Origin of the sequence: Robertmurraya siralis (genome assembly GCF_005502275.1) — a bacterium.
Taxonomy (GTDB): Bacteria; Bacillota; Bacilli; order Bacillales; family Cytobacillaceae; genus Robertmurraya; species Robertmurraya siralis.
This window is the reverse complement of record NZ_SWLZ01000003.1, coordinates 230,687-346,029: the sequence shown is the minus strand read 5'-3', so window position 1 is coordinate 346,029 and position 115,343 is coordinate 230,687. Positions and strand designations below refer to the sequence as shown.

The 115,343-nt window shown below is 37.8% G+C and carries 117 protein-coding genes, 1 other RNA gene and 2 pseudogenes (2 of these 120 running past the window's edge); 99 read left to right on the top strand and 21 right to left on the bottom strand.

Annotated elements, in window-relative coordinates; all coding sequences use genetic code 11:
• The 7 genes from ypeB to fni form a co-directional block, all read left to right on the top strand.
• Nucleotides 1-556, top strand: the end of a protein-coding gene (gene ypeB, locus FCJ93_RS06730) for a germination protein YpeB (protein ID WP_095306564.1). The gene continues 794 nt to the left of window position 1, outside the view; 556 of the gene's 1,350 nt are visible here — the last part of the coding sequence; its start codon lies off the left edge, out of view; its stop codon occupies nt 554-556.
• Nucleotides 557-765: 209 nt separating this feature from the next.
• Entirely contained in the window at nt 766-1,425 is a 660-nt protein-coding gene (locus FCJ93_RS06725) for a flagellar brake protein (protein WP_095306563.1), read from the top strand.
• A gap of 82 nt (nt 1,426-1,507) precedes the next feature.
• On the top strand, nt 1,508-1,690 hold the full coding sequence (locus tag FCJ93_RS06720) for a DUF5359 family protein (RefSeq protein ID WP_095306562.1): 183 nt from the start codon (nt 1,508-1,510) through the stop codon (nt 1,688-1,690).
• Nucleotides 1,691-1,897: 207 nt separating this feature from the next.
• Complete coding sequence (gene cmk, locus FCJ93_RS06715) at nt 1,898-2,572, top strand: (d)CMP kinase (RefSeq protein WP_095306598.1); 675 nt, start codon at nt 1,898-1,900, stop codon at nt 2,570-2,572.
• Between the two features lies 1 nt (nt 2,573).
• Entirely contained in the window at nt 2,574-3,164 is a 591-nt protein-coding gene (locus FCJ93_RS06710) for a lysophospholipid acyltransferase family protein (RefSeq protein ID WP_095306561.1), read from the top strand.
• 194 nt (nt 3,165-3,358) lie between these two features.
• The gene (rpsA, locus tag FCJ93_RS06705; RefSeq protein WP_137743178.1) at nt 3,359-4,495 is read left to right on the top strand and encodes a 30S ribosomal protein S1; all 1,137 of its coding nucleotides are present in this window, start codon (nt 3,359-3,361) and stop codon (nt 4,493-4,495) included.
• Nucleotides 4,496-4,577: 82 nt separating this feature from the next.
• Nucleotides 4,578-5,630, top strand: a complete 1,053-nt coding sequence (fni, locus tag FCJ93_RS06700) for a type 2 isopentenyl-diphosphate Delta-isomerase (protein WP_095306559.1) — start codon at nt 4,578-4,580, stop codon at nt 5,628-5,630.
• A gap of 271 nt (nt 5,631-5,901) precedes the next feature.
• Here the strand turns inward: fni and FCJ93_RS06695 are convergent, their stop codons facing one another.
• A complete protein-coding gene (locus FCJ93_RS06695; RefSeq protein ID WP_095306558.1) occupies nt 5,902-6,039 on the bottom strand; it encodes a YpzI family protein in 138 nt (45 codons plus the stop codon).
• A gap of 154 nt (nt 6,040-6,193) precedes the next feature.
• Here FCJ93_RS06695 and FCJ93_RS06690 point away from each other — a divergent pair, with 154 nt between their 5' ends.
• The 33 genes from FCJ93_RS06690 to FCJ93_RS06535 all read left to right on the top strand — a co-directional run bounded on the left by FCJ93_RS06690 (nt 6,194) and on the right by FCJ93_RS06535 (nt 36,219).
• A complete protein-coding gene (locus FCJ93_RS06690; RefSeq protein ID WP_137743177.1) occupies nt 6,194-6,799 on the top strand; it encodes a YphA family membrane protein in 606 nt (201 codons plus the stop codon).
• Complete coding sequence (locus FCJ93_RS06685; protein ID WP_095306556.1) at nt 6,796-7,683, top strand: YIEGIA family protein; 888 nt, start codon at nt 6,796-6,798, stop codon at nt 7,681-7,683. Before FCJ93_RS06690 ends, FCJ93_RS06685 begins: the two co-directional genes overlap by 4 nt.
• Before the next feature lie 5 nt (nt 7,684-7,688).
• The gene (locus FCJ93_RS06680) at nt 7,689-7,874 is read left to right on the top strand and encodes a capping complex subunit for YIEGIA (RefSeq protein WP_095306555.1); all 186 of its coding nucleotides are present in this window, start codon (nt 7,689-7,691) and stop codon (nt 7,872-7,874) included.
• Nucleotides 7,875-8,118: 244 nt separating this feature from the next.
• Nucleotides 8,119-9,429: a ribosome biogenesis GTPase Der gene (gene der, locus FCJ93_RS06675; RefSeq protein WP_095306597.1), complete on the top strand. Its 1,311-nt coding sequence runs from the start codon at nt 8,119-8,121 to the stop codon at nt 9,427-9,429.
• A 150-nt stretch (nt 9,430-9,579) separates the two neighbouring features.
• Nucleotides 9,580-10,629, top strand: a complete 1,050-nt coding sequence (locus FCJ93_RS06670) for an NAD(P)H-dependent glycerol-3-phosphate dehydrogenase (RefSeq protein ID WP_095306554.1) — start codon at nt 9,580-9,582, stop codon at nt 10,627-10,629.
• A gap of 398 nt (nt 10,630-11,027) precedes the next feature.
• Entirely contained in the window at nt 11,028-11,228 is a 201-nt protein-coding gene (locus FCJ93_RS06665; protein ID WP_095306553.1) for a DUF2768 domain-containing protein, read from the top strand.
• 38 nt (nt 11,229-11,266) lie between these two features.
• A complete protein-coding gene (locus tag FCJ93_RS06660; RefSeq protein WP_095306552.1) occupies nt 11,267-11,980 on the top strand; it encodes a hypothetical protein in 714 nt (237 codons plus the stop codon).
• A gap of 318 nt (nt 11,981-12,298) precedes the next feature.
• Nucleotides 12,299-13,777: a stage IV sporulation protein A gene (gene spoIVA / locus FCJ93_RS06655; protein WP_095306551.1), complete on the top strand. Its 1,479-nt coding sequence runs from the start codon at nt 12,299-12,301 to the stop codon at nt 13,775-13,777.
• Nucleotides 13,778-14,659: 882 nt separating this feature from the next.
• Nucleotides 14,660-14,932, top strand: coding sequence for an HU family DNA-binding protein (locus tag FCJ93_RS06650; RefSeq protein ID WP_126409103.1), 273 nt, complete (start codon nt 14,660-14,662; stop codon nt 14,930-14,932).
• Nucleotides 14,933-15,251: 319 nt separating this feature from the next.
• Nucleotides 15,252-15,818, top strand: coding sequence for a GTP cyclohydrolase I FolE (folE, locus tag FCJ93_RS06645; RefSeq protein WP_095306549.1), 567 nt, complete (start codon nt 15,252-15,254; stop codon nt 15,816-15,818).
• A 160-nt stretch (nt 15,819-15,978) separates the two neighbouring features.
• A complete protein-coding gene (gene mtrB, locus FCJ93_RS06640) occupies nt 15,979-16,212 on the top strand; it encodes a trp RNA-binding attenuation protein MtrB (RefSeq protein WP_095306548.1) in 234 nt (77 codons plus the stop codon).
• 176 nt (nt 16,213-16,388) lie between these two features.
• A complete protein-coding gene (locus tag FCJ93_RS06635; protein WP_095306547.1) occupies nt 16,389-17,210 on the top strand; it encodes a heptaprenyl diphosphate synthase component 1 in 822 nt (273 codons plus the stop codon).
• 4 nt (nt 17,211-17,214) lie between these two features.
• The gene (locus FCJ93_RS06630) at nt 17,215-17,919 is read left to right on the top strand and encodes a demethylmenaquinone methyltransferase (RefSeq protein ID WP_095306596.1); all 705 of its coding nucleotides are present in this window, start codon (nt 17,215-17,217) and stop codon (nt 17,917-17,919) included.
• 53 nt (nt 17,920-17,972) lie between these two features.
• Nucleotides 17,973-18,935 carry a heptaprenyl diphosphate synthase component II gene (gene hepT / locus FCJ93_RS06625; RefSeq protein ID WP_095306546.1) on the top strand — a complete coding sequence of 321 codons (963 nt, stop codon included), beginning with the start codon at nt 17,973-17,975 and terminating at the stop codon, nt 18,933-18,935.
• Between the two features lie 152 nt (nt 18,936-19,087).
• The gene (ndk, locus tag FCJ93_RS06620) at nt 19,088-19,534 is read left to right on the top strand and encodes a nucleoside-diphosphate kinase (protein WP_095306545.1); all 447 of its coding nucleotides are present in this window, start codon (nt 19,088-19,090) and stop codon (nt 19,532-19,534) included.
• Between the two features lie 155 nt (nt 19,535-19,689).
• Nucleotides 19,690-20,463 carry a CheR family methyltransferase gene (locus FCJ93_RS06615; protein ID WP_095306544.1) on the top strand — a complete coding sequence of 258 codons (774 nt, stop codon included), beginning with the start codon at nt 19,690-19,692 and terminating at the stop codon, nt 20,461-20,463.
• A 337-nt stretch (nt 20,464-20,800) separates the two neighbouring features.
• Nucleotides 20,801-21,973, top strand: a complete 1,173-nt coding sequence (aroC, locus tag FCJ93_RS06610) for a chorismate synthase (RefSeq protein ID WP_137743176.1) — start codon at nt 20,801-20,803, stop codon at nt 21,971-21,973.
• Entirely contained in the window at nt 21,973-23,052 is a 1,080-nt protein-coding gene (gene aroB, locus FCJ93_RS06605; RefSeq protein ID WP_095306542.1) for a 3-dehydroquinate synthase, read from the top strand. Before aroC ends, aroB begins: the two co-directional genes overlap by 1 nt.
• 20 nt (nt 23,053-23,072) lie before the next feature.
• On the top strand, nt 23,073-23,438 hold the full coding sequence (gene aroH, locus FCJ93_RS06600; protein ID WP_095306541.1) for a chorismate mutase: 366 nt from the start codon (nt 23,073-23,075) through the stop codon (nt 23,436-23,438).
• Between the two features lie 27 nt (nt 23,439-23,465).
• Nucleotides 23,466-24,569, top strand: a complete 1,104-nt coding sequence (hisC, locus tag FCJ93_RS06595; protein WP_137743175.1) for a histidinol-phosphate transaminase — start codon at nt 23,466-23,468, stop codon at nt 24,567-24,569.
• A 113-nt stretch (nt 24,570-24,682) separates the two neighbouring features.
• Nucleotides 24,683-25,789 carry a prephenate dehydrogenase gene (locus tag FCJ93_RS06590; protein ID WP_095306595.1) on the top strand — a complete coding sequence of 369 codons (1,107 nt, stop codon included), beginning with the start codon at nt 24,683-24,685 and terminating at the stop codon, nt 25,787-25,789.
• A gap of 13 nt (nt 25,790-25,802) precedes the next feature.
• A complete protein-coding gene (gene aroA / locus FCJ93_RS06585) occupies nt 25,803-27,089 on the top strand; it encodes a 3-phosphoshikimate 1-carboxyvinyltransferase (RefSeq protein WP_137743174.1) in 1,287 nt (428 codons plus the stop codon).
• 388 nt (nt 27,090-27,477) lie between these two features.
• Nucleotides 27,478-28,380, top strand: a complete 903-nt coding sequence (locus FCJ93_RS06580) for a hypothetical protein (protein ID WP_095306538.1) — start codon at nt 27,478-27,480, stop codon at nt 28,378-28,380.
• A 226-nt stretch (nt 28,381-28,606) separates the two neighbouring features.
• Nucleotides 28,607-29,869, top strand: a complete 1,263-nt coding sequence (locus FCJ93_RS06575) for a tetratricopeptide repeat protein (RefSeq protein ID WP_095306537.1) — start codon at nt 28,607-28,609, stop codon at nt 29,867-29,869.
• Nucleotides 29,870-29,960: 91 nt separating this feature from the next.
• Nucleotides 29,961-30,500: a ReoY family proteolytic degradation factor gene (locus tag FCJ93_RS06570; protein WP_095306536.1), complete on the top strand. Its 540-nt coding sequence runs from the start codon at nt 29,961-29,963 to the stop codon at nt 30,498-30,500.
• Between the two features lie 169 nt (nt 30,501-30,669).
• Nucleotides 30,670-30,837 (top strand): hypothetical protein, encoded by a 168-nt coding sequence (locus FCJ93_RS24800; RefSeq protein ID WP_170211221.1) that lies wholly within the window; start codon nt 30,670-30,672, stop codon nt 30,835-30,837.
• A gap of 70 nt (nt 30,838-30,907) precedes the next feature.
• Complete coding sequence (locus FCJ93_RS06565) at nt 30,908-31,372, top strand: YpiF family protein (protein ID WP_095306535.1); 465 nt, start codon at nt 30,908-30,910, stop codon at nt 31,370-31,372.
• A gap of 150 nt (nt 31,373-31,522) precedes the next feature.
• On the top strand, nt 31,523-32,029 hold the full coding sequence (locus FCJ93_RS06560) for a QcrA and Rieske domain-containing protein (RefSeq protein WP_095306534.1): 507 nt from the start codon (nt 31,523-31,525) through the stop codon (nt 32,027-32,029).
• A 3-nt stretch (nt 32,030-32,032) separates the two neighbouring features.
• A complete protein-coding gene (gene qcrB, locus FCJ93_RS06555; protein ID WP_095306533.1) occupies nt 32,033-32,707 on the top strand; it encodes a menaquinol-cytochrome c reductase cytochrome b subunit in 675 nt (224 codons plus the stop codon).
• Between the two features lie 52 nt (nt 32,708-32,759).
• The gene (locus tag FCJ93_RS06550; RefSeq protein ID WP_137743173.1) at nt 32,760-33,530 is read left to right on the top strand and encodes a menaquinol-cytochrome c reductase cytochrome b/c subunit; all 771 of its coding nucleotides are present in this window, start codon (nt 32,760-32,762) and stop codon (nt 33,528-33,530) included.
• A 357-nt stretch (nt 33,531-33,887) separates the two neighbouring features.
• Nucleotides 33,888-34,481 carry a lipoprotein heptaprenylglyceryl N-acetyltransferase LhaT gene (gene lhaT / locus FCJ93_RS06545; RefSeq protein ID WP_095306531.1) on the top strand — a complete coding sequence of 198 codons (594 nt, stop codon included), beginning with the start codon at nt 33,888-33,890 and terminating at the stop codon, nt 34,479-34,481.
• A gap of 85 nt (nt 34,482-34,566) precedes the next feature.
• The gene (gene ypjB / locus FCJ93_RS06540; RefSeq protein ID WP_137743172.1) at nt 34,567-35,355 is read left to right on the top strand and encodes a sporulation protein YpjB; all 789 of its coding nucleotides are present in this window, start codon (nt 34,567-34,569) and stop codon (nt 35,353-35,355) included.
• 180 nt (nt 35,356-35,535) lie between these two features.
• On the top strand, nt 35,536-36,219 hold the full coding sequence (locus FCJ93_RS06535) for a zinc metallopeptidase (protein ID WP_137743171.1): 684 nt from the start codon (nt 35,536-35,538) through the stop codon (nt 36,217-36,219).
• Between the two features lie 168 nt (nt 36,220-36,387).
• On the opposite strand, the gene FCJ93_RS06530 is transcribed toward FCJ93_RS06535, so the two are convergent.
• Entirely contained in the window at nt 36,388-37,263 is an 876-nt protein-coding gene (locus tag FCJ93_RS06530) for a YitT family protein (RefSeq protein ID WP_095306594.1), read from the bottom strand.
• 178 nt (nt 37,264-37,441) lie between these two features.
• Here FCJ93_RS06530 and FCJ93_RS06525 point away from each other — a divergent pair, with 178 nt between their 5' ends.
• The 18 genes from FCJ93_RS06525 to FCJ93_RS06440 all read left to right on the top strand — a co-directional run bounded on the left by FCJ93_RS06525 (nt 37,442) and on the right by FCJ93_RS06440 (nt 54,863).
• Nucleotides 37,442-37,783 carry a nucleotide pyrophosphohydrolase gene (locus FCJ93_RS06525; RefSeq protein WP_095306528.1) on the top strand — a complete coding sequence of 114 codons (342 nt, stop codon included), beginning with the start codon at nt 37,442-37,444 and terminating at the stop codon, nt 37,781-37,783.
• Nucleotides 37,784-37,788: 5 nt separating this feature from the next.
• Entirely contained in the window at nt 37,789-38,589 is an 801-nt protein-coding gene (gene dapB, locus FCJ93_RS06520) for a 4-hydroxy-tetrahydrodipicolinate reductase (RefSeq protein ID WP_095306527.1), read from the top strand.
• A 151-nt stretch (nt 38,590-38,740) separates the two neighbouring features.
• Entirely contained in the window at nt 38,741-39,160 is a 420-nt protein-coding gene (gene mgsA, locus FCJ93_RS06515; protein ID WP_095306593.1) for a methylglyoxal synthase, read from the top strand.
• A complete protein-coding gene (bshB1, locus tag FCJ93_RS06510; protein WP_137743170.1) occupies nt 39,153-39,866 on the top strand; it encodes a bacillithiol biosynthesis deacetylase BshB1 in 714 nt (237 codons plus the stop codon). The genes mgsA and bshB1 overlap by 8 nt, the downstream gene beginning before the upstream one ends.
• On the top strand, nt 39,863-41,008 hold the full coding sequence (gene bshA / locus FCJ93_RS06505) for an N-acetyl-alpha-D-glucosaminyl L-malate synthase BshA (RefSeq protein WP_095306525.1): 1,146 nt from the start codon (nt 39,863-39,865) through the stop codon (nt 41,006-41,008). Before bshB1 ends, bshA begins: the two co-directional genes overlap by 4 nt.
• Complete coding sequence (locus tag FCJ93_RS06500) at nt 41,005-42,207, top strand: CCA tRNA nucleotidyltransferase (RefSeq protein WP_095306524.1); 1,203 nt, start codon at nt 41,005-41,007, stop codon at nt 42,205-42,207. Before bshA ends, FCJ93_RS06500 begins: the two co-directional genes overlap by 4 nt.
• Nucleotides 42,192-43,172, top strand: a complete 981-nt coding sequence (locus FCJ93_RS06495) for a biotin--[acetyl-CoA-carboxylase] ligase (protein ID WP_095306523.1) — start codon at nt 42,192-42,194, stop codon at nt 43,170-43,172. The genes FCJ93_RS06500 and FCJ93_RS06495 overlap by 16 nt, the downstream gene beginning before the upstream one ends.
• Before the next feature lie 337 nt (nt 43,173-43,509).
• On the top strand, nt 43,510-44,346 hold the full coding sequence (panB, locus tag FCJ93_RS06490; RefSeq protein WP_095306522.1) for a 3-methyl-2-oxobutanoate hydroxymethyltransferase: 837 nt from the start codon (nt 43,510-43,512) through the stop codon (nt 44,344-44,346).
• On the top strand, nt 44,343-45,188 hold the full coding sequence (gene panC, locus FCJ93_RS06485; RefSeq protein WP_137743169.1) for a pantoate--beta-alanine ligase: 846 nt from the start codon (nt 44,343-44,345) through the stop codon (nt 45,186-45,188). The genes panB and panC overlap by 4 nt, the downstream gene beginning before the upstream one ends.
• 40 nt (nt 45,189-45,228) lie before the next feature.
• Nucleotides 45,229-45,612 (top strand): aspartate 1-decarboxylase, encoded by a 384-nt coding sequence (gene panD, locus FCJ93_RS06480; RefSeq protein ID WP_095306520.1) that lies wholly within the window; start codon nt 45,229-45,231, stop codon nt 45,610-45,612.
• 527 nt (nt 45,613-46,139) lie between these two features.
• Complete coding sequence (gene dinG / locus FCJ93_RS06475) at nt 46,140-48,944, top strand: ATP-dependent DNA helicase DinG (protein ID WP_137743168.1); 2,805 nt, start codon at nt 46,140-46,142, stop codon at nt 48,942-48,944.
• Nucleotides 48,945-49,220: 276 nt separating this feature from the next.
• Nucleotides 49,221-49,391, top strand: a complete 171-nt coding sequence (locus FCJ93_RS06470) for a YpmA family protein (protein ID WP_137743167.1) — start codon at nt 49,221-49,223, stop codon at nt 49,389-49,391.
• A 14-nt stretch (nt 49,392-49,405) separates the two neighbouring features.
• Nucleotides 49,406-49,885, top strand: coding sequence for a cell wall elongation regulator TseB-like domain-containing protein (locus tag FCJ93_RS06465; protein ID WP_095306517.1), 480 nt, complete (start codon nt 49,406-49,408; stop codon nt 49,883-49,885).
• 24 nt (nt 49,886-49,909) lie between these two features.
• The gene (locus FCJ93_RS06460) at nt 49,910-51,097 is read left to right on the top strand and encodes a pyridoxal phosphate-dependent aminotransferase (protein ID WP_137743166.1); all 1,188 of its coding nucleotides are present in this window, start codon (nt 49,910-49,912) and stop codon (nt 51,095-51,097) included.
• A gap of 251 nt (nt 51,098-51,348) precedes the next feature.
• On the top strand, nt 51,349-52,641 hold the full coding sequence (asnS, locus tag FCJ93_RS06455) for an asparagine--tRNA ligase (protein WP_095306592.1): 1,293 nt from the start codon (nt 51,349-51,351) through the stop codon (nt 52,639-52,641).
• 324 nt (nt 52,642-52,965) lie between these two features.
• Nucleotides 52,966-53,673, top strand: a complete 708-nt coding sequence (locus FCJ93_RS06450; RefSeq protein WP_095306515.1) for a DnaD domain-containing protein — start codon at nt 52,966-52,968, stop codon at nt 53,671-53,673.
• Between the two features lie 30 nt (nt 53,674-53,703).
• Entirely contained in the window at nt 53,704-54,351 is a 648-nt protein-coding gene (gene nth / locus FCJ93_RS06445) for an endonuclease III (RefSeq protein WP_095306514.1), read from the top strand.
• The gene (locus FCJ93_RS06440) at nt 54,351-54,863 is read left to right on the top strand and encodes a YpoC family protein (protein WP_137743165.1); all 513 of its coding nucleotides are present in this window, start codon (nt 54,351-54,353) and stop codon (nt 54,861-54,863) included. Before nth ends, FCJ93_RS06440 begins: the two co-directional genes overlap by 1 nt.
• A gap of 37 nt (nt 54,864-54,900) precedes the next feature.
• Here FCJ93_RS06440 and FCJ93_RS06435 read toward each other — a convergent pair whose 3' ends face one another.
• Both FCJ93_RS06435 and recU read right to left on the bottom strand, forming a co-directional pair.
• Nucleotides 54,901-57,483, bottom strand: coding sequence for a penicillin-binding protein 1A (locus tag FCJ93_RS06435; RefSeq protein WP_137743164.1), 2,583 nt, complete (start codon nt 57,481-57,483; stop codon nt 54,901-54,903).
• A 36-nt stretch (nt 57,484-57,519) separates the two neighbouring features.
• Nucleotides 57,520-58,134, bottom strand: coding sequence for a Holliday junction resolvase RecU (gene recU, locus FCJ93_RS06430; RefSeq protein ID WP_137743163.1), 615 nt, complete (start codon nt 58,132-58,134; stop codon nt 57,520-57,522).
• A 121-nt stretch (nt 58,135-58,255) separates the two neighbouring features.
• Here recU and FCJ93_RS06425 point away from each other — a divergent pair, with 121 nt between their 5' ends.
• From FCJ93_RS06425 to FCJ93_RS06415, 3 genes are all read left to right on the top strand, one after another.
• The gene (locus tag FCJ93_RS06425; RefSeq protein ID WP_095306510.1) at nt 58,256-59,269 is read left to right on the top strand and encodes a DUF2515 domain-containing protein; all 1,014 of its coding nucleotides are present in this window, start codon (nt 58,256-58,258) and stop codon (nt 59,267-59,269) included.
• 572 nt (nt 59,270-59,841) lie between these two features.
• Nucleotides 59,842-60,114, top strand: coding sequence for a hypothetical protein (locus FCJ93_RS06420; protein WP_095306509.1), 273 nt, complete (start codon nt 59,842-59,844; stop codon nt 60,112-60,114).
• A gap of 65 nt (nt 60,115-60,179) precedes the next feature.
• Nucleotides 60,180-60,539 (top strand): YppE family protein, encoded by a 360-nt coding sequence (locus tag FCJ93_RS06415; RefSeq protein ID WP_095306508.1) that lies wholly within the window; start codon nt 60,180-60,182, stop codon nt 60,537-60,539.
• A gap of 40 nt (nt 60,540-60,579) precedes the next feature.
• Here the strand turns inward: FCJ93_RS06415 and yppF are convergent, their stop codons facing one another.
• Nucleotides 60,580-60,783, bottom strand: coding sequence for a YppF family protein (gene yppF / locus FCJ93_RS06410; protein WP_095306507.1), 204 nt, complete (start codon nt 60,781-60,783; stop codon nt 60,580-60,582).
• A 535-nt stretch (nt 60,784-61,318) separates the two neighbouring features.
• Between yppF and FCJ93_RS06405 the strand changes: the two genes are divergently transcribed.
• Nucleotides 61,319-61,861 (top strand): YppG family protein, encoded by a 543-nt coding sequence (locus FCJ93_RS06405; protein WP_137743162.1) that lies wholly within the window; start codon nt 61,319-61,321, stop codon nt 61,859-61,861.
• Nucleotides 61,862-61,937: 76 nt separating this feature from the next.
• Nucleotides 61,938-62,239, top strand: a pseudogene (locus tag FCJ93_RS25390) (transposase); the annotation flags it as partial.
• A 495-nt stretch (nt 62,240-62,734) separates the two neighbouring features.
• On the opposite strand, the gene FCJ93_RS06395 reads toward FCJ93_RS25390, so the two are convergent.
• On the bottom strand, nt 62,735-63,205 hold the full coding sequence (locus FCJ93_RS06395) for an Hsp20/alpha crystallin family protein (RefSeq protein ID WP_137743161.1): 471 nt from the start codon (nt 63,203-63,205) through the stop codon (nt 62,735-62,737).
• A gap of 207 nt (nt 63,206-63,412) precedes the next feature.
• Between FCJ93_RS06395 and hcp the strand changes: the two genes are divergently transcribed.
• Nucleotides 63,413-64,702, top strand: a complete 1,290-nt coding sequence (gene hcp, locus FCJ93_RS06390) for a hydroxylamine reductase (protein ID WP_095306504.1) — start codon at nt 63,413-63,415, stop codon at nt 64,700-64,702.
• Between the two features lie 235 nt (nt 64,703-64,937).
• On the opposite strand, the gene FCJ93_RS06385 is transcribed toward hcp, so the two are convergent.
• Nucleotides 64,938-65,630: a Crp/Fnr family transcriptional regulator gene (locus FCJ93_RS06385; protein WP_095306503.1), complete on the bottom strand. Its 693-nt coding sequence runs from the start codon at nt 65,628-65,630 to the stop codon at nt 64,938-64,940.
• Between the two features lie 198 nt (nt 65,631-65,828).
• Between FCJ93_RS06385 and FCJ93_RS06380 the strand changes: the two genes are divergently transcribed.
• From FCJ93_RS06380 to FCJ93_RS06340, 9 genes are all read left to right on the top strand, one after another.
• Nucleotides 65,829-68,102: a DEAD/DEAH box helicase gene (locus FCJ93_RS06380; protein ID WP_137743160.1), complete on the top strand. Its 2,274-nt coding sequence runs from the start codon at nt 65,829-65,831 to the stop codon at nt 68,100-68,102.
• A gap of 17 nt (nt 68,103-68,119) precedes the next feature.
• Nucleotides 68,120-69,394 carry a ribonuclease H-like domain-containing protein gene (locus tag FCJ93_RS06375; RefSeq protein ID WP_137743159.1) on the top strand — a complete coding sequence of 425 codons (1,275 nt, stop codon included), beginning with the start codon at nt 68,120-68,122 and terminating at the stop codon, nt 69,392-69,394.
• Nucleotides 69,395-69,715: 321 nt separating this feature from the next.
• Nucleotides 69,716-70,279 carry an SLOG family protein gene (locus FCJ93_RS06370; RefSeq protein WP_137743158.1) on the top strand — a complete coding sequence of 188 codons (564 nt, stop codon included), beginning with the start codon at nt 69,716-69,718 and terminating at the stop codon, nt 70,277-70,279.
• Nucleotides 70,280-70,517: 238 nt separating this feature from the next.
• On the top strand, nt 70,518-70,829 hold the full coding sequence (gpsB, locus tag FCJ93_RS06365; RefSeq protein ID WP_095306499.1) for a cell division regulator GpsB: 312 nt from the start codon (nt 70,518-70,520) through the stop codon (nt 70,827-70,829).
• Nucleotides 70,830-70,906: 77 nt separating this feature from the next.
• Nucleotides 70,907-71,315, top strand: an RNA gene (rnpB, locus tag FCJ93_RS06360) — RNase P RNA component class B.
• A 425-nt stretch (nt 71,316-71,740) separates the two neighbouring features.
• Entirely contained in the window at nt 71,741-73,750 is a 2,010-nt protein-coding gene (locus FCJ93_RS06355) for a sensor domain-containing protein (RefSeq protein WP_137743189.1), read from the top strand.
• Between the two features lie 10 nt (nt 73,751-73,760).
• Nucleotides 73,761-74,930, top strand: coding sequence for a THUMP domain-containing class I SAM-dependent RNA methyltransferase (locus tag FCJ93_RS06350; protein ID WP_137743157.1), 1,170 nt, complete (start codon nt 73,761-73,763; stop codon nt 74,928-74,930).
• Nucleotides 74,931-74,967: 37 nt separating this feature from the next.
• Nucleotides 74,968-75,147: a hypothetical protein gene (locus FCJ93_RS06345; RefSeq protein ID WP_095306497.1), complete on the top strand. Its 180-nt coding sequence runs from the start codon at nt 74,968-74,970 to the stop codon at nt 75,145-75,147.
• Between the two features lie 296 nt (nt 75,148-75,443).
• Complete coding sequence (locus tag FCJ93_RS06340; RefSeq protein ID WP_137743156.1) at nt 75,444-77,366, top strand: ATP-dependent DNA helicase; 1,923 nt, start codon at nt 75,444-75,446, stop codon at nt 77,364-77,366.
• 232 nt (nt 77,367-77,598) lie between these two features.
• Here FCJ93_RS06340 and FCJ93_RS06335 read toward each other — a convergent pair whose 3' ends face one another.
• From FCJ93_RS06335 to FCJ93_RS06320, 4 genes are read right to left on the bottom strand one after another with little or no spacing between them, the layout of a single operon-like run.
• Nucleotides 77,599-77,916, bottom strand: a complete 318-nt coding sequence (locus FCJ93_RS06335; RefSeq protein ID WP_137743155.1) for a metal-sulfur cluster assembly factor — start codon at nt 77,914-77,916, stop codon at nt 77,599-77,601.
• 12 nt (nt 77,917-77,928) lie between these two features.
• Nucleotides 77,929-79,173: a hypothetical protein gene (locus FCJ93_RS06330; RefSeq protein ID WP_211344090.1), complete on the bottom strand. Its 1,245-nt coding sequence runs from the start codon at nt 79,171-79,173 to the stop codon at nt 77,929-77,931.
• Nucleotides 79,174-79,186: 13 nt separating this feature from the next.
• The gene (locus FCJ93_RS06325) at nt 79,187-79,393 is read right to left on the bottom strand and encodes a DUF2249 domain-containing protein (protein ID WP_095306494.1); all 207 of its coding nucleotides are present in this window, start codon (nt 79,391-79,393) and stop codon (nt 79,187-79,189) included.
• A complete protein-coding gene (locus FCJ93_RS06320) occupies nt 79,390-79,632 on the bottom strand; it encodes a DUF2249 domain-containing protein (RefSeq protein ID WP_095306493.1) in 243 nt (80 codons plus the stop codon). The genes FCJ93_RS06325 and FCJ93_RS06320 overlap by 4 nt, the downstream gene beginning before the upstream one ends.
• Before the next feature lie 185 nt (nt 79,633-79,817).
• Between FCJ93_RS06320 and FCJ93_RS06315 the strand changes: the two genes are divergently transcribed.
• The 3 genes from FCJ93_RS06315 (at nt 79,818) to FCJ93_RS06305 (ending at nt 82,934) form a co-directional block, all read left to right on the top strand.
• A complete protein-coding gene (locus FCJ93_RS06315; RefSeq protein WP_095306492.1) occupies nt 79,818-80,051 on the top strand; it encodes a DUF2249 domain-containing protein in 234 nt (77 codons plus the stop codon).
• A gap of 167 nt (nt 80,052-80,218) precedes the next feature.
• Nucleotides 80,219-81,742, top strand: coding sequence for a carboxypeptidase M32 (locus tag FCJ93_RS06310; protein WP_137743154.1), 1,524 nt, complete (start codon nt 80,219-80,221; stop codon nt 81,740-81,742).
• A 265-nt stretch (nt 81,743-82,007) separates the two neighbouring features.
• Nucleotides 82,008-82,934, top strand: coding sequence for a DMT family transporter (locus FCJ93_RS06305; RefSeq protein WP_095306490.1), 927 nt, complete (start codon nt 82,008-82,010; stop codon nt 82,932-82,934).
• A 120-nt stretch (nt 82,935-83,054) separates the two neighbouring features.
• Here the strand turns inward: FCJ93_RS06305 and FCJ93_RS06300 are convergent, their stop codons facing one another.
• From FCJ93_RS06300 to FCJ93_RS06290, 3 genes are read right to left on the bottom strand one after another with little or no spacing between them, the layout of a single operon-like run.
• Nucleotides 83,055-84,710 carry a b(o/a)3-type cytochrome-c oxidase subunit 1 gene (locus FCJ93_RS06300; protein ID WP_095306489.1) on the bottom strand — a complete coding sequence of 552 codons (1,656 nt, stop codon included), beginning with the start codon at nt 84,708-84,710 and terminating at the stop codon, nt 83,055-83,057.
• Between the two features lie 3 nt (nt 84,711-84,713).
• Nucleotides 84,714-85,190, bottom strand: a complete 477-nt coding sequence (locus FCJ93_RS06295) for a cytochrome c oxidase subunit II (protein WP_095306488.1) — start codon at nt 85,188-85,190, stop codon at nt 84,714-84,716.
• Nucleotides 85,191-85,212: 22 nt separating this feature from the next.
• Nucleotides 85,213-85,362 (bottom strand): cytochrome c oxidase subunit 2A, encoded by a 150-nt coding sequence (locus FCJ93_RS06290; protein ID WP_095306487.1) that lies wholly within the window; start codon nt 85,360-85,362, stop codon nt 85,213-85,215.
• A 933-nt stretch (nt 85,363-86,295) separates the two neighbouring features.
• Between FCJ93_RS06290 and FCJ93_RS06285 the strand changes: the two are divergent.
• Together FCJ93_RS06285 and FCJ93_RS06280 are read left to right on the top strand one after the other, a co-directional pair.
• Nucleotides 86,296-86,419, top strand: a pseudogene (locus tag FCJ93_RS06285) (IS200/IS605 family transposase); the annotation flags it as partial.
• Nucleotides 86,420-86,532: 113 nt separating this feature from the next.
• Nucleotides 86,533-87,306, top strand: a complete 774-nt coding sequence (locus FCJ93_RS06280) for an SDR family NAD(P)-dependent oxidoreductase (protein WP_095306486.1) — start codon at nt 86,533-86,535, stop codon at nt 87,304-87,306.
• A gap of 126 nt (nt 87,307-87,432) precedes the next feature.
• Here FCJ93_RS06280 and FCJ93_RS06275 read toward each other — a convergent pair whose 3' ends face one another.
• Nucleotides 87,433-87,888: a chemotaxis protein CheX gene (locus FCJ93_RS06275; protein ID WP_095306485.1), complete on the bottom strand. Its 456-nt coding sequence runs from the start codon at nt 87,886-87,888 to the stop codon at nt 87,433-87,435.
• A 662-nt stretch (nt 87,889-88,550) separates the two neighbouring features.
• On the opposite strand from FCJ93_RS06275, the gene FCJ93_RS06270 reads away from it, so the two are divergent.
• The 9 genes from FCJ93_RS06270 (at nt 88,551) to FCJ93_RS06225 (ending at nt 100,517) form a co-directional block, all read left to right on the top strand.
• Nucleotides 88,551-89,639: a type III polyketide synthase gene (locus tag FCJ93_RS06270; RefSeq protein ID WP_137743153.1), complete on the top strand. Its 1,089-nt coding sequence runs from the start codon at nt 88,551-88,553 to the stop codon at nt 89,637-89,639.
• Nucleotides 89,639-90,196, top strand: a complete 558-nt coding sequence (locus FCJ93_RS06265) for an isoprenylcysteine carboxyl methyltransferase family protein (protein WP_137743187.1) — start codon at nt 89,639-89,641, stop codon at nt 90,194-90,196. Before FCJ93_RS06270 ends, FCJ93_RS06265 begins: the two co-directional genes overlap by 1 nt.
• 539 nt (nt 90,197-90,735) lie before the next feature.
• Nucleotides 90,736-94,395, top strand: coding sequence for a dynamin family protein (locus FCJ93_RS06260; RefSeq protein ID WP_137743152.1), 3,660 nt, complete (start codon nt 90,736-90,738; stop codon nt 94,393-94,395).
• Nucleotides 94,396-94,513: 118 nt separating this feature from the next.
• Nucleotides 94,514-94,699, top strand: coding sequence for a hypothetical protein (locus FCJ93_RS06255; RefSeq protein WP_211344089.1), 186 nt, complete (start codon nt 94,514-94,516; stop codon nt 94,697-94,699).
• Nucleotides 94,696-95,523: a sulfurtransferase gene (locus tag FCJ93_RS06250; RefSeq protein WP_095306479.1), complete on the top strand. Its 828-nt coding sequence runs from the start codon at nt 94,696-94,698 to the stop codon at nt 95,521-95,523. The genes FCJ93_RS06255 and FCJ93_RS06250 overlap by 4 nt, the downstream gene beginning before the upstream one ends.
• A gap of 153 nt (nt 95,524-95,676) precedes the next feature.
• Nucleotides 95,677-96,885 (top strand): MFS transporter, encoded by a 1,209-nt coding sequence (locus FCJ93_RS06240; RefSeq protein WP_137743151.1) that lies wholly within the window; start codon nt 95,677-95,679, stop codon nt 96,883-96,885.
• Nucleotides 96,886-97,005: 120 nt separating this feature from the next.
• A complete protein-coding gene (locus tag FCJ93_RS06235; RefSeq protein WP_137743185.1) occupies nt 97,006-97,875 on the top strand; it encodes a 5'-3' exonuclease in 870 nt (289 codons plus the stop codon).
• 465 nt (nt 97,876-98,340) lie between these two features.
• Nucleotides 98,341-99,540, top strand: coding sequence for a GTP-binding protein (locus FCJ93_RS06230; RefSeq protein ID WP_137743150.1), 1,200 nt, complete (start codon nt 98,341-98,343; stop codon nt 99,538-99,540).
• Between the two features lie 47 nt (nt 99,541-99,587).
• A complete protein-coding gene (locus FCJ93_RS06225) occupies nt 99,588-100,517 on the top strand; it encodes an NAD(P)/FAD-dependent oxidoreductase (RefSeq protein WP_137743149.1) in 930 nt (309 codons plus the stop codon).
• A 436-nt stretch (nt 100,518-100,953) separates the two neighbouring features.
• Here FCJ93_RS06225 and sspL read toward each other — a convergent pair whose 3' ends face one another.
• Nucleotides 100,954-101,094, bottom strand: a complete 141-nt coding sequence (gene sspL, locus FCJ93_RS06220) for a small, acid-soluble spore protein L (protein ID WP_095306475.1) — start codon at nt 101,092-101,094, stop codon at nt 100,954-100,956.
• Between the two features lie 101 nt (nt 101,095-101,195).
• Between sspL and FCJ93_RS06215 the strand changes: the two genes are divergently transcribed.
• Together FCJ93_RS06215 and FCJ93_RS06210 are read left to right on the top strand one after the other, a co-directional pair.
• The gene (locus FCJ93_RS06215) at nt 101,196-101,687 is read left to right on the top strand and encodes a divergent PAP2 family protein (protein WP_095306474.1); all 492 of its coding nucleotides are present in this window, start codon (nt 101,196-101,198) and stop codon (nt 101,685-101,687) included.
• A gap of 35 nt (nt 101,688-101,722) precedes the next feature.
• Entirely contained in the window at nt 101,723-102,004 is a 282-nt protein-coding gene (locus FCJ93_RS06210) for a DUF6123 family protein (protein ID WP_235879428.1), read from the top strand.
• 152 nt (nt 102,005-102,156) lie between these two features.
• On the opposite strand, the gene FCJ93_RS06205 is transcribed toward FCJ93_RS06210, so the two are convergent.
• From FCJ93_RS06205 to FCJ93_RS06195, 3 genes are all read right to left on the bottom strand, one after another.
• Entirely contained in the window at nt 102,157-103,092 is a 936-nt protein-coding gene (locus FCJ93_RS06205) for a DMT family transporter (RefSeq protein ID WP_137743148.1), read from the bottom strand.
• A gap of 1 nt (nt 103,093) precedes the next feature.
• Nucleotides 103,094-103,492, bottom strand: a complete 399-nt coding sequence (locus FCJ93_RS06200) for a reverse transcriptase-like protein (protein WP_095306472.1) — start codon at nt 103,490-103,492, stop codon at nt 103,094-103,096.
• 373 nt (nt 103,493-103,865) lie between these two features.
• Nucleotides 103,866-104,543 carry a queuosine precursor transporter gene (locus FCJ93_RS06195; protein ID WP_095306471.1) on the bottom strand — a complete coding sequence of 226 codons (678 nt, stop codon included), beginning with the start codon at nt 104,541-104,543 and terminating at the stop codon, nt 103,866-103,868.
• A gap of 239 nt (nt 104,544-104,782) precedes the next feature.
• Here FCJ93_RS06195 and FCJ93_RS06190 point away from each other — a divergent pair, with 239 nt between their 5' ends.
• Nucleotides 104,783-105,442, top strand: coding sequence for a reverse transcriptase-like protein (locus FCJ93_RS06190; protein ID WP_095306470.1), 660 nt, complete (start codon nt 104,783-104,785; stop codon nt 105,440-105,442).
• Nucleotides 105,443-105,488: 46 nt separating this feature from the next.
• Nucleotides 105,489-105,665, top strand: coding sequence for a zinc-finger domain-containing protein (locus tag FCJ93_RS06185; RefSeq protein ID WP_095306469.1), 177 nt, complete (start codon nt 105,489-105,491; stop codon nt 105,663-105,665).
• 76 nt (nt 105,666-105,741) lie between these two features.
• Here the strand turns inward: FCJ93_RS06185 and cspD are convergent, their stop codons facing one another.
• Complete coding sequence (gene cspD / locus FCJ93_RS06180; protein ID WP_077213723.1) at nt 105,742-105,942, bottom strand: cold-shock protein CspD; 201 nt, start codon at nt 105,940-105,942, stop codon at nt 105,742-105,744.
• A gap of 315 nt (nt 105,943-106,257) precedes the next feature.
• Between cspD and FCJ93_RS06175 the strand changes: the two genes are divergently transcribed.
• The 8 genes from FCJ93_RS06175 (at nt 106,258) to FCJ93_RS06140 (ending at nt 115,063) form a co-directional block, all read left to right on the top strand.
• Nucleotides 106,258-107,229, top strand: a complete 972-nt coding sequence (locus FCJ93_RS06175) for an HD-GYP domain-containing protein (RefSeq protein WP_095306468.1) — start codon at nt 106,258-106,260, stop codon at nt 107,227-107,229.
• Between the two features lie 695 nt (nt 107,230-107,924).
• On the top strand, nt 107,925-108,851 hold the full coding sequence (locus FCJ93_RS06170; RefSeq protein WP_095306467.1) for a metal ABC transporter solute-binding protein, Zn/Mn family: 927 nt from the start codon (nt 107,925-107,927) through the stop codon (nt 108,849-108,851).
• Between the two features lie 11 nt (nt 108,852-108,862).
• Nucleotides 108,863-109,612, top strand: coding sequence for a metal ABC transporter ATP-binding protein (locus FCJ93_RS06165; protein ID WP_137743147.1), 750 nt, complete (start codon nt 108,863-108,865; stop codon nt 109,610-109,612).
• A 10-nt stretch (nt 109,613-109,622) separates the two neighbouring features.
• Nucleotides 109,623-110,555, top strand: a complete 933-nt coding sequence (locus FCJ93_RS06160; protein ID WP_095306465.1) for a metal ABC transporter permease — start codon at nt 109,623-109,625, stop codon at nt 110,553-110,555.
• Nucleotides 110,552-111,430 carry a metal ABC transporter permease gene (locus FCJ93_RS06155; RefSeq protein WP_095306464.1) on the top strand — a complete coding sequence of 293 codons (879 nt, stop codon included), beginning with the start codon at nt 110,552-110,554 and terminating at the stop codon, nt 111,428-111,430. Before FCJ93_RS06160 ends, FCJ93_RS06155 begins: the two co-directional genes overlap by 4 nt.
• Before the next feature lie 233 nt (nt 111,431-111,663).
• On the top strand, nt 111,664-113,817 hold the full coding sequence (locus tag FCJ93_RS06150) for a DNA topoisomerase III (RefSeq protein WP_137743146.1): 2,154 nt from the start codon (nt 111,664-111,666) through the stop codon (nt 113,815-113,817).
• Between the two features lie 108 nt (nt 113,818-113,925).
• Nucleotides 113,926-114,351: a transcriptional regulator MntR gene (gene mntR / locus FCJ93_RS06145; RefSeq protein WP_095306462.1), complete on the top strand. Its 426-nt coding sequence runs from the start codon at nt 113,926-113,928 to the stop codon at nt 114,349-114,351.
• A 355-nt stretch (nt 114,352-114,706) separates the two neighbouring features.
• Nucleotides 114,707-115,063: a DUF3139 domain-containing protein gene (locus tag FCJ93_RS06140; RefSeq protein WP_137743145.1), complete on the top strand. Its 357-nt coding sequence runs from the start codon at nt 114,707-114,709 to the stop codon at nt 115,061-115,063.
• Between the two features lie 255 nt (nt 115,064-115,318).
• Here the strand turns inward: FCJ93_RS06140 and FCJ93_RS06135 are convergent, their stop codons facing one another.
• A protein-coding gene (locus FCJ93_RS06135; protein WP_095306460.1) for a hypothetical protein crosses the window boundary here: on the bottom strand, nt 115,319-115,343 show its end. Its footprint extends 185 nt past the window's final position; 25 of the gene's 210 nt are visible here — the last part of the coding sequence; the start codon falls outside the window, past its right edge — the gene reads right to left on this strand; its stop codon occupies nt 115,319-115,321.

Genomic DNA, 115,343 nt, shown 5'->3' with positions numbered 1-115,343 from the left:
TGAAGCGAATATGGATATCACGAAAAAAGGGGGCTATCCAATTTGGTTTATCGTTTCAAGGGATGTAAAAGAGCAAAAAATTAGTTTGAATGATGCCAGCAATAAAGCGATCAAATTTTTAAAAGACAATAACTTTGAAAACCTAGACTTATTTGAAAGTAGTCAGTTTGATAATGTTGGAGTCTTCACCTTTGTTACAAATGAAAATGATGTTCGCGTTTATCCAGATGCAATTCGTGTAAAAGTTGCGCTGGATAATGGCAATATCATTGGGTTTTCCGCAGATGATTATTTGAAAGCACATCATAAGAGGAAAATTGCCAAACCAACGATGACAGCGGATGAAGTAAGAAAGGAAATCAATCCAAATGTTGAGGTAATGGAAGAAAACTTAGCGATTGTCATTAATGATTTAAACGAAGAAGTTCTTTGCTATGAATTTTTAGGAACACTTGGAGACGATACTTATCGCATTTTTATTAATGCTAATAGTGGTGTAGAGGAAAAAGTGGAAAAGTTACAGAATGCAGAACCAATTTATGAAGATGTTGTTTAATAAAATTAGAAAAAGATTCGTATTAATGCAAGGACTACTTCATTTTTTTTGAGGTAGTCCTTTGTGGGTAGGTAGTTTGTCTCTATTTTAGCTTGCACACTTATGTTCAGCCGTGTCATAATGAAAAATAATAGGTCAATTTTCGCATTTAGTTTGATCGTGCTTATGAATTGATCAAAAGAATAATGACTTATGGAAAGTGTGATGAGATGTTAAAAATCGGCGACCCACTTACTTTGGAATTGAAAAATAGGGATAAAGTGGAAAAGTATAAATGCAAGTTAGCAGAAAGAAAAGGAACACATCTTTATATTGACTATCCGATAAACATAATGACAAGTAAGTCAGCTTTTTTTATTGATGGCACTCAGCTTAAATGTTCCTTTGTAATGAAGGATGGGACAGTGTATTCATTTGAGACAGAAGTGATTGGAAGAGTCAAACAAAATATTCCAATGATGATTCTCTCCTATCCAGGAGATGAGCTTCTTATGAGAATTCAGCGTCGTCAATATGTACGTATTGAAACTTCTGTCGATGTGGCAGTTCATCCTTTGGAAGGTGAAATAAAGCCATTTGTTACTGTAACTGATGATATAAGTGCAGGTGGAGCGGCCATTATCGTTCCAAGTGATTTGAATTTATATAACGGGCTGATGGTTCAGGCATGGATGGTTTTTCCGATGCAAAATGGAGAGTATCATTATTTCTGTATTCAAGCTAAAGTTGTACGGGTTATTCCGCTCGATGGAAGAAGGAACAAGGTTTCCCTTGAGTTTAATGGGGTAGATTCACATCAACGCCAAATTTTGTTGCGCTTTTGCTTTGATCGTCAAGTTGCCATGAAGAAAAAAGGACTACTAGAATAAAGAAAATATTGAAAATAGAATAAGTTTCTTCTTAAAATCCCATAATGGAAATAATCGTTAAATTTGCATTGGGGGCGTAAAGATGAAAACGATAGAAAGAATTATGATCAAAATAATTATTGTGCAATTTTTATTTCTGTTATTAACGCAGATTTTTTTACATAAATGGAATGTACTACCTGAATTAAAAGAAATCACTCAGTATGAGGGGGTATCAGATACAAATTTTTCTGATTTACTGGAGACTTTTAATGGAATGAAATGAAGCAGGAAACTGCTTCATTTTTTGATCGAATAAAATTTAAACATAAATCCTATGTGGAGATGAAAAAATAAAAATAGCTGTCTTTTTTCTAATGTCATTTCGGATTCATATGTTAAAATAGAGTCAGCAAATGAAGTTTTGCTTTGAAGATAAAGCCAAACATTCATCTGCTATATTTTAGTAGATATGGTGCAACAACTAGGAGGAATTATGAACAGAATTTCCATTGCTATAGATGGTCCTGCTGCTGCAGGAAAAAGTACAGTCGCTAAAATTGTGGCCAATAAATTGAATTATATATATGTAGACACAGGTGCCATGTATAGAGGATTAACCTTTCAGGCGTTACAGAAAGGGATCGATCTCCAAGAAGAAGTACAATTACTGGAGCTTTTAAAAAAAACAGAAATACTTTTAAAGCCTTCGGAAAATGGCCAACGGGTATTGGTAAATGGAAGAGATGTTTCCAGTGAAATTCGTGGTTCTGAAGTGACGAATCATGTTTCCATTGTGGCTAGGCATCGAATGATTCGAGAAGAGATGGTTAGAAGGCAAAAAAACTTGGCAGCAGAGGGCGGAGTGGTGATGGATGGTAGGGATATTGGAACACATGTCATTCCTACTGCCGAGGTTAAAATATTTCTTCTTGCTAGTGTAGAGGAAAGAGCCCAGAGACGTCATGCTGAAAATATCGAAAAAGGTTATCCTTCCGATTTAGAAACATTAAAAGAAGAAATTGCCGCAAGGGATAAGCTTGACTCTGAGAGGGAAGTAGCCCCTTTGAAAAAAGCGGATGATGCTGTTGTTATTGATACAACATCTAAATCAATAGACGAAGTCGTTGAATCAATTATGACATTGGCAATGGAAAGGATCGGATGAGATGTCTTTTTATTCATTTGCAAAATCAGTTGTATATGGAATTTTAAAACCAATCTATCGGATGGAAGTGATAGGCAAGGAGAATTTTCCAAAAGACGGTGGGGTTTTACTTTGTGCAAACCATATCCATAATTTTGACCCTCCGATAGTAGGAATTGTAGCTCCGAGGACGATTCATTTTATGGCGAAAGAGGAGTTGTTTTCAGTACCTATTCTTGGGAAATTGCTTCCTCATTTAAACGCATTTCCTGTGAAGCGAGGTATGAGTGATAGAGAAGCACTTCGCAAAGGACTTAAAGTATTAAAAGAGGGCAAGGTTCTAGGTCTTTTTCCCGAGGGAACTCGGAGTAAAACAGGAGAGCTTGGCAAAGGATTGGCGGGAGCTGGTTTTTTTGCTTTAAGAACAGATGCTGAAGTTGTACCGTGCGCGATCATTGGTCCTTATAAAGCTTTTTCGAAATTAAAAGTCGTGTATGGAAAGCCCATTGATATGCAACGGCTTAGAGAAACTAAAGCTTCACCTGAAGAAACAACAGAAGTGATTATGAATGAAATTCGCCTATTAATTGAGGCTCATAAGAAGAATGTGTGATTCTTCTTTCTTGACAAATAGAAGCATTTGTAAGAAGTTATAGAAAAGTGCAGATTGTTTGAACATGACATTTGAATTGTCTGAAGGATTATAATTTTAACTATAATTCTTTCGGAGTGATGTTTGGAAAATGAATTAATTCATTAATATTTTTCTTTTTTAGGAAGTAGCGATTGGATTAAGGAGGAGTACATATGTCCGAAGAGATGAATCAAGTAGAAGTGAAGAATTTTGAGATCGGTGATAGTGTCACCGGTACTGTTTCCAAAGTTGAAGAAAAGCAGGTAATCGTGAATATTGAAGACAGCAAGCTGGATGGAATTATTCCAATTAGCGAGCTTTCTAGTCTGCATATTGAAAAGGCTAGCGATGTTGTAGAAGTTGGTCAAGAGCTTGAACTTGAAGTAACTAAAGTTGAAGAGGATGCTTTAATTTTATCTAAAAGAAAAGCAGATGCTAAAAAAGCATGGAGCGTTTTAGAACAAAAATATGAAACGGGAGAGATTTTTGAAGCAGAAGTCAAAGATGTCGTTAAAGGCGGTCTCGTTGTTGACTTAGGTGTAAGAGGGTTTGTTCCTGCATCTCTCGTTGAAGCTCATTTTGTTGAAGATTTTTCGGAATATAAGGATAAGACATTAGCTTTTAAAATTGTTGAATTGGACCAAGAGAAAAATCGCTTAATCCTTTCTCACCGCGCCGTTGTTGAGGAAGAAATTGGCAAGCAGAAATTAGCTCTTCTTAATTCACTGCAGCCTGGGCAAGTTTTGGAAGGAACAGTTCAAAGGATCACCGATTTTGGGGCATTTGTTGATATCGGGGGGATTGATGGTTTAGTCCATATTTCTCAGTTATCGCATGAGCATGTTCAAAAACCGGCTGATGTTGTCCAAGTAGGTCAGAAAGTAAATGTTAAAGTATTGAATGTAGATAGAGACAATGAGAGAATTTCATTGTCCATTAAGGAAACCTTACCTGGACCATGGCATAATCTTGCTGAAAAAGCGCCGAAAGATTCTGTTCTTGACGGTGTTGTAAAACGTCTTGTCTCCTATGGTGCTTTCGTAGAAGTGTTTCCAGGTGTAGAGGGATTGGTCCATATTTCTCAAATTTCACATAAGCATATTGGAACTCCTCATGAGGTGCTTAAAGAGGGGCAAACCATTAAAGTGAAGGTTCTTGAAGCAAATGAAGATATTCAAAGATTATCTTTAAGTATAAAAGAGCTTGAAGAGAAGGAACCGGAATTTTCTGATTATGAACTCCCAGAAGAATCTAAAGGATTCCAACTTGGGGAAATGATCGGTGAACAACTTAAAAAGATAAAAGAATAGCGTTATTATGATTCATTATTATCATGAAAAATGATGAAATGGACAAAAATAATATAAACGACTATTAAAAAGGTGATAATAGGTGACAAGAGCAAAAAGGAAATCAGAACATATACAGCATGCTTTAAAAATTGGTCAAAGCAGACTTGCTGGTTTCGATGACATTACTTTTATTCACCAAAGCTTACCTGATTGTTCTATAGAGCAAGTGCAATTAAGAACAAAAATTGGCGAACTTACATTAAGTTCGCCAATTTTTATAAATGCAATGACAGGTGGTGGCGGTGAAGCGACATTGCAAATTAATCGAAAATTAGCGATTGTAGCAAGGGAAGCAAACGTCCCGATCGCTGTCGGATCACAAATGTCTGCCTTAAAGGATCCATCAGAGGAAAGAACATTTAAAATTGTACGTGAAGAAAATCGGAATGGGCTTATTTTTGCAAATTTAGGGAGTGAAGCGTCTGTCGAACAAGCAAAAGCAGCGGTTGATATGCTTGAGGCCAACGCATTGCAAATTCATTTGAATACCATTCAGGAGTTAACGATGCCTGAAGGAGATCGGAATTTTGTCGGCGCTCTCAGAAGAATTGAGTCTATCGTTAATGATCTTGAGGTTCCTGTAATTGTTAAGGAAGTCGGTTTTGGAATGGGACGTGAAACAGTTGAAAAACTTCAGAGTGTTGGAGTGTCGGCTGTTGATGTTGGAGGTTTTGGTGGTACAAATTTCGCTAAGATTGAAAACGAAAGAAGAAGCAAGCTGCTTACTTTTTTTAATGATTGGGGCATTCCGACCGCAATCTCTATTATAGAAGCAGCCGAAGCGAGTCGAGAAGTTTCAGTTATTGGTTCTGGGGGAATTCAAAATAGTCTCGATATTATTAAAGCCATCTCACTTGGTGCTTCAGCAACAGGTCTTGCCGGGCAAATTTTAAAAATACTTGTCAATGACGGATATGAAGCTCTCATTGAAGAAATTGAAGAGATGAAAAAAGAGCTACAAATTATGATGACGGCCTTAGGGGCAAAAACGTTATTAGAACTCCAGCATGTTCCTCTGTTAATATCTGGTCAAACTCATCATTGGCTAACTGAAAGAGGAATTGATTCTAAAAGATACAGCCAACGAACATAAAATTTTCTTTTACAAAGTAAAGCTCCCGGTGCTAAAAAGCGCCGGGAGCTTTATTGTTCCCCCGATAAGTCGAGGCCCTTTCAGTTTGTACGGAGATGAACAAGCCGCTTTCGCTTTTCTTTGTCCAGCTGCAGGTCCCTAGCACCTATTGTCCTTCAAGCCAGCTCCCTACGATAAGTCGATAACGAATCGCTTCCGCTCTTCGTATCTCCTATATCTCAGTCACTGCCTCTCCAGGCCATACGGTGCTAAACAGGGACCTTCCGCTTTTCTACTTTCCATTGTTTAGTTTTTTTGCTTCTTGTGGGCTGGACATTTTTGTGGCTCCTGGATAATGGAGTGCTTGATCACGATCGGATTCTACTTTATTACTTTTGTTTATCTTTTTTTCTTGACGATCTTTTCCCATGCTGGCCACCTCCTAACTTATAGGATCTATCTTTTTTCATCATCCTATTCAAAGACAACCTTGATATCAGTCTTTTGTGGCTCATAAAAGTTTATTTAGTGCAGATTAAAGTACATAGCGATGAGACATAATGGAGATGATAGGAGGTAACGGAATGGAAGGAGTTCTCTTTTTTTGGTTATTTTGGATATTTTGGATTGTCACCACTTTTTTTATGAGTAAAAGTCGCTCAAGACTTCTGCTATCAGCCGCTATTTTAAGTGTCATTATTTTATCTTCTTATTCAATGAAACTGTTTGCTCTTAATATTTCTGCTTCAAGCTTGTTTCTGCTTTTAGCTGCGTATATAACAATGGCAAAACAAAGGGGAAGGAAAGGTCTATATCTCTTTATTACCTCCTTTATTATCATGCTTGCATTTACAACCTTTCATCTATATGAACTATACGATCCAGTATGGCTTATTTTCGATCGAAATATGATGTTGTCCTTTCTTTTAACTTATATCGCCTTACTTTTACACCATGATGTGAAATTTCGCATCATCATCCTTATTTGTGGTTCCATACATGGAGAGATTCTGTATGCGTCGATCTTAAAACATATTACTCCTACTTATTTAATTGGCTCGTTTGCTTATTTGGATGTCATCTCAATCTCGATCGGATTTTTGCTCATTATATATGGTTTTAAAAAGGTGTCATCCTATTTTGAATCTCAAATTAAACATCTTGAAAGGGGAAAGCAAAAACCATCATGAGTGAATATACATACTCCATCCTACTTGGGATTATTATTGGAACTTTAACAAGAGTTTATATGTTAAGAACAGATTATCGCCAGTATCCAACATATTTGCATGGGAAAATCATCCATATTGCTTTAGGTTTTATTGCTGCTGGCTTAGGGACACTTGCAGTCCCATCTATTTTGGAGGAAGATTTCACAGCAGTTACCTTTTTAACTATTGCCGCATCTCAATTTAGAGAGGTACGCAATATGGAACGGAATACATTAACGGAAATGGATAGCTATGAACTTGTTCCAAGGGGAAAAACATATATTGAAGGTATTGCTATCGCCTTTGAGAGCCGCAATTATTTAGTCATCTTCACTTCCCTTCTGACAACACTTGGGTACATTATGACGAATTTATGGGGTGGTTTATTGGTTGGTGTAATTGCTTTTTTTCTTTCGAAAATTTTAATGGCGGGTGGAAAGCTTGAAGATATTGTTGAAATTGAGTATGTGGAGCCGAGATTTGATGGCTCTGGATTATATGTAGACAATATCTACATTATGAATATCGGATTGCCTGAAAGAAGAAAAGAGGTTTTACGCTACGGAATGGGTTTTATTTTGAAACCTAAAAATTTCGACTCACGCTCAACGATCGCGAATTTAGGGCAAAGACAAGCGATTTTACATGATGTTTCAACCGCGCTAGGTGTATATCGAGACTCAGGAACTCCCGCATTAGTTCCTTTGGCGAAAAGAGATTTAGATGATGGCAGAATTGGTATTTTTGTTCTGCCTCAAGAAAGAGATATAGAAAGAGCAATTGAAATCATCGGTAAAGTACCGACATTAGAAAATGCGATCCGGATGCCGACAGAAAGAAAGAAAAAGGAAGAGGGGATGTAAAAACAATGGACCTGGAAAAATTTATTCTTGCTGTTATCACAACAAATCCAAAGAAGGTTCCTTCTGGTGTTGCTGTTTTTTATTGTGATAACAAGGAAGAGATGGATAAGGTTACAGCCAATTTGGAAGCGATCTTGGATGGGATTGCTCATGCGTTAACAGAAGATTTGTATATAATTGTGAAGCATTAATGTGTTCGCTAATTACTCTCAAGCTTCATTTTTCGTGATTTTTAGCCAAACAAACACTGGCTCATCCAATCTTTTCGTTGCGAGGGAGTATTCACTTTGTTAATATAATTAGGTTAGGCCCTTCTAATATGGAAGGGTTTCTTTACTAAGGAAATGCCAAATTGAAAGAAAAACATTATTAAAAGATGTAAACACTTCAGAATTATGTGCAAGTGTAGTCTATAAGAAGGAAAGGGTGATGTTCATGGTGAAACCAGTAGTAGCCATAGTTGGACGTCCAAATGTAGGGAAATCAACGATTTTTAACCGGATAGTAGGAGATCGGGTTTCAATTGTAGAAGATATTCCTGGGGTAACGAGAGATCGGATATACAGCGCCGCAGAGTGGTTAACTCATGATTTTAATATTATTGATACAGGTGGAATTGACATTGGAGATGAACCCTTTTTGGATCAGATTCGTCAACAGGCCGAAATTGCGATAGACGAAGCAGATGTGATTATTTTTTTAACCAATGGCCGAGAAGGAGTAACTGCTGCTGATGAAGAAGTAGCGAAGATTTTGTATAAGGCTAAGAAGCCAGTTGTTTTAGCTGTTAACAAAATTGATAACCCAGAGATGAGGGAGCAGATTTATGATTTTTACTCCTTAGGATTTGGAGAACCATTCCCAATTTCGGGTGCTCATGGCTTAGGATTAGGTGATTTATTGGATGAGGCCGCGAAGCATTTTCCGAAGGATGAGGGAGATCATTATGATCCGGATACTATTAAATTCTCGTTAATAGGGCGCCCAAATGTAGGAAAATCTTCACTTGTTAATGCCATTCTCGGAGAAGAACGGGTAATTGTTAGCAATATTGCTGGTACAACTCGTGATGCGATCGACTCAATGGTGACGGTGAATGGGCAAAAATATGTCATTATTGATACGGCAGGTATGCGTAAAAAAGGTAAAGTCTATGAAAGTACAGAAAAATATAGTGTTTTGCGTGCTTTAAGGGCAATTGAAAGATCAGACGTTGTTCTAGTTGTTCTAGATGGAGAAGAAGGAATTATTGAACAGGATAAAAAAATTGCGGGTTATGCCCATGAGGCGGGAAGAGCAGTTGTCATCGTTGTTAACAAGTGGGATGCTGTTGAAAAAGATGAAAAAACAATGAAAGACTTTGAACAGAAAATTAGAGATCATTTTCTATTTTTGGATTATGCACCGATTGTGTTTTTATCAGCCTTAACAAAAAAACGCATACATACTTTAGTTCCGATGATTGATATGGCAAGTGAAAACCATATGAGAAGAGTGGAAACAAGCGTTTTAAATGATGTTATAATGGACGCTGTAGCTATGAATCCAACGCCAACAGATAAAGGGAAAAGGTTGAAGATTTACTATGCAACACAAGTTGCTGTCGGCCCTCCAACATTTGTTGTCTTTGTCAATGATCCAGAATTGATGCATTTCTCTTACCAGCGCTTTTTAGAAAACCGCATTCGAGATGCGTTTGGATTTGAAGGTACCCCGATAAAAATCTTTGCTCGTGAACGTAAATAAAATTTGCAAAATAGATAGGTCATTTTTTCTAATGCTTATAGTAGCACTAAACTTTTTCAATATCGCTTTTTTCGGTAACTTTAGACTCCTTGACTTTGTCTAAGTTATGTGCGAAACAGTGTTCACTAATTAAAATAAGGACGTGATAATGTGGAAAGAAAAAGAGAAAAAATCTCCGTCATCGGTGCTGGGAGCTGGGGAACGGCATTAGCAATGGTCCTTGCAGATAATGGGCATGAGGTTAGACTTTGGGGACATAACCCTCAGCAAATTGAGGAAATTAATAACAATCATAGCAATGAAAAATATTTACCGGGAGTTACGCTTCCGGAAGAAGTTGTGGGCCATTCATCGCTGCAAACAGCATTAGAAAATATTGATCTCATTCTTTTAGCAGTCCCGACTAAAGCGATTCGAGAAGTGCTTAAGCAGATTCAGGAAGTTCAGGAGCGCCCGTTAACAATCGTCCATGTAAGCAAAGGGATTGAACCAGATACATTGATGACAATCTCTGAAATGATTGAGGATGAAATGGAAGCGGAGCTACTAAAAGATGTTGTTGTACTTTCGGGACCGAGCCATGCAGAAGAGGTCAGTCGCAGGTTTATTACAACGGTAACGGTTTCCTCGAAAAATATGGGGGCAGCGGAAAGAATCCAAGACTTATTTATTAATTCCTATTTTCGGGTGTATACAAACCCGGATATTGTTGGTGTAGAAATCGGGGGCGCTTTAAAGAATATCATTGCCCTCGCTGCTGGGATTACGGATGGGCTTGGCTATGGCGACAATGCCAAAGCGGCATTGATCACAAGAGGTCTTGCTGAGATTGCCCGACTGGGTACTAAAATGGGAGCAAGTCCGTTAACCTTTTCAGGATTAGCGGGGATCGGTGATTTAATTGTCACATGTACAAGTGTGCACTCAAGAAATTGGAGAGCTGGAAATTTACTAGGCAAAGGTCAAAAGCTACAAGAGGTTTTGGACAATATGGGAATGGTTGTTGAAGGGGTAAGAACAACGAAAGCTGCTTATCAATTGGCAGCAAAATTTGAAGTGAAAATGCCGATTACGACAGCACTTCATAATGTGCTATTCAAGGACGCTAGTCCGAAAGATGAAGTGGATTCCTTAATGTCACGAGTCAAAACCCATGAAATGGAGGATTTAGCAAACGTTCTCTCAAGTGACCAGATTTAAGTCGTAACCAGTTAATGGATACATGGTGTATGTCTATAATATTTTCAAAATATAGGCTTTCGAGGATGCGATTTATCTTGGTGATGCATACAATGGGAGCGAAGCAAACTGGTGAAATGAACAGGGTGTATGGTGTATTTAGTCATTTTAGGCTAAAGTAAAGAGCAGCCCCCTACTTTACTTTAGTCTTTTTTTGTCCTTTTTATCAGTTGGGAATTTTTGTTAATAAAAGATAGGATGCTAGCTCATTGATGGGACAAATGATTTACTTATCTGTTATTGCTTATGTTATAATAATTCGGAAAATGACAGTGGAGTCTTTATTTTTTGCGTTTTCCCGGTCCTAATCAGAACGATATTTTAGTTGAATCTCTAAGTCTCTCGAAGGAGTTGATGATATGTCACCAGCCATGTTAAAAATGTGGATCTCGATCTCTGCAATGGGATTTATGTTTATTTCAATTATCATGATTTATTTTAGCCGCTATAAATTTAAAAATAGTGTTATAAAATTTATTACTGCTCTCATTGCGTACGTATTAATGATCTTTAGTGGAATTATTATTTTTTTCGTAGTTTTAAGCGGCCCGACCACATAGATTATTAATCAATACATAGAATAGAAGGATTGATACTTATGAATAAAGGAATACTTTTTTTGTCCATTTGCCTGATCACATCCGCTATTTTAACCGGCTGTGCTTACCCACAGGACAAGTTGGCCCAAAATCAGACCCCATATCAAGAGCAAGTTACAACTGTTCAATCCGCAGTTGAAAGATTCCAAGAGGACAAGGGTGGAATTCTCCCGATCAAAACGAAAGAAAACGATACCCCGATTTATCAAAAGTATTTGATAGATTTTAAGCAGCTTGTACCTCAATATATGGCAGAGCCGCCAGGAAATGCGTATGAATCTGGCGGGGTTTTTCAATATGTGTTAATTGATGTGGAAACAAATCCAACTGTAAAAATATTTGATTTGCGGGTCGCGGAGATCATTAGAGATATAAACTTAAGAATTTCAATGCAAGACTATCCTCCCTACAAAGAGAGGATCGCTGATGGTGTCTTCTCGTTGGATTATCAACAGCTTGGTTTCAAGGAAGAACCAGTCGTAATTAGTCCTTATACTAGTCAAGAACTTCCATTGGTGATTAATGGAAATGCGGAAGTATTTGTAGATTATCGCAAAGATTTATATCAAATTTTGCAAGATGGTTCAAAATCTTTGCAACCAGGTGTGGATATTAGAACTATCCTCCATGAAGATTCATTATTTGTTCCTGCTTACTCATTGCCGTATACAATTGAGGTAGAAACAAATGAAATCATTTTTATGCCTTCTTGACCATGTTTTCTAATCGAAATTTGCAGTCATAACCCTTTTCTTACGGAATATATTGTAGGAGAAGGGTTTTTATTATACTTAATTGATCCATTTTAAGTAAAAAGAAATTAAAAAAGGATTTTCTCATAACTCCTTTTAATTTGAAATGAAATTCATAAATAAGGAGGTATTTTTAAAGAAAATTGTCATAACTGAGTAGGACAACATCATACACATATATTGTCTAAGTATCGTGACAAATTCGATATGAGAGTTTTAAATGGCAATAAATAAGGATAACTATTATCCCACTAACTCACGATTTCAGGAGGGGATCACTTGGAAAAGGTAGATATTTTTAAGGATATCGCTGAAAGAACGGGCGGCGATATATATTTAGGAGTTGTTGGAGCAGTACGAACAGGTAAATCAACTTTTATCAAGAAATTCATGGAGCTCGTTGTTCTACCGAATATGGATAACGAAGCAGAGCGAGCTCGAACCCAAGATGAATTGCCTCAAAGTGCAGCTGGAAGAACGATCATGACGACTGAACCAAAGTTTGTTCCCAATCAAGCGGCTACAGTTCATGTCAGCGAAGGATTAGATGTCAATATTCGTTTAGTAGATTGTGTTGGGTATACTGTACCAGGGGCGAAAGGTTACGAGGATGAAAATGGTCCTCGAATGATCAATACTCCATGGTACGAAGAACCGATTCCTTTCCACGAAGCAGCTGAAATTGGTACAAGAAAGGTGATTCAAGAGCATTCAACCATCGGTGTTGTCGTTACGACAGACGGAACAATTGGAGAAATCCCAAGGGTGGATTATATTGAGGCTGAAGAAAGAGTTATTGAAGAGTTAAAAGAAGTTGGGAAACCATTTATTATGGTGATCAATAGTGTTCAGCCACATCACCCGAATACAGAGGCACTTCGTCAAGAACTGGCTGAGAAATATGATATTCCAGTGCTTGCAATGAGCATAGAAGGAATGCGCGAGGCAGATGTTCTAAATGTTATGCGCGAAGCTCTTTATGAATTCCCGGTCTTAGAAGTCAATGTTAACCTCCCGAGCTGGGTGATGGTATTGAAAGAAGATCATTGGCTCAGAGAAAGCTATCAGGAAGCAGTAAAGGATACAGTTAAAGATATTAAAAGGCTGAGGGATGTCGACCGAGTTGTACATCTCTTTGGAGACTATGAATTTATTGATAGAGCAGGATTGGCTGGTATTGAAATGGGTCAAGGGGTTGCGGAAATTGATCTTTTTGCCCCAGATGAGCTATATGATGACATTTTAAAAGAAATTGTCGGTGTGGAAATAAGGGGAAGAGATCATCTTTTAGAATTAATGCAAGATTTTGCTCATGCGAAGCAAGAATATGACCAAATATCAGATGCGTTGAAAATGGTAAAACAAACGGGATATGGAATTGCTGCACCAACACTTGCTGACATGAGTTTAGACGAGCCGGAAATCATTCGCCAAGGTGCTAGATTTGGTGTCAGATTAAAAGCTGTTGCTCCGTCTATCCATATGATAAAAGTGGATGTTGAATCGGAATTTGCGCCGATTATCGGGACAGAGAAACAAAGTGAGGAATTGGTACGATACTTAATGCAAGATTTTGAGGATGACCCATTATCAATTTGGAACTCTGATATCTTTGGCAGAAGCCTAAGCTCAATCGTAAGAGAAGGTATTCAAGCTAAGCTTTCTTTAATGCCGGAAAATGCAAGATATAAATTAAAAGAAACACTTGAGAGAATTATAAATGAAGGCTCAGGCGGATTAATTGCGATTATTTTGTAACTGCTCAAGACTCCAGAATGGGGTCTTTTTTATTGTTGTTGTTTGCGATAAATAAAGAATAGAGGGCATATGGTAGGTGCAAGTTTTAACGAAGGATGCAGGCTCTATTGCTTCACTCTATTTTTTAGAGGGGCAGCGTATTCTTCCCTTTCACGATTCCAGTAAGAATGCTGTTCGTAAAGGACAGGATTACTTGTCAAAATAGATTGCGAAAAAGCGAGATAAAAAAAGAATTTCAACGAAAAAATCCGTAGTATTGCTCGCGCTTTCGCTCCATAGACTCTCAACTTTTTTTAATAGGCTTGGAGGGAACTCTTGTACCGGACAACGAGAATTTTTGTGCTTTGTTAAAAATATTGCTTCATCATATAAAACAATAAGCATAAGAATGTTCAATTTAGTTGAAAAGCAATTGCGAGTGTAAATATCACTCTAATTTGAATTTTGAGAAATATTGTTCTGATCTCGACAATATCCTGCAAAAACGGTTCAAAAAAGAAAAGATTACCATTAATTCGCTAAATTTTCTTGATAACCTTAAATGATTGTGATAATCTTTTAACAGAATTACTGTTGAAAGCGACATGAAGCCTTATAAATTAAGGTTTTTTAAGAGAAAAGCGTTGAAATCTTGATTTTTATCATTTAATATATGAAAAGAGGTTCATTCAATTGAAACGTTGATGTTATCACATTTAAGAAGTGATAGACCTTTTTTTGTACGAAAATCCAATGTTTTAACCTATTAACCATGAAAAATGGCTAAAAATAGGGATAAATATGAGTCGCTACGTATAGAAATCAGTAATTTTGTTTAAAAATGATGATAAGAATGCAATTTTCAACTGAATGAGTCGAATTCTTTGGGAGGAGGTGAAAGGCATGAACAAGACAGAACTAGTTAATGCGGTTGCTGAGGCTAGCGAACTTTCTAAAAAGGACGCAACTAAAGCAGTTGACGCTGTATTTGATTCAATCTTAAATGCTTTAAAAGATGGTGATAAAGTACAATTAATCGGTTTCGGAAACTTTGAGGTACGTGAGCGCGCAGCTCGTAAAGGACGTAACCCTCAAACTGGTGAAGAAATTGAAATTTCTGCAAGCAAAGTACCTGCTTTCAAACCAGGTAAAGCGCTTAAAGATGCAGTAAAGTAATTACATAGTACTTTATACTTCTGATAATATATCTTGCTCGTTTACGAGTGGATATTCTTATCTTCTTGAAAAAGGTTCACGTTTATACGTGGCCTTTTTATTTTTATTTGCTCATTTCATGCGAAACTGAGGTTTCATCGTTTCAAGGTAAAATGAGCAAAAAATCATTAGCGCATATAATTCCGCCTTATTTTTGTTGTGTTAGAAATTATCGGAAGATAAATTCCTTCTTTTTGCCTGTCTTTCGTAAGATGTGCTAAGATGTTAATGTTATATTTAGGTTAGTTGATGAAGGATTAGGCTGAGGAGGATATTAATCATGTCAAAGGTCAATCGTGCCCAAATTGAAGAGGCGGTACGTTTAATATTAGAAGCGGTGGGGGATGACCCTAATCGAGAAGGAGTACTGGATACTCCGAAACGGGTAGCAAAGATGTATGAGGAAGTATTCCAAGGAATTCATCAAGATCCACGTGAATATTTTGAAACGATATTTAGTGAAGATCACGAAGAGTTGGTATTGGTTAAAGATATTCCGTTTTACTCTATGTGTGAACACCATCTCGTTCCTTTCTATGGTAAGGCTCATGTTGCCTATATTCCTCGGAATGGCCGAGTGACTGGGCTGAGCAAACTGGCAAGAGCAGTCGAAGCGGTAGCGAAAAGACCGCAGCTTCAAGAAAGGATCACATCAACCGTTGCTGATGCAATGATGGAAAAGCTTGAACCACACGGTGTCATGATTGTCGTTGAAGCGGAACACATGTGCATGACAATGCGCGGTGTCAAAAAACCTGGTGCTAAAACTGTAACCACAGCCGTTAGGGGTACATTGGCAGAAGACAGTCAAGCAAGAGCGGAAATTTTATCGTTAATTAAACAATAGTACGAAAAGTATCGACTAAAATGTGAAATTTGGTCGATACTTTTTAAAATAGGTTAAGTTGTTTTCGCAAAACCTATAGGAAAGTCAATGTAATAATTGGTATGATGAGTGTACGACAAATTTTGAATCATAATAATCATTAATGGGGAGGTGGGAGCGGATGGAAAACAAACCAAACGGTGAATATTTAGTGATTAAAGCAATTGATGATGGAGTTAACGTAATTGGATTAACTCGCGGCACAGATACGCGTTTTCATCACTCTGAGAAACTAGATAAGGGTGAAGTCATGATTGCTCAATTTACTGAACATACTTCAGCCATCAAAATAAGAGGAAATGCTAAAATATTGACCTCATACGGGGAAATAAAAAGTGGCGGAAGCGAAGATTAAACTTCTCTATTTAATATAGTAATATTGTTAATATATAACAATATACAGAATTATCTATATTTTTTATTAAGAGGACCATAGTAGGACCTTTTATGATATAATTGTCAATGCGTTTATTTTTCAAAAGGTCGGGACAAAAAGTAAAAGTAGAATCTAGGGGATACAAGGGTGATTTCATGCTAAACCTTCAACAAAAACTAGAATACGTTCGGGAAAAAATAGAAGGAAAGATCCATCATCCCTTCTTAACTAAAAATATCGAAGCGCCAATAATTGATGAAGATAAGCTTTTCTTTCTTGTCTCTTTTCTAGATGATCTGAACGTTTCCATTGAAGATATGGAGAGCTATGTAGTGCCGACAATGCTATTGCAAATTGCTCTTGATACCCATGATAAGGTTACGAACGATCTTTCAGGAGATTCCAATTTAAAACATAGGCAGCTAACGGTACTTGCCGGAGTCTACTATAGCGGTCTTTATTATAAAATTCTGGCCGATCAAGATAACATTGAAGTAATCAGATTGCTTGCAGAAGGAATTGAAACCATCAATGATCAGAAAATTATCGTTTATCAGCAAGAGCTAGATGGAATTGAAAAACTTATTGAATGTCTTAAGAATATCGAAGCATCTTTACATAAAAAACTTATTAAACATTTACATGCAAAGGGTTGGGATGACGTCATCACCAATTTCTTATTAATTAAGCGCTTAAATAAAGAAAGGGAGCAGTTTGTTAAGTCCCATACGTCTGTAGTTTTTGAGGGATTAAAGAAATTAGTTTTCCCAAAGCATGAACATACTTTGAAAGAATTATCACATGAACAAAGAAATCATTTAGTATTTATTTGCGATAAATATATAAGCTTTTCAAAAGAACTGCTAATAAAAGCAAAAAATAAACTGCCACTAGTAAATGAAGCGGTTGAAAGCAAAATTGAAGTGGTTTTAAATCAACATCAAATAGGTGTGAAATCGCTTGTGGAAGAAGGGTAAGGAAATGGACCAGTCAAAAGAACAACGTGTACATGGTGTTTTTGAAAAAATCTCTGACAACTATGATAAGATGAATTCAGTGATCAGTTTTCAGATGCATAAAAAATGGCGTGAAGACACGATGAAGAGAATGAACGTCAAGACCGGTTCTAAAGCGTTAGATGTTTGCTGCGGTACAGCAGATTGGACGATTGCCTTAGCAGAAGAAGTTGGTTCGAACGGAGAAGTTATTGGGCTTGACTTTAGCAAAAACATGCTTAAAGTTGGTGAAGAAAAAGTTAACGATTTGCATTTGGACAATGTTCAATTAGTTCATGGAAATGCAATGGAGTTGCCGTTTCCTGATCATACCTTTGATTATGTTACGATCGGTTTTGGTCTACGGAATGTACCGGATTACTTGCAAGTGCTAAAGGAAATGAATCGTGTTCTTAAGCCTGGCGGGATCGGAGTTTGTCTAGAAACATCTCAGCCGACTATGTTTGGATATCGACAGCTATTCTATTTTTATTTTCGGTTTATTATGCCGTTTTTCGGAAAGCTTTTTGCAAAGAGCTATAATGAATATGCATGGCTTCATGAGTCAGCAAAGGATTTTCCTGGAATGAAAGAACTGGCAAAAATGTTTGAGCAAGCAGGGTTTAAGAAGGTAAGCTACAAGCCTTACAGTGGCGGTGCGGCTGCTGTACATATTGGCCACAAAGAATAAGGGCAGGTTGACTCTTATTACGTGTTAAAGTTTTTAGGATTGGTGACGTCATAATGAAACTAAAGATGGTGTATTCATTTTTAAGCTCTGATATAAATATTATAGAAAATTCATTAGAAGAAACGGTGAAGGGGGAATCTTCACTTTTGCAGGAAGCATCCTTGCATCTACTGCAGGCAGGAGGCAAAAGGATTCGCCCTGTTTTTGTATTATTGGCAGCAAAATTTGGACGCTACGATATCCAAGTGGTTAAAGATGTTGCTGTTGCTTTGGAACTTATCCATATGGCCTCTTTAGTTCACGATGATGTCATTGATGATGCTGATCTGCGTCGTGGAAGACCGACGATCAAAAGTAAATGGGATAATCGTTTTGCCATGTATTCTGGAGATTATATTTTTGCTAAATCATTAGAGTTAATGACAAATGTAGAAAACCCAGTTGCACATCAAATTTTATCCAATACGATTGTGGAACTGACGATCGGCGAAATTGAACAAATTAAAGATAAATATCGTTTCGAGCAAAATTTGCGCGATTATTTGTTGCGAATAAAAAGAAAGACTGCTTTATTGATTGCAGCGAGCTGTCAACTGGGAGCAATTGCTGCTGGGGTAGAAGAGGAAGTACATCGCAAACTAGCTCGTTTTGGTTATTTTGTAGGAATGAGCTTTCAAATTACCGATGATGTTCTCGATTTTACAGGCACTGAAAAAGAACTTGGAAAGCCTGCTGGAGGAGATTTACTTCAAGGTAACATCACTCTTCCTGTGTTATTTGCAATGAAAGATGAGAAGCTGCGCAGTGAAATAGTTAAAGTGCATGAAAACATTGGATCAGATGAAATGACTCACATTATTGAGCTTATAAAGAATTCAAATGCGATTGAAAAATCCCTTGAATTTAGCGATCGATACTTAGATAAGGCGCTTGAGGTGCTTGATGAACTCCCGAATAATAAGGCGAAAAAGACACTGAGGGACATTGCGCTTTATATTGGCAAAAGAAAATCGTAAAAACATTAACGACAAGCGCTTCACTCTTATGTTTACTAATTAAAAACAGATTGAATCCTCTGTTGCCATTATGTGAAAATAATGGTAATATTTTCGTGGGCTGTCATAAATATTAAGTCCATACATATAGACAAACAGTAGGAGTGGAACATATGGAAAAGACTTTTTTAATGGTTAAACCTGATGGTGTGCAACGCAGTCTAATTGGTGACATCGTTTCTCGTTTTGAAAAAAAAGGTTTTCAACTAGTTGGTGCAAAGTTAATGAGTATACCTCAAGAATTGGCTGAGCAGCATTATGGCGAGCATAAGGAGCGTCCTTTCTTTGGTGAGTTAGTTGATTTCATTACTTCTGGACCTGTATTTGCGATGGTATGGGAAGGTGAAAATGTTATTGCGACTGCACGCAGTATGATGGGGGCGACAAACCCAAAGGATGCTGCACCTGGAACAGTTCGTGGAGATTATGCAGCGACAGTTGGGAAGAATATTATTCACGGTTCGGACTCTCCTGCAAGCGCTGAAAGAGAAATTTCATTATTTTTCAAGGAAGAAGAGCTTGTTTCTTACTCAAAACTAATTAGTGAATGGATTTATTAATTAGAAATTAATTATGATTCTGGAAAAAGTAAGCGCTTGTATAATCTGCAAGTGCTTTTTTAATCTTTTTAGAAATGCTTGATTTTAGAATTGTATTTTTTTATTCGCTTTTAAGCTATACTTAAAATAAAGTTGTTATTTATAGGGAGAAAGAAATGACACAGGATTACGAACAATTTGTTGAAAACGTTAAGAGGAAGACGGGAATTGACCTTTCGTTATATAAAGAAGCGCAAATGAAAAGAAGGCTCACATCCCTCTATGAAAAAAAAGGCTTTCGCTCTTTTAATGAGTATTTTATGGCTCTTAAGGAAAATAAATCGCACTTGGATGAATTTTTGGATCGCATGACGATCAATGTTTCAGAATTTTATCGAAATGGAAAACGGTGGGAAGTATTAGAGAAAAAAATCTTGCCGAAACTGTTGGCGAAAAATAGTCGTTTGAAAATATGGAGTGCTGCCTGCTCGACGGGTGAGGAACCTTATACGATTGCCATGATTATGTCGAAATTACAGCCCCTTTCTCAAGTTCAGGTTCTGGCAACCGATATAGATGAAAATGTTATTTCTAGGGCAAAAATAGGCGCCTATCCAGAAAGGTCTTTAAACGAAGTTCCGGATGATATTAAACGCAAATATTTTAAACAGGATGGCAGCTTATATTATATATCAGATGAGATTAAGAAAACCGTGACATTTAAAAAACAAAATTTGTTGGCAGATCCATTTGCAGGGCCATATGATTTAATTGTCTGTCGAAATGTTTTAATTTATTTTACTGAAGAAGCGAAAGATATACTGTATAAAAAGTTTAGCAATGCCCTTAAGGAAGATGGTATCTTCTTTGTTGGCAGTACGGAGCAGATTTTTAACCCAAGCTTGTACGGTTTTGATACAGAAGATACTTTTTTTTATCGGAAAAAATAAAGAGCGGAAATGCTCTTTTTTTTGACTATTTCATAGGAAACGTTAGTTTTTATCTTTTTAAAGTAGTACTAAAAAGATCGCTCCTAAGTCGATGAAGCGCTAGAAGGAATCTTTTTTCTCTCTCGTTTTATCGAGACAGGCTAAACAGCTTTTATAATAAAGTTTAATGATTAATCGTAGAAAGGATTATGAATGATGCCAGAACAGTGTGAAAGTGCTAACTAGCGTATATTAAGGACAAAATATAGGCAATATTTTAAATTTTTTACTATTCTTCTTTACGTACGTATGTTATATTGGTACATAATCCTTTAATGAGTTGAAGGAGGAAAGAGTTATGAGATACATAACAGCGGGAGAGTCACATGGCCCCCAATTGACAACGATTATCGAAGGATTGCCGGCAGGAATGCCTTTAGTGGCTGAAGAAATTAATGAGCAATTAGCACGTCGCCAAAAAGGATATGGCCGCGGCCGAAGAATGCAAATTGAGAAAGATACTGTTCAAATAACGAGCGGAGTGAGACATGGCTTAACTCTCGGTTCTCCAGTAGCATTGGTGGTTGCGAACGATGACTGGAAGCATTGGACAAAAATTATGGGGCAAGAGCCACCTGACCTTGAGGATGGTGAAGAAGTAAAACGGAAAATTACGCGCCCACGACCTGGACACGCTGACTTGAACGGTGGTCTCAAGTATGGACATCGCGATTTACGCAATGTTCTGGAGCGTTCATCAGCACGCGAAACAACCGTAAGAGTAGCTGCTGGGGCAGTTGCAAAGAAGCTGCTATCTTTGTTAGGTATTGAAGTAGCATCTCATGTGATTGAAATTGGTGGAATTAAAAGTGAAGTTAGAAAGTACGAATCGATGGACTCATTAAAGGAAATTGCTGAAAATTCCCCTGTTCGATGCTTAGATGCAAATGCTGAGAAAGCGATGATGAAGGCGATTGACGAAGCAAAGGAAAATGGAGATTCAATCGGCGGCATCGTTGAGGTGATCGTGGAAGGGGTACCTGCAGGAGTGGGGAGTTATGTTCATTTTGATCGCAAGCTTGATGCTAAGCTTGCCGCAGCTATTGTTAGTATTAACGCGTTTAAAGGTGTAGAATTCGGCATTGGTTTTGAAGCCGCAAGAAAACCTGGGAGCGCAGTACATGATGAGATTGTGTGGGATGAGAAGAAAGGCTATTCTCGAAAAACAAATCGATTAGGTGGATTCGAAGGCGGGATGACTACCGGGATGCCGATAGTCGTTCGAGGGGTGATGAAGCCAATACCAACATTATATAAACCGCTTCAAAGCGTGGACATCGATTCGAAGGAGCCTTTTTCAGCCAGTATTGAACGTTCAGATAGCTGTGCGGTTCCGGCAGCTGCTGTTGTCGCCGAACACGTTGTTGCATGGGAAATAGCGTCAGCGATTGTGGAGCAATTTTACGCTGATAGACTGGACACATTGATAAGCACGATTGAACAGCAGCGTACGTTTGCGAGGGAATTCTAATGGAGTCGCTCCAAATTCACACTGATTCTAGAAGTTATCCGGTTTTTGTCGGAGAAGGGGTCATATCTGCCCTTCCAAACTTTTTAAAAACGCACTTCCCTTCATTGACGAAGGTAGTCATTTTTACAGACGGTAATGTCGGGGAAAGGTATTTACCAGCTTTGGAAAGTGTCCTCACTGAGTTTCACCCATATACCTATATCATTCCAAATGGTGAATATGCAAAAACCTTCGATGTTTACCAAAGCTGTTTAACTTATTGTTTAGAAAAAAAATTGGACCGTAAATCGTTGGTAATAGCATTTGGTGGAGGCGCTGTTGGTGATCTCAGTGGTTTTGTCGCCGCTACTTTTATGAGAGGAATTCCTTTTGTTCAAATGCCCACTACGATTCTTGCCCATGATAGTGCGGTTGGTGGAAAGGTTGCGATTAATCATCCTTTGGGAAAGAATATGATAGGTGCTTTTTATCAGCCAGAAGCTGTCTTTTATGATTTAAACTTTCTTAGCAGCCTTTCGCACGTGGAAAGAAGATCAGGGTTCGCTGAGGTAATAAAGCATGGTTTGATCCAAGATGAGGCTTTTTACCAATGGTTACTTACAAATATTTCTGATTTAACGGCTCTTACTTTCGAACAACTAGAGTATATGCTAAAAAAAGGAATTCAGATCAAAAGTGTGATTGTTTCTCAGGATGAAAAGGAAAAAGGGATACGAGCTTTTTTGAACTTTGGCCATACATTGGGGCATGCGATTGAGGCTGAAGCTGGCTATGGAAAAGTGACCCATGGTGAGGCTGTATTAATCGGAATGTTGTTTGCATTGAAGTTAAGCAATAAATTGTTTAACACTTCGTTTCATTACGAAAAATTTAAAACTTGGGTGGAGCAGCTCGGTTATAACACATCGATTCCAGAGGGGTTACATCCTCAATCTTTGCTAGAGCGTATGAAGCAGGATAAAAAAGCGGTCGATGGCCATATTCAATATGTGCTTCTTGAAAGAATTGGAAAGCCTGTTGCCGTTCCGTTAGACGATCAATTTCTGCTAACTGAGTTAAAGCAGTTTCAACAAGATTGATGTTAAAGAGGTGAAAAATATTGATTAGAGGGGTTAGGGGAGCTACTACCATTGAGGAAAATGTCGAGCAGGAGATTGTCTCAGCAACAGAAAAGCTTATTCGGGAAATGATATTACAAAATGATATCGTGGCTGAAGCTGTTGCATCCGTGTTTATTTCGGTCACGGAGGATATTGATGGAGCGTTTCCCGCAAAAGCCTTAAGAAGAATCACGGGCTGGACCTATGTCCCTGTCATGTGCATGAGGGAGATTCCGGTTGAGAATTCTTTAAAAAACTGTATTCGAATCATGATACATATCAATACTGAAAAGAGCCAAAGAGAAATACATCATGTTTATTTGGAAAAAGCAATTAGTTTAAGACCAGATTTAAAGGACGAATGAAACGATCGCAGAGAGTGGTGAAAATCAATGAGATGGAAGGAAGAGCTTCTTCAATTGACTCCTTATCAACCGGGAAAATCAATTGATGAGGTGAAGAGACAATATGGACTTGAAAAAATAGTGAAGCTTGCTTCAAATGAAAACCCATTTGGGTGTTCGCAACAAGTATTAGATAAAATTAACCAATTTGCTGGTTCTCTGGCTCTTTATCCGGATGGGTATGCGACGGATTTGCGGGAAGCGTTGGCTAGTAAATTAGGTGTATCAGAAACACAAATAATATTTGGAAACGGTTCTGACGAAAATATCCAAATCATTTCTAGAGCTTTGCTGAGACCTGGATTTAACACGGTTATGGCAGCGCCGACTTTTCCTCAATATAAGCATAATGCCGTGATTGAAGGAGCAGAAGTACGGGAAGTCCCTCTTATTAATGGCGAACATGATCTCGAAGGCATGTTAAAACAAATGGATGAGAGAACAAATGTCGTATGGCTCTGTAGTCCGAACAATCCTACTGGCACTTATATTAATGAAAACAAATTATTATCCTTTTTAAAGAGGGTACCGCAAGAGACACTCGTCGTATTAGATGAAGCTTATTTCGAATACGTTGTAGCGGAAGACTATTACCATTCTATCGAACTGATAAAACAATTTGAGAATTTAATTGTGTTAAGGACGTTTTCGAAAATTTATGGATTGGCTAGTCTTCGCATTGGATATGGGATCGGCAGTGAAAAGGTGATTCGCGCTCTTGAACCGGCAAGGGAACCATTTAATACAAATACATTTGCGCAAATCGCCGCTACAGCTGCTCTCGAAGATCAAGCGTATGTGGATATGTGCAGACAGAGAAATCGCGAGGGTTTAGAACAATACTATCATTTTTGCGAGCAAGAGCAATTGTCTTATAGCAGGTCCCAGGGAAATTTTATTTTGATTGATTTCAAGGTGGATGGAAATGAAGTGTTCCAGTACTGTTTAGAAAGAGGATATATTGTTCGTTCAGGTGTAGCTCTTGGTTTTCCGACATCTGTCAGAGTGACAGTTGGCTCAAAGGAAGAGAACGATGAAATGATTGCCCTTATGAAAGCATTTATTTCTGAAAAGTCCCCGCTTAATAAGTAATAATGCTACATTTTTTTCAAATTCGACTCTAATAAATAAGCTCCTGCTCTATTCGGACCATTCATGGTTCCTATGAACAGGAGCTCTTAGCAATCATGAAAGCAGGTGTTCCCTTGAAAGGTCGTGTATTTATTATTGGGCTGGGGCTCATCGGGGGTTCATTGGCTTTATGTATAAAAGCTGAACATCCGAAAGCAAAGATTATTGGCTATGATATAAATAAGAAACAAACAAGGTTAGCGGCAATGCTTGGTGTCGTTGATGAAGTAGCGGAGGAAATAGAAACAGGTGCTGCTGAGGCTGACCTGATTTTAATTGCCACACCAGTTAAGAAGATTGAAACGATGATCGAACAGCTCTGTCATCTTTCTTTAAAGCAAGGTGTCATTATTTCAGATGCGGGCAGTACAAAAGTGGAAATTGTTAAAAAAGCAGCTTGTTTAAGGGACAAAGGCTATACTTTTGTCGGTGGTCACCCAATGGCTGGCTCACATAAAAGCGGAGTTCAGGCAGCTAAATCAATCCTTTTTGAAAATGCCTTTTATTTATTGACACCCGAGACCGATACGGATCCAGAGGCATTAGAAAGCTTGAAAATGTGGCTTAAAGGAACAAAAGCACGATTTTTACAAGTGCATCCTGCTGAGCATGATTATTTGACAGGAGTGATTAGCCACTTCCCTCATGTTATTGCTGCTTCTCTCGTTCATCAGGCAGAAAGAACAAGCAGGACGCAAAGCTTAGTCACAAGGCTTGCAGCTGGTGGATTTCGCGATATCACAAGAATAGCATCTAGCAGCCCACATATGTGGAAGGATATCTCTCTTCATAATAAAGATGTTCTTTTACAATTATTCACTGATTGGCAGGAAGAAATGGCAAGGGTTGCGAATATGTTAAGGGCTGAAAATGAGGAAGCTCTCCTTCAATATTTTTCTCGGGCAAAGCAGTTTCGTGATGAGATGCCTGTAAAAGAAAAAGGTGCAATCCCGGCATTCTACGATTTATTTGTCGATGTTCCCGATTACCCCGGGGTCATTTCTGAAATTACCGGCTACTTAGCAAAGGAAAAAATTAACTTAACGAATATTCGTATTCGTGAAACGAGAGAAGAAGTATACGGTATTCTTGTAATTAGCTTTCAAACAGAAGAGGATCGAGAAAGAGCAGAGCAGTGTATTCGCCATTATACCAATTACGAAACATCCACTGGGATATGAGAGGGGGATAAAAATGAAAACAACACCATTAGCGATAAACGCAGCAAAGCTTCAAGGCCATTTGCAAATACCAGGAGATAAATCTATTTCCCATCGTTCAATTATGTTTGGAGCTATTGCCAACGGAACGACTACAATAACGAATTTTCTAACAGGAGATGATTGTTTAAGGACGATTGCTTGTTTTCGAAAGCTTGGCGTTGTAATTGAGCAGGAGGGAGAGAGAGCAGTTGTCTTTGGCAAGGGTTTCACTGGATTAAATGAACCAAGTGAAGTGCTTGATGTTGGAAATTCTGGAACGACGATCAGACTTATGCTTGGAATTTTAGCTGGGCGTCCGTTTTTTTCTACGCTCATTGGAGACGAATCTATAGGGAAGAGACCGATGACAAGAGTCACTAAACCGCTTTTAAGTCTAGGTGCTAACATTGATGGGAGAAGTGGTGGTGAGTACACTCCGATTGCGGTAAGAGGGGGAGGTCTCACAGGGATTGAGTATCGCTTACCGGTGGCAAGTGCTCAGGTGAAGTCTGCAATTCTTTTGGCAGGCTTACAAGCAGATGGAGAGACAACTGTTATTGAAACTTCCAAAACTCGCGATCATACAGAAAGAATGATTCAGCATTTTGGCGGTAAACTCGAAGTTGATGGTCTTACGATTAAAGTGCAAGGTGGGCAACCTTTACAGGGAACGAATGTTGAGGTTCCAGGAGATATTTCATCAGCTGCTTTCTTTCTTGTAGCGGGAGCCATTGTTCCGAATAGTGAAATTATGTTGAAAAATGTAGGGCTTAATCCAACAAGAACAGGCATTATAGATGTGATGCGAGAAATGGGAGCTGACTTGCAAGTAAAGAATGAACGAGAACAATTTGAGCCTGTCGGTGATGTAATCATAAAAACTTCAACCCTTAAAGGAACAACGATTGAAGGAGATATGATCCCACGCCTAATTGATGAAATTCCAATTATTGCCTTATTGGCTACGCAAGCAGAGGGAGTCACAATTATTAAAGACGCTGAAGAATTAAAAGTGAAAGAGACGAATCGAATCGATACAGTGGTTCGCGAATTACAAAAATTAGGCGCGAAAATAGAATCAACAAATGATGGCATGATTATTTACGGAAAGCAGCAGTTGTTAGGCGGCACCGTAAGCAGTCATGGTGATCATCGAATTGGGATGATGCTGGCTGTTGCTTCACTGGTTTGCAAGGAACAAACGAACTTAGAGAATATCGAAGCAATTTCCGTTTCTTATCCTAATTTCTTTAACCATTTAGAAAGCCTGTTAAAATAGCACTTGCTAGGTGTTAAAAAGCCGGCGATTCCAGAGGTAAAAGAGATAGTCGAGCCCATATCGGCTTCGCCTACGAAAAAGCACTATTTGGAGTGGAAATCAATAAGGTTAAAAGACAGCAAAATAAGAAGAGCCAAAACTAAGCTTTTGGGACAACCTCTTCTTTTTTTGTTTGGACTTTGTTATATGTCGGTATTTATTTTTGGCTCATTCTCTCTTCACCTTTCAGCACAACTGAAAAGGCTTGTGAAACCATGGTCTCACATGAAATGAGCCAAAAATCGTATGCTCAACAATTGTGTTAAAAGATTTGTCTAAACTATAATCATGGAATAAATATTTTTGTACAAGCATAGTTTGTCATAAGACTGATTAAAAGGGTGGTTTTATGACCTATATTATCGAAAATGCTAATTTGCTAAAGAACGATAGGCTTGAGCAAAACTCCTTGCTGATTAAAGAGGATCGCATCGATTCGATCAGACCCTCCTTCGAAAGGTTCTCCTACATGAGAGTGAATGCAAGTTCCTTTGTAATGACGCCGCCCCATGTTCTCTTTTGTCCTCAATTTCCATCGAGACAGTCATTTCAAGTTATGAAAAAATTTTATATCGATAAACTTATTACAAGAGGAAGTACGATGTTTTTAACTTATGTGGAAATAGATAAAGAATATTTATTACGGCCTGTTTATAACAATATGAAAACAGCTCTATTAAATAGTCCTATTGATTATACGATAGGGGTGAAAATTCCACTCCGTTTACTCACAACGAGCTTTTTAATAAAATGCAAACGGGCTAAAATCCCAGCGATATTCGTTGAAGTAGAGGATGAGTGGGAGCTTAAGGAAGTACCATGGGGATGGTTGAGGGAGGCTATGTTTCCTTATAATAGCCCACTGATTCCTGTTTTTGTAGCAGAAACTGAAAAGCAAAGAATTCAGGCAGAAGTGTATTGGCAGGAGCTTTTATACATCGAGAAGATTCCATTTATCGGACACGAGTTAAAAGAGAATGTCCCGATTTCTCGTGAGGATTTATGCAAACTGGGTATTTATCCTGTAAAATCGGGTTTACATCATGGTGGTGAAGTTAGTTATAATTTATATTTGAAAGATGATTTGGAAAACGAAATTTGTGAAAAAGAGTTGTTTATGCAACTAAATGAGCGCCTGCTTGTAACCGTTCATAAAGGAATGGTAATACGTGCAGGCAAGGACGTTCAATTTAGACCGGGGTTTGGCGAGTATGTTGTTATCAAAACTCCAGCCTTTTTTAAAGTGAATTAATGAATAAGTCTTATTAGGAGTAGAATTTTGCAAATTCCATTATAATGAAGATAGGTAGTTAAGTTATAAAACGCAAGCCATTTGCTTTTGTAGAAGTAAAGCGGCTATAAATATGTAATATTCTTGTCCTTTTAATGATTGAGGAAATGATAAATTTCGTTTGCTGTGGATGACTTTTGAATGAGTGGTAGGTAACAAAAAAATAGGATTGTGAAAGGGTTGCTAAATGGAAAAAGTCAGTAAAATTATTACTTTATTGGAAAATGGTCAGCATGAAGAGGCCTTACAGAAATATAAAGCAATATTAAAAAGTGGAACAAACGATGAAAGGCTCCTTCTTGGAGAAGAATTATTTCATTATGGATTTCTAGAGGAGGCAAAATCATTATTTGAAAGGCTTCATGAAGCATATCCTGAAGAGGGGGAAATTCTTGTTACGATGGCTGAGATTTACCTTGAACAAGGGAAAGAGGATGAAGCCATTCAAGCTTTAGATAAAATAAAAGAAACGGATCCAAGTTATCCGGAAAGCTTGCTATTGCAGGCTGATTTATACCAAATGGAAGGACTATATGAAGTTAGTGAACAGAAGCTGTTAAAGGCAAAATCTGTATTACCGGATGAGGTTATTATTGATTTTGCATTAGGAGAGCTCTATTTAGAGCAAGGGAGATTTATTGAAGCCATCAAATCATATGAAAGAGTTGTACCAATTGAGCAAGAAATAGCAGGGGTCAATATTAATCAAAGACTTGGTGATGCTTATAGTGCAGGCGGTGCTTTTGAAGAAGCCCTTCCTCATTATAAAAAAGCCTTGGAAGCTGGTTTAGAAATTAATACCCTTTTTCATTATGCATTTACGGCTCTTCAGGCGGGCATGAATAAAACAGCGATTGAAAAATTTTCTGAGCTGAAAGAACTTGATCACGAGTATCACTCTCTCTATCTTTATTTAGCAAAAGCGTACGAGCGAGAAGAGGAACTTGAATTAGCTTTTGAAACGGTTCAAGAAGGACTCCGCTATGACGAATATAACAAGGATTTGTATTTTATTGGTGGAAAGCTGGCGCTTAAACTTAACAAAGAAAAAAGTGCAGAAGAGCTCTTAAGACAGGCTTTAGTTCTCGATCCGGAATTTATTGAAGCTGGTATAACGATTAATAAGTTATTCCTTCATCAAGAGAGATATGAAGATGTGCTAGAGATCGTTGCTATTTTTGAGTCAAGTGGAATCGAGGAACCGCATTTAATTTGGGATGCGGCGGCTTCATTACAAAATTTAGAAAAATATTCACAGGCATTAAACAAATACCAACTTGCATATAATTTTTTAAAGAACGATCAAGAGTTTCTCGCAGATTATGGATACTTTCTAATTGAAGAAGGAAAACGAGAAGAGGCTGCCGAAATATTTAATGTATTACTAACAAATGATCCAACAAACGAAGAATTCACAGAAGTTTTACAAAGGCTGTCTGATGAAAGCTGAGCCGTCTGAGAAGTATGCAAACCCGTTTGCAGCTAACGTGACCATCATTAGAAATTAATAAAAAATAGTTGTACGCAGAGGAGGGAAAATAATGAAGACCCCTGTATCTGTCAACGAGAAAAAAGATTTTATTCGCTGGTTCCTCAATCATTATCAACTGAAAAGACGTGAATGTGTGTGGATTTTAAATTATTTAATGAGTCATGATGGACTTATGGAAAAAGTGCATTTTGTTGAGCAGGCTCAATATTGTCCCCGCGGTTTAGTCATGTCCACTCATTGTGTTGATGAGGTACCTTTTCGTTTTTACAAAGAGAATGTCATGACAACAGATGCAGAGAAATCTTTTCACGATATTCGTTTAAATAGGGATGAAGAAATATTTATTCAACTTAATTTTCATGCATCCAATAAAGCGCATCAATATGCTGCTGTTTTAGAAGAGAATCCTTTCATGCCCAAAAGTCTGCAAATTAGTGAAAAGGATCGCCTTATCGCAGAAAAATTTCTGTCATCTACACTGAAAAATTTCCAACGAGAAAAATTGCTTCGTTTAATTGATGAGGCTTTAGACAATCAAGATAAAGCTGCTTTTGAAGAGTTAACCAAAAAACTTAACCGTTTAAGGTAGAACTGCTGCTGCGAAAAGAATATCAAAGTGGAAGCTGTGTCAAAAGGTTGTTAAAAAGGCCTTTTTGATATCAGCTTTTTCTTCTTAGTTAAATCTAAATAGAGCGCAATCATTTAACCTCGCTAATCCTTCGGCCGAAAAGCTCGAAGCTTTCAAAAAAGTTTGTTGAATGATTATTTTTGTTGAAGCAACAGGTTCTGCCTCCTGTGGGAAGTTGCTCGGTCCTGTCCGCGAAAAAGCTCCATCTGAAGGGAAAACAACAAGAAGCACAGACGGGACAAAACAAGAGGCATCCCAAAGAAGCAAGATGTTTGGACAACCTCTTGTTTTTGTATAGAATCATCTTTGTCCAGTTATTGTTGAAATGGTATGATTAAGTAAGAATTAATGAACTTGGAGTGATGGGAATGAAATGGGTTTCAAAAGATATGGATATGTATTTAGGTGCGAAGGAATATGTTGATACGGTTGTCCTGCCGCTACTGCCGATTTCGTTTGGCGATGATCTAAAACAAACTGCCTCCATGACAGAGTTTATTTCGCTTTTAACGATTCCTCTTGAGAGGCAATTTAAAGGAAGGCTCATGATGCTTCCTGGCTATACATATTTAAAAAGTGACTCTGATGACAGCCGTCTGCAGGTGATAAAACACTGGGAAACAGAGTTCAAAAAAAGTGGGTTTAAACATATGATTTATATAACATCTGATAGCGGTTGGAGAACGATAGAAGATAAATGTGAAGGCACGGTGATTTGGCTACCGTCTCTTCCATTGGAGAATATGGATGAAAAATATCGAAATTCAATTTTAGAGGATCAAATTGGACAATTGATTCATTTATTTGTGAAAAAGTGGCAAAATAATGACTAATGGAGATTTTAATCACTGAGTTCCAATCCTTTAGCGATTTATTATATTGACCTAAAGTATAGATTGATATATCATTGTTATGTCCTAGTTTTATATTGTGCCTAAATTATGTCCGTTGGACTACCATTTCATGATAGAGGGGGGAAAGGTATGAGCAAACAACGCGTAACAAGACGTCAATTCCTAAACTATACACTTACTGGTGTTGGTGGATTTATGGCTGCAGGAATGTTAATGCCAATGGTCCGATTTGCAGTTGATCCTGTTTTGAAACACAATGCAGCTGGCGATTATGTTGTCACGAAACAAAAGATTGATGAAATAACGAATGAACCAGTTCGTGTAGATTTCTCTTTTGAACAAAAAGATGCATGGTACACTTCAGAAGTAACAAATACTGCATGGGTATACAAAGATGAGAATGGTGAAATTGTCGCATTATCTCCAGTCTGTAAGCATTTAGGTTGTACGGTAGACTGGAATACGGATGCAACACACCCTGAACATTTCTTTTGTCCATGTCACAATGGACTTTATACAAAAGATGGTGTAAACGTACCTGGTACACCGCCAGCAGCGCCGTTGGATGTATATCCTTATAAAGATGTTGACGGTTATTTAGCTTTAGGTAAAGCAGAACCGCGAAAGGGGGCGTAATGATTGTTAAATAAGATTTATGATTGGGTAGATGAACGTTTGGATATTACGCCTTTGTGGCGGGATATTGCAGACCATGAAGTGCCTGAACATGTAAACCCTGCACATCATTTTTCGGCATTTGTTTACTGTTTCGGTGGGTTAACGTTCTTCGTTACTGTTATTCAAATTTTATCTGGTATGTTTTTAACGATGTACTATGTTCCAGATATAAAAAATGCCTGGGAATCGATTTATTATCTGCAAAACGAAGTGGCTTTTGGACAAATTGTCCGTGGAATGCATCACTGGGGTGCTAGTTTAGTTATCGTCATGATGTTTTTACATACGTTGCGTGTTTTCTTCCAAGGAGCTTATAAGAAACCGCGTGAGCTTAACTGGATTGTTGGAGTACTTATCTTCTTCGTCATGCTTGCCCTAGGTTTAACGGGTTATTTATTACCATGGGATATGAAAGCGTTATTTGCAACAAAGGTTACGATTACGATTATCGAGTCAGTACCATTTATAGGTGAGTACTTGAAGATTCTGATCGCAGGACATTCGGATATTATTGGTGCACAGACAATTACCCGATTCTTTGCAATCCATGTATTCTTCTTACCTGCTGCATTGTTTGCATTGATGGCTGCCCACTTCTTGATGATTCGTAAACAAGGTATTTCAGGTCCATTGTAAAATCGATTTATTCTCATGATTTCTGAATGACTTAAAGGAGGGGAATTGTTCAATGCATCGTGGAAAAGGTATGAAGTTTGTGGGAGATTCACGTGTCCCAGCTTCAGGTCGAAAACCGAATATTCCGAAGGATTACTCGGAATATCCTGGTAAAACAGAGGCGTTTTGGCCAAACTTTCTTTTAAAAGAATGGCTAATCGGTGCTGTTTTTCTCGTTGGATTTTTATGTTTAACTGCTGCGCATCAGCCACCGCTTGAGAAAATAGCAGATCCTAGTGATACAGCATATATTCCATTACCTGACTGGTACTTCTTATTCTTATATCAACTATTGAAATATTCATTTGCATCAGGTCCGTATAATATTATAGGTGTACTCGTTATTCCAGGGCTTGCCTTTGGTGCGTTATTATTGGCGCCATTCCTTGATAGAGGACCGGAGCGACGCCCATCTAAACGTCCATTAGCAACTGGATTCATGCTTCTTGCTGTTGCGGGAATCACCTATTTAACTTGGGAATCAGTAGCACACCACGATTGGGAAGCTGCGAAGCTTCAAGGCCAAATTGTTGCGGAGGCAGAAATCGATACGGAATCCGACGGTTACAAAATTTTTGAAGCAAATGGCTGTGTTACTTGCCACGGAGGAGACCTTCAAGGTGGAGCAGGTTCGCCGCCACTTATTGATACGGGATTAACGCCAGAAGAAGTAGCTGAAATTGCTAAAAATGGTCAAGGAGCTATGCCAGCTGGTTTATTCCAAGGTACTGATGAAGAGTTACAAATACTAGCTGAATTCATCTCTACTCTTGAAAGTGAATAATTATCTTGTTAAAAAGCTGACGATTTGTTCGTCAGCCTTTTTGTTGTGGTTTAGAAATGATCGATTTCGTAGCTGTGGATCATTTTTTTCAGCAGAAAAGCTTACTAAACATCAGGTACCGGTGAAATCATATTTGGATTTTTACAAATTAGGACCACACCGTAGTTACTGTCTTTTATTTGTACGGTGATAAGCATGTCGAACAGGAGCTTTGATTAATGGCAAAAGGGAAACAATTCGAATTTTAGTTCACGTCCTTTAATTCCTGTTTTAGTTCTTACAGGGCATTAACCAGTTTGTTTTTAGAGGAAATATGGTACTATAAGAAAGATGTGGAAATAAATGAGGTGAATATACTTGAAGTTGATCTACTCCATTTTAGCAAATCGCTCCATTTTATCGTTACTCCTTGTTATTAATTTTGTCGGGACAGTTTACGGCTACTATTGGTATAAAAGCCAGTTGGCAGATACTCCGCCGATTTTTCTACCATTCGTACCAGATAGTCCTACAGCAAGTCTTTTTTTCTTATTTGTTCTGCTTGCTTTTTTATTGGGTAAGAATTGGCCGTTATTTGAAACATTAGCCTTGGTCACGCTCTTTAAATATGGCATTTGGGCCGTCGTTATGAATGTAATCGTTTTTATCATGGCGGGGGAGATTGACGGAGTGGGTATGATGCTTGTTCTTTCACATGGAGCAATGGCAATCCAAGGTCTACTATATGCTCCATTTTACCGTTTTAAAATATGGCATCTTATTGTGGCTGCCATTTGGACATTACATAACGATGTGATTGATTATGTGTTTTTCATGATGCCTAGATATCATATGCTTAATGATTATATTGCGCAAATTGGTTATTTTACCTTTTGGTTAAGCATTGCTTCAATTGCGGTTGCCTATTATTTCGGGTTGCGAAAAGACCGTTTTACACTCCGGATTAAATGAAATAGCAGTTATATCAGCCAATATTTTTGGTCTAACCTTGTCCAACTTCACATACCATTTAATAGTAATGTGAGGAGGGACAGGTATGAAGCTGAAAGCTGCTATATTTTTTATTGTAATCCTTATAGTTGCACCAGTAACGATACAAGCAAACCATCATATTTCCTCTATTGAAAAGCTTGATCAAATTTCTGATGAAGCTCTACAATTGGTGAAGTCTTCAAGATATGACGATGCAAAAAAACTTCTTGAGTATTTTTCTAATGAGTTTCTTGCCTATACAATGGAAAATCACGGTTTCTCAATAGATGAACTACGGATTGTGACCCTTGCCCAAAATGAAGCAATAGAAGCAATGGGCAACGGCAGTATGGATCATGATGAGCGCATTAATCGAGTAACGAAATTTCGTCTTGCGATAGATGCGATTACCTCCACGAATCAGCCATTATGGACGGAGATGGAACGGCCGATGATGACGGTTTTCGGAGGAATGAAAGATGCGGCGATGCAAGGGGATGCAGAGAATTTCCATTCGCATTTGAATTCCTTTCTATCTCTTTATGAGGTGATTTATCCAAGTATGAAGCTAGATGTTCCTGTGCAAAGAGTTCAACAAATTGATGCAAGAATCCACTTTATTGATGAGTATCGACCAAGAGTATTAGCTGAAGAAACCGGGTTGCAGGAATTAGTCGCTTTAGAAACAGATTTAAGAGATTTGTTTAATCAGATGTCTGAAGATGAAGCAGATCCATCTCTTTGGTGGGTGATTATAACAACGGGCAGTATTATTATTGTTACATTATCCTATGTCGGCTGGAGAAAATACAAAGGAAATAAGGAACGGGAAAGAGCAAAGAAAAGAATGTAACAGATAGATAGATGTAAGGGGCTTTATAATTGACTCATTATAAAAACCTCTTTACAATATAATTAAGCATATTATCCTTATCCTCTTACTGGTAATGGAAAATATGACTTTTTTGTAAAAAAGCCAATGTGAAACAACGAAGAAATCTAAAAACAAAGGTAATGGAGGAATAAAAATAATATGGGATTTAGCTTTTTAATTTATTTTGCCTTGATCATTTTAATCCCGATCTGGGCCCAGTTGAAAGTCAAAGGCGCTTATAAGAAGTATTCACAGGTTCCCTCCTCATCGCATATGCGCGGGGCTGAAGTTGCAAGAAGAATCTTGGATACAAACGGTCTGTACGATGTGACTGTGGAAGAAACAAGAGGGCATTTAACGGATCATTATGATCCACGTTCAAAAACGGTTCGCCTCTCCTCTGAAAATTATCATGGGCATTCCGTTGCAGCTGCTGCAATTGCTGCCCATGAGGTAGGACACGCAATTCAAGATCAAGTCGACTATGCGCCATTGCGTATTCGCCATTCTTTAGTTCCTGTAGCAAACTTAGGTTCAAACTTTTCTTGGATTCTTATCATCATCGGAATGCTAGCAAGTTTGTCCAATTTAGTACTGCTTGGTATCATTTTCATGGCCGCAGCAGTAGTGTTCCAGCTCGTTACATTACCAGTGGAGTTTAATGCTTCAAATCGGGCTATGGATCAAGTTGTTTCATTAGGGATTATCAGAAATGATGAAGAAAAAGAAACCCGTAAGGTTCTTGATGCAGCCGCTTTAACTTATGTTGCAGCAGCCGCTGTGGCCGTATTAGAGCTATTACGACTCGTTTTAATCTATACAGGAATGCAAAGAAGCGAATAGATAGGAAAAAACCAAAGTGTAGACAAACTCGAAAGTTTTCGAGTTTGTCTACACTCTTTTTTGTTTTTTTTTAATAGGTAGAGTGTGTAAATTGATTGGAACGAAGAATGGTTCTTTCCACGGGTGGCTTTATGCTCCAATTGCGCCAGTTTTCTACCCTTGTTTAAATTATCTTTCAATCGGTTTTTTATTTTCATCAAGGGTGAAACCTTCGCCAAGTACATCATGAACAATACTGACAGATACAAAAGCATGGGGATCGACAGCTGTAATTAAATTTTTTAATCTGACAATTTCATTCCGTCCGACCACACAGTACAACACTTCACGCTCCTGTTTGGTGAATGAACCGTGACCTTTGAGGACGGTAACTCCCCGATCCATTTCTTTCATAATTTTTGCCGAGATCTCTTCATTTTTTTCTGAAATGATCATTGCGCCTCTAGCAGAATAAGCCCCCTCCTGCATAAAGTCGATCACTTTTGCTCCAACAAAGACAGCTACTAATGTGTACATCGCTTCTCGGTGCGATAAATAGAAAATAAGAGATAAGATAATAACGACAGCATCAAACATAAACATCGTTTTGCCCATGCTCCAACCGATGTATTTTTGTGCAAGCCTTGCAATAATATCGACACCGCCAGTAGTTCCGCCATAGCGGAATATGATTCCTAGTCCAATACCGATAAAAACACCGGCAAATAGAGCCGCAAGCGCTAAATCATCATTTAATGGAATAGCGATAAATGGATAGCGTTGGAACAACCAAAGGAAGATTGATACACTAACAGTTCCAATGATTGTATAAATAAAGACTTTTCTACCTAGCAGTTTCCAACCAATCAAAAATACAGGGATATTTAAAATTAAATTTGTGTAGGATGGATCAAATTTATAAAGAAAATAAAGCAATAGGGTAATTCCGGTGAAGCCTCCCTCTGCTAAATTATTTTCCATATTAAAGTGGACGATGCCAAATGAAAAAATGGCAGAGCCAATTAATATAAAGAAGATATTTTTCAGTTTAAGTCCAAAGGGCATTTCAACATTCCTCTCTTTCACATACTACTCCTCCAAAACGCTTTAATTATAAGGGAAGCCATAAAGAATGGCAACAACTGGAGAAAGAAAAAAATATTTGTAAAAGCTATTGTTATTATTTAATATTAACTTTAATGATGAATGTTTAATGACTGACATAAGTAGGAGTGGTAATAGCATGAGCCGAGATAAAACGATTAAGGAGATGCAAGCGGAAGTTGATACATATATTTCTCAATTTAAGGAAGGTTATTTCAGCCCTCTAGCGATGCTGGCAAGAATGACGGAAGAATTAGGAGAGCTGGCTCGTGAAGTTAATCATTATTACGGTGAAAAACCAAAAAAATTATCTGAAGATGAAAAAACGATTGAGGAGGAGTTGGGTGATTTACTCTTTGTGATCACTTGTTTTGCCAATTCTCTTAATATCAGTTTAGAAGAAGCACATGATCGAGTAATGCACAAGTTTAATACGAGAGATAAAGACCGTTGGACAAGGTTTGAAAATACAGGGGAGTGATGCACATGAAGAAAATAAAAGTAATAATAGCCGGCCCAAGAGGTAGAATGGGGAGAGAAGCAGTAAAATTAGTTGAAGCAACTGAAAATTATCAACTTGTTGCTGCGATAGACTATAAATATGATGGTAAGCTGCTGCGAGAAATAGAAGGTTTTCATGCTTTAGAAGTACCTGTATATGGGGATGTAGAAAAATGTCTTTCTGAAATTGAAGCAGATGTGTTGATCGATTTAACGACACCAGAGATAGGGATGCACCATACAAAAACAGCCTTATGGCACGGTGTTAGACCAGTGGTAGGAACAACGGGGTTTTCAAAAGAGGATTTAGCGGAGCTCCAAGCTACTTGTGAAGAGAAGGAGCTAGGCTGTATTATTGCGCCCAATTTCGCCCTCGGAGCGGTTCTAATGATGAAGTTTTCTCAAATGGCGGCAAAGTATTTTAAAGATGTTGAAATTATTGAGTTACATCATGATCAAAAGCTTGATGCTCCTTCAGGGACAGCAGTGAAAACAGCCGAAATGATTTCTGCTGTCAGAGAACAAAAAAGTCAGGGGCATCCTAATGAAAAAGAGACGATGCAAGGTGCTAGAGGGGCTAATTTTGAAGGGATGCATATTCATTCGGTGCGCTTACCCGGTTTAATAGCGCATCAGCAGGTGATGTTTGGTTCTGATGGACAGACACTCTCGATTCGCCACGATTCCTATAATCGTGCTTCCTTTATGTCTGGAGTCAAACTTGCGGTTGATACTGTAATGAAATTAGACACATTTGTCTATGGTCTTGAAAATATCATCGAATAAGTAGATAGCTGTAATGAAATAAAAATTAAGGTTTCACCAAATAAAGCTTCCAGATGCACCAAAAAATATCCAATTGAATAGATGGAGAAAATTTTTGGGGGATAGAACTAAGATATTTGTGAAAAGAGCAAATAGGAAAGAGGAGATAGCGATGAATATTGCATTAATTGCCCATGATAAGAAAAAAGACGATATGGTGCGCTTTGTCATGGCGTATGAAGAGATTTTAAAAAATCATACGCTATTTGGAACAGGAACGACAGGCCAAAAAATTATGGAATCAACCAATTTAAAGGTGCACCGATTTCAGTCAGGGCCACTTGGGGGAGATCAAGAAATTGGAGCTATGATCGCAAATAATCGAATGGATGTCGTCTTATTTTTTCGAGATCCACTAACAGCTCAGCCACATGAACCAGATGTTTCTGCTTTAATTCGATTATGTGATGTCTATTTAGTTCCGCTTGCGACTAATATGGGAACTGCGGAAGTGATTATTAAAGGTTTAGAACGCGGTGATCTATCTTGGCGTGAGATCATTGCAAAACGAAATGGTGAAGTGAATGAATGAGCAATTGGATATTTTAGCTTTTGGAGCCCACGCGGATGATGTTGAAATCGGCATGGGTGGGACAATTGCAAAATATACATCATGCGGTAAAAAGGTCGGTATTTGTGATTTAACACGGGCAGAGTTATCTTCCAATGGCACGGTGGAAGGAAGGCTTGCAGAAGCTAAGAGAGCAGCGGAGCGGCTGGGAGTAAAAGTTCGAGAAAACCTCAATCTTTCCGACCGGGGATTGTTCTTATCTGAGCAGTCAATCCAAGAGGTGGTAGCGCTCATTAGAAAGTACCGACCTAAGCTGGTGTGTACTCCGTATCATCTCGATCGCCATCCCGATCACGGGAATTGTACAAAGATTGTAGAAGAAGCCTTTTTCTCCGCGGGAATTCGAAAATTGAAAACAGCTCATCAATACGCTCCTTACCGTCCGAATAAGCTTATTTATTATATGATTAACGGGTTTCATAAGCCTGATTTCGTCATCGACATCTCGGATTTCATGGAACTAAAATTAGCGAGTTTAACTGCTTATGAAAGTCAATTTCAAAGAGGTCCTGAAACGGTGGAGACGCCATTAGTCAATGATTATCTTGAATCCGTCGAGGCGAGGGAAAGACTGTTCGGGAAAGAGGTTGGAGTCAAATATGCTGAAGGGTTTATCACCAAGACCCCCATATTGCTAAACAGGGATCTATTAGGAGAGCACGAATGACAAAAAAATTAAAAATAGGAATTACTTGTTATCCAACTGTTGGTGGATCAGGAGTGATTGCGACGGAGCTTGGAAAAATGCTTGCTGAAAAGGGCCATGAAATTCATTTCATTTCCTCAAGTCTTCCATTTCGTTTAAAAAAAATGTACCATAATATTTTTTACCATCAGGTTGAGGTCAATCAATATTCAGTTTTTCAATATCCACCATATGACATTGCTCTAGCAAGTAAAATGGCTGAGGTCATTAAACGGGAAAATTTAGACATCCTTCACGTTCATTATGCGATTCCACATGCGGTTTGTGCGATTTTAGCAAAGCAAATGAGCGGAAAGGATATTAAAATTATCACAACACTTCATGGGACTGATATAACGATTCTTGGTTATGATATGACTCTGACAGATGCGATTCGATTTGGGATCGAAAAATCAGATGCCGTTACAGCTGTTTCGAATTCTTTAATAAAACAAACATATGACCTTATAAACCCAGATAAACAAATTGTTCCTGTTTATAATTTTATTGATGAACGAGTGTATAGACGTACAGATGCTGCTTATTTAAAAGAAGAATTTGGAATACCAGAGGATGAAAAGGTCATGATCCATGTTAGTAATTTTCGCCCTGTAAAACGGGTACCTGATGTTGTGAAGTCTTTTGCAAAAATAGTGAAGCAGATGAAAGCAAAGCTGCTTCTCATTGGTGATGGACCTGAAATGTCCGTTGTCTCAAGATTGGTGGATCAATTAAAAATAAAAGACAAGGTTCTTTTCTTAGGAAAGCAAGATAATTTAGAAGAGCTTTATTCAATTAGTGATCTGATGCTTCTGCTCTCGGAGAAAGAAAGCTTTGGCCTTGTCGCACTGGAAGCAATGGCCTGTGGCGTCCCATGTATTGGTACAAACATCGGCGGTTTGCCAGAGGTAATAATAGACGGTGAAACAGGGTACATCTGTGAATTAGGGAATATAGAAGAAATTGCACAAAAAGCTTTGCATATATTAGCAGATTCAACGGTACATAAACGTTTTTCACAAGCATCGATCACTGCCGTTTTTGAGCGATTTAAAGCGGATTTAATAGTAAAGCAATACGAGGATCTTTATTACGAAACTATTCAAAAAGGGGAAAAACAATGAAAGCTCCTTTTCTAAAAGCCCTGCCAATTTTGCATAAATTAGAAGCTGCCGGATACGAAGCCTATTTTGTAGGAGGGGCAGTCCGTGACTTTTTGCTGGCAAGACCGATAGATGATGTTGATATTGCAACTTCCGCAACTCCTGAGGAAGTGAAGGAAGTATTTTCGAAGACGGTCGATGTAGGAATTGCACATGGTACTATTGTAGTTCTTTATCAGGGGGAGTCATATGAAATTACAACCTTTCGCAGTGAATCGGATTATGCTGATTTTAGAAGGCCAAATGAAGTCACGTTTATCCGTTCTTTAACAGAGGACTTGCGTCGACGGGACTTTACAATGAATGCGATTGCTATGAATAAGAATGGGGAGCTGATTGATCCATTTGCTGGGCAGGCAGCAATTAAGGCAAAGATGATAAAGACGGTAGGGAATGCTGGTGAGCGATTTCAAGAGGATGCTCTTAGAATGATGCGAGCGATTCGTTTTGTCAGTCAGCTTTCATTTTCTCTCGAAAAGGAAACGTATAATGCTTTAAAGGAACATAGTAAGTGGTTAGAAATGATTGCAGTTGAGCGAAAGACGATCGAATTTGAAAAACTGCTAAAAGGGGAAAATTATCAAATGGCAATAAAGCTCCTTATAGATACGGGACTTTATCGATTTTTACCAGGGTTTAAGGATAAACACAAAGAACTGGCAGCATTTTCACAGTTTGATCTAACAGGCCATTTTGCCATTAGCGAGTATTGGGTTTTACTTCTTTATCATTTTCATTTACCGAGAAATAACGTCGAGGCTTTTTTAAGATCTTGGAAGCTTCCCGTTAAGCAAATAAGAAGAGTGAAACTTGGATTAAGTTTGCTTACTCAGCGCCTTGATCATGAATGGAAATTAGAGGAGCTCTACCGTGCTGGCAAAGAATCTGCAATTCGGACAGAAAAACTTTTAAATGTTTTACAAGAACGGTATATAGATGCCAATATTGACGAACTAGAAGGAGTATGGCAACGGTTGCCGCTTAAAGAGAGAAAAGAGTTGGCCATAACCGGACAAAACTTATTGGAATGGTATCAATTACAGGGCGGACCGTGGATTGAAGAAAAGCTGCTGGCAATAGAAAAAGCAATTATTAATGGTGAACTCAAAAATGAACGGGTATCAATAAAGGAGTGGCTATTTACATGCAGTCAACCTTAAGGAAAAAACTGCTTGACGCATTTACTGAGCATGAAGGTGAATTTCTTTCAGGTCAATATTTAGCTGATTTGATGGGCTGTTCAAGAACTGCTGTGTGGAAACATATTGAAGACCTTCGCAATGAAGGTTTTGAGCTTGAGGCAGTAAGAAGAAAAGGCTATCGCATTATCCAAAAACCTGAGCATGTGAGTGCCAATGAGATTCGATTAGGGTTAAAAACCTCGCTCATCGGTCAACAAATTCATTACAAAGAATCAGTTGATTCGACACAAAAAGTGGCTCATCGACTTGGCATGGAAAACGCGCTTGAGGGAACGGTTGTCATCGCTGATGAGCAAATAGGTGGAAAAGGGAGAATGGATAGGAGATGGCATTCTCCTAAACATACAGGCATTTGGATGAGTGTCATATTAAGACCACAGATTCCACTTTCGATGGCACCTCAATTAACGCTCTTAACCGCGGTTGCGGTCGCTCAAGCAATTGTTGAAAATACTGGACTTGAGCCCCAGATAAAATGGCCTAATGACCTTTTAGTGAACGGCAAGAAAGTGACAGGTATTTTAACGGAATTGCAGGCTGAAGCAGACAGAATCAACTCAGTCATTATCGGAATTGGAATAAATGTTAATCAAGCGGTAACAGATTTCCCGGAAGGTTTAAGGGCGGTTGCAACCTCCCTTTCAATTGAAAAGGGGGAGCTTATTAATCGTGCTAGTTTAATTCAAACGATATTTTTAAAGCTTGAAAAACTTTATCTGCTTTATTTGGAAACAGGATTTCATCCCATTAAACTTCTTTGGGAAAGTTATGCAATTAGTATTGGCAAAACGATAACCGCACGCACGTTAACAGGAAATATAACGGGAAAGGCCCTTGGTATCAACGATGATGGCGTATTGAAAATCGAAGATAAAAACGGTGTGGTTCATAGCATCTATTCTGCTGATATCGAGCTAGGATAAAGAAATTTCCTAGCATTTTTTATGCTCGAGTATTTGCACGTTAACCAATTTTGCTTTTATTAATCGTAAAAACTCCTCTTTAGCCCAACCTTAGCAATCTAGTACTGTTTTATGCTAGGTAATTGTGCTGAAATTTGCTATAATTTTTTATGTGGGCAGTATCATTTTTGAACTGCACCTTGTTAAAGACGTTGTTTAAATGAATAATTATCTGCCTAGATCCAAATGGACAGGGACAGAGGGATGAAACAGGAATATGTTGCAAAGGGATCCTTCTGCGTTTTTTAGGATTCCTTTTTTGTTTATCTCCTCTTCCGATTCAAAAAGGAGGAAAATGATGAGAACTACAACCGATTTTCAAAAGATGAAGCAAGAGCATGATAAAATTGTCATGCTGACGGCTTACGACTTTCCATCAGCAAAGTTGGCGGAACAAGCTGGTGTTGATGTCATCCTTGTTGGTGATTCCCTTGGAATGGTCGTTTTAGGCTATGATTCAACAGTGTCTGTGACAATGGAAGATATGGTCCATCATGGAAAAGCTGTAAAAAGAGGAGCGATAGACACTCATATCATTGTTGATATGCCCTTTATGAGCTATCATTTATCAATTAAAGATACGCTTTTAAATGGAACGAGGCTTATTCAAGAAACAGGTGCTAATGCTGTTAAGGTCGAAGGGGCTGATGAAGTGGTAGCCCATATTAAAGCATTAACAAGAGCGGGAATTCCTGTCTGTGCTCACCTGGGCTTAACTCCACAATCCGTTGGAGTGCTTGGAGGCTATAAGGTGCAAGGGAAAAGTGCTGCAGCAGCAAATAAGTTAATTGAGGATGCAAAAAAATGTGAAGAAGCTGGTGCATTTATGCTTGTTCTAGAATGTGTACCAAAACAATTAGCAAAAGCAATCTCGCAAAGTTTGTCGATCCCGACAATCGGTATCGGAGCCGGGGCGGAGACTGACGGTCAGGTGCTTGTGTATCATGATATATTAATGTATGGTGTCGAGCGGTTACCAAAATTTGCAAAGCAATATACAAATTTGAATGTAGAGATTCAAAAAGGGATAGAACATTATATTTCAGAGGTAAAACAGAAAAGCTTTCCTTCTGATCCTCACAGTTTCATGATGAAAGAAGAAGAAATGCTGGGGCTTTATGGAGGTAAAAAATGAAAATTATTACAAACATTACCGAAATGCAAGCACTGGTGAAAGAGCTAAAAAATACGAATTCAATTGGCTTTGTTCCTACGATGGGTTATCTACATGAAGGACATTTGCAGCTTATTAGAAAAGCACGTGAAGTGAATGATATTACTATTGTCAGTATTTTTGTTAATCCGCTTCAATTTGGTCCAAATGAAGATTTTGCTTCGTATCCGCGCGATTTTGAACGGGACGTCAGCGTTTGTCGCGAAGAGGGTGTTGACATTATATTTAACCCTTCCGTTGCGGAGATGTATCCTAATCCCTTGTCTGTAAAGGTGTTAGTTCAAGCGAGGACGGATGTGTTATGCGGTGATTCAAGACCGGGGCATTTTGATGGTGTAGCAACTGTGCTGACAAAGCTATTCCATTTAATTTTACCCGATCGAGTTTACTTAGGGATGAAAGATGCCCAGCAAGTTGCCGTCGTCGAAGGACTGATTGCAGACTTAAATTTTCCAATTGAGCTGATACCAATTCCAACTGTCCGCGAAGAGGACGGATTGGCGAAAAGTTCCCGAAATGTAAATTTAAATTCTGAGGAAAGACAACAAGCTCCTGAAATATATCGAGCATTGCTAGAGGCAAGAAAAAAAATCGAAGCTGGTGAAAGAAATATTGAATCACTAGTTACGATGATAAAAAACAATATTACCAAAAAAACGAGTGGAACGATTGACTACGTTGAAATTTATTCCTTTCCGGAGCTTCAAACGATTGAAAAAGTGAAAGGGAAAATCATTATTGCAATAGCTGTTCAATTTACTAAAGCTCGTTTAATCGACAATATTGTCTTAGCTGTTGAGTAGAACAATTGATTATTCCAACGTAAAGAATGGAGGAAGCATCGTGTTTCGAACGATGATGAATGGAAAAATTCACCGTGCTCGTGTGACAGAGGCAAACTTAAATTATGTGGGCAGTATTACAATTGATGAAGAAATATTAGAAGCAGTTGGCATGGTAGCAAATGAAAAGGTACAAATCGTTAATAACCATAATGGAGCAAGGTTTGAAACCTATATTATTCCTGGCAAAAGAGGCAGCCGGGTAATATGCATCAATGGGGCTGCTGCGAGACTTGTACAAGAAGGAGATGTCGTCATCATTATTTCCTATGCATTGGTGGCAGAAGAAAATATTCATGCACATCAACCAAAGGTTGCAATTATGAATGAGAAGAATGAGATCGTTGAAATGCTTCATGCAGAGCCAGAAAAGACGATAATCTAACAAGTAAAAGCCTTAAGCAACTATACTTTCACGGTATAGTCTCGTTTAAGGTTTTTCTGTTTTTAGCTGAATCGATTTCATAATGTACCATCGCTAATTAAAAAACGAACAATATCACGTTTTATATTCATTTATGTCCGCATTTACTCCTTGGAATAATGTAAAATTAAAAATGAACGTTCGTTTTTTTTAACTTGAAGTGCGCAATTATGAAATGGACTCAGCTAACGAACTTTAACGACACTAGCTTAGTCTCCGTTCAATCTTGGAAAGGGAAGCATTTACTTTTTCAATCCCTTTTCTGTTTGCTACTGTTTATGATAAAGTGAAAGCAATGAAACTGGATGGCGTTGCATAACAGTATTGATAATTATAGTATAAAGCTATGTTAAACAAAATCATTTTAGTCTCATTTAGCTCAGCTGAAAGATGGGAAAGTAAAATTTTCACGAATTCAACTTTGTCAAATATAAAAAATATAAAAAAGTACTCCTTCAAATTAGTTTGAAGGATAGAGGTGTATAGAATTGAGTAACAAATTTGTGGTAGTCGATTTAGAAACAACGGGAAATGCTCCAAAGAAAGGTGATAAAATTATCCAATTTGCAGCCGTTGTTGTTGAAAATGGAAAAATTACAGAGCAATTCTCTTCCTTTATCAATCCAGGAAGAGAGATACCACTTTTCATAGAAGAATTAACAGGATTAAATGACGAGATGGTTCGAGATGCGCCAAATTTTTCGGAAATTGCCCCGAAGGTATTAATGCTTCTCGAGGATGCATACTTTGTCGCCCATAATGTCCTATTTGATTTATCGTTTCTTCAAGAAGAGTTGATCGAGGCAGGATACGAAGGTTTTTTAGGTCCGGTTTTGGATACAGTGGAAATGGCTAGATTTTTGTTTCCGACATCTGATAGCTACAAGTTAAATGAACTTGCTGTTCAAGAGGGGTTGAATCACGAACGTCCCCATCAAGCAGATAGTGATGCATATGTAACGGCGGAATTGTTATTGATCTTGTTGAATCGACTTTGGCAACTGCCGAACATAACTCTCCATCAATTGCTAAAGCTTTCTGGTGGGTTGAAAAGTGATGTGGCATTATTGTTAGATGATCTCATTATCGAAAAAGAACGAAGTTTAGAAGAGATCCCTTTTTCATTAGAACGACATCGTGGAATTATGCTAAGGAAATTAGAAGATCGTGAAGAGTTCGCTTATGACCCCTCCATTCCATACCCTGAAAGTGATGAGGAAAAAGAGCGTTTGTTTCAGGGAGCGTTTCAAGGATATGAAAAACGAATTGGGCAATTTCAAATGATGGACACTGTTTTTAAGGCTTTTACAAATGAAAAACATGCTCTTATTGAAGCTGGGACAGGCGTGGGAAAGTCGATGGCTTATTTATTGCCAGCGGCAATTTTTGCTAGTGAACGCCGTGAAACAATTGTCATTAGTACCCATACAACCCAGCTGCAGGAGCAACTATTGAATAATGATATTCCATTGTTGCAAAAAATTCTTCCGAACAAACTTAAAGCAGTGATTTTAAAAGGAAGAAGTCATTATTTAAGCTTGGCAAAATTCGAGCAATCGCTGCAAGAGGATGATGATAATTACGATATTAGTTTGACGAAGATGCAAATTCTTGTCTGGTTATTAGAGACTGAAACAGGAGACCGTGATGAGTTGAATCTATCGAGCGGAGGAATGCTTTTCTGGGGCAAAATTAAAAATGATGACAGTACCTATTTTCAGCAGAGGTCCTGGATAAAATACGATTACTATTTACGAGCGCGTAAAGCATCACAGACCGCTAATTTTATTATTACTAACCATTCCTTTTTATTGACTGATCTTGTTGCTGATACAGCGATTCTGCCCCGTTATGATTACTGTATTTTAGATGAAGGGCATCATTTTGAGAAAGTTTGTGGGAAATACTTTGGTCTATCCCTTGATTATTTACATATACGACTTTTACTCAGCCAATTTGGGCAATACGAACAAAAGCAAATTCATTACGAACTGGAGCAGATTTTGAAAGAAAAGGACTCTGAACGAACAGCAGAAACGATTCATTCTTTTGAAGTAAGCCAGCTTTTTAATGAATTAATGAATGAAATGGATCAATTTTTTAGAACTGTGGCCAATGTAGCAAAAAAGCGTGTAAAGAGCAGTGCGGCGACAAATAAAGTAACTTTTCGCTTAATAAAGGAAGGATCTGATCAAGACTGGTCACCGATCCATTCGACAGGTGAACGATTTTACTTTAGCTTAAAAGACTTTGCCGCAGCCATTAAGCAATACGTAGAGGCTTTTACGAAAGAAGAACTACAGCTTTCAAACCCGCAAAAATTGTTGATTCAGGAGGTTGTCACATTACAAAAGGAATTAGAGACAGTATGCGAAACGATTAAACAGCTTATTTTATTTCCAATGGATGAGTTTGTTACTTGGGTTGAAGTCGATATCAGATCTTCTCAAAATTCAACAACGATTTTAGGACAACCCATTACAATCGCTTCTCAGCTTAGAGAAGAATTTTTTCTGCGCAAAAAAAGTGCTGTAATGACATCAGCGACATTATCGGTAAAGGGTTCTTTTCAATACATGCTAAAAGAACTGGGTCTAGATAAGCTTGACTGTTATGTACAACAGATTGAATCCCCATTCCCATATGATAAGCAGGTTCAATTGGTGATTCCAAATGATTTGCCGGAAATTAATTCGGTATCGATCGATGAGTACGTTGCAGCTATTACAGAACATATTATTTCTATTGCCGAAGCAACAAAAGGAAGAATGCTTATTCTCTTCACTTCCTATGAGATGTTAAGAAAAACATATAATTTAATGAAAGAAAGCGGGTTGCTAGAAGACTTTATAATCATGGGGCAAGGAATCACGGCAGGAAGTAGAACGAAGCTGACAAGGAACTTTCAACGTTTTGACAAAGCGATTCTTCTTGGTACAAGTAGCTTTTGGGAAGGAATCGATATTCCTGGTGAAGATTTGTCATGTCTTATTATGGTTCGACTGCCATTTTCTCCGCCAAATGAACCGCTGACAGAAGCGAAATGTCATAAAATTAAAGAAAGTGGCGGAAATCCCTTTTCGGAGCATTCATTGCCAGAAGCGATTATTCGTTTCAAACAAGGGTTTGGCCGATTAATTCGCACCAATCAGGACCGAGGTTTTGTTGTTATTTTTGATAAACGGATCTATACCACTTCTTACGGAAAAGTATTTCTGCAATCTATTCCAAAGGTACCAGTAAAAAAACTAAATATTAATGCAACCCTTGATTTAATTGAAAATTTCCTATAATTTTTGGACATGAGCGCCAAGAATAAACCGAGTTCGAGATACTTTAAAAAAACCGCACTGCATTAGCGCGGTAGAAGTGTGTGTGGACTAAAAGTTATTTTAATTTTAAGAAAGGGGTAATTCTTTTTTATTTAACCTGTTATAATATTTCTAATGAAACGTGCTGAGAATAGGCTGAATCTCTGTCAAAAAGCTGACATTTACTTAAGATTATTGTTACCTTTAAGCCGCGCAACTATGATTAACAAATTATGTGTTTAGTGAGGAGAATTCGTGATGGAAAGTAAAATTGAAGTTTTGTCGACGATCAAAATCCAAAATAGTCCTGATTTATACAAAATTGTCGATTCATTGAACCGAACATTAAAAGATCAGGAATTAATGTTTGGATTAGCTCTTGATCAAAACGATCAAAATAAAGCTGTTTTCACTATTTATCGTACATAAAAGAGGGATTTGCTATGAAGAAATGGATTTGGCTATCAAGTATTGGTTTAATTGTGCTGCTCGGTTTAACGATAAATATACTTTTAAATGCTCTGAAACCATTGCACAGCGCTGAAGCTAAGGCAGAGGAAATTGCTTTGGCAGAAACAAATATCGAACAAGTGACTGATTTTACGTTGTATAACGGTACGAATAGTTATTATATTGTAAAAGGGACAAATCAATCTGGAGAGAAGCTCATTGCATGGATTCCGGAAGAAGAAAAAGAACGTAAAATAATAGTCAGGAATGAAGAAGATGGAATAAGTAAAGAAGCAGCGATTGACAAGCTTTATCAAAGTAAGGAGCCTGATGAAGTTGTGTCGGTCAAGCTTGGGATGGAGAATCAAATTCCACTTTGGGAAATCTATTACCGTTCAAATGATAAATTGATCAATTATTATTATATTGATTTTAAAACAGGCGAATGGTTAAAAGATATACAAAACTTATGATGGTTTATTGGGAGGAATTAGGAAATGGAAATTCAACTGGCTCAAAGAGTAAAAGCATTAACCCCCTCTGCAACTCTTGCGATTACAGCCAAAGCAAAGCAGTTAAAAGCTGAAGGCCATGATATTATTGGTCTCGGGGCGGGAGAACCTGATTTTAACACACCGCGAAACATTATTGAGGCAGCTTCTGTTTCCATGAATGAGGGACATACGAAATATACTCCTTCAGCAGGGCTTGCTAAACTTATTGAAGAAATCGTGAAAAAATTCAAAGCTGATCAAGGAATCGAGTATAAGCCAAATGAAATCATTGTGACAAGTGGCGCAAAACACGGATTATATACTCTTTTTCAAGTTCTCCTAAACAAAGAAGACGAAGTGATTATTCCTGTCCCGTACTGGGTTAGTTACCCGGAGCAAGTAAAGCTGGCAGATGGTATTCCAGTATTTGTCGAAGGGCTTGAAGCAAATGATTTCAAGATCACCCCTGAGCAACTCACAGCAGCAATTACTGAGAAGACAAGAGCTGTTATAATAAATTCACCAAGTAACCCAACAGGGATGGTTTATACTCGTGATGAGCTATTAGCTTTAGGTGAAATTTGCTTACAAAAAAATGTTCTCATTATTTCAGATGAAATATATGAAAAGCTTGTTTATGGAGAAAATCAGCATGTATCAATCGCCCAATTATCACCTCAATTAAAAGAGCAAACGATTATCATCAATGGGGTTTCGAAATCCCATTCGATGACAGGATGGAGAATTGGCTATGCCGCCGGTAATACCACGATCATTAACGCAATGACAAATCTTGCTAGCCATAGTACCTCCAATCCAACTACTACAGCCCAATATGGAGCGATTGAGGCTTATGCAGGACCACAAGCACCTGTTGCAGAAATGAAAGAAGCATTCGAGCATAGGCTCAATGTCATTTATGATCAGCTTGTTGCTATTCCTGGGATTTCATGTATTAAACCGCAAGGAGCTTTTTACCTTTATCCAAATGTTAAAGAAGCAGCGAAGCTAACAGGGTATGAGAGCGTTGATGACTTTGTAGAAGGCCTTTTAGAAGAGGCAAAAGTCGCTGTTGTTCCAGGATCGGGTTTTGGAACACCAGATAATATTCGTCTTTCTTATGCAACATCATTAGAGTTGTTAGAAGAGGCAGTGGCAAGGATCCATCAATTTGTAAAAAGCAAAATATAAAGTGGTTCAGCAGGCAGGCTAAATATCGTCTGTCTGCTTTTTTCTGAAAGTTACAGTTAAGAATAATTGAGCTATAATAGTCAACTCGGGAATCAGAGGGTAAGGGCAATCCTGTACTTTCTTTATTGATTGTCCAATTTTGTAAAGGTATAATAAGATGAAGTGCATTTTAATCGATTATTTATTGGAAATGAGGCTTTTAAGTACATATAAAAGCAAGTGGGTAAGTTTTTGGAGGGAAAAGACAAGTGATGAAAACAACGATTTCAGAAGTACACAAATATGTAGAACAGGAAGTCAAAATTGGAGCATGGATCGCTAACAAGCGCTCTAGCGGAAAGATTGCCTTTTTGCAGTTAAGAGATGGAACTGGCTTCATACAGGGAGTTGTGGTCAAAGCAGAAGTATCTGAGGAGTTGTTTCAAGCTGCGAAATCTGTGACACAAGAATCATCTGTGTATGTGACAGGGGTTGTTCAAAAGGATGAACGTTCACCGCTAGGGTATGAACTTCTTGTAAAAGGGCTTGAAATATTGCATCAAGCTGTTGATTATCCGATCACCCCAAAGGAACATGGAACAGAATTTTTAATGGATCATCGTCATTTATGGCTACGCTCGCGTCGTCAGCATGCGGTCATGAAAATTCGCAATGAGATTATTCGCGCAACATATGAATTTTTTAACGAAAAAGGTTTTTCAAAGGTTGATCCGCCTATTTTAACGGGGAGTGCTCCTGAAGGAACAACCGAGCTTTTCGCAACGAAATATTTTGATGAGGATGCGTATTTATCCCAAAGTGGTCAATTATACATGGAAGCTGCGGCAATGGCCCTTGGGAAAGTATTTTCATTCGGACCGACATTTAGAGCTGAAAAATCAAAAACACGTCGCCATTTAATTGAGTTCTGGATGATTGAGCCTGAAATGGCCTTTGTTGAATTTGAGGAAAATTTAGAAGTGCAAGAACAATATGTTTCGCATATCGTTCAATCAGTACTTAAGAATTGTCAGATTGAGTTAAAAACACTAGGTAGAGATACAAGTAAGCTTGAAAACATAAAAGCACCATTTCCGCGCATTAGCTATGATGATGCAATTTCATTCTTAAATGAAAAGGGCTTTGACGATATTAAATGGGGGGATGATTTCGGTGCTCCTCATGAAACAGCGATAGCGGAACATTATGATAAACCTGTATTTATTACGAAATATCCAACAAGTCTCAAACCTTTTTATATGCAACCAGATCATGAAAGAGAAGATGTTGTACTATGTGCAGACTTGATTGCCCCAGAAGGCTATGGTGAAATTATCGGAGGTTCTGAACGTATCCATGATTTTGATTTGCTGAAGGCAAGAATTGAGGAGCATAATTTGCCACTTGATGCTTATCAATGGTATTTAGATTTAAGAAAGTACGGATCTGTTCCACATTCCGGCTTTGGTCTTGGCCTTGAGCGAACTGTTGCCTGGATTAGCGGAGTAGAGCATGTTCGTGAAACGATTCCATTTCCACGTTTGTTAAATCGTTTATATCCTTAATTTGATGAAAAGCTCGCTACTGAAGGCGAGCTTTGCTTTTTTAACGGTTAGGGAGCGATTGTTTATAGGCGGTACTCCTTTAAGGAATGCATCCAGCTTTGCAATTATCCGAAAAATATCAGAATTCGTTATGTATGTATGTGCCCTGTGCTTCATTTTTAACAGAAACTTTTTTAAACTAAATTTTCAAAATCGCACCGAGCACGTTTGATCCCAATACCTTGAAGTAAATGAAAATGGCTAACTTTTTTATGCTAGCTTGACTAATTTCTCCATACCTTGTTAACTGGACTTCGTGATATACTTAGAGGGAGGTGTCTCTATATGAACGAGAATATGGTGAAATGGGTTCAGGAAGGAAATATTTCTATTCCGAGAGCTTTATTGCTTTATTATAAAGATATGAATATTAATGAAAATGAATTAGTATTGTTGCTGCATGTTATTTCGTTTCTAGAAAAAGGGAATGACTTTCCAACTCCTACAGAAATCTCTTCAAGAATGACGATCTCAACAAGCCAATGTACGGAATTGCTTCGCAAATTAATTCAAAAAGGCTTTATTAAAATAGATGATGGCTATTCTAACGAAGGGATTCGTTTTGAAAAATATACGATTGAACCGCTTTGGCAGAAGCTTGTGAATGAATATTTATTTAATCAAAATGCACAGCAGAAAGAGCAAAATGAAAAAAATGAAATGGATCTATACACAGTCTTTGAACAGGAATTCGGCAGGCCGTTATCACCATTTGAATGTGAAACATTGGCCTTATGGCTGGATGATGATCGTCATGAACCAATCATTATTAAGGCTGCATTAAGAGAAGCTGTTATTTCAGGAAAGCTGAACTTTCGTTATATTGATCGAATTCTTTTTGAATGGAAGAAGAATGGCATCAAGACGATTGAGCAAGCAAAAAGCTATGGGAATAAATTCAGGCAGAATTCAAGACATTCGGTTCGTACAAACAGTGAAGAGGAAACGAGTCGCCCTGAAGCAGTTCCCTTTTATAACTGGTTGGAACAATAAAAATGGAAACTTTTTAAGTGAGTGAGGCAAATGTTAAATAAAACACAAATTCGATTTTGTTTAGATAAAATAGGGGAAATGTACCCTGATGCTCATTGTGAGCTCGTACATTCTAACCCATTTGAACTGGTCATTGCGGTTGCTTTATCAGCGCAATGCACCGATGTATTAGTCAATAAAGTAACGAAAGATCTCTTTCAGAAATATAAAACACCTGAGGACTATCTCAATGTATCTTTAGAAGAACTGCAAAATGATATTCGTTCCATTGGTCTCTATCGTAATAAGGCAAAAAATATTCAAAAGCTTTGTAGATTATTGCTAGAGGAGTACAATGGGGAAGTTCCGAAAGACAGGGATGAACTAACAAAGCTGCCAGGTGTTGGGCGCAAAACAGCAAATGTCGTAGTATCTGTTGCTTTTGGCGTCCCGGCAATTGCCGTTGACACTCATGTTGAGCGCGTAAGCAAGCGGTTGGCTATTTGCAGGTGGAAAGACAGTGTATTAGAGGTTGAAAAGACACTGATGAGAAAAATTCCTGAGGACGAATGGTCCGTAACTCATCATCGGTTAATCTTTTTTGGGCGCTACCATTGCAAGGCGCAAAATCCTCAGTGTGACATTTGTCCTTTGCTTGATCTTTGCCGTGAAGGGAAGAAAAGGATGGCGAAGAAATAATGAATGAGTTCGTACGGACGGTGCCAAAGGAATTAAAGCATTCTTTCTTTTTTCCAGAGGATAAAATTACGATAAGCCCCCCTATGCAGGGGAGTGATTTTCAAATTCCCTTTATGTACGAAGCAGCTCATTTTTTAGGTGAAGAAGGCTTGAGGCCATGGGATGATCCTCAACATAGCATTGCCTCGTTATTACAGGAATGGCTGAATGTAAAAGCGGTGCTTCAAGCTGAGTTTGCAATGAGAAATACGAAAGCAGCTTTAAATTCTATGAGAAAAGGGAGCGGTTTGTTTGTTGAATTCCTGCATTGGACAAACAATCAACCGTCCATTTTAAATCCAGAAATTGCATATGGTGATTTACACATTAAGCCTGTCAATATTGAAGAGCGTTTACAGTTTATCATTGAAAGACCTAATTTATTTCATTCTTATATGCAATTATGTGAGCTATTTGTTGAACAGGAGAAAGGCTATAAAAAGATGATTGCCATGAAAAATATGAAAAAATAACGAAAGGCGTCTAAGCATAAGCTTGGACGCCTTTCTCTTATGGCTGATTACCTTGGTTCCCGCCATTTTGATTTCCTTGACCTTGGCCCTGACCTTGACCTCGGTTATTTCCTTGCTGTGGCTGGCCATTATTGTTATCATTTTGCTCATCGTTTCCAGGATTTTCGTTATCTGGCTCGTCTGTTTCTTCATCTTCCTCGTTTCGACCCCATGGTGGACCACCATTGTCATCATTCTCATCATCCCCATCAAAAATGAGTGGATCAGGAATTTGAATGGCTGCCGTTGCGGGGTCACTCTTTTGTTGATCACGAACAGCGATAACCTTGAAGGTGTAATATCCACCATAATCGGCTTTCATTCGCAGCGTTTTTTCAGATTGTGCCGTTAACAGTTCTTCTGCGCCATCATCTTTCTTCACATAAATTTCAAATTGGACGCCATTTTCGTTTTCAGCAACATAATTCCAGTTTAATACAATCTCATTACTATCTGTATCATAATCTGCTGTTAAATCAACAGGTGCTTCAAGTCTATCATATTTATCAGATACTTCCTTTGGAGCGTGGCCCTTTACAGCATATTCTGTAATGATCATGTTTTTAGGAGTGTACTTACTTGCTTTTTTAGCTGGAATTGTTCCCTTTTCAATCTCAACTACTTCAACAGTATTCGGAACTTTAAAATCCGCTGTTTCTTTCCCGTTATGGACATGTTCCATAATATTTTTAAATAATCTTTGGCCAATTTTTTGGTCATCACCAACTAAATAATTTTCGTTTTTATTATCATATCCTGTCCAGACAGCAGCAGTATAGTTGGTTGTATAACCAACAAACCATGCATCTGGTACAGCGCCATTTGGAATATTGTACGCCTTTTTATCTGCATCGGGATAATTGGTCGTTCCGGTTTTTCCGGCAAGTGGCAAGCCTGATATATTTGCTCTTGTACCGGTTCCTGATTGTACGACATCCTTAAGCATATCAGTGATCATAAACGCAGTATAGTCCTGCATCACAACTTTGGAATCAGGCTTCATTTTCAATTTCGTGCCATCTCGCAGCTCAATCTCAACGACAGAGTAGGGTTCAGTATAAAATCCATTGTTGCCGAATGCACTGTAGGCGCCAGCCATTTCCAGTGATGAAACGCCCTTATCCTCGCCACCAAAACCACCGATGGAGTAAGATTCATGAATTTCTTTAAGCGGAATCCCTAAATCGATCGCAAATTGCTTCGCTTTTTCTGCTCCGACTGCTTGGAAGGCTTGTAGCGCAGGGATATTTCGCGATAAAGCCAGTGCGGTACGCATTGACATGACACCCATATGCTTATTATCCCAGTTGCTGATTTTATCTCCAGTTGAATATGTGTACGGTTTATCATCTAAAGCATAATAAGTACCCCATTTTAAAAACTCAATAGCAGGACCGTAGTCAATAATTGGTTTTATTGTTGAGCCTGGCTGTCTTTTTGCATCTGTCGCATAATTAAAGCCAAAGTCAACCGTTTGATTGCGTCCACCTCCAAGTGCGCGGATCTGGCCAGTAGCAGTATCTAAAAGAGTTATGCCTGCTTGGAATTTTTCATCAGGATATTCAATTTCATCGCCATCTAGAATATCCTCAACATATTTTTGTGCATCCGGCTCAAGAGTTGTATATATTTTCAAACCATCTGAAAATGGATCAATATCTGGATACTTTGCCTTGATTTCTTTTACGACATGGCCAACAAAGGCGTCATACGGAATATCTCCGGTAGATCTTTTATCCTCTGGGACCAATGTTGAAGTGACATCAACGCTTTTAGCTTCTTCCATTTCCTCCTGAGTGATAAAGCCATGCTTATGCATAAGAGTAAGGACGATGTTACGGCGTTTTTCCGCTCTTTCTGGATGTTTAAATGGATTATAATTAGCTGGACTTTGTGGCATACCAGCGAGCAATGCTGTTTCTGCTAACGTTAATTCATCTAATTCTTTCCCGAAGTACACTTTAGCTGCTGTGGCAATTCCATGTCCTCCAGAATCCATCCAAATTTTATTGACATACATCTCAAAAATTTGTTGTTTTGTATACTTTCTTTCTAACTGAATGGATAACCATGCTTCTTGAGCTTTACGGGATAATGTTTTTTCAGGTGTTAAAAATGAGTTTTTGACGACCTGCTGGGTAATGGTACTTGCACCTTCAGCACCAAAGCCTTCGGTTAGATTAGCTACGACAGCTCCACCTAAGCGAATAATATCAACCCCGTTATGCTTGTAAAAACGGGTGTCTTCAGTGGCTAATATTGCTTCCTCGACCTGTTTTGGGATATCCTCATAGTCCACGTAGTCCCGTTTTTCTGAACCAATTTCTGCAAAGAAATTTCCGTTTATATCATAAAGCTCGGATGAGATTGGATCTTTTAACAATTTTTCATCAAGCTTTGGAGTATCTTTAACCATATAAGCAAAAGTTCCAGCGCCAATAAGCAATCCTACAATTCCTAAGGCAACAAGAAAGAGAAAAATACGCTTAACTGATATTTTGGCCTTTTTTCGCCCTTTTCCTTTTTGTTTACTATTAAGCTGCTTACGGCGCTCCTCTCTTGATTGGTATTTTTCTGCCATATATGTTCATCCTTCCTTTTACTACTCACGTTTCCATTAATTAAGATGGTAGAGCTGATCTATAATCTTAATATAGTCAATTCGCGGTTGAAATCCAAGTGATATTTTATGCCCATATTGTGCTACCTCTTTGAAAGTAATCGACTTTCTCCCCCCGTTTTCCATCCTTTCCCAAAAAAACAGCAATGTTTTTCCTTCAAGCAAGTATACTTCTTCGATTTTGGAAAAGCGAAGAATAACGAAAGCAATGCCAGACTGATTTAATACTTGTCTAATATGCTCAATTTGGTGCTGATGAAAATTTTGCAAAGGAAAAGAGGTTTTAAAACGAGTTTCCTTAGCTTCAAAGTCAATATATCTTCCTTTGTAAACACCGTTATAATCTGTTGTAGAAGCTTGTTTAAAATAAGCTTCTTTAATCACAGCAGCACTTCTTTTCGGATAGTCCACTTGCACAATTTGCACAGGAGTGGGTTTTTTATGAATGACAGCTTTTCCGCTCGCCAAATAGTATTGATTCGTCTCGTTTAAATCTTCTTCTAAAGTCATTCCCCTATTACTGTAGGTGAAGTCCTTCTCCTTTGTCTTTTTTGTTATTTTCTTTTCACCTGGCTGAATGAATTTCTTTCCGTTTGGATAATGGAATTCCAATGATAAACACCTCACAAACTCCTTTTTATCATATCAGAAGTCCACGCTCTTTGGTTGAATAAAAAGCACTAATTAACGAATTCTAAAGATAGCCGCTACAGAAGAAGGTGTTCTTTTGATTATGGAATACGCTGATTTATCAGGCACTGAAAGAAAGATAATACACTCAATCAAGGGCCTTGTAAAGCAAAATAATATAGATAACCTCTCAAGAACTGAAGCATATCTTCGCTATTATCAAGAAAATAAGGCGATAAAATGGTCCTTTTTAGCTCACATGGTATCCCGTAATGCAGGCTGGAATATGTGTGATTTAAAAGGAAAGTGGTTCTCAAAAGTTATTGGAAAACAAAAAAGAGATTTATTATTTCAAACATATGAAAAAGCAAATTGGCTCATTTTTCAGGATGCTTACCCTCAACTCCTTCTCTACCAATATTCGACGAAAAAAGGGAAGGCAATGTTTCACCTGCTGAAGTTTTTCCAGGTTTCCCAGTTCATGGAACAGGAATGGAGGCATTATTGGCACTCGCAAGACCATGTGAGAATATTATTAGCATTAATTATTAATGAACAAAATATTATTCAAAAACCAGTCATAGAAAATTCTTTTTATAAAGAACATGTCTTTCGAACTTTTTTATTTTCCTTTCAAGATTGGTTTCATTACAGCTGCGTATTATTGCCCACTGTACATGGCGAATTATTTGGTGCAAGCGTCAACGGTTTCCGTTCTGTTGATAAGCGAATTGACTTAGGCAAACGGCTTGTTTCGATTTTATTTCATGAGGGCTTATACTCATATTTCTATGAATTCGCTATTAACACGATCCATACAGGTTCCCGTAGTGACTATGAGCAGTACCTACAAAATAAAGCTAACAGCGTTACACCGGAGCTAAGGCTTGCCTATCCGATTGTTCATCATCGAATGGAGCCTTTGAAGGACTGGTCAAAACAGAAAAAGCTTAAACCGAATTGGTTTACAACAACCGTTCATCATCGTCATCCTGTTGTTTTAACAAGCTGGTATAAAAGAAAGCAAAAAAAACTCCATCGGACGATATTATTTAAGGAAAGATTAGAAAGGATACTTTCCATCTATAAAAAGAAAGAAGAGATTATGGACGATTAGTTTCATCTCCATAATTCTCTTCAATGGATCGCCATAGGTTTATGTTGAAGGTCTGTCGGGACCTTCTAATTTCTTATCACCAAAGCCAGTCTTTCTTTCTTCTAGTTTTTTTGGCTGGGCATTTGTTTGTTTCTTCTTCTTTTTCATCATCAGCACCTCCTTTTTTAGTTTGTTCAGGAGCTGCATGTTTCATTCTTCTTGTCGAATTAGCGCTATCGCGGTGAAAAATAGTTCTATCTTTGCCGAAACACAACTAGTTTTGTCAACGATGAAGGAGGTCTTTGATGTAGGGAGAATATAGTGCATATACATAAAAGATTATGGAGAACTAGATCATCTGTACGAAAATACAGTCTCTTATGAAAAGCCCCTTTTTATGAACAGTCTAAGCTTTGTTAAACAATATGGTTGAGCAAAAGATTTTCGGCCTATTTCGTGTGAAACTAAGGTTTTATACGCTTTTCAGTTATGCCGAAAGGTCCAGAAAGAAAATGAGGCAAAAGCAACTCCGATATTTAACAAAGCCACAATTAAAAAAAGCACAGAGGTTAAAAATTGAGGAGGTAGTTGAATTGGAAAAGGAGAGTATCCAAAAAGAAGAATTACTTGAAAAATTAACTGAAATTTATGATCAGTTGGAGGAACTTGAAAAAACACTTGACACAAATTTAGCAGAAAACCGGAAAAAAGCAATAAACGATCAGTTTACAAGATTAATGAGTCTTGAGAGCCGCATTACAAGACTTGAAAATGCATGTAACAGCGGACCTTTAAAATTAATTGAGAAGAAACGGAAGGGAGAAGCGGTTCAAGGACAGCACATGAAACTTGAACTTGGCTACTAATCAAAATACAATAACAATAAAGTAGCGCTGTGCTGCTTTATTTTTTTTAGAGGAGAGAAAAGATATTGAGTACTAGCTTATTAGCTTTAACTAATAAATTATTGGAGTTTACTGAACAAATTCTTGAAAAATTTGAAGAGGTTAAGAAAACGAAGGAAAAAGGCGACTTTTATGAAGAGGTAAAACCATTTGCAGAGCAGGTAAGGGAAGTAAAAGATGAGTGGCAAACGCTGGCAAAAGAATGGATTGAAGCGAAAAAGCCTAAATATTTACACGTAAAACAAATTGAATCAGCCTCTGAACAGATGGAACTGCTCTCGGTTCAAGCGTTTTTTCCTGAAACAAGTAGAACGCGATTTATAAACTATTGGCAATCTGCTCGCTTTATTTTGACGTCATTAAAGGATCTATTAGAAAAAGAATAACCGGGAGAAGCCTAGAGCCTGGAATCTCCCGTTAGGCAATTTAAGATTGGGGTTGATTTTCTGTCTTATGATGAGGCAGTTTAGCTCCTCGAGATTCAAGCTCACGAACTAGTTTTTTATACTCACTCGATGTGATTTCATTAGATACATAAGCCTTTTTGGCGAAATCTAACAATTCATTTACATCTTCAGTTTGATACTTCTTGTGGATTGAAAATTTTTTCTTTAGCTCGTGAACGAACATCAATATTCCTCCCCTTTTCTTATCTTATGCTTATCCTATTTCTACGCTTTATCGTAACATAAAATTAAATGGTCTTTTAATTTTTCAAAAATTTAAACTTCCGACATTATCCTGCATCCTTAGACATTTTTTTATATTTTTGATAAAGAGATTTTTGGCTCATTTCGTGTGAAACCTTGGTTTCACACGCCTTTCAATTATGTTGAAAGGTCTTCTGATTCCATGAAGTGATGTGAGAAAATGAGCAAAAAATTAACACCGTCATCTAACAAAGCCTTTATTTAAGGAGGAGACTGCAATTGTCACAACATAGGCAGATCCATCATAAATTATCATGATGGATCACTCTTATTCGTTAAGGGAAGATATATTAGTTCTGAATTTGCATGAAGTTTACTTTTGATCGGGGAACGAAAGAAGTGGGGCACAGCAACCTTTCACATAGTTGAGGATGGCATTCACCCTAATTAATTAAAAAACGTTTCATGAGAAATCTTATTTCACAATTGTATGAAGATAAGGAGGGGAGAAATAAATGTTTGGTCAAACAATTACAAATCAAGCTTATTATCAAGCTCCGCCTCATCGTTTTCCATCTTCATGGCCAATCCAGCAAGGGCAAGGGTGGCATAACGCTGTCCGTAATCAAAACTATTATTACTCTCCATATGGAAATCATGGTTGGCATGCTTACGGTCAAATGAATCAAAGCCAACAGTATCCATATGGGCACATGAACACTGGCCAATATCCTCCAACCCAGGGAGAAGTACCATTTGCACAGGAACAACCTTATCCTGTTGAATCTATTTTGCAAGATCCTCTTCAACCGAAGAAAAATCAAGGAGGGACGAATCCCTATGTGGGATACATGAATCCATATATGCATCCTTATCCTAAACCGGGGATCGGTGGAAATAGACCACCTACTGGAATTAGTTCTTTTATGAATTCTTTTAAGCAGCAAGATGGCTCATTAGATTTTAATAAAATGATTGATACAGCTGGACAAATGATGAATGCAGTAAATCAAGTTTCAGGGTTGGTAAAAGGCTTGGGTGGAATCTTTAAAGTCTAGCATTTTAAACGGATCAAAAATACGACCCAGACTGTAGGCAAACTCTCGATAAAAAATCAAGTTTGTCTACAGTCTTAAGAGTAAAAATCATCAGAAGCCGATTCCGCGACACAACTGGGAAGAAGATGTAGAAGAAGCTGAACACCTTTGTAACACAAATGAAATGAAGGAATATGCGCACTCCGTAAAGAGTTGATTGAACGAGTTTTTGCCGATGCAAAAGAAAAGCATGGTATGCGATGGATAACCGTAAGAGGGATTAAAAACAAGTCCATGCAGGCGATGCTTACTTATAGTGCCATGGAACTTAAAGAAATTAGACTTGGCAACCTGCTTGAGCAGGACTCAAACGAGTTGATGGGAGTGAAAGGTGCTTGACTCTATCCGGACAAAACGGGGAAAGCGAGAAAGACTCGAGTCCGAATACGAGCTCTATTTGACAGAACGATGGAAAAGAGAAAGACTCCAGTCTGAATAAGCTTCCAATTCAACTGACGGGAACAGATGTTCAAGAGTTCAATCCGAAATCCGATTAATAGCAGCAATATTAAGAAAAACTGCCGGAACCAACGTCATTTGCTTTCTACCTCGACAGAGCAGAGGACAGCAGCTCTAGAAATTCTGTAAAAAAGACTGCTAAAAACTTTTTCAGTGGCCTCATTTGCGGGACAGGTAAGCCCCCGCAGGAAACGACTGCACCGAGAGGCTCACCAACCGCCTCTTCGGAAGTAAGCGTTTGGAGCGGACATCAACGGATGTTAACGGCAATTCCATCAAAAAAAATTGCCAATAGCCTACGAGAGACAGTTCTCGCGATGCTTTTGTTGACAAGCAGATACGACCAAAGGTAGGTCGTTTTTTTATGTTTATAATCTATTGTTCTCCGTCACTAATAAAAATTTGCTTCCCTTTTGGCTTTGGAACTCGAATTTTTAACAGTCCATTTTGATAACTCGCTTTTACACTGGCTTCGTCGATTATGTGCCCAAGATATATGTTGCGGCTAAGCTGTTGTGTAGATTGACTTTTTTTGAAATAATTCTTTTTCTCATCTTCTTCGATGACCATTTCCACGTTTTTTACTGAAATGGTAATCGAACGCTCAAGAACATCAATATGAATTTGCTCCTTTTTTACCCCTGGCAGCTCCGCTGTAATGATAATTTTTTCATCTAGTTCTTTTATCTGTACAGGAAAGCTGCTGAAGGGCATTTGAAAAAATTCATCCATACTTTGAAGAAAGCCTTTTACAGGTCTTTTGTGAAAAAAATCATTCATGAGATTTCGAAAATCACCGAAAGGATCCTGATATTGATCCGGCTCTTTTGGAAGCTTTGAAGACATTGTGCACAACTCCTCTCAAAAAATGGTCAGTATAGTATATTCAGTTATGACGGAGCTGTTAAAAAATTTATTGCTGAATACGTGACAAACAAGTAGGAAGGGAACAAATTCTGAACAATCTATGAAATGTGATTTGGCTCACTTAATTATATGCAGAGGAAAGGTTATGCTGATACCGTATTATTTAAGAGAGAGGGGAATTAAATAATGTTTTGTTATCAATGTGAACAAACACCTACAGGTGGATGTAAGGTTGTCGGAGTTTGTGGGAAAGATGAAACGATCGCTAGTTTGCAAGATACGATCGTATTTGGATTAAAAGGAATTGCTGCTTACCGTACTCATGCCAATCAATTAGGGGCTACTGATTCATTTGTCGATACGACAACACATGAAGCCCTCTATATGACCTTAACGAACTCGAACTTTAATGTTCAAGAGCATATTGAAATGGCGATGAAGGTTGGACAAGCTGCTGTCAGGATCATGGAGGTTTTGGATGAAGCGCATACAAAAAGATTAGGAATTCCAAATCCCATCAGAGTGCCCCAAAATAAGGTGGAAGGAAAAGCGATTCTTGTAACGGGACATAATCTCTTTGCACTGGAGGAGTTGCTGAAGCAAACTGAAGGTAAGGGAATCAATATTTATACGCACTCAGAAATGCTCCCTGCACACGGTTACCCTGCATTGAAGAAATATTCCCATTTAAAGGGTAATTTAGGTAAGGCATGGTATGATCAAAGAAGATTATTTGAAAAATTCAATGGAGCGATTCTTGCGACGACAAATTGTGTCATGCCGATAAAAGGGAGCTATGCAGATAGAATGTTTTCATATGAAGTTGCCGGACTTGAAAATGTTCAAAAGATTGTCAATGATGACTTCACACCTTTGATCGAGAGAGCATTGGAGCTTCCGGAGGCTTATATTGACTCAGAGGAAACATTATTAACCGGTTTTCATCATGAAACAGTGTTGGGACTTGCTCCTGAAGTCATAGCTGCGGTGAAGGAAGGGAAGATCAAACGGTTTTTTGTTATTGCTGGCTGTGATGCGCCAGGTCAGGGAGGCGAATATTACCGCGAATTGGCGACCTCTCTACCGCCAGAGACAGTTATCTTGACTACTTCTTGCGGAAAATTCCGTTTCAATGATGTGGATTACGGAACAGTACCAGGGACAGACATTCCACGGTACATAGATCTTGGTCAATGTAATAACTCTGGCTCAACTGTTAAAATTGCGAAAGCTTTAGCAGATGCATTTGAATGTGAAATTAACGAGTTGCCAGTTAGTATTGTTCTTTCATGGTTTGAACAAAAAGCGGTCGCTATTCTTCTTGGCTTATTCAGTCTTGGCATTCAGGATATTCGCATCGGACCAAAACCGCCAGAATTTATTTCAGAGGGAGTAATGAATGTTTTGCAAGAAACCTTTAGTTTGAAATTAATCGGAACAGCTCAGGAAGACATGGCAGAAATGCTTGCTAAATAAGATAAAGGAAAAACATCCGCTAGTTTGTTTTACTGGCGGATGTTTTGTATTAAAGAAAGGATTTTGGTTATGTCTTGTGTAGCGCTTGGGTAAACTTTAGCTCCTTGCCCTTGTTTAGTTAACGCGATAGTTTTCATTTTTCGAAAGAATAATCCTTTTCTCTGGGTACCGTGATGAATGCTACTTTGCTTCATCCACAAAGCAACCATTCAAGCTTTTCGAAGATGTGCGTTTTTTAGATTAGTTCATCCATTAGTATGTCTGGATCTAATAGTAAATTCCCTTTGTTATCAACTTCGATCTTGCCTTCTTTTTTCATTTTTGTTAATGTTCGGCTAACCGTTTCGCGCGTTGTTCCGATCATGTTGGCTAAGTCACGATTTGTAAACTCTCCCTTTAGTAGAATGGAACCGTTTTCTAATTCTTGCCCATGGTTTTTTCCTAGCCTTATGAGGAGTTTGACAATTTGTTCATAAGTGTTATTGATAATTTGCGATTCTAACCGCTCTTGTAATTCCACAATCTTTTCTCCGAGAACTTTAAAGACTTTGATTGATAATTGGGGATTTTCAATTAAGACGTTCTCAAACTTTGATATGGGAACCACTACTAATACAGCATCGTCTATTGCTTCAGAAAAAGCAGGATAGCCACCTTTTCTAAAGAAGCCGACATGGGGAAACATGTCTCCTTTTTTTAAGAAAGCAACAATTTGTTCTTTGCCTGTTACATCGCTTTTGTAAATTTTTATTTTCCCTTCATAAATAAAATAAACATTTTCCAGTGGATCGTCCTGCATGAAAACGAATGTTCCTTTTTTCCATTCCCTTGAAATTGAAATGTTAACAATTTTTGTTAATTCATCCTCGTTCAGGTCACGAAAAAGTGTGAACTTCGATAATATGTTTTTTATATCTTCATGTTTCATATTACACCTCTAATTGATTTCATCTACTTCTATTGTACAAGAAATAACCCGTTATTTCTAAAATCTTTGCGGACGTTTTTTTACAATTTTGCTTCCTTAAAAAATTGCCAATAAAAAATAGTAGAAAGTTCTTTTTTTGCGAACGTTTATTCGCTAGAATAAAAGGATAATACACGCTTTTAATTTGAGGTGAGGGCAATGAAGGTTCGCAAAAATCTACAGCATTTTTTAGAGGATTTAAAGCTAGAAGACAGCTTCAAGGAAAATATCGTTCATTGGCATACGATCGAGGAGAAGGAAGCAAAGACGGTTGAATTGCCTGTTCATATAAATGAAAATTTAAAGAAAGCCTTACAAAAAAGAGGTATTCATGAGTTGTATACACATCAACGTTCTGCTTTTGAAGCTGTACAGAGAAGTGAAAGTATTGTTGCCGTGACCCCAACTGCTTCTGGGAAAACCCTTTGTTATAACCTATCTGTCTTGCAAACTATTACAGAAAATCCACAGGCGAGAGCACTTTATATTTTCCCAACAAAAGCATTGGCTCAAGATCAAAAAAGCGAGATTACTGAGCTTATTGATGATGCAGAGTTAACAATTAATAGTTATACATATGATGGAGATACTCAAGGCTCAATTCGAGAAAAAGTTCGGAAAGCGGGGCATATCGTGATTACAAATCCCGATATGCTTCACTCTGCCATTTTGCCTCATCATACAAAATGGGTGTCATTATTTGAGAACTTGAAATATGTCATAATTGATGAGCTTCATATTTATCGTGGTGTATTTGGCAGTCATGTAGCAAATGTGATTCGTAGATTAAAGAGAATTTGCCGTTTTTATGGAACTGATCCAATCTTTATTTGTACATCAGCGACGATTGCTAACCCGTTGGAGCTAGCAGAAAATCTGACGGGAAAGAACATGACTTTAATTGATAATAACGGGGCACCAAGTGGGAGAAAACATTTCCTCTTCTATAATCCACCGATTGTGAATAAGCCTTTAAATATTCGCAGGAGTGCTACTTTAGAGGTACGGAAGCTGGCAGGGGAGCTGTTGAAGAATCGGATTCAAACCATTGTTTTTGCTCGCAGTCGGGTACGAGTTGAGATTCTCCTGACGTATCTTCAGGAATTAGTCAAACACCAGCTTGGACCAAAAGCAATCCGTGGCTATCGAGGGGGCTATTTGCCCACTGAAAGGCGGACGATTGAAAAAGGGTTGCGCAATGGGGACATTTATGGGGTTGTAAGCACGAATGCACTGGAATTGGGTGTTGATATTGGGCAGCTTCAAGTTTGTATCATGACTGGATACCCGGGATCGATAGCAAGCTCATGGCAGCAAGCAGGACGAGCAGGGAGAAGACATAGCGAATCATTAGTTATCATGGTTGCAAGTTCCAGTCCATTAGACCAATATATCATTGAACATCCAGATTATTTTTTTACAAGAAGTCCTGAAACAGCAAGAATTAATCCTGACAATTTAATGATTTTTATCGATCATCTTAAATGTGCAGCATACGAGCTTCCTTTTAAAAAAGGTGAGCATTTTGGTGCGTTTGAAACAGAGGATGTTTTAGAATATTTAGTGGAAGAAAGAGTTCTTTACCAACGAGGCGATAAGTGGTATTGGATGAATGATTCATTTCCAGCTCATAATATTAGCCTTCGTTCTGCTTCACAGGAGAATATCGTCATAATTGATCAATCAAATATTGCCAATGTGAAAGTAATTGGTGAGATGGACCGATTTTCAGCCATGACGCTTTTACATGAAGAAGCAATCTACTTGCATCAAGGAATTCAGTACCAAGTGGAAAAGCTTGATTGGGAAGAAAAGAAAGCTTTTGTTAGGGAAGTAGATGTTGATTACTTTACAGATGCCAATCTTGCTGTTGAATTAAAAGTGCTCGAAATGGATAAGAGTCGTTTGCTTCATGATACAGAAGTGGCCTATGGAGACGTAAGTATTTTGGCTAAAGCGACGATTTTTAAAAAGATTAAATTTGACAGCCATGAAAATATCGGTTCTGGACCGATTTCACTTCCAGAAGAGGAACTGCGTACAAGCTCTGCATGGATTTCGCTTAAGGAAGGACTGGAAGTGTCCGAATCAAGAATGGAACAAGGCTTGCTCGGTGCTGCCCATGCTTTGCGTTACATCGCTCCGATTTTTGTCATGTGTGATTCAGGGGATATTCATGTCGTACCACAGGTAAAAGCAGTCCATAATGAAAAACCGACGATTTTCTTTTATGACCGCTATCCAGGGGGAATTGGATTAAGTGAGAAAATTTATGACGGTATGGAAAATGTTCTTAAGGAAGCAAAGGGGATGATTACCCGTTGTCAATGTGAGAACGGCTGTCCTTCCTGTATCGGTACTGACACAACGAGTCGCTTTGCGAAGCGCGATGCTTTGCTAATTCTCGAGCAATTTCTAAAGCAAACGAGTTAATTAAGGAAGTGTGAAAATTGTCATTTCGAAACAAATTAAACCGCTTAAAGCCGCATATTCGAAGTGAAAAAATGGCAGAGTCCAAGTCGCCCCAAGCAATGATAGAGTTTGAGGGAACAGTCCCGTTTCAAGAGCAATGGGAGCAACATTTTGTCAAACCATATTATTATGATGGTGATTTTTGCTTTATCCGAGAAAGGGAATTCCCATTAGAGCAAAAGTATGGGAAATATACCTTTGCTCAATTTGTTGATGCGATTCAAGCCTGGAATATGAGCACCGTCCAACATCCATTATCCGCAAAAGGATATAGCCATGAACAATTATTTTTTTTCGATACGGAAACGACTGGACTTGGTGGAGGAACGGGGAATACGATTTTCTTATTAGGATATGCTTCTGTAAAAAATGATAAAATTGTGCTACGCCAGCATTTCCTTCCCCATCCAGCGGCAGAGGTACCTCTATATCAAAGTTTCTTAGAAAGGATTGACTATCGAACACTTGTGACTTACAACGGTAAAGCTTTTGATTGGCCGCAGGTGAAAACGAGGCACACGCTTATAAGAGAACTTGTTCCTCAGCTACCAGCTTTCGGTCATTTTGATCTTTTTCATGCGGCTAGGCGCTTATGGAAGCATAAGCTTGACAGACTTAAACTTTCAATCGTTGAAAAGGAAATATTAGGGGTAGAACGACATGAAGATGTACCGGGCTATCTTGCTCCGATGATTTACTTTGATTTTGTTGAAACACAAAAACCAGATGGGATGCTTGGAATACTACAGCATAATGAAAAGGATATTTTATCCCTTATTACCCTATATACTCATATAAGTTTTCAGCTTTTAAATATCGATCAATCAAGGACGGTTTCGGAAGGCTATGAAGTTGGCAGATGGTATGCCTCATTAGGTGAAAGGGCAGGTGCACTAGAAAATCTATCTCTTGTTGCGAAGGGAACAGAACAGAGTGCTTTAAAAGCAAAGCTAGCCCTCTCTTATGAGTTGAAAAAACAAAAAGAATGGGAAAAGGCCACTCAGCTTTGGAAAGAGCTTACGAATGCAAATCACAAAAATATCGTTTTTGAGGTTTGCTTAGAACTTGCCAAATACTATGAGCACCATCAGAAAGAGTTGGAGTCAGCCCTGTATTATTCAGAAAAAGCTTTGCACATATTACATGAGAAAATGACCCTTTGGGAGGGAAAAGATTCTGCCGCGTTACATGAAGTCGAAAAAAGAATAGCGCGAATTATGAGAAAACAGCAGAGTGCAAGGAAAAACCAGTAATTCCCTAGTTGTCTAAGTACTTAGTCGTCGTTAAAATAGGGAATGTAAGTAAGGATGTTCAAATGAAAAAATTGAAATGAGTGAAAAAAATTGCAAAAAGTGATTCTATTATTGTTTTTTGTTATAATTTGTTTAACGGCGATTATTTTTTCCAACATGAAGGCCTACGCTTTTTTATTCGTTTAAGCGCTTGTAAAAAATCGTTGCTTATGCGGACATAAAGCCTTGACTCACATCTGTTAATGAAATTAAGGTAAATTATACAAAAGATAAGGGATCAGATGTACTGGTGCCTTTTTACATAAGGAGCTAGCTAATCATTTGAGTAAGGTAGCAGTCATTTCAGGATATAAACCACACGAGCTTGGATTATTTAGTCATAATGATCCTGCTGTTGAATACATTAAACTAGCGATAAAAAAACAATTGCTTTTCCATTTGGATGAAGGCTTAGAATGGATCATCATTAGCGGTCAATTAGGCGCTGAGCTTTGGGGAGCAGAAGTCGTATTAGACTTGCAACTTGAAGGATATCAAGATTTAAAGCTTGCGGTTGTAACTCCGTTTTTGAATCAAGAAGAAAACTGGAAGGATGAGAACAAAGAACGGTATGAATCTATCTTGATGCAAGCTGATTATGTTGACTCTATTACAAAGAAGCCATACGAGAATCCTTGGCAATTTCGTCTGAAAAACCAGTTTTTAGTTGAGAAGAGTGATGCATTAATCCTTTTATACGACTTTGACAAAGAAGGCAGCCCTAAATTTTTGTACGAAACAGCACGTAAATATCAAGAAAATCACTCATACCAAATTAACTTAATTGATTTTTATGATCTACAATCAGTTGTTGAAGAAGAACAAATGAAGAATAGCGATTTTTAAGGAGTACTTCAGTTCTTCAATTAAAATGTTTTAACAAGCTGTTGTGAATGGTTAATGGAATGTGATTAATTACGAGTTTATTCTGTGTGAGGTCTAAATGGAAGTGAAATTTATGATACTGAATTCAACCTCTTTTATAAATTTTCTGTAGAAAATGTCACTTCCCCAAAAGAAAAATTGACAAAGTTGCATATTTTTGAAAAAATAATGATAACGATTGGCGTTTAGAGGTGAATATATGCTTTCAGATAAAATAAAATTAACTGCTAAGGATATTTTGGAAAAAGAGTTTAAAACAGCCATGAGAGGCTATAAGCCTGAGGATGTAGATAAATTTCTTGATGTTATTATTAAGGATTACGAAGCGATGCAAGCAGAAATTGAAGAGCTTCAACAAGAAAATATTAGGCTTAAAAGATTAGCTGAAGAATCTGCTAAGCGACCTGCTCCAGCACCAGCTCCACAAACAAGTGGAACGACAAACTTCGATATCTTAAAAAGACTCTCAAACCTTGAAAAGCATGTGTTTGGAAGTAAGCTGTACGATTGATTGAAAATTGGAATCTAATAATTTCCATTGCTATTCTTTTCATTCTTACATATAATAATTCATGTAGTTTTTTAATAACGTTCGGGTAATCGCTGCAATAAGCTTTTTTGCGAATTGTAGAGGAAAGTCCATGCTCGCACAGGCTGAGATGTCTGTAGTGTTCGTGCCTAGCGAAACGATAAGCTAGGGCATTAAGGAAGGGGCTGTGCTTCTTCCTTTTTGACGGCAGGGAAAATGCCTAAGTCTTTATGATATGGTGTGAATACCTTGAAAGTGCCACAGTGACGGAGCCTGCTTAGAAATGAGTAGGGTGGAACGGGGTAAACCCCACGAGCGAGAAACCCAAATTATGGTAGGGGCACCTTCTTTAAGGAAATGAACGAGAAAGAAGGACAGGTTAAATATAACCTGTAGATAGATGATTACCACCGGAGTACAAGACGAAGGTCGTTTGCAGTACGAAGGAACAAAACATGGCTTACAGAACGTTATTAAGGACCTTATATTATCAGTAAGTGAAAGATAGTTAGGAAAAGCTCTCCGTAGAGGAGAGCTTTTCTTGCAGTTTAGGAAGTGATAAGTTTGTTTGGATTCACTTTTCATGAGGGTATCCAGTCTAGCGCAAGCAGGTACTAGTACAAATTGGTATTTGGCTTTTACAACTTACGATAGATCAACCGGAAGTTCAAAAATGAACACCAAACATAAAACAAAGCTTTGTTCTTATGAAGAATCTTGACTGTGGACTTCACACTGTTTTTTTAACATAAATGACATACATATGGTTCTTATCAATTGCCTTCTTATGATTTAATAAAATAGTGTAACAATGGAAATGTCGACTGACAATGGAGGTTTTTTAAGTGGTTGAGCTCAATTCTGAATATCATTCTTTAGCCAATACTGTTTTTATGCAAATGCAAGAGGGTATCATCGTGTTGAATGAACAGTTAAAAATCGTTACGCTAAACCTTTGGGCCCAGAAAGTAATTGGCTTTAAAGAACAACTGCTTACTGGTAAAGACTATTCCATTTTATTTTGTAATTTATCGGATTATCAAAGGATGATAGCTCATCTTTTCGAACATCATAGTTGGACAGACGAGGTTGCTAAAAAACGCTCTAATGGTGAAGTATATATAGAATCGATGAACATCTCCACTGTTTTTGATTCAATTGGTAAAATAAAAGAATATGTTGTCGTTTTTAGGGACATGACAAAACAGAAGCTTTTCGAAAATGAAAGGCAGTTGGCAGCGAAGGTACTTGAAAATATAAGCGAGGGAGTCATTGTTACAGATAAAGATGGCAATATCCTGTCTGTCAATCCTGCTTTTGAACTTGTAACCGGCTATGTTGAAGAAGAAGTATGTGGACATAATCCTAGGATTTTTCAATCGGGAATTCATGGTTCTCAGTTTTACCATGAGATGTGGAATAGTGTCTTGACAAAAGGGAAATGGCAAGGGGAAATTTGGAATAAAAAGAAGAACGGTGATGTTTATCCTGAATGGCTGACAATAAGTTCAATCAAGGATGAAAAAGGAGAAATAACAAACTTTGTCGCGGTATTTTCAGATATTACTGACCGAAAACATACAGAGGAAAAACTAAGACAACTCGCCCATTACGATTCTTTAACAGGTGTCGCCAATCGCTATACATTGAATACTCATTTAGAAAGTCTTATTGATACGGCGTCCAAATATAATCAACAACTTGCTGTTTTATTTTTAGATTTAGACCGTTTTAAGCATATTAATGATACACTTGGTCATAACTACGGCGATCAGCTTTTGAAGGAAGTATCTTTTCGTCTGAAAGGCCTGATTAAAAATAAAGATTTAATTGCAAGGTTGGGAGGAGACGAATTTGTAATCGTCCTTTCTAATATTAAGCACCCGAAAGAGGCTGTCAGTGTGGCCGAGAATATAATCCACGCCCTTTCGACTTCCTCTTTTATATTGAAACATCATGAAGTGTATGTTTCAACAAGTATTGGAATCAGCTTATTTCCACTCGATGGCGGTTCATTAGAAACATTGTTGCGGAATGCTGATAAGGCGATGTACAAAGCAAAATCCAGTGGGAAAAATCATTATCAGCTTTATCATGAAGAAATGCATAAAGATGAATCGAAACAAATGAAAATGGAAGTTGGACTTCGCAAGGCCCTTGAACAAAAAGAATTTTTTCTAGTCTATCAACCGCAAATACACTTAAAAACAGGAAAAATTATTGGCATTGAAGCATTAATTCGCTGGAAGCGGGAGGAGCAAGAAATCATTTCTCCGGAACAATTTATCCCATTGGCGGAAGAAACTGGATTAATCGTACCGATTAGTGAATGGGTTATAAAACAAGCATGTGAGGATATACAGCAAGTTCATTTACGTGGCCATTCCAATTTGTTGGTTAGTATTAATATCTCTGCTCTTCATTTCAATCAAGAAAATTTTGTGAAATCAGTGCAAGCCATTTTGCAGCAGACTAATGTTAATCCTCATTTAGTTGACTTTGAATTAACGGAAAGTATGATAATGCCGAATGCTTCACAAACAATAAGCAAATTAGTGAAGCTGAAAAAGTTAGGGATTAAGCTTTCGATTGATGATTTTGGGACAGGTTATTCATCTTTGAGCTATTTAAACCGTTTTCCATTGGATAGACTGAAAATAGATAAAAGTTTTATTGAAAATCTTAGCAAATATCATGACGATTCCAGTATTGTGGAAGCGATCATTTCGATTGCACATCGATTAAATCTCTCTGTTGTTGCCGAAGGTGTTGAGAGTAAAAAACAATTATTACATTTGAAAACAGGAAACTGTGATCATATACAAGGTTTTTATATCACTAAACCACTCCCACTTGCAGAACTCATTCGTTTTCTCGCGGAGTGGGAAGAAGATCTATATTAAGGGTGAAAAAATGTCTAAATATCAATTAATTGCAACTGCTGCAATGGGGTTAGAAGCAATAGTGGCAAAGGAAGTTAGAGCACTTGGTTATGAATGTGAAGTGGACAATGGCCGTATTAATTTTCGTGGTGATGAGCTTGCAATAGTACGCAGCAATTTGTGGCTCAGAACAGCAGATCGAATTAAATTAGTTGTAGGCGAGTTTAAAGCAACGGCCTTTGATGAACTTTTTGAAAGAACAAAGGCATTGCCTTGGGAACAGTTTTTGCCTGAAAATGCCGAGTTTCCTGTTTCTGGGAAGTCGGTGAAATCAAAACTGTTCAGCGTATCTGATTGTCAAGCAATTGTAAAAAAAGCAATTGTAGAACGACTTCGTAAGCATTATAAAAAAACGACCTGGTTCGAAGAAAATGGTCCGCTATTCAAAATCGAAGTATCTTTATTAAAAGATAAAGCTTTGTTGACGATTGATTGCAGTGGCGCAGGGCTACATCGCAGAGGCTACCGCATAGGACAAGGGGAAGCACCAATTAAAGAAACCTTGGCTGCGGCATTAATTTTATTAACGAATTGGACTCCTGATCGTCCTTTTGTTGATCCATTTTGCGGTTCCGGAACACTGCCGATTGAAGCTGCTTTGATTGGACAAAATATTGCCCCTGGCTTTAATCGTGAGTTTATTTCAGAAAATTGGGGTTGGATTACTGCGGAGCATTGGAATGAAGGTAGAATGGAAGCGGAAGATCTTGCACGGTACGATCAACCTATTGATATTGCAGGCACCGATTCAGATCATCGCATGGTTAAAATCGCGAGTAAAAATGCCATTGAAGCAGGATTTGCCGATTTGCTAACCTTTAAACAAATGCAGGTGAAAGATTTTACAACAACGAAGGAATACGGCGTAATCGTTGGAAATCCACCGTACGGTGAAAGATTAGGGGATAAAGCAGCGGTTGAAAAAATGTACCACGAAATGGGACAAGCTTTTGTTCCTTATGATACATGGTCTGTCTACATGCTTACCGCAAATGAAAATTTTGAGGCATGCTATGGCAAGCCAGCAACAAAGAAAAGAAAATTATTTAATGGCTTTATTAAAACCGATTATTACCAATATTGGGGGAAAAGACCTCCAAAGGATAAGGATGAAGGTATAAACAAACGATTAAAAGAATAGAATACTATTGTCATTAAATGGATTTGGAGGAGTGGCAATGAGATATTCTGCTATTGATTTTAATACGATCGAACGTGCTTTATCATACACAATTGAAGCACTCGAACTTGAACAAAATGAAGAGCTTCAATTTCCAGCATTAGAGGAGCTTGTGAATGCGAAAGAAGAATTGAAACGAGCGTTGTCATATTCTTTGTCACGAATTAATGGGTATTAAGTTTCAACAAATACAGTCAAGGGACTGACTCTATTTCGATTCAGAGTTAGTCTTTTTTCTTGTATGATAGGTATTTGCTGAGTGTGCTAAATGATGAGTTTAGGTGACGAAGTTTAGTTGTCTAGTGTAAACCAGCTATCTGATTTTAGATTGTCTTACTATGATGAAACAAATAAGGTGCTTTGCCCGTAAACTGTCTATATCACAAGAATGTGGTTTTCAGTTGTATGGCAATGAACAAAGGATTTACGTATTTGGTACGTGTGGAGAGAAGAAAGAATTAGTGGAGGATATTCATGCATAAAACAAAATTGCCTTTTACGGTTTCAAAGACCGAAACCTTTATCGATAAATTAGGGGAATGGATTGGAGATGTTTTTTACGACATCTTACCAGAAGCAGGGTTTGAACTTCGGGATGAGCAGGTTTATATGGCATTTCAATTAGAGAAAGCCTTTAAGGAAAAAAAAGTTATTTTTGCAGAAGCTGGTGTTGGTACTGGGAAAACGATTGTTTATCTACTATATGCCATATGCTATGCACGATATATGAATAAACCGGCAATTATTGCTTGTGCTGATGAAAATTTAATTGAACAGCTTGTTAAAAAGGAAGGCGATATTGCCCGTCTTGAAAAGGCCCTAGAATTAACGATCGATGTTCGATTAGCAAAATCAAGAGATCAATATTTGTGCTTGAAGAAATTGGACAAGTCTGTTTTGGAAGGAGAACCATATAGCGAAGTGTACGACGAGCTCCCTGCATTTGTCCATCGTGATACTTCGATGCAGGCGTTTTCCCGCTATGGAGATCGAAAGGACTACCCGCAATTAACCAATCAACAGTGGTTAAATATTGGTTGGGATCCGCTGCAAGACTGCTTTTCATGTGACTTGAGGCATCGTTGTGGTCAAACGTTACATCGGGACTATTATCGAAATGCAACGGATTTAATTATTTGCTCTCATGATTTTTATATGGAACATATATGGACAAAAGAATCACGAAAACGAGAAGGTCAGCTTCCGCTGTTACCAGAAAGCTCGTCTGTTGTCTTTGATGAAGGACACTTGCTTGAATATGCAAGCCAAAAGGCTCTTACCTATAGACTATCAGAGCTGACGCTTGAGACATTGTTGACAAAATTGATGGAAAATGATGTACGTGAAAAAACGCTTCACATTATTGATGAAGCAATTATTGAAAATGAACGTTTTTTTGCTGAGATCACCAAAGTAGCAAGTAAAAGTGGAGATTCGGAAAAACAAATGCTTACGAAGACCCCTAAGGTGTTAGCTCAAGCAAAAACATTACAAAGCCTCCTTATGGAGCTTGAGGAGGAGCTTGTATTTGAAAGCGAAATGTACGTGATTAATGAATATGATTTGAAAATTGTTGAGGAATATTTAGAACAAATTACGTATTCGTTATCTTTATTTTTAAAGGAGTTAAAAGGGATTATTTGGTTTGAAGAAACGAATGAGGAAAGAACTCTTGTCATCATGCCGAGGATGGTTGAAGATATTATGAGAGAGGACGTTTTTTCGCAAAAGAAACCTTTTATCTTTTCATCAGCAACATTATCAGAAGACGGTTCTTTCCAATATATTGCGAAAAGCCTTGGCATTGATGATTATTTATCGTTCACTGTGAAGTCACCTTTCGATTATGAAGAAAAGATGATGATCGATATGCCTACTTTTAATCATGAGAATCTACTAGAGAAGCATAAATACACGCTTGAACAACTTCGTGCATCAAATGGAAAAGCGCTTGTTCTCTTTACAACAGATGAAGATTTACAGCAATTCAAAGCTTTTTCTGATGGACAAACTGAATTTCCCATTTATTTTGAAGGAGATGCGGAAATTAGTACTTTAGTTGCTCGTTTTCAAAACGAGGTAGATTCGGTCCTTTGTGCAACCCATTTGTGGGAAGGCTTAGATATTCCCGGAAGAGCTCTCGAGAATGTTATCATCTTTGATTTACCTTTTCCTCCGCATGACCCGGTTTTTACTGCTAAACGTGAAGGAGCTGAAGATCCATTTGAAGAAGTGGATATGCCTTATATGATCCTTCGTTTACGGCAAGGAATCGGGCGTCTTATCCGTACACATGACGATTGTGGAAGTGTTCATATTTTAATTGATGACAAGTTAAATAATTACGTATTGGAAAAAGTAAAGCAAGTCCTTCCTGTAAAAGCAAGAGAATACTAAAACACAATTGACCTCCTTCAGAGGACGAAGAATCGTCCATATGAAGGGGGTTTTTGTAGTTAAGAACAGCTTTCTGCTTCAAAGCTCCAATTGTGTAAATTTAAGTTGCCAAAGTGCTAAAGGGGGTGCTCTAGCTTTAAGTTTGTATAGCTTCTCAAATGATTTTGAACATTTGAGGAACAGCAGTAATTTAGAGGAACTACTTTTAAGAGATACTTATTATGATTCATTTTTATCTTCCAATCGCTTTTAAGCCTGCCTCTGTCATTTTTTCGGGCGACCAAGCTGGTTCCCACACAAGCTGGATATCAGCATGGTCAATTTCTTCAAGCTCTAATACACAATGTTTAACACCGCCAATAATGCTGTCATGTAAAGGACAACCGGGAGTGGTTAACGTCATGACGATTTCCACGGCATTTTCCTCAATGAGAGAGACATCGTAAATAAGCCCAAGATCGACAACATTAATATTTAATTCCGGATCCATTACCTTTTTTAAATGCTCGCGGATTTTATCCACTAAGGCAATTTGTTCTTTTAGATTCATTTTCGTAACCTCCTATTTTTTGATAACGGCGAGTATCGCAATTCCGAAGACAATGGATGCTGCTGTAACGAGTAGCTGTCCAATGTAGAAGAGCATCTGCCCATTTAGGGCAATGCTCATAGAAACAAGCAAAATGCCGAAAATAAAGGACAGAAAGATCGGAAGTGCTAATCTTTCATTAATCATATCTTTCAAAGCTGGAACATCCTTTTTCCCAATAACATGCGAATACTTATGCGTCCACCATAGGAATGGAACGATTTTATAAAGGTAGCCAATAATACTAAAGGCAATCCAAAGCATGATATAAGCAACGATTAGGGGAGCAGCAAAGCTTGGAAATTGATTGCTTATACTTGCAATAAAAGCAAGTAAATGGATCATTTCTCCAAAAATAATCGCCAATAAAGCAAAGCGAAAAGGCAGATCAAGTTTTTTCTTTACTCTTTTTTTCAAAATCAGGTAAATATGCCATATAAAACAACTGAAGCCGATTAAGAGCAAGAAAAATCCACATTTAAACAACCAAGAAAAATTGAAAATAAATGACAACAATATGGATAGCAACCCGGTCACATAAATGCTATAAACATATTTTGCTAGCTTCATTTCATAGCCATGAGAAAGGGAAAACATCGGTGCCATTTTATAGGAGAATCCAAAAATCAGCAGTGTAAACCAGCCGGAGATTCCTAATAATAAATGGCTATGAAAAAGGATTGAATAATAATTGCTTGCAAATCCTGTTTTCATGCTAATCACTAATGAAATTCCCAATATGATCGTCAGAAACAAACAGACTAATGCACTTCCGACAAAAAGAGTAAGGATATTTGGTTTTGCTTGTTTTCGCAAGGTCATCCCCATTTGAATAAGGAACATAACGATCCCCATAAGCATGATGATTCCGGGAATGAGGGCTTTACTTGGGATGATGTAAAGGGCGATAGCAAAGGAGACAACCCCAATCGTTGTGACAGCAAATTGAATAAAACCGAATTTTTCATTCCATATCGGAGTCAAAAATGCTACCGGCACTAATTGATACATGGCACCCATTGCGATCATTAACGCCCATCCTAATATAAACAAATGCGCAGCAGACCAAATTGCAGGAATGCGAAAGTGTCCATTTATAAAAGCATCCCCGTTCAAAAGAATGAGAAATTGAGAAATAAGAAGCGCAAGTATGCTGAAAAAAATAAAAGAAAAAGGCAATTTGATGTTCGTTTCACTACCTGTATTCTTTACTATCATGGAACCAACTTCCTTACTTTGTAATTTTTATTGTGAAGCTTCCATCCTCGTTTGGTTCAGTTATATGTTTAAAACCTAATTCATCTAATTGTTCATAAAGAAACATTGGTCTACGATCATTGATGATTTCCAATGTATCTCCTTCAGCTAAAGTCTCTAGAGCGCGAAGTGTCCTCATCATTGGATTAGGCGGTTCCAATCCGCGATTATCTAATTTCATTTTGTTTCCCCCTTTTTTGTAAACGTTACTTTCCAGTGTTTTTTCTCGATCTGTTCAGCCTGATGGACAAAACCTTTTGCTTTCAAAACAGCGAAGAGAGGGGTCGGCTTAAAAGGGGCATGGAGAATAAAGACATCACCACTTTCTAAGCCTTTAACAGCCTCCATAATTTTTTGGAATGGCTCTAACTTGTTTTTCAGGTCCTCACGAACATCTAATTCTACGATACGTTTTTCCATATACATCTCTCCCTTATGTCTTTTCTTTAATGATAATCATTTTCATTAAGTGATATCGTGATGCAAATCACAAGACATGAAGAATTTTATTTTCAAGTGTGATGGTGTTCACTTCTCCAAAATATTGCACGCTCTATACTACATATGTAAGGAACGAAGTTAACAATTTAAGGGGAGTGAGTAATATGAAAAATTTTACAGCTGAAGTGATTGCGCCCGATTATCCACCGAAAGAAAAACATCCAAAAATTATTAGCACATTTGATTCCCTCCAACCAGGGGAGTTTATGTTGCTGGTAAATGACCATGATCCGAAGCCGTTAAGATATCAATTTATGATAGAGAGAACAGATACATTTACATGGGAGTACTTAGAAGAAGGTCCCGAACTTTGGAGAGTAGCGATCGGAAAAAAATAGGAATCAAGATGAGAGGGTTTGTTTTTTGAAACGATCCTCTTTTTCTATTTTTTGGAGTTATTTTCTGAAAAATATGATAAAATATAGGGGTATTTGATTCACTAAGGGGTTTAATACGTAAAATATCCTTGGAAATGGAATGACAGTTTTGGGGAGGACAAAGAATAATGAGTGAAAAAATTAAGCAAATAGAGCAAGAGTTTACTGCTTATGTGCAGAAAATGAGCGCATATAACGAAGCACTTTCTTTAGTTTATTGGGATTTGCGTACTGGAGCTCCAAAGAAAAGTGTAGAACAGCGTTCGCAAGTGATTGGAACCTTGTCTCAAGAAGTGTTTAAAATGTCTACTTCTGAAGAAATGGCTTCTTACATTGCCAATTTAACGACAGGCGCGGCGAAAGAGGTCATTTCAGAAATTACGAGGAAAACAGCCGAGCATTGTAAAAAAGAATATGATCGCAATAAGAAAATCCCGGCAGAAGAATATAAGGAGTACGTTATTCTTCAGTCGAAGGCTGAAAGTGTATGGGAAGAAGCGAAGGATGCATCTGATTTTGAGCTTTTTAGACCGTATTTGGAAAAGTTAGTAGAAACGAATAAACGCTTTATTACATACTGGGGCTATGAAGAAAATAAATACGATACGCTGTTAGATATGTATGAGCCTGGAATCACAGTCGAGATTTTAGATAGGGTTTTCGGAGATCTTCGTGAAAAAATCATTCCACTTGTTAAAGCCATTTCAGAATCAGACAACAAGCCAGAAACAAGTTTTTTGTTTGAACATTTTCCAAAAGAAAAACAAAGAGATTTTAGTTTAAACATTTTAGAACAAATGGGTTATGATTTCCAAGCTGGTCGATTGGATGAAACGGTACATCCTTTTGCAATTGGATTGAATCCAGGAGATGTTCGGGTAACGACTAAATATGATGAAAAAGACTTCCGTGTCGCTGTGTTTGGGACGATTCATGAGGGGGGACATGCGCTCTATGAACAAAATATATCCAAGGATTTAGTAGGAACGCCATTGTGTACAGGGACTTCAATGGGAATTCATGAATCTCAGTCTTTATTCTATGAAAATTTTGTTGGACGTAATTACGCATTCTGGAAGCAAAATTATGAGCTGTTAAAATCGTATTCTAATGGTCAATTTGCTCAAGTATCCGTTGATGATTATTATCGTGGGATTAACGAATCAAAACCATCCCTTATTCGGATTGAAGCGGATGAATTAACATACCCGCTCCATATCATTATTCGGTATGAAATTGAAAAAGGGCTATTTAATGATGAAATTGAAGTAAAAGATTTACCGCAAATTTGGAATGAGAAATATGAAGAGTATTTAGGAGTGACACCTGACAGTGATGCAAACGGTGTTTTACAAGATGTACATTGGTCAGGAGGCTCTTTTGGTTATTTTCCTTCCTATGCCTTAGGCTATATGTATGCAGCTCAATTCAAGAATACGATGCAAAAAGATCTTCCGAACTACGATCAATTACTTGAAGAAGGAAATTTACTGCCCATAAAGGAATGGCTAACGAAAAACATCCATCAGTTTGGTTCTCTGAAAAAACCTTTGGAAATCTTAACAGATGTGACCGGGGAAGGATTAAATGCTCAATACTTAGTTGACTATTTATACGATAAATATAGTAAAGTCTACAGCTTGAATATTTAGTTCAACAGTCTAAGGATGACGTGTTTGTCGTCCTTTTTCTTTCTTAAGGAAATGATAGATTTCGTAGTTGTGTATAACTCTTTCAATTAGTATATCTACGTCTAGCGCAAGCAGCCAGAGCCTAACAAACTTTAGGTCCCCTCCATACGATAAGTCAACCAAGAATTGCTATAGCAATTCAGGTTTCCTATATCGAAAGATCAGGTCCTTCCAGATTTGTACGGCGATGAGCAAGGCGCTTGCGCTTTTGTTCTTGGAGGAAGCTATGAAAAAAATATTGCCGTATATTATGATTGCTTTTGGTGCAGCTCTATGGGGATTAATCGCTATTTTTGTTAGAGAACTGAAAGAGGCTGGATTGACAGAAATGGAGATTGTTACAGTGAGGGTCACTTTTGCTGCCATCTTTCTCTTAATCGTTGGGGCAGTGTCTTACAGAGAGCAGCTGCAAGTACAATTTAAGAAGCTGCCATTTTTTATTGGAACCGGGATCTTCAGCATTGCTTTCTTTAACTACTGTTATTTTTTTACGATCAATGAACTGAACGTTTCCATAGCTGTCATTCTCCTTTATACGTCTCCAGCCTTCGTAACGATTTTGTCGTTTATTTTTTTAAAGGAATCGATCCATAAACAGAAAATCATTGCCGTTGTAGGTACTATATTAGGATGTGTGTTTATAGTTGGTGTCGGTGTGGAGCAAGGTACTACAATTACTTTATTAGGGGTATTAACGGGGCTTGGCTCAGGGCTTGGTTATGCTTTATATAGCATATTTGGAAAAGTCGCATTAAAACACGAAATCAAACCATTTACGGTGACATTATATACGTTTGTAATAGCTGCCATAGCGCTACTACCATTCTCGGGAATTTGGGGGAAACTAGATATTCTATTTTCACCGAGAGTTCTTTTCGTAAGTGTTGGTCTTGGCTTAGTACCAACGGTAATTGCTTATTTGGCCTATACATGGGGTCTTGAGAAGACAGAAAGTAGTAAAGCAGCAATTATTGCAACTGTAGAACCTGTTGTCGCCATGTTGATTGGTTTCGTCATTTTTCAGGAGAATTTGGGGATTTCCCAAATGTTCGGAGCATTTTTAATTCTTTTGTCGGTAATGTTTGTAAATCTTCCCGTTATGAAAGGGAATGAGCAAATAAAGCACCATAAAAACACTGGTTCAATTGGTTGAACCAGTGTTTTTTGTTATGTTAGCCCCAGCGTTTCACACAAAAAGGGTCAAAAATGTTTTATTCACAATCTTATATAACAAAGGCCTTCAGTTTAAGCAGCAATTCATTTATTGCTCCTATTACCAAAGTTTGTAACCCTGTGCTCCTGGAGGTGCGTTTTTAATTAGGTCGATAAACGGAATTGTGTAAGCAAAAAGAATTAAAAGTACAGTAATTCCGAGCCATAGCTTCCAGTTTTCGAACACCATTGGTGCTTTTTCTGTTTGATTTGCTGCTTCGCCGACCGGAAATTCTTCCTCACCTTTTGGAGCAAAGAATGCTAGGTTGACAAAGATGTAAAGCATTAAAATAATGGCAATAAAGAGAATGGAACCACCAACGGCTTGAGCGATTTGATATGGAATCCATTCCGCTGCTTGAGCAGCTCCACCATATTCAGAGAATGATGAACGGCGAGGAGCGCCGAGTAAACCAGCAGCATGCATGGCACCTGACATAAAGGTCATTCCAATCGCCCACAGATAACCTTGAATAAGTGCCAATTTATTCATTTTCTTCGTTAATTTTCGTCCAGTTAAATGCGGTACAAGCCAGAATGAGACACCGAAGAATGTCAGAACAACAGCTGTAGCAACCGTTAAATGAAAGTGTCCTGTTACCCAAACTGTGTTATGCACAACCTGGTTCATTTGATGGGAAGCGTTGACGATACCGCCTGCCCCCGCAGGAATAAATGCGAGCATTCCGATAAATGGTACTGTAAAACGTGCGTCTTTCCAAGGAAGTTTTTTCAGCCAGCCGAATAATCCTGTTGCCCCTTGAGAACGTCCGTAGCTTTCAAATGTTGCAAACAAGGAGAACGCGGTCATTAATGAAGGAATGACGACTAAAAATGTTAATACCACTTGTAAAAATTTCCAAGCAGGGTCGATGCCCGGTTCTAAGAGCTGATGGTGGAATCCTACTGGAATTGAAAATAATAAGAATAAAATAAAAGACATTCTTGCTAATGAATCTGAGAAGATTTTTCCACCAATGATTTTGGGAATCATCACATACCATGCCATATAAGCTGGTAGTAACCAGAAATATACGAGTGGATGACCGAAGTACCAGAATAGGGTACGGCTTACACCGACGTTAACTGTTTCAACTAGTCCCAAAGACCAAGGCAATAATTGAATTAATACTGTTGCTGCAACACCGATGGTTGCCACGGTCCACATCATTGTATTTACTAGTGCCATGAAAGTTAGCAAAGGACTTGGTTGTCCAGGATTCGCTCTTCTCCACTCTGCATACTTTAGAATAATCGTCGTACCAACAGCCCAGCTTCCTACTACAACAAGCGTTAATCCTAAGTAGAAGACAAAATGGGCTTGTAATGGTGCATAAAATGTGTAAAGTACGGATGCTTCGTTTAGAAGAATCATAACTGCTGCCGCGACAGTACCAATTGTCATAATCCAGAAGCCAATCCAGCCAATAGTTCTCTGTTTATTGGTGAAAGTACCCGCCGTTTTGCTTACCGCAGCAAGCTGGAATCCCATAATGAAAAAGGTTGTTAAAACAAGTCCTAATACGACACCGTGAACCGTTAATATTTGATAATAGCCAATCCCAGCGGGCAATTCAAACTTTCCAGATCGTACTAATACCTGAAGCAGTCCAGCTAGTCCACCGACTAGCAAAGCAATAAATGCAACATAGAAATGAGCCATCACCAATTTTGCGTCACGGCGATCAACTTTTATATTTAGAGATGATTTAAGCATTTATTATTCCACCACCTTAATCATAGAAGTCATCAGATGGTGTCCGGAGCCACAATATTCGTTACATAAAACTAAATATTCTCCAGCTTTATCAAAGGTTGTCACAATTTCACTAATATAACCTGGTTCCACCATCATATTAATATTTGTACCTGCTACTCCAAATCCATGGATAACATCCTTTGAAGTTGCGATGACTTTTACTTTTGCCCCAAGCGGAACTTCAACTGTACCAGGAGTATAGGCAAAGGCTTGAGCAACAAATACAAGTTCATAATCCCAATCTTTTCCTTCCACTTTCTTTAAGCCTGGCTCTTTAAATGTCTCGTGTTCGTCTACCTTCGTTGGATCAACAACAGCTAAACAGCTAGGAGGTTGATTACCAAGGTAAAAGGCGCTCACTCCTAAAACAGATAAGAACACAAGAAGAGCAGTTACCCCGAAAATCAGCCATATTTTTTCAAATTTGTGCATATGCATGGCTTAAAATCCCCTTTCATTTTTAAAACCGATCTAAGTATAAGAAGTAAACGCCAACCCAAAGAACTACGATGAAAAAGCCGACAAAGAAAACGGACACTAACGTCCCCTTTAAAGAAGAGCTGTCCTCAATCTCTGTCTTTGTATCGCTCTTCAATTCTGCTTTAGCCATAACACTCACTCCTTTCGGAAAGATAGAAAATGTAAATGATTACACCTTCATCATACTAGACAATTTTTGAGAATCCATATCGATGTAAGGAATTCACAAATTGTTCAATATTCATATATTTACTATCTTAGTAGTGGAAAGTTTATTTAACAGTGATTTTTGTCACAAATCCCCTTTGGTGAATGTGAACATTTTATGAACGCGAAAAAGGCCCCTGAAACACATCTCGTGAAAAGAAATGTTTGGAGCCGAAGGCAAGTTTTAAATTTATCTGTTAACCATTAAATGATCGTTCTTTTGTACTATAAAAGTTCGTTTGATTCATTTCATACTACATACTTATGTTAATTTCTACCCTGCAAATAGATTTTATCGAAAAAGCGATTGGCTTTGTATGATTTAAATCACTTGAGAAAAATTGTTTACTATTGTTATAGAATTGATTTTCTCTACATATTATAGTTTTATCTCTTTTGTGCACTTCAGTTTTTCGCTGCAGACGAATATTATGGCTGTACCTCTCGGTCACCATTTTCCGAAAATAAAATAATATGGGCATAATAAATTTTTAATTTTAAAGAAAGAAGTGAATTATAGCGATGGAAAAATATTATTGTGAAAATTGTAGGATATTATATGATGGTTTAGACGTATGTAGAGTATGTGGGAATGAAGTGATAAATAAAATATGGATTGAGGTTCAAAATCAAAATGGATCTGATGAGGTAAGAACAGATTAGTCTGGTGTTCAGGGTGTAGGCAACTCGAAAGTATTCGAGTTTACTTACACTCTTTTTGATATTTTTGTAAACCTTGGGCTATGCCGGGGTTCCAAACAGCTTTTAGCGTGGTAATAAAAAAATCTCACTTCGTGGTAGAATAAAGTTTGGTTTCCCGACCACTTTAACTCACGTACGAAGGAGGTAAGTCCTTATGAAGGACATGAACAGTTTAGGACACACAACATGGAATGATAGTCTTTGTACCAAAATACAGAAAGCAAATGATTTATGGAAAATACAGAAAGAGTATTGGACAAATCATAAGAGATCGATGCTGGCCATATCTTTTTAGATTCTACACATGTAAGTATGGTGTTATTTTCTTTCTTATTTGCTGTAGATTTGATAAGTTAAAAGGTGTAAGAATTTTTAGAGAAGGGTGATAATAGTGTATTTGCCTTCATTTCGCTTAGATGGGCAAAAGGTGATAGTAACTGGGGCAGGAAGAGGAATCGGAAGGGCACTTGCGATTGGATTAGCAGAAGCTGGAGCGGATATTGCCTTATTGTCTAGAACAAAGGAAGATTTAGAGGAAACAGCTAAGTACATAAAAGATTTAGGGCGGGAAGCCCTTATTGTGCCCACGGATGTGACGAAGCGGGAAGACATCAAAGAAAGCCTTAATCATATTGTCGGCAAATGGGGGAAGGTAAACGTTCTGATCAATAATGCAGGAATGAATATTCGTTCTAAGGCATTGGATGTGACAGACGAAGAGTGGCAAAAGATTATGGATACGAATTTAAAATCTACTTTTATGATGTCGCAAGAGGTAGGGAAAATAATGAAAGAAACGAATACTGATGGAAAAATTATTTCCATTTCATCGGTAGCGGGTACTGTCGCGCTCAGAACAGGAGTTGTTTATGCGGCTACAAAGGCAGCGATGATACAAATGACGAAAGTTCTAGCTATGGAGTGGGGACAGTACAATATTTGTGTTAACTCAATTGGTCCATGGTACTTTAAAACGCCATTGACTGAAAAATTATTAGCAGATCCGGAATATTTACATGAAATTTTATCGGTAACTCCACTCAATCGGGTCGGAGAGCTTCAGGAACTCGTAGGACCAACGGTGTTTTTAGCGTCTGAAGCAGGTAATTATGTAACGGGGCAAACGATATTCGTTGATGGAGGAATGTCAATTAAAGGTTTTTGACACGAAGTACTTTAAAATGACAATTAGACAAGAATTGCTTGTCTAATTGTCCAGTTGGAAAATGAGCAGCCTTCTGAAATGTCAAAGGTAAGTTTCGGAAAAATTCCCCTTTTCCGAAAACGAAGCTTAAGCTACTTCTACGGCTAAAATAATCTCTAATGACCCAATATTATTCATATGAATCGGGAGACGAAAAGCTCGATCAAATCCATATACCTTTGTTTGCCCTATTAATACTGTTGGGGGAGTAATGTCCATTTCGAAACCCCTTTGGGAGATCGTTGTGGAGAGATTGCCAGCAAGCATATTTCCTAGTTCACCTGCGAACGATTCAAGCATTTCTCCTTCGAGAAACATTCCAAACATACCCTCTCCAATTTTTCCGAATGTCTTTTCTTCACCTTCAATGATGACACGTCCTCGAACATCACCTGTCATTCCAATAAGAACACCAATTGAATGCTGAGTAAAGGACTGTGTAAACAATGATGGTTTTTCTACAGTCACATCAAACGGTAGAACCGCTTTAACTGATTCGATCGTCCCGTTTAAGATGTCCGTTACACTTTTAGTTAATGTCACTAATCATTCCCCCACTATATAATTACTATTTATATTACCACAATTTCGACCTACTTAAAGATAAAAAATCTTGATTTTATATAGGTCTATTAGACTACTTCTCAATTAATTAAAAAGTAATAGATAATTGGAAAAGTTTATGTGGTGATGGTGCGGGTTATTTGTTTTATAATAAAAAGTGCACAACAATCCTTCAAAACATTCGCTTCCTTCAATTTTATATTGGGGGAAGTTTTTTTATTTATTGGCTTTGTTATATGTCGGTGTTGATTTTGGGCTCATTATAACAACAATTCAATTTTACAAAGCCTATTTATTAAGACGCACTCTTGTAATGAGTTTCTAGCCTTCAACACGCAGCTAAAGCCTAATAAACTTGGTGCTTACATATTTACAAGCAATCGCAACTTGCACCGAAAATTGTTAGCGCAACAATCGATTTGTTATGGTTTGTTCGGCGATAAGCACGAAGGAAAATAACATTGATTCATCCGTACAGGAACAATTTTTCGAAGGAGTCCAGCAGGGTAACTGTTTATCAATGAAACTCAAAGAACGATATTAAATGTTGGCAATTCTTCTATATGAAAGAGAGAATAAGCATGCATAGGATATGGTGAATTGGAAATAATAACCTTATATCGTTGAAGGAGTGATTTCCGATGCCTCAAATCCTTTCTATTGCAGAAGTGCATCCCCCATATGTAATTACACAAGAGGAAGTGATGAATTTCGCCCGTACACTTTTTTCCCATTCCTTTAAAGATATTGAGAGATTATTACAGGTGTTTCGAAGCGGGCAAATTAGGAAGCGTCACTTTGTTAAAGGGTTAGATTGGTTTGAGAAGGAACGCTCATTTGAGGAAAGAAATGATGCTTACATAAATCACGCAGTTGAATTAGGAGCCACTGCAATTGAAGATTGTTTACAGAACGGATTTTTCTTAAAGAAATCGGTTCCCTTTGCTGAAATAGATGCGATCTTCACAATTTCCAGCACAGGAATTGCAACACCTAGTATTGAAGCAATAATTATGAATAGGCTTTCTTTTTCCTCCTTTACGAAACGCATTCCTATTTGGGGTCTTGGTTGTGGGGGAGGGGCCTCCGGATTATCGAGAGCGTTTGAATATTGCCGTGCGTTTCCGCAAGCTAAAGTGCTGATACTTGCAATCGAATTTTGCAGTTTGACCTTTCAAAGGAATGATCGTTCGAAAAGCAATCTCATTGGTACATCGTTGTTTGCCGATGGTGTAGCATGTGCATTAATGGTGGGCGATCAAGTTAATAGAAGTGAATGGCAAAATGTTTTAGCGGTTCCGTCAATCATCTCAACACAGTCGATGACTTTAAGAAACTCTGTTGATGTAATGGGATGGAAGGTGAAAAACGATGGTTTGTATGTCGTATTTTCAAAGGATATTCCAACGATCATCGAAAAGGAATTAGGGCCAGCCGTCACCCATTTTTTGAATGAAGTGAATCAGCAGATGGGGGATATTGCTCATTTTATTGCCCATCCAGGAGGAAAAAAAGTGTTGGATGCTTATGAGCGCGCCTTAGCAATTTCTTCTGCTCAAACACAATTGTCAGCTGATGTTTTACGTGAATTTGGTAATATGTCTTCGGTTACGATTCTGTATGTTTTAAAAAGATTTATGGAAAAAGGGAGAGAGGGTGAAGTAGGATTGGCTACAGCACTGGGACCAGGGTTTAGTTCGGAGCTGCTGTTGTTAAGGTGGATTAAATGATGAAACTATTGATGATTGTACTCATTATGCAAAGATTAACCGAGCTTGTAATTGCGAGACGAAATGAAAAGTGGATGAAGAAACAGGGCGGTATTGAGGTAGGACAAGCCCATTATCCCTATTTGGTAATGCTCCATGTTTTATTCATTTTAAGTTTCACAGTAGAAGTCGTTGTTTTACAAAGAAGCATTCATCCATCCTGGCCCTTCATTTTAGTGTTGTTTTTGCTAACGCAAATCGGCAGAGGCTGGGTCATTTATTCATTAGGTCGATATTGGAATACAAAGATTATAGTCGTTCCCGATGTTAAGCTCGTCAAAAAAGGGCCCTACCGATTTTTAAAGCACCCCAATTATGTGATTGTCGCTGTGGAATTCATAATTATCCCTTTATTATATGAGGCGTATATAACTTCCGTCGTATTTACATTATTAAATATTTGGATCTTATCTGTTCGCATTCCAACAGAAGAGCGAGCCCTTCAAAACTTGACAGAATATGGGCGGGAATTTACGAAGCACAATCGGTTTCTTCCTTCTTTTTCGAAAAAAGTTTGAACATTTTGAAGCAGCTATTGAAAGTCATGGTTGATCATGGTACATTGAATATGAAAATTATTCTCATTTAAAATTAAAGGACGTGTTACATATGGTTTCGATTTTTATTATTTCGACCATTGCTGTCTATTCCTTTGTGATGAAGTATGTTTTAAACCATGTTTGCAAGCCAACAATAGAAACAAAATAATCCTTTAGCGCCAGATCCCTCGGGTCTGGTTTTTTTAATATTTTTGGAGTTCGTAGCTAACCACTTTCAATGAGCCGGCTAGCGCAAGCAGCCACAGGTTAAAAATCGTTAACAACCCATATTAAGCAACTGGATATGCTTTTATTACAAGAACAATCTTTTTATCCTTTGTACGGCAATGGACAAAAAGCAGTAACATCTAGAACTTTAATTGTTCCGAAGATGCAGATTATGCGCTTGTTGATCAATTTTTTTAAGCTTAATATGAATAAAGACAAAGCAGATTTAAATAATATGAAAAATCAGTTAAAATGAATGAGTAAACGAACATAAATAAGGGGTTAGTGAAATGATTGAGACAGCTTCGCAGCATGACATAAAGGCGTTAAAAGAAAAATTGGCGAGATTTTACCACTTTTTCTTGCAAAATAATGATCAGGAATCGGCGAATAAAGCAAAACAACTGTTGTTCAAGCTTCATCAGCAAGAATATTCCATTGCTTTTTGCGGACACTTTTCTGCAGGGAAATCGAGCATGATTAATCGATTGATGGGTGAAGAATTACTCCCGTCAAGCCCGATTCCCACGAGTGCCAATTTAGTAAAGGTTAAATCAGGTGAAGAGTATGCAAAGGTATATTTTAAAGAGGAGAATCCTCATCTTTACCCAGCACCATATGATTATGAAAAGGTAAAGTCCTACTGTAAGGATGGAGATTCCATCCAAGCGATCGAAATCAGCCATTGTACGAAGGCTCTTCCAGCTGATGTATGTATAATGGATACTCCGGGAATTGATTCAACTGATGATGCTCATCGGGTTGCGACGGAGTCAGCATTGCATTTAGCTGATCTTGTTTTTTATGTGATGGATTATAACCATGTTCAATCAGAATTAAATTTTCTTTTCACGAAGGAATTAACGGAAGCAGGAAAAGAATTATATTTAGTCATTAATCAAATTGATAAGCACAGAGAAGAAGAACTTAGTTTTGAAAGCTTTCGAGCAAGCGTCGAACAATCTTTTGCCGATTGGGGTGTCGAGCCGGAGCGAATTTTTTATACATCTTTACGGGATGAACAGCATCGATATAATCAATTCAATGAACTGCAGCAATTGATGCAGTTAAAATTTGAAGCTAAAGATGTGCTTTTATCTTCTTCTGTCTATCGTTCATTATCGAATTTGAGTGCAGAGCATCGGCAGTTTCAAACGGAAAAAGCTCAAGAAACGCTGGAAAATTATGAAGAGCAACTAAGAGGAGTTACAGAAGAGGAGCAAGCTCGGCTTCCTCTTGAAGTAGAACGATTAGAGGCAGCATTACAGAATATTTCCTCCATGGGCAAAGAAAAGGAAAAGGAGTTTGAGGCTGGGCTTAATTCGATCTTAAGTAATGCTTATTTAATGCCATTTGAAACGAGAGCTTTGGCGGAGAACTTTTTGCAAGCAACAGATCCGGATTTCAAAGTAGGTTTGTTTTTTTCCAAGCAAAAGACTGAGCTTGAGAGAGAGGAAAGGCTTGAACGATTTTTCCTTGATTTGCAAGACAAGATTGATTCACAAATCACATGGCATCTCAAAGATTTTTTGGTGAAAAAAATGAAGGAAGAAGAAATTCAGGACACGGATCTTTTGCATGAAATTCAAGAGTTCTCTGTAGAATTGCCAAAGGAAATGCTCAAGCAAACCCTCAAAAAGGGGGCGCGTTTATCTGGAGAATATGTATTAAATTATACAGCAGAGGTGGCGGAGCTAGCTAAAAGGGTTGCGCGGCAAAGAATGAAACCAATCAAAGAGAATTATTTACAGAAAGTCGAAAGCGATCTCAATGAACAAAAACATAACTTGCAACAAGAGTTACATAAATATTCTCAATTGCTTAACGTTTGGCAACAAAAAGAGACATTATTAACAGCTAAAATGGCTAAAGCCGCGGAAGTGGAGCAAATCTTATTAGGTCATGACGAACAGCCTATTAATGAAGAAATTATTTTGCAGTTAGTGAAAGAAGAGCAACTTGCAGAGTTGATTGTAGAAAGGCAGGATGTTGATCACGTAATAACGGAAGTAAAAAAAGGGAAAGAGATAGTATTAGAGCAGCCTCAACATCAGCAGTCTCAGATTGAAAAGACGGTAAAAATGGAGACGGCCGTCAAGAGGTTGCTTCTGTCCTCACAAAAACTTGAAGAGATCCCAGGCTTTAAGAAAATCTCCATGCTATTAAAGGAGAAGGCAGAGAGATTAGAGGAAAAAGGCTTCACAGTTGCTTTGTTTGGTGCTTTTAGCGCAGGGAAATCATCGTTTGCGAACAGTTTGATTGGAGAAAAGCTCCTGCCAGTATCTCCGAATCCAACTACAGCAGCGATCAATAAAATTATGCCGGTTGATGAAGCACATCCGCATGGCCTAGTTAAGGTACAATTTAAACAAGAACAAGTTTTATTTGAGGATATCAATCGTTCACTAGCTGTCTTTAATGTTCAGGCACAGGATTTTGATGAGGCGCTCATACAAATTAATGAGATTCTTGAAAGAAAAGGCCAGTTAGAGGTCTTTGAAAAAACGCATTTTTCTTTTTTAAAGGCTTTTTTCAAAGGATTTAATCATTACCGAAATCAGTTAGGTAATGTGCTGCAGACGGACATCATGAGTTTTCAAGAATTTGTGGCAAACGAGGAAAAATCCTGTTTAGTGGAACAAATCGACGTTCATTATGACTGTGAAATTACTCGTAAAGGAATCACTTTAGTTGATACTCCTGGAGCTGATTCTATTAATGCCCGCCATACTGGAGTAGCTTTTGAATATATAAAAAATTCGGATGCTATTCTGTTTGTAACTTATTATAATCATGCTTTTTCAAAAGCAGATCGAGAATTTCTTATTCAATTAGGCCGTGTCAAAGACTCTTTCGAATTGGATAAAATGTTTTTTATTGTTAATGCTGTTGATTTGGCCAACAATGATAAAGAAAAGGAAGAGGTATTAGCTTATGTTCAAGATGAGCTTGTTCGTTTCGGTATTAGAAATCCAAGCTTATATCCAGTATCAAGCCTCCAGGCTATCGAAGAAAAGCTTGGGCACCGGCCATCTTCACAGTCAGGACTAACCTTCTTTGAGAAAAACTTCTATTCTTTTATAACGAATGAATTGACGCAAGTGTCGATTAATGCGGCAATGATTGAATGGAAAAGGGCTTTAGAGCAATTACGTCGTTTTATTGATTCGGCAAAAGAGAATAGAGAGTTAAAACAGGCAAAGATAAAGCTTCTTAACGCTGAGCTGGTAGAGGTAGAAAATAAAATTATGAATCAAAATCCTAAGTACTTATTAACAAGGTTCGCTCAGGAGCTGGAAGAGCTAGTTTATTATTTGAAGCAAAGAGTGTTCTTCCGGTTTCATGACTTTTTCACAGAATCCTTTAACCCATCGCTTTTAAAGGATGATGGTCGCAATTTAAAGAAAATGCTCGAACATGCTCTCGATGATTTCCTTACAAATTTTGGCTTCGATTTTTCTCAAGAATTAAGAGCAACGACACTAAGAATGGAAATCTTCATCGGAAAACTAATGAAAGAATCGCATCATCAAATAACGAAGGAATTGCTTAAACGAAATGAGCAATTATCATTCAGTCAGCCGCAGCTTGAACAAATAGAAAGCTTGGATTTTAACAATGTATTAACTGGGCTTGAGCGCAATATGTTTAAAAAAACGCTCGCCTATTTTAAAAACCCGAAGTCGTTTTTTGAAAAAAATGAGAAGCGATTGCTGGAAGAGTCATTGCAGGAAACCCTTCAGGAGCCTGTCGACGTCTATTTGCAGGAAGAGAAAACCCGAATAGGGTCGCATTATGAAAAAGTATTGAAAGACAAATTTACTCAACTTCTGCAATTAAGGCTTGAAGAGGCGAGGGAATATTATCAGGGGATGTTGGCTGCATTAAGTAATGATATTCCGATAGAAACATTAATAAAAATAGAGGAAGAGTTATCTCAAATTGAGTAGCTTTGTTTCTTTATATTATTATCACAGTGAATATATTTCTATCAAGAGGATCGTTTATAACATTAACATAAACGAATCGATTTGATGACTAGAGAAAAAGAACTGTAGGTGACAGATGATGGAAAATCCATTCCATGCTTGTGCGAGCTGCATTCATTTTCGAGCAACTAGAGAAGAACAAGGAATGAAGTATTACTGTAGTCGATTAGGGTATGAAACAAAGCCTCATTATCAGTTTAACTGCTGGTCACCAAAAGAAAGGGTTCGAAAGTTAATGAAAAAAAGAGAGGGGACTTGTTCATGAAAGCTTTTATCAGTAAGGAAACACTTTTGGAAAAGCTTGAGGACCGTAATATTCGTATTGTAGATTGTCGTTTTCAATTAGGGAATCCGAATGCTGGCTTGGCACAGTACCAAGAGAATCATCTTCCAGGTGCTGTCTACTTCCATTTAGAAAAACAATTATCAGGACCAGTTGCTGAGCATGGTGGGAGACATCCATTACCTAATATTGAAGATTTCAAAAATACCTTGCAAGGAGCAGGGATTTCGAATAAGACGATTGTTGTTGCGTATGATGGTGGTGAGGGCTCATTTGCAGGACGGCTTTGGTGGTTGTTAAAATATGTCGGTCATCAAGAATGCTATATTTTGGATGGAGGATTTACTGAATGGTCTGCTAGTAATTTTCCTGTTAGCAATGAAAGCTCAGCATACCCTCAAACAGGCTACGATGTATACTTGAACAATGATATGGTGGCGGACATGGCAGATGTGCGAAGAGCTATTGCAGAAAATAACTCCCTTATCGATTCTCGGGATACTAATCGTTATTTAGGAGTGGTGGAGCCCATTGATAAAAAGGCCGGTCATATTCCGACGGCTATTAATAAAGTGTGGACAGAAGGGTTTACAGACGGGCGTTTTAAAGCTAAAGCAGAGCAAGAGGCTCGTTTTGCAGAGTTCAAGAAGGATGAACCAATCATTGTATACTGCGGTTCAGGAATTACTGCCACCCCCAATTATATCGCTTTAAAAGAAGCTGGTTTTACAAATGTTAAGCTTTATGCAGGAAGCTTTAGTGATTGGATTTCTTATCCAGAAAATAAAATTGTCACAAGTGAATAATATTAAGTTTTTAGGCTTGATAATTTTTGCATAACGTTGTAATATATTAGCATTGACTTGCTACATATGGATGTAAAAGCCTTCTATCCTACAAGATGTTGGATGGGGGGTTTTTTTGATGCATATGTGAAGTGCGAAAAAGGGGGGTTCGTGTTGACGAATGATCAAAGGAAAAAATTGCTGATTTTAATGATAAATATGTTTATCGCAATAGGAAGCTTTGGAATTATCATTCCTATTTTACCAGCTTATTTAGAATCGATAAATCAAGGTGGAATGGCAGCAGGCTTAATGATTGCTATCTTTGCAGGAGCACAGCTTGTTTTTTCGCCGATTGCTGGAAAATGGGCGGATCAATATGGTCGACGGAAAATGATCATTTATGGCTTAGTGGGTCTTACAACATCGATGTTTATTTTCTATTTATTTGATTCAATTTATCTGCTCTATTTATCTCGTGTTATTGGTGGAATCGGTGCGGCATTGCTTGTTCCTGCAATCTTTGCTTATGTCGCTGATATTACGACAATGGCCCAGCGGGCTAAAGGAAACAGTCTTGTATCTGCTGCTATGTCACTAGGAATAGTCATTGGTCCTGGGGTTGGTGGCTTTTTAGCAGATTTTGGTTTAAAAATGCCATTTTTAATTTCCGCACTTGTTTCCGTTGTGGCTGTGCTGTTTTCCGTTGTTGTACTTAAGGAAAGTCAAGTGAAAACAGAAGAGGAAGAGAACCATCTTGGCGCTGATGAGGAGTCAATGATTCGTAAAATGGCTCGCTCTGTTAAAATGCCGTATTTTGTTCCACTCGTGATTACACTGGTAATGAGTTTTGGCTTAATGGCATATGAATCTGTTCTAGGTTTATTTGTCGATAATCAATATGGAGCCACGCCTCGAGATATTGCCATCATGATCACATCAACAGGAATCATCAGTGTTATTGTTCAACTTTTTGTCGTTGATAAAATTGTTAATCGATTTGGAGAAGGGGCTGTACTCGTTATCTTTATCGGAGTGGCCACTGGTGGATTTCTGTTTTCTTTATTAGCAACAAGCTATTCTTTATTCTTTGGAATTACGCTGATTATCTTTTTAGCTACTTCCATTTTACGCCCTGTCTTAAATACATTAATATCGAAAATGGCTGGTAAAGAACAAGGTTTTGCAATGGGAATGAACAATGCCTATATGAGTATTGGAAATGTTATGGGTCCAACATTGGCAGGGTTATTATATGATGTGAAGATCACTTATCCGTTTATGCTAGGTTTGGTTTTATTAATATTAACGTTTATTACAGCTATCATTTGGCAAAAAAGGGTACAAAGAAATAATCAACAAATCAAAGTAATGGGAAGTTAATCATGTTATAATAGGTTTTATGTTAAGGCTCTTTTCTTGCAGGCGAATAGCTCACCTAAAGAAAAGAGCCTAAATGTTTAATGGAGGGACGTAAAAGTGGAAACGAATAATCGATCACTCATGCTTGTTGATGGAATGGCACTGCTGTTTCGTGCATTTTATGCAACAGCGGTTACAGGACAATTTATGTATAACTCTCAAGGTATCCCGACGAATGGTGTACAAGGTTTTGTTAAGCATATGCTAACGGCTGTTTCTTCTTTTCGTCCTAGTCATGTGGCTGTTTGCTGGGATATGGGCAGCAAAACTTTTCGTACGGAAATGTTCCAAGACTATAAGGCGAATCGTGGGGATGCTCCGATTGAACTGATTCCCCAATTTGAGCTTGTCAAGGAGATTGTAGAAGCCTTTGATATCCCGAATATTGGTTTAGAGGGCTATGAAGCAGACGATTGCATTGGCACTATTGCCAAAAATGTGGACGAGCCGCTCAATGTCCAAATTTTAACGGGTGATCGTGATATACTCCAGCTTCTAGATGAAAGAATCCAAGTTATACTGTTACAAAAGGGATATGGAAATTATTCAGTTTATACGAAGGATACGTTTTTTGCAGAAAAAGGAATTCTACCTCACCAAATGATTGATGTGAAAGCATTAATGGGGGATCCAAGTGATAATTACCCTGGTGTTAAAGGCATTGGTGAAAAGACTGCACTTAAGCTGATCCAACAATTTGAACATGTTGACGGTGTAGTCACAAATTTAGAGCAGCTTACAAAAGGACATAGAACAAAAATTGAAAAAGACTTGGAAATGCTTCACTTGAGTAGAAAACTAGCAGAAATTCATTGTCAAGTTCCGATTCAATATTCGATAGAAGAGGCCTTATTAACGATTAATCGCGAGAAGGTTCTCGATAAATTTACTGAAGTTGGGTTCAAAGGATTAACAAGATTTCTTGATTTTGAGGAAGAATCTGCAAGCTAATACAGAAGACGGGAAACGTTTAGAAGCAAAAAGGAAGTGAAGATGACTGATTTGTTTTCTTCACTTCCTTTTTTTATGAGAAATCCTATGCTATAGGTAGTGTTGGTTTTGGGTAATTCTTAAAAAAACTGTTGCTCGGATTAGGCTTTCCGCTTTATCTGAAAGTTGGCTTAATCACAATAAAACAGTCAAGAATCGCATGAAAAGCTATGTATTTATGGATTCACCTCAGCCCATACCATAAGAACTTTCAACAGTCTGGCAAGGAACACTTACTAATTGGGCCCCTTACATTAATAATATCGATTCCAGTTAGGCTGAAGGTTGAGCAATTGTACCAAACATTAATCCGGACTATAAAAATAATACGAATAAGTTTACAAATATAGAGAAGTCCAGTATTATTGATCATAAATCGTAATGATTACGATTTATAATAGAAGCATTTATTAAAGGAGGCGTAGTATGAATAGAAAAATACCTGTAACCGTTTTAAGCGGCTACTTAGGGGCAGGAAAAACAACTCTATTAAACCATATTCTACAAAATCGTGACGGTTTAAAGGTGGCAGTGATCGTAAACGATATGAGTGAAGTAAATATTGATGCTGAACTGGTAAAACAAGGAGGAGAACTGTCTCGAACAGAAGAAAAACTTGTAGAAATGTCAAATGGATGTATTTGCTGTACATTGCGAGAAGACTTGTTAATAGAAGTTGAGAAGTTAGCTAAGGCTGGCAATGTTGACTATATTGTCATTGAGTCAACGGGTATTAGTGAACCCATTCCAGTTGCGCAAACTTTTTCTTACATAGATGAGGAACTTGGGATTGATCTTACTCGTTTTTGCCAATTAGATACAATGGTGACAGTAGTTGATGCCAATCGTTTTTGGAAGGATTTTCGATCCGGCGATCGTTTATTAGATCGAAAAGAGGCACTTGGGGACGGGGATGATCGGGAAATCGCCGATCTTCTAATTGATCAAGTAGAGTTTTGTGATGTGTTAATTATTAATAAAACAGATTTGGTAAGTAAAGAAGAATTGGAGAAATTAGAAGGGGTACTGAGAACGCTTCAGCCGGATGCGAAAATGATTCATAGTATTAAGGGGCAAGTTGACCCGAGAGAGATTTTAAATACGAGAAGATTTGACTTTAAGAAAGCAAGTGCTTCAGCGGGATGGATCAAGGAGCTTACATTAGGCCATCAGCAACATACACCTGAAACAGAAGAGTATGGGATCGGCTCGTTTGTATACACAAGGAGATTGCCTTTTCATTCAGAACGTTTTAACAATTGGCTTCATAACATGCCAGAAAATATTGTGAGAGCAAAAGGAATCGTTTGGTGTGCTACCAGAAATTCAATTGCTTTATTAATGTCCCAGGCTGGTCCTTCTGTAAGTGTAGAACCAGTTTCGTATTGGGTTGCTTCTATGCCAAAGCTGGAGCAGCAGGAGATTCTTAGACAAAATCCGAAAATGTTGGATGAGTGGGATTCGGTATATGGTGATAGATTAATCAAAATGGTCTTAATCGGGACTGAATTGAATAGAGAAGAGATAGAAGCAGAGCTAGACAAGTGTTTATTGACAGATAGTGAATTGGATGATGATTGGAGTCAGTTAAAAGATCCATTTGAATGGGTTATTGAAACGGCGTAGTTAGATAAACAAATCTAATAATTAAGGACTTGGAGGGCGTTTGTATAATGAATAGTAATTTTGATGTAGGAATAATTGGTGGAGGACCAGCAGGACTGAACGCTGCGCTTGTCTTGGGAAGGGCAAGAAGAAAGGTTGTTATCATTGATGAGGGAAGGCCGAGGAATCGAGTAACGAAAGAAAGTCATGGCTTTTTAACTAGAGATGGCATTGCACCGAACGAATTTAGAAACATTGCAAGAGACCAGTTAAGGAATTATCCATCAATTCAGTTTGTGGAAGATATTGCAACAGAGATTACAGGAAGGGATGGAGAATTTTTAATATCAACTGAAGAAGGAGCTGTTTACAAAACGAAAAAAATACTCTTTGCCGTAGGAATGAAAGATTTACCTTTAGATATTGACGGACTTTCTGAAGCATATGGAAGAAGTGCATTTGTTTGTCCATATTGTGATGGTTGGGAGTTAAGGGAACAATCTCTAGTTCTAATTGCGAAAGGTGATCGCGGTTTCCACGGAGTTAAAACTTTACTAGGTTGGACAAACAGCTTAACGATATGTACAAATGGTCCGGACGAGTGGACGGATGAGCAACGTGGGGAAATCGAGTTGCGTGGTATAAAGATATATAGTGCACCGATTAAGAAAATAGAATCGAAAGATGGCTTTGTACAACAAATTAAACTAGCTGATGGTACTCTTATTCCGTGTACAGGCGTCTTTTTTACACCAAAACTTACGATAGGATCAAAATTACCACAATCTTTAGGTTGTGAAATGAACGAAGCAGGAAGTATTGTTGTTGATTCATTTGGGAAAACAAACGTGCCTGGCGTTTATAGTGCAGGTGATGCTGCCTCAGAAATGTATCAAGTTATTGCAGCAGCGGCTTCTGGTGCAATAACGGCGATCCGAATAAACAGCGAATTGCTTGAAGAAACATGGGGAAATATAGAAAAAATAAATAGAATATAGCTTTTTGCTTTACAATTTTGTAGTTCATACGGTTTTTTGAGCACCCTTACTTTGAATCATTAAAGTTTTAAAAAAAAAAATCGTCGATGAAGCGCAAGCTGAAATAGATCGAGTTGTCAAAGTAAGATGTGAACGTATGAGCTGGTTTGATGTTACTGACATCAAATAAATACACTAGCAAGAACGGTGTGCAACGCATTTTTTGGTTGGTCTGTTAGTATTTTAGATAATATATGGTAAGATAATTTTTTAGGGAATCTTGCTGAACAAGATTGGAGTGCACCTCACTAATAAGGGAGAGGTGCACTTTTTATGTTGTTAAAGCAATTAAAGGTACTATCGTTTTGTATAAACCTTTTATCTCAAGTAAGCCAAAGCCAACAAATTGCAGGAACAATTGAAATTTAACTTTTCCGAAGATATTTTCTTTTCGTTTTTATATCTTTGTATTGCTTTTTTTGGCTCGATTTTCGAGCTCGCTTTTTGGGTTTTCTGTCAACTCAGCATCCTGTCCGTACCCTTGAGGGGTGAGGCCACCTGCTTTTTTTCCACGATTTCTTTGATCATGCTTTGCCATGCGAACACCTCCCTCAATTTTTAGTATTTGCAGCACTGTTTAAGCTCATACAGTGAATAGTTTCACTTCTTCATCATCACACTAGACTTAGAGGTGAGATGATGAATAAAGGTGTATATGTGGCCTTATTAAGTATTGGGCTTGCTCAAGGTTTAAAAATCCCCATACATTATGTGAAGGAGAAAGAATGGCGTCCTGAGCTCTTTTTTCAAACTGGTGGAATGCCAAGTTCGCATTCTGCAGGAGTATCCTCTTTGACAACGTATATTGCTTTGCAAAGGGGTTTCCCGACAATTGATTTTGCCCTCTCCCTTGTTTATGGTTTGATTGTGATGTACGATGCTCAAGGGATTAGACGTCAAACTGGTGAGCTGACGCTGAAGGTAAATGATTTAGGCGAGCTGATGGAAAAGGTCCATCATGATGAGACGGTTAAATTTGAACAAAAGACTCCGAAAAGATTAAAAGAAATGCTAGGGCATCAACCTGAAGAGGTAATAGGGGGTGCGTTGTTAGGTATTTTTACAGGCGTGATTGGACATTTAGTGACAAAAAAGAATAGAAAATTGTCGAATATTAAGATAAAATTTTAGATGAAATCATTCTCGTCAGAAAAAGAGAGTTTAATGTGGAGAGGAAAGTGGTTGTGGGCTTAGAAGATTATTTACAGTTGTTGAGTAGTAAAGGTTTTCAATTTGGTGAAGATGCAATCGGCTTTATTTATTTCGGGAAGCAGTATACCAATGCGTCTGATGAACTTGCTCGAACAGCGCTAGAGTTAACATTAAAGGCTCAAAAATCATTTGATGGCAGCTTCTATATATCATTATTGGAGCTATTAATGTCAAATCAAATTACATCGAGAAACGAAGCAATAAAGTTTATTAAAGAACAAAATATATTAGTCTAAGGCACGCTCTCGTGGGCGTGTCTTGAATTTTGTATGATTACTCGGTCTAGATGAAACGGAAGGAAGAGGCAAATTGTCTTCAAACGTTTCATCTAGTTTAGCAGGTGCTAATGGAAGACTTAGGGTGAAATCGTAAAAATAAAGCTAATTGTTTATATCGAAGGTGTTTTCGCCTTATTTCTTCTTTCCTTAAAGGAAAGTTTGGCAGAAGGCAGTTCGGCGAATATCATTCCAGTCAAAATAAGGAAACAACCAACGATGGCACTCAATGATAATCGATCATTCGCCCAAATATAACCAGTGATTGCGGCGAAGACAGGTTCCATGGCAAAAATAAGGGCAACTCTCGTTGGGGTTGTGAACTTTTGGAAGTTTGTTTGTGCTAAAAAAGCAAGAGCTGTTGCAAATACCGAAGTAATCAGCAGTGCAATTAGAACTTCTTGACTAAGGATAACCGCAGGTTGAAACACCAAGTGCCAATCTTCAAAGAATAAAGAATAGATGATGGAAAGAATGGCTACAGTCGAAATTTGGATAATTGTAAGTAGCAGTGCCGGATACTTGCTACAGTACTTCCCTGTAAAAACAATATGTAAAGCAAAGCCAATGGCGCAAATCAATACAAGTGCATCCCCTCTATTTAAGGCGGAAACATCAGTCATGGTTAGTAAATAAAGCCCAACTGTTGCCACTGAAACACCGAGAGTCGCGTTTTTGCTGGGATATAGCTTCAATAAAAAAAAGGAGAACAGCGGCACAAGAACAACGCTAAGGCCAGTAATAAAACCAGCCTTGGAAGAGCTTGTGTATAAAAGGCCAATCGTTTGTGTTGCATATCCTAAAAAAAGCCAGGCACCCATGAAAATTCCTGATAATAATAGTTTTGTATCCACCACAACAAGTTGTTTTCTTTCAAAGAGAAGAAGCCAAAACGCTAATAAGCAAGCGGCAACAAAGAAGCGAATTCCATTGAAAGCGATTGGTGGAAGGACATTTATTGCATTTTGAACAATGACAAAGGTCGCACCCCAAACAAGTGCAACCAATAATAAAGAAATATCAGCAAAAATCGTTTTCTTAGTCAACATTCTACCTCTTTTCTGTATTTTTCCGAATCGCTTCCCGTGCCAACTGATCAGCTTTTTTATTTTCTGAATGGGGGATCCATTTAATAAAAAACAAATCCAGTTTCTTGATTAACTGAAGCGCTTCTTCACAATATGGTACAAACGTTTTATTCTTCACGAACTCCTTCTCGATTGCCCGACTTACTAACTGTGAATCAGTGCGGAAGGAAACGATATGATAGCCATTTTCTATGCATATGTAGAGCGCCTTGATAAGCGCTTGAAACTCTGCCTCATGATTGCTCATATTTCCTAAGGGGATGGAATAATGGTCCGTTTTTCCATCCCCTTTGATAAAAATCCCTGCTCCGCTTGGACCAGGATTGCCGGCACTTGCCCCATCTATGTAAACTTCAATCAACTTGAAACCTCCTTGAAGTTAAATAATACCTCACAATGAATTATTATACATAGTTTATTGAGAAAAAAACATCTAAAAGGTGTAACAGTAGCTCAAACGGTAATCAAGCAGCTTTTATGTTCATTTATTTTTAAATAAATTGATCAGATTCACTGATTGACAGGTATATCAGGCAGGACTAAGGCTTTCAGTTTTTTAACTAGATCTGAATTTGTGATACTATGTATTAGACTGTGATTGGGTAGCTAACCCGTATTCATAGTCCATATTTTCTACCCCAGAAATGAAAAAACACCGAGAGAGTTCCTCAGATGCTTTTTTTGACACACTGAGATGCAGTAGCACCTGCTGGTTGTTAAAAGTAAAAAACATTTTACGCTTTTTTGGGAAAACGTTTTGCCAAGTACCCAAATGGGGTATCTATTATGGCGATAAGGAATTTCAACAAATAAGTAGTCAGGAAAATGTTCCACCATTCATTAATTGGATATACTCCTAGGAAAGCGATACTCGTAAAAACAGCAGTATCTAAAAGCTGACTAATCATTGTGCTTCCGTTATTGCGAATCCAAAATTGATGATCTCGTGGAAATTTCTTTCTTAAATAGGAAAAGATATAGACATCTGCAAATTGGCTAATCAAATAAGCACAGAGACTTCCTAATGCAATTCGGGGTAAGATTCCGAATATCGTTGCTAAAGACTCATGGGCAAAGTCAATTTCATGAGGCTGAAATAATAATACCATTTGCATAATAACAGTCATCGTAAGTAACGTGAAAAATCCTAGCCATACCGCTTTTTTGGCCTCGGTCTTACCGTATTTTTCGTTTAAAATATCGGTAACAAGAAAGGCCGTTCCGTACATTGTATTACCAAGAGTTGCGGTTAAACCAAAAATTTCAATTGTCTTGACAACTTGAAGATTGGCAAGCACGGTGGAGAAACCTATCCAAACAAATAAACCTGTTTTTCCGAAGAGACGGTAAAAAGCTAACACAAAAACAAAATTGATAAGAACAAAAATAAGACCAAACCATTCATTAAACATCAAACTTCCTCCTGTAGTTTTGATAATGCGGGAGTTCACGAACCGCATAGGATTATTCAATTGTCCTTGCCAATTATAACGATTTTTGAGCAAGCTGAAAACAATGTTTTGTTCCTAAAGCGATTTTTGCCACATTTCGGATGAAACAACCCGCCATTCAGTTATACTGAAAGGTGCTTGAGAAAATGAGCAAAAAATATAACAAAGCCAATTTTGAGTGGTTAGAAGGGTTTGATTAGATGAAATATAAAATTGAAATGATATATAAGATAAAAGGAAATAAACCGGTTGAGTTTTCCTCAGAGTGGTTAGATGCAGAAACCGCCATTCGTATTGGAGAGGACTTAGAAAAAACGGGTAAGGTTTTACAGTTTTTGTTTCTCGATGAAATGAACCATTCTTGGTCCATGAAAGAAATGCGGAAACTGACAGCAGAAATTGAAGAGGAACCACACGATCTCACGTTATATTTTGATGGCGGTTTTAATAAAAATACATATGAGGCCGGTATTGGAGCGATTATTTATTATAAAAAGGGGAAGAAAAAATATCGATTGCGTGCTAATCAACTGATTGAACAGATGGAAACGAATAATGAATCTGAATATGCTGCTTTGTTTTTCGCTTTAGATTTACTTGAGGATTTAGGTGTTCATCATTTACCTTGTAAGATTAAAGGTGATTCTCAAGGAGTTATAAAGCAATTAGAGGGAGAATGGCCTTGCTATGAAGAAAATTTAAACAAATGGCTCGATCGCATTGAGGAGAAGCTTGAACGTCTTGGACTTAAAGCGAAATACGAATTGCTCCCTAGAAATGAAAATAAAGAAGCTGATAAACTTGCAACACAAGCATTGGAAGGGAAATTAATTCATAGTACAATGGAGCTTAACGAGTAAAACTAGGCTTCAAAGTATTCAAAATCTAATTAGAGGAGCTGATAGCTTGAAGCGAAAAGACGTTTTAATAGAAGTTGAAGAACTTCTGAGCAGTTATTGCAAGGACTGTTTTTTACATAAATATCATAAAAAAGAAATAGGCAGAACGTATGCACACCGATTTTGCATTACCCAGTGTACAGTCGGAGAAAAAATAAAAACGGTTGGAAAGCAGTTAGAATAAATGGCAGCGGCAGTTGCAGAATCATAACGAAAGGCTGGTGAAATTTCACCAGCCTTTATGCTTATAATTTATTGGATTAGAGCTTAACTACGTTAGAAGCTTGTGGTCCACGGTTTCCTTCAACGATTTCGAAAGAAACTTCCTGACCTTCCTCTAGAGATTTAAAGCCTTCACCTTGAATAGCTGTGAAGTGTACGAATACATCATCTCCGCCTTCAACTTCAATGAATCCAAAGCCTTTTTCATTGTTGAACCATTTTACTTTACCATTTTGCATAAAAAAAATTCCTCCTAAGCCTTTAAAGACACAAAAAGTGCCAAGTAATATTACCATTAAACGATTTATAATAAGCCAATCGTTACCAAAGGCGGAAATAAATACTGTTTAATGATGTCTATAATATACATGATTGAATCCCAGTCGTCAAGCAATGAAAGCCTTTTTATAAGATGTAGACTAAAAATTCAGACAAAAGGATTTTTTTGAAATTTACCCTGATTCTTCTTTCATATATTTCCACTTTTTGTTATGATTTTCATAGATTTTCATAGAGTTTTTTTATTGTGAATAACTGGAAAAGTAGGTGAAGGGATGAAGAAAGATCAACCTTTTTCTAGGCAAAAAACACCTATGACAACTTCCGAAAAAGAAATGTTGATATGGAATACAGAATATCAACAGGAGACGAAGCAAATAAAAAAAACCTCAGCCATGTTAACTGAAATAACCGAGAGCATTGCTTCTGCATCAAAAGAAATGGAGACTTTTTTTAAACACGTAAGAGGAGGCGGGGACATTCCTTTGGGGGCGATAGAGGAAAAAATTATCCCTATCATTAAACAAGCTGCTGAAATTCCCCATATTTATCACCTTTTTTATGAATTAACTGAAAAGGAGCAATATACATACAGACATCCAATTGGTGTAGGCATTATCGCAACATTAATCGGAAGGTGGTTGAAATTAAAAGATGACGACCTAGAGGAGTTAATCCTTGGCGCTATTTTACATGACATTGGAAAGGCTTTAGTCCCGGCGAATATTTTAAATAAAGCTGGAAAGCTAACACGAGCAGAATATGAAATCATGTGTAATCATACTGTTTATGGCTATAATCTTCTGAAAAACACGAACGGGATTAGTGATAATGTGGCGTTAATAGCGTTACAGCATCATGAACGTGAAGATGGTAATGGCTATCCGATTGGACTTAAAGGCCCGCAAATCAGCTATTTTGCAAAAATAGTTGCGATTGCCGATGTGTTTCATGCAATGTCATCTCCGAAGGTATATCATGAAGCCCTCCCGTTCTATGGGATTATTAAGCAAATGGAAAAGGATACGTTTGGAAAATTAGATCCGATGATTGTATTAACTTTTTTAAACAAGATGATGGACAGTCTTGTTGGTAAAAAGGTGCTGCTTTCAGATGGCAGCATCGGAACAATTGTCCTTATTAATCCTTATGATCCGATCCGTTGCCTTGTCCAAACAGAACATCAACTTGTCGATTTAAAATATAATCATCAATTAATAATCGAAAGAATATTAGAGGATAAGTAAATTTTTTCAACGTCAACATTAAAATCTCAAGCTTATAAAGGTGTTCAAAAGTCAATGAAAGCAGACTTTTGGGCCCTTTTTTGTTTTTTAAGGCTTTTTAGACAACCTCTTCAGACTTAAGACAAACTCGATCTAATCAAATTTGCCTCAAGTTTTTTTGTTTAGAATATTCATGAAGAGTTTTGGAGAGGTGACAGAAAAATGATGACGAGAAATCTTATTAAAGAAAGAAACTCATTTTCAAATAAGCCTCCAATTCAAAGATGAGGACTTGCGGGAGTTCAATTTCCGAAAGCCGATTAATAGCGCCAATATAAATTAAACTGGCGGAAACCATTTGCTTTTTACTCCGCCAGAACAGGGGAGAACAGGTCTAGAAATTCTGCAAACAAATGCTGAGTCCATTAAGCGAACAAATGTTTTCTAAAGAAGGAAGTTCTCAATAAGTCGCTTAAGAGGGCGAATTTAGTCCGTGAATCTTTTTTAGGAAGCTCATTTTTACTCTACTACATATAAACAAAATAAAAAATTACTTGTTTTGGGTTGACAATTTTTTTATTACGCTTAAAATGTTGCGTATAGGAAACTTTTATAACCTGACCTAAAAAACATGTCCTAGGTTTAAAAAAATGAGGGAGGTTAATAAAAGTGGGTAAGGACAGACTGCTTTAAATTAAGAAGGGATGGTAGAGGAAATGCAAAAGATAATGAGGCTGTTATTGTTTTTTTCACTTGTTTTACTTGGAGCTTGCTCAAATGAAAGCACTGGTGTGGAAAAATCTGATGGGAAAATAATGGTGACAACAACGATCGGGCAGATTGCTGACGGGGTAAAAAATATAGGCGGAGACAAAGTAGAAGTTATCAGCCTTATGGGACCGGGAACTGATCCTCATTTATATAAAGCTACTCAAGGTGATATAGAAAAGCTCGAGAAGGCAGATATTATTTTTTACAATGGACTGCATTTAGAAGGTAAAGTTCTTGACGTTTTAAAGAAAATTAATGATAAGAAACCGACTTACGCTATTGGAGAAGTGATTTCTGAAGGAAGTTTACTTGAAGATACTGAGGATAGCAGTGCGGTCGATCCTCATATATGGTTTGACATCTCCTTATGGCAGCAAGCTCTTGAAAAAGTAAGGGATGGTTTAATTGAAATCGATCCGGACAACGAAGAATATTACTCCAAGAACGCAGACGACTATTTTTCAGAATTGGATCGTTTAAAAGAGTATGCGGAAGAGGAAATGGCAAAAATCCCATCTGAGCAAAGAGTGTTGGTTACAGCTCATGACGCATTTGGATATTTTGGGGCTGCTTACAACATGGAAGTAATGGGCTTACAAGGTCTTAGTACCGAGTCGGAATATGGTCTAGGTGATGTGCAAGAATTAGTAGATTTATTGGTTGAAAGAAACATTAAAGCAGTATTTATTGAATCAAGTATATCAGAGCGTTCCATTAATGCTGTAATCGAAGGAGCAAAGCAGAAAGGACACGAAGTTACGATTGGAGGAGAGCTATTCTCCGATGCCATGGGTGAAGAAGGAACGGAAGAAGGAACATATATTGGGATGTATCGACACAATGTCAAAACGATCACAGACTCATTACAGTAGGGGGGATGGAAATGAATCCAGTTGAAGTCCAAAATCTAACAGTTGCTTATCAAAAAAAACCAGTTCTGAAAAATGTGAGTTTTACTGTTCCGGAAGGAAAGTTGATTGGTATTATTGGTCCAAATGGTGCAGGTAAATCAACGCTAATCAAGGCTGTATTAGGGATGATCCCGAAGGCAACAGGCGAAGTTAGAGTCTACGATAAACTGTATCGTGCCAAAGAGCGAGTTGTTGGCTATGTTCCACAGAGAGGTTCGGTCGATTGGGATTTTCCGACTAATGCTCTTGATGTCGTTTTGATGGGGCGATATGGACATATTGGCTGGTTTAAAAGACCGGGAAAAAAGGATAAAGAATTGGCATTGAATTGTTTGGAAAAAGTTGGTATGCAAGAGTATGCAACTCGGCAGATTAGCCAACTATCAGGTGGACAGCAGCAAAGGGTTTTTCTCGCTAGGGCATTAGCACAAGACGCAAAGATTTATTTTATGGATGAACCATTTGTCGGTGTTGATGCCGCTACAGAAAGGGCGATTATAGAGTTATTAAATGAACTGAAACAACAAGGGAAAACAGTTCTTGTAGTCCACCATGATTTACAAACGGTTAAGGATTATTTTGACCATGTTATTTTGCTCAATATAAATGTTATAGCCGAAGGGCCAACAGAAGATACTTTTACTTTAAAAAATTTGCATCAAACTTATGGTGGAACATTAGCCTTTTTAGAAAAAGGTGATATTTTAGTAGGTCAGAAATGAGGTGGCGAAGATGGATGACGTGATTAAAATCAGTCTAGCAGATGCCAATACGCAATGGGTTCTTCTCGGGACTATTCTTTTAGGAATCTCAAGCGGTGTCCTTGGAAGCATTGCCTTATTAAGAAAACAAAGCCTAATCGGAGATGCTGTCGCACATGCTTCGCTTCCTGGAATTTGCGTTACTTTTCTTCTTTTGGGTGAGAAGTCATTATTTCCGTTATTAATTGGGGCTGCGATTTCAGGACTGTTGGCTACTTTTTGTATTCAAGCGATTTCATCGTATTCAATTATAAAGGAAGATACAGCGATAGGACTAGTATTATCCGTTTTCTTTGGGCTAGGAATTGTCCTTTTAACGAAGGTTTCGCAATCAAGCGTAGGCAATAAAAGCGGTTTAAATGATTTTATCTTTGGGCAAGCAGCAGCTCTTGTTGGCAGTGATGTAAAACTTATGGCAGGGGCGGCTGCGCTCCTCACCGTTATTACATGGTTACTTTTCAAAGAATTAAAGGTGCTGACCTTTGATCCGGAATTTGCTAAAGGTTTAGGCTTGCCTACAAAGCTATTAAATTTTGTTTTTTTAACATTGCTTGTTTCGGCAATTGTTGTTGGGATTCAAGCGGTTGGTGTTATTTTAATGGCTGCTATGTTGATCACACCAGCGATCTCTGCTCGGTATTGGACTGATTCTTTAGCCCGGATGATAGTACTTTCAGGAGTTTTTGGTGCGATTTCAGGAGTATTCGGAACCATATTCAGTACTTTTGGCACGGGGTTGGCAACAGGTCCGTTTATTGTTGTTACAGCAACGTTTATATTTTTTATTTCTTTGTTGTTTGCACCTGAGAGAGGGCTTCTCACAAAGTGGGTAAAGAGACTTCGTTTGAATAAACGTCTTCAGCATGAGTTGGTGCTTAGAAAAGAAGGGAAGAGCTATCAATGAGCTATGAAGCTTGGATTTTAATTGTTGGATCACTTGCAGGCATTTGTTGTGGAATTACAGGTTGCTTCTTAATTTTACGCAGGTTAGCCATGCTGGCAGATGCGATCAGTCATACGGTTTTATTAGGGATGGTCTTAGCTTTTCTTATCAGTCAAAGCCTGAATGGATTTTATATGTTGATTGGTGCAGCTGCAATTGGTGTGCTAACAGCTGTATTTGTACAACTTTTACACAGTTCAGGGATACAAGAAGATGCATCGATTGGAGTTGTGTTTACATTTCTGTTTGCAGTAGGTGTTATATTGTTAAGTTTATATGCGGATCATGTCCATTTAGACGTTGACCATGCATTGATGGGGGAAATCACCTTTGTACCGTGGGATCTTGTAAAGTGGGGGTTTTTGCCAGAATTACCAAAGGCGTTTTTAATGTTAACGACTGTGCTAATTATAAATCTACTTATCATTATCCTATTTTATAAGGAATTAAAAATTACTTCCTTTGATCCGCAAATGGCAGCTGCAATTGGTGTTCCTGTTCTGCTCATTCATTATATTTTAATGGGAATGGTTTCAATGACAACAGTAGCATCTTTCGATAGCGTCGGTGCTATACTCGTGGTAGCAATGCTTATTGCTCCCGGGGCTTCAGCTTATTTGCTTACCGATAAATTAAACATCATGCTCATCATGAGTGCTCTCCTCGGTGTTGCGGCTGCGATTATCGGCTATTATTTGGCAAGCTGGCTTGACGTATCTATTTCAGGATCTATGGCAACCGTGAATGGAGTAATTTTTGCCATCTTCTTCTTCTTTGCTCCCCATAAAGGAGTATTGTCAAAAAGATGGTCACAAAGGAAATTAAAGCTAACATAGAGGCCCCACATTTAGATGTGAGGCTTTTTTCTTTTTTTGAAAGTTCTTAAATAGAATTGTTGTTAAAATGATTTTGGGCTCATTGCCGGAATCAGAGAGAAAATGAGCCCAAAATCAACACCGGCATATAACAGAGCCTTTTGAAAAAATATTGAAATGTATTTTCGAAGATATCTAAATAAGGTACAATAGGAAAAGCATTTTATTTTATGAAATTGGAAGTGAGTCCCATAATGAAACTCATTATTGCGGAAAAGCCAGACCAAGGTTTAACGTTAGCATCTGTTTATAAAATGAAAAAAAAGCAAGGGTACATCGAAGTTCTCCCAAATGAAGTCTTCCCCAAAGGAGCATATGTCACCTGGGCAGTCGGACATATTACACAGCTCATTCCCCCTGAAAAATATGACTCAAACTGGAAAAAATGGTCTCTTCAAACTTTACCGATGCTCCCAGCTCAATTTCAATATGAAGTTTCCAAGGATAAATGGAAACAATACATGCTTGTGAAGCAGCTTATTGAAGATCCAAATGTGACCGAGATTATTCACGCGGGAGATGCTGGTCGCGAGGGAGAGTTGATCGTTCGCAATATCATCAGGCAAACAAAATGTCGGAAACCGATGAAAAGGCTTTGGATCTCCTCCTTAACCCCAAAAGCAATTCAGGAAGGTTTTCAAACATTGCTTACAGAGAACGAAACAAGAAATCTCTATTATGAAGCCTATACGCGTGCATGCGCAGACTGGGTTGTCGGTATGAATGCTTCAAGACTTTACAGCATTCTTCTTAAGGAAAAAGGCTTTTCAGATGTATTTTCTGTTGGGAGAGTACAAACTCCAACTTTGGCTTTAATTGTGAAAAGGGAGCATGAGATTGATACTTTTGTTTCAGAACCGTTCTGGGAAGTAAAAGCTAAATTTGAAATTAGTAAAAAGAAATATGAAGGAAAATGGGAGAAGGATGGTAATACGAGAATTGATACGAAAGAAATGGCTGAAAAAATCTCTGCTTTCTGTGAAGGAAAAAAGGCTCAAGTAGCAGATGTTCAAACAGAAAAAAAGGAATATTTGCCGCCGCTTCTTTATAATTTGTCATCTTTGCAAGCTGAGGCTAATCGACGTTTCAAATTTTCGCCGAAGAAAACATTGGATATTTTACAGAAGCTTTATCAGAAGGGTATCGTTTCTTATCCTCGTTCTGATTCTAGACATGTTACAAAAGGAGAGGCAGAGATGTTTCCTGAAATATTAGGCAAGCTTGAGCGGTATCCAGAATATCAAGAACTGTTTCCTCTCCCGAACACTTCAATTATCAATAACACTCGCTATGTGAATGATAAAAAGGTTACTGATCACTATGCGATTATTCCGACTGAACAGGTTCCTATATTGCAAAAACTAAGTTTTGATGAGCAAAAAATATACGATTTAGTTGCAAGAAGTTTGCTCGCAGCCCATTACGGAAAATCTATTATAGAGTATACAACCATTACGACATTAGTTGATGAAAGAGCATCTTTTCAATCAAAAGGTAAGGTTCAAAAAGAAGAAGGTTGGAGAAAAGTAATTCCTCAATTTGAAAAAGATAAGGATCCGAGTCTTCCTATATTAGAAAAGGGAGAAGTGGGCAAGGTTGTGAAAATAGAAGTAAAGGAAAGTAAGACACAGCCCCCGAAGCGTTATACGGAGGGACAATTAATTACTTTGATGAAAACGGCTGGGAAACAGATTGAAGATAAGGAGCTTGAAAAAGTCCTTATGAAAACAGAAGGTCTTGGTACAGAAGCGACGCGGGCAGGAATTATTACGATGTTAAAAGAGCGAAAATATATTGATATTCGTAAAAACCTTGTTTATGCGACGGTAAAAGCAAAAATCTTGATCCAGGCTGTCGGCGATGAAATATTAGCTTCTCCTGAAATGACAGCGAAGTGGGAGCAGCGTCTTAAAGAAATTTCAGAAGGACAGGCTCTCCCGAAACAATTCATGGAGCAAACGAATAAAATGATTGCTCATCTTATTTCAACAACTATAGAAGCAGCGGCAAAATGGAAATTTCCTGAAGAATTCATTGATGGTTTTGTTCCTGGAAAACAGCCAGGAAAACAACGGAGACTTCCAACAAAATTAGGAACCTGTAAAAAATGTAGCGGCGCCGTAATTGATAAAGGTACGTTCTACGGCTGTTCAAATTATCAAAAGACGAAGTGTGATTTTACTATTTCGAAAAAGATTCTTGGCAAATCGGTTACGCAGAAGCAAGTGAAGACCCTTCTTTCTGAAGGGAGCACAGAGCTGATCCACGGCTTTAAGAGCAAAGAGAAAACCTTTGATGCTAAGCTTGGATGGGATGATGTGAAGAAAAAGGTTAAATTCATTTTTTAATGGCAAACCTTCCTTTTCTTTCTTGTATCCCCTTTCTTTCTATAGTAAACTTTGAATATAAATAGAAAAAACTTTTGCGCTAACACAAAATTATTGGAGGGTGCACTGATGGCAACACCAAGTATGGAAGACTATATTGAACAAATCTATATATTAATTGAACAAAAAGGATATGCTCGCGTATCAGATATTGCGGAATCACTCTCAGTTCATCCCTCATCAGTAACGAAAATGGTACAGAAATTAGACAAAGATGAGTATTTAGTCTATGAAAAATATAGAGGATTTACGTTAACACCTAAAGGGAAAAAAATTGGAAAACGTCTAGTTTATCGCCATGATTTGCTTGAGGAGCTTCTTAGAACAATCGGAGTAATGGAAGAGAATATTTATAATGATGTGGAAGGCATTGAACACCATTTAAGCTGGAATGCCATCGACCGTATCGGTGACTTAGTACAATTTTTTGAAGAGGATGAAAGCAGGGTACTGGCATTACGAGAAATACAGAAAAAAAATGAAGTACAAGAATAAGAAGAAGGCTTGTTCAAAGTGGAGAAAAATTTTTTCTCCACTTTTTTAGCAATATGACCAAGCAAAGGGATATTCGCTTGCCCCGCTTCCGTCTTATATATTCCTGTGTTACCCACACTTATTTGCAAAAAAGCAGGCTCAGACGTTATGCTCAAAGATTCTCAATAGAAGAGAAGTCTGAATGCTCCCAATCAAGCCTAAAAGGCGCAATCAAGTCGGAAACATGCACAATCATGGTGAAAACAGGCTCAATCAAAGTTCAGACGCCTGCACTCAAAGGTTTTTGGTATTTTATGATAGAATTTTATCATGAGCAAGGATATTCTTGTTTTCTATAAAGGGTGTATGTTTAATTATGGAAGAAACAATAAAAAGTAGTATGAAAGTAAAAATTGTTATTCTCTTTTTTGCATTTTTAGCCGCACTAATCATGATTGTGGCAAGCATAATAGGTTATAGTATTTACAAGGAACATCAGGAACTGAATGAGTTAGAAAAACTAACTGAAGAATATCTTCTAAAAAAGTATGGTGAGGTGAATATTTTAGAAATTAAAACTGAATCATCTATAAAAGGTGAGCAACTTGCTTACGTTATTTTTGAGGATGAGCCTAATACTAGCTATATTTATGGAGAAAGTACAACAGGAATAATGCAAATTGGTCCAATGCCACCAAAAGATGAAAAGTCTCAATACAAGTATTTAGAATAGTGATTTTCATATCTACGTATAGAAGCTTAATAGGAAATAGAAGGTATCTCACAAATGAGTAAAAGCCAAAAATATGGTTACAGCAACTTTTTTGGCTTTTTGAAGTTCATGGATTTTTGGTTATTTCAACGTGTATATATCTTTATGAATGGTTTTTAAGAAAGACGTTTCTCTCTTTCAGTGATTGAAAGGATTGATGTAAACCGGAGAACCTCTTTTTATAAAAAGAGTTCAACTGGCTGGAATTAGGTTGATTTAGTAATATGACGGCAGATCTTCA

Excerpts from the sequence above, each read along its gene's own strand:
- FCJ93_RS06725 (WP_095306563.1), top strand. The coding sequence starts at position 766 with ATGTTAAAAATCGGCGACCCACTTACTTTGGAATTGAAAAATAGGGAT.
- FCJ93_RS06720 (WP_095306562.1), top strand. The coding sequence starts at position 1,508 with ATGAAAACGATAGAAAGAATTATGATCAAAATAATTATTGTGCAATTT.
- FCJ93_RS06710 (WP_095306561.1), top strand. The coding sequence starts at position 2,574 with ATGTCTTTTTATTCATTTGCAAAATCAGTTGTATATGGAATTTTAAAA.
- rpsA (WP_137743178.1), top strand. The coding sequence starts at position 3,359 with ATGTCCGAAGAGATGAATCAAGTAGAAGTGAAGAATTTTGAGATCGGT.
- FCJ93_RS06695 (WP_095306558.1), bottom strand. The coding sequence starts at position 6,039 with ATGGGAAAAGATCGTCAAGAAAAAAAGATAAACAAAAGTAATAAAGTA.
- FCJ93_RS06690 (WP_137743177.1), top strand. The coding sequence starts at position 6,194 with ATGGAAGGAGTTCTCTTTTTTTGGTTATTTTGGATATTTTGGATTGTC.
- FCJ93_RS06685 (WP_095306556.1), top strand. The coding sequence starts at position 6,796 with ATGAGTGAATATACATACTCCATCCTACTTGGGATTATTATTGGAACT.
- FCJ93_RS06680 (WP_095306555.1), top strand. The coding sequence starts at position 7,689 with ATGGACCTGGAAAAATTTATTCTTGCTGTTATCACAACAAATCCAAAG.
- der (WP_095306597.1), top strand. The coding sequence starts at position 8,119 with ATGGTGAAACCAGTAGTAGCCATAGTTGGACGTCCAAATGTAGGGAAA.
- FCJ93_RS06665 (WP_095306553.1), top strand. The coding sequence starts at position 11,028 with ATGTCACCAGCCATGTTAAAAATGTGGATCTCGATCTCTGCAATGGGA.
- FCJ93_RS06660 (WP_095306552.1), top strand. The coding sequence starts at position 11,267 with ATGAATAAAGGAATACTTTTTTTGTCCATTTGCCTGATCACATCCGCT.
- FCJ93_RS06650 (WP_126409103.1), top strand. The coding sequence starts at position 14,660 with ATGAACAAGACAGAACTAGTTAATGCGGTTGCTGAGGCTAGCGAACTT.
- folE (WP_095306549.1), top strand. The coding sequence starts at position 15,252 with ATGTCAAAGGTCAATCGTGCCCAAATTGAAGAGGCGGTACGTTTAATA.
- mtrB (WP_095306548.1), top strand. The coding sequence starts at position 15,979 with ATGGAAAACAAACCAAACGGTGAATATTTAGTGATTAAAGCAATTGAT.
- FCJ93_RS06635 (WP_095306547.1), top strand. The coding sequence starts at position 16,389 with ATGCTAAACCTTCAACAAAAACTAGAATACGTTCGGGAAAAAATAGAA.
- FCJ93_RS06630 (WP_095306596.1), top strand. The coding sequence starts at position 17,215 with ATGGACCAGTCAAAAGAACAACGTGTACATGGTGTTTTTGAAAAAATC.
- hepT (WP_095306546.1), top strand. The coding sequence starts at position 17,973 with ATGAAACTAAAGATGGTGTATTCATTTTTAAGCTCTGATATAAATATT.
- ndk (WP_095306545.1), top strand. The coding sequence starts at position 19,088 with ATGGAAAAGACTTTTTTAATGGTTAAACCTGATGGTGTGCAACGCAGT.
- FCJ93_RS06615 (WP_095306544.1), top strand. The coding sequence starts at position 19,690 with ATGACACAGGATTACGAACAATTTGTTGAAAACGTTAAGAGGAAGACG.
- aroC (WP_137743176.1), top strand. The coding sequence starts at position 20,801 with ATGAGATACATAACAGCGGGAGAGTCACATGGCCCCCAATTGACAACG.
- aroB (WP_095306542.1), top strand. The coding sequence starts at position 21,973 with ATGGAGTCGCTCCAAATTCACACTGATTCTAGAAGTTATCCGGTTTTT.
- hisC (WP_137743175.1), top strand. The coding sequence starts at position 23,466 with ATGAGATGGAAGGAAGAGCTTCTTCAATTGACTCCTTATCAACCGGGA.
- aroA (WP_137743174.1), top strand. The coding sequence starts at position 25,803 with ATGAAAACAACACCATTAGCGATAAACGCAGCAAAGCTTCAAGGCCAT.
- FCJ93_RS06580 (WP_095306538.1), top strand. The coding sequence starts at position 27,478 with ATGACCTATATTATCGAAAATGCTAATTTGCTAAAGAACGATAGGCTT.
- FCJ93_RS06575 (WP_095306537.1), top strand. The coding sequence starts at position 28,607 with ATGGAAAAAGTCAGTAAAATTATTACTTTATTGGAAAATGGTCAGCAT.
- FCJ93_RS06570 (WP_095306536.1), top strand. The coding sequence starts at position 29,961 with ATGAAGACCCCTGTATCTGTCAACGAGAAAAAAGATTTTATTCGCTGG.
- FCJ93_RS24800 (WP_170211221.1), top strand. The coding sequence starts at position 30,670 with ATGATTATTTTTGTTGAAGCAACAGGTTCTGCCTCCTGTGGGAAGTTG.
- FCJ93_RS06565 (WP_095306535.1), top strand. The coding sequence starts at position 30,908 with ATGAAATGGGTTTCAAAAGATATGGATATGTATTTAGGTGCGAAGGAA.
- FCJ93_RS06560 (WP_095306534.1), top strand. The coding sequence starts at position 31,523 with ATGAGCAAACAACGCGTAACAAGACGTCAATTCCTAAACTATACACTT.
- FCJ93_RS06550 (WP_137743173.1), top strand. The coding sequence starts at position 32,760 with ATGCATCGTGGAAAAGGTATGAAGTTTGTGGGAGATTCACGTGTCCCA.
- ypjB (WP_137743172.1), top strand. The coding sequence starts at position 34,567 with ATGAAGCTGAAAGCTGCTATATTTTTTATTGTAATCCTTATAGTTGCA.
- FCJ93_RS06535 (WP_137743171.1), top strand. The coding sequence starts at position 35,536 with ATGGGATTTAGCTTTTTAATTTATTTTGCCTTGATCATTTTAATCCCG.
- FCJ93_RS06530 (WP_095306594.1), bottom strand. The coding sequence starts at position 37,263 with ATGCCCTTTGGACTTAAACTGAAAAATATCTTCTTTATATTAATTGGC.
- FCJ93_RS06525 (WP_095306528.1), top strand. The coding sequence starts at position 37,442 with ATGAGCCGAGATAAAACGATTAAGGAGATGCAAGCGGAAGTTGATACA.
- dapB (WP_095306527.1), top strand. The coding sequence starts at position 37,789 with ATGAAGAAAATAAAAGTAATAATAGCCGGCCCAAGAGGTAGAATGGGG.
- mgsA (WP_095306593.1), top strand. The coding sequence starts at position 38,741 with ATGAATATTGCATTAATTGCCCATGATAAGAAAAAAGACGATATGGTG.
- bshB1 (WP_137743170.1), top strand. The coding sequence starts at position 39,153 with ATGAATGAGCAATTGGATATTTTAGCTTTTGGAGCCCACGCGGATGAT.
- bshA (WP_095306525.1), top strand. The coding sequence starts at position 39,863 with ATGACAAAAAAATTAAAAATAGGAATTACTTGTTATCCAACTGTTGGT.
- FCJ93_RS06500 (WP_095306524.1), top strand. The coding sequence starts at position 41,005 with ATGAAAGCTCCTTTTCTAAAAGCCCTGCCAATTTTGCATAAATTAGAA.
- FCJ93_RS06495 (WP_095306523.1), top strand. The coding sequence starts at position 42,192 with ATGCAGTCAACCTTAAGGAAAAAACTGCTTGACGCATTTACTGAGCAT.
- panB (WP_095306522.1), top strand. The coding sequence starts at position 43,510 with ATGAGAACTACAACCGATTTTCAAAAGATGAAGCAAGAGCATGATAAA.
- panC (WP_137743169.1), top strand. The coding sequence starts at position 44,343 with ATGAAAATTATTACAAACATTACCGAAATGCAAGCACTGGTGAAAGAG.
- FCJ93_RS06470 (WP_137743167.1), top strand. The coding sequence starts at position 49,221 with ATGGAAAGTAAAATTGAAGTTTTGTCGACGATCAAAATCCAAAATAGT.
- FCJ93_RS06465 (WP_095306517.1), top strand. The coding sequence starts at position 49,406 with ATGAAGAAATGGATTTGGCTATCAAGTATTGGTTTAATTGTGCTGCTC.
- FCJ93_RS06460 (WP_137743166.1), top strand. The coding sequence starts at position 49,910 with ATGGAAATTCAACTGGCTCAAAGAGTAAAAGCATTAACCCCCTCTGCA.
- asnS (WP_095306592.1), top strand. The coding sequence starts at position 51,349 with ATGAAAACAACGATTTCAGAAGTACACAAATATGTAGAACAGGAAGTC.
- FCJ93_RS06450 (WP_095306515.1), top strand. The coding sequence starts at position 52,966 with ATGAACGAGAATATGGTGAAATGGGTTCAGGAAGGAAATATTTCTATT.
- nth (WP_095306514.1), top strand. The coding sequence starts at position 53,704 with ATGTTAAATAAAACACAAATTCGATTTTGTTTAGATAAAATAGGGGAA.
- FCJ93_RS06440 (WP_137743165.1), top strand. The coding sequence starts at position 54,351 with ATGAATGAGTTCGTACGGACGGTGCCAAAGGAATTAAAGCATTCTTTC.
- FCJ93_RS06435 (WP_137743164.1), bottom strand. The coding sequence starts at position 57,483 with ATGGCAGAAAAATACCAATCAAGAGAGGAGCGCCGTAAGCAGCTTAAT.
- FCJ93_RS06425 (WP_095306510.1), top strand. The coding sequence starts at position 58,256 with ATGGAATACGCTGATTTATCAGGCACTGAAAGAAAGATAATACACTCA.
- yppF (WP_095306507.1), bottom strand. The coding sequence starts at position 60,783 with ATGTTCGTTCACGAGCTAAAGAAAAAATTTTCAATCCACAAGAAGTAT.
- FCJ93_RS06405 (WP_137743162.1), top strand. The coding sequence starts at position 61,319 with ATGTTTGGTCAAACAATTACAAATCAAGCTTATTATCAAGCTCCGCCT.
- FCJ93_RS06395 (WP_137743161.1), bottom strand. The coding sequence starts at position 63,205 with ATGTCTTCAAAGCTTCCAAAAGAGCCGGATCAATATCAGGATCCTTTC.
- hcp (WP_095306504.1), top strand. The coding sequence starts at position 63,413 with ATGTTTTGTTATCAATGTGAACAAACACCTACAGGTGGATGTAAGGTT.
- FCJ93_RS06385 (WP_095306503.1), bottom strand. The coding sequence starts at position 65,630 with ATGAAACATGAAGATATAAAAAACATATTATCGAAGTTCACACTTTTT.
- FCJ93_RS06380 (WP_137743160.1), top strand. The coding sequence starts at position 65,829 with ATGAAGGTTCGCAAAAATCTACAGCATTTTTTAGAGGATTTAAAGCTA.
- gpsB (WP_095306499.1), top strand. The coding sequence starts at position 70,518 with ATGCTTTCAGATAAAATAAAATTAACTGCTAAGGATATTTTGGAAAAA.
- FCJ93_RS06355 (WP_137743189.1), top strand. The coding sequence starts at position 71,741 with ATGCAAATGCAAGAGGGTATCATCGTGTTGAATGAACAGTTAAAAATC.
- FCJ93_RS06350 (WP_137743157.1), top strand. The coding sequence starts at position 73,761 with ATGTCTAAATATCAATTAATTGCAACTGCTGCAATGGGGTTAGAAGCA.
- FCJ93_RS06345 (WP_095306497.1), top strand. The coding sequence starts at position 74,968 with ATGAGATATTCTGCTATTGATTTTAATACGATCGAACGTGCTTTATCA.
- FCJ93_RS06340 (WP_137743156.1), top strand. The coding sequence starts at position 75,444 with ATGCATAAAACAAAATTGCCTTTTACGGTTTCAAAGACCGAAACCTTT.
- FCJ93_RS06335 (WP_137743155.1), bottom strand. The coding sequence starts at position 77,916 with ATGAATCTAAAAGAACAAATTGCCTTAGTGGATAAAATCCGCGAGCAT.
- FCJ93_RS06330 (WP_211344090.1), bottom strand. The coding sequence starts at position 79,173 with ATGATAGTAAAGAATACAGGTAGTGAAACGAACATCAAATTGCCTTTT.
- FCJ93_RS06325 (WP_095306494.1), bottom strand. The coding sequence starts at position 79,393 with ATGAAATTAGATAATCGCGGATTGGAACCGCCTAATCCAATGATGAGG.
- FCJ93_RS06320 (WP_095306493.1), bottom strand. The coding sequence starts at position 79,632 with ATGGAAAAACGTATCGTAGAATTAGATGTTCGTGAGGACCTGAAAAAC.
- FCJ93_RS06315 (WP_095306492.1), top strand. The coding sequence starts at position 79,818 with ATGAAAAATTTTACAGCTGAAGTGATTGCGCCCGATTATCCACCGAAA.
- FCJ93_RS06310 (WP_137743154.1), top strand. The coding sequence starts at position 80,219 with ATGAGTGAAAAAATTAAGCAAATAGAGCAAGAGTTTACTGCTTATGTG.
- FCJ93_RS06305 (WP_095306490.1), top strand. The coding sequence starts at position 82,008 with ATGAAAAAAATATTGCCGTATATTATGATTGCTTTTGGTGCAGCTCTA.
- FCJ93_RS06300 (WP_095306489.1), bottom strand. The coding sequence starts at position 84,710 with ATGCTTAAATCATCTCTAAATATAAAAGTTGATCGCCGTGACGCAAAA.
- FCJ93_RS06295 (WP_095306488.1), bottom strand. The coding sequence starts at position 85,190 with ATGCATATGCACAAATTTGAAAAAATATGGCTGATTTTCGGGGTAACT.
- FCJ93_RS06290 (WP_095306487.1), bottom strand. The coding sequence starts at position 85,362 with ATGGCTAAAGCAGAATTGAAGAGCGATACAAAGACAGAGATTGAGGAC.
- FCJ93_RS06270 (WP_137743153.1), top strand. The coding sequence starts at position 88,551 with ATGCCTCAAATCCTTTCTATTGCAGAAGTGCATCCCCCATATGTAATT.
- FCJ93_RS06265 (WP_137743187.1), top strand. The coding sequence starts at position 89,639 with ATGAAACTATTGATGATTGTACTCATTATGCAAAGATTAACCGAGCTT.
- FCJ93_RS06260 (WP_137743152.1), top strand. The coding sequence starts at position 90,736 with ATGATTGAGACAGCTTCGCAGCATGACATAAAGGCGTTAAAAGAAAAA.
- FCJ93_RS06255 (WP_211344089.1), top strand. The coding sequence starts at position 94,514 with ATGGAAAATCCATTCCATGCTTGTGCGAGCTGCATTCATTTTCGAGCA.
- FCJ93_RS06250 (WP_095306479.1), top strand. The coding sequence starts at position 94,696 with ATGAAAGCTTTTATCAGTAAGGAAACACTTTTGGAAAAGCTTGAGGAC.
- FCJ93_RS06235 (WP_137743185.1), top strand. The coding sequence starts at position 97,006 with ATGCTTGTTGATGGAATGGCACTGCTGTTTCGTGCATTTTATGCAACA.
- FCJ93_RS06230 (WP_137743150.1), top strand. The coding sequence starts at position 98,341 with ATGAATAGAAAAATACCTGTAACCGTTTTAAGCGGCTACTTAGGGGCA.
- FCJ93_RS06225 (WP_137743149.1), top strand. The coding sequence starts at position 99,588 with ATGAATAGTAATTTTGATGTAGGAATAATTGGTGGAGGACCAGCAGGA.
- sspL (WP_095306475.1), bottom strand. The coding sequence starts at position 101,094 with ATGGCAAAGCATGATCAAAGAAATCGTGGAAAAAAAGCAGGTGGCCTC.
- FCJ93_RS06215 (WP_095306474.1), top strand. The coding sequence starts at position 101,196 with ATGAATAAAGGTGTATATGTGGCCTTATTAAGTATTGGGCTTGCTCAA.
- FCJ93_RS06205 (WP_137743148.1), bottom strand. The coding sequence starts at position 103,092 with ATGTTGACTAAGAAAACGATTTTTGCTGATATTTCTTTATTATTGGTT.
- FCJ93_RS06195 (WP_095306471.1), bottom strand. The coding sequence starts at position 104,543 with ATGTTTAATGAATGGTTTGGTCTTATTTTTGTTCTTATCAATTTTGTT.
- FCJ93_RS06190 (WP_095306470.1), top strand. The coding sequence starts at position 104,783 with ATGAAATATAAAATTGAAATGATATATAAGATAAAAGGAAATAAACCG.
- cspD (WP_077213723.1), bottom strand. The coding sequence starts at position 105,942 with ATGCAAAATGGTAAAGTAAAATGGTTCAACAATGAAAAAGGCTTTGGA.
- FCJ93_RS06175 (WP_095306468.1), top strand. The coding sequence starts at position 106,258 with ATGAAGAAAGATCAACCTTTTTCTAGGCAAAAAACACCTATGACAACT.
- FCJ93_RS06170 (WP_095306467.1), top strand. The coding sequence starts at position 107,925 with ATGCAAAAGATAATGAGGCTGTTATTGTTTTTTTCACTTGTTTTACTT.
- FCJ93_RS06165 (WP_137743147.1), top strand. The coding sequence starts at position 108,863 with ATGAATCCAGTTGAAGTCCAAAATCTAACAGTTGCTTATCAAAAAAAA.
- FCJ93_RS06160 (WP_095306465.1), top strand. The coding sequence starts at position 109,623 with ATGGATGACGTGATTAAAATCAGTCTAGCAGATGCCAATACGCAATGG.
- FCJ93_RS06155 (WP_095306464.1), top strand. The coding sequence starts at position 110,552 with ATGAGCTATGAAGCTTGGATTTTAATTGTTGGATCACTTGCAGGCATT.
- FCJ93_RS06150 (WP_137743146.1), top strand. The coding sequence starts at position 111,664 with ATGAAACTCATTATTGCGGAAAAGCCAGACCAAGGTTTAACGTTAGCA.
- mntR (WP_095306462.1), top strand. The coding sequence starts at position 113,926 with ATGGCAACACCAAGTATGGAAGACTATATTGAACAAATCTATATATTA.
- FCJ93_RS06140 (WP_137743145.1), top strand. The coding sequence starts at position 114,707 with ATGGAAGAAACAATAAAAAGTAGTATGAAAGTAAAAATTGTTATTCTC.